We start from the raw sequence: 113,339 nt of genomic DNA, 5'->3' as shown, positions 1-113,339 counted from the left end.
GGTAATTATCAAAAATTTATGCAACTTAGTTATAATTAAACCTCACTCACTTGAATAGCACGTTTTGTTAATTTTATGCAGTATTGTTTATTCATATTTTTTAGATGTAGACATTATGCACTATCTTCATGAAGATAAGATGAAGAAATGTGAAATTATTTCAAAATAGGTTTAAATATATCGTATCATCTGTTTTATGTTGTACATACAAAAAGACACCCAGTCTTTCGACTAGGTGTCTTTTTGTTTTTTGTATTCTTCGTTGCTCGTACGTAAACCTAGGTGCCAGAGGCTCGTCTAGAAAATTCTAGTATCTATGAGCCATACTATTTGCCTGTGATTCTAGTTACTTACTAGCTAACATATCAATTCGTTGCATAAGCATTTTAATTTGATCTTTCATTTCAGCGTTTTCTGCTTTTAATGCTGTCACTTCATCTTGCATTACATATACGGAGGAGATTGGACCACCTTTGTAACGTTCTGGAAGGTCATCATGTTCTCCACTACCGAAGCGATATGTAGCGCCAAGATTTGCCATGCTCTTACCAGATCCCATTGTGAATCCAGCTGTTACCATGAAGTTTTCATTTGCATAGTGAGCAAGACCTAATGCTAATGCTTGGTTTCCACTGTATGTACCTACGCCAGCCATGATTTGAGATTTTCTCAATGGATCGTAGCTCAATGGATTCAATGCTGCTAATGCTGCGGAGTGTGCACCTACTTGGTCAACACGTTGAACTGTTTTTTCTAATACTTGACCTAATTGACCCGTAGTTTTAGCAATCTCTTCTTGAACTTGACCAACAGTAGCTACATCGTTAGCACCAGTGCCAGGTTGTAAGCCAGTGATCTTACCATCTTTGATAGTGATAGTGGATTCTTTACCATTAGCATCTACACTCTTAACGGAGATACCATCATTATTGATAGTAGTTTTGCTTGTGCCATTAGCTTGTTTTCCATCTTTATCCACTGGAGCACCAAATTCAGCAGTTTTAGCACTTACAGTTTTAGCTGTTACACTACCAGTTGTACCATCGATACCTACTTTATTTTCGCCTTCACCAGCTGTGATTTGCGCTTTAGTGCCATCAATAGCAACAGCATTTGGACCTTTACCAGCTGTAATAGTGCCGTTATCGCCATCTAAAGATACTGCTTTATCATCTTTACCTGCAGTTACTTTATTTGCTTGTACACCACCAGTTGTTGCATCAAGTTCAACAAATTTATCGCCTGTTGGGTTGCCTACAGTTACTTTACCATGTTCACCATCTAGCTTAACTTGTTTATCGTCTTTACCAGCTGTTACACTGCCGTCTTTACCATCGATTTTTACAGCTGTTTTACCATTTGGATCACCAGCTACGATAGTTCCTTCGTGTCCATCAAGTTCTACACCTGGGTCGTTAGAATGATCTCCATCAGGATCGTTAGCATCATGTTTACCAAGAGTAATTTTTTCGCTCAATGTTGTATAGAATGTTTTAACACCATCTACCTCTTTATAGGTAACGGTAATGTTTTTATCACCTTTAACATCGATAGCATCTTTTGCTAGATCTTTGATAGCATTTTTACCTTTATCGCTTAAGCCATCCATATCTTTTAATTGCTTAATATCAGCCGCTGCTGCAGAGCTAGCATTGTTTAAGCGTTCATTCATAGTAGATAAAGCATCTCCTACGGTATGAGCCTGAACGTCTTTATTGTCTTTATCTTTTACTGTAAACGTTGGTTCTGTTACATTACCATTTTCATCTACAGTTGCACCACCACCAAGATATTTAGCAACTTCAGCCTTTGCTGCATGCAATTGGTTACCAGTCACAGCATCTTTGGAGCCAGCAGCAATTTTTCCATCTTTTAAGTTGGATAATGTAGTTGGGTTAGTGGAACCATCAGGATTCACTACACTAGCTTTTAGTTTATCGCCTTCTACAGGTTTAGCTGCACCCACTTTATTACCATCTTCGTCCACATCTTTAGCTAAGTAATATTTACCATCATTAGCTTTCACTAAACGTTTGCCATCAGCATCAGTATATACGACAGAACCAGCTTCACCATTACGCAATGCATTCACTTTATCTGTTAATGTTTTACCATTCAAACCATCTTGACCAGTTAAACCAGTATCTTTCGCTGTACCATTCGCACCATCACGTCCATCAGCTGTTGTATCACCAAGCTTAGCAATTTTAGCCAAATCTTCCTTCACCTTATCAGATAAACCAACTGTGATAGTGTCACCTTTTGCTGTTGTTTCGATTTCGTCAGTAGTACCTTTTACTTTTAATGTTTGATCTTTTAAGTTCAAGGATAATTTAGATGCAGTATTGTCATCATCCGCAGTATCATCTGCTGTACCTTTGTCATCGATAGTTTTGTCACCAGCAAAATGTAATACTGTGTTAGTACCTAATTCAGTTTTTAGCTCCGCTAATTTACCTGCCATAGAATCATTTGTTACTACGTTATCAGCGATATTTTTTTCAATATCAGCAATTTTGTCGCCTTGTGCCTTGATTTTTTCGCCTTGCTCAGCCACTGTGTTACCGATACCTTCAACTTTAGTTGTTAATTTACCAAGATCGTCTTTTGCTTTATCAGCAGTTGCTTTAACATCATCAACTTTTGTTGTTAACCCAGCTAAGCCATCTTTATTTTCTTTAACGCCCTCTTTTAATGTAGTGATATCACCTTCAGCCGCCGTTACTTTATCAGCTACGTCTTTTAATTTAGCTTTAGACGCTACACCTTTGATCACAACATTCTCATCTGCGACTTCAGTATTTTCGCCATTAGCTTTTTTCAAAGTTACATCGCCTTCAGTATCTACTTCATATTCGCCTTTGACAACATGTAATTCAGCCGTTTTATCAAGTTTACCTGCTTTTAACTCATTCACACCCGTATCAGAGGTTGCTTTAGCAGCATCTACAGCCTTTTTAAGAGCTGCTGCACTTTCAGCTTTTTCTGCTTTTAAACGTTCATTTAATTCAGTTTCATCAACTTTATTACCCATGGCCGCTACTATTTTATCAAGTGCTGCAGTATCTACTTTACCAGCCAATACATCTTTCAAGTCGCTTATGGCTTTTAAATCAGCCTTTTTAGCCATTTCGTCTCTGAAAGTATCATTACTTACTTTCGTAGCTAATTCAGCATTAACTTCACCAATTTTTGTATCTAAATCAGTTTTGCTTGCTTTTTTATCTACTTCTGTTTTTAATTCATCTAATTTTGCTTTGCTTGCTAAACCAGTGATTTTTACTGCTTCATCAGCTTTCACAGTGCCTGTGCCATCTGCTTTGTCCAATGTTACAGATCCATCATCAGCTACAGCATACGTACCTTTTTTCACATGTAGTTCAGCAGTTTTGTCTAATTTATTGCTTGTTAAATTAGTGATATCTGCAGCATTCGCTTTTTTCGCTAATTCTTCATTTAATTTTGCTGTACCTACTTTATCAGCTAATGCTTCTTTTACTTTACCAGCTGTTACCAATTTATTAGCATCGCCAGCTGCATTTACATCAGTCGCCAAGTTAGGAGTTACACTGACTTTACCATCTGCACCTGTATTGATAGAGATAGCATCATCATTACCACTGGTAATGGAATTTACTTCACTCTTAGATGCGATTGTTACCGCATTTCCATTTGCCGTTAAGGTAATATTTTTGCCAGCAACTAATTTTACTTTATGAGCATCTGCAGCACCTTCTGTTGTGTTAGGCACTAAGTCTGTAGATGTAGCACCATTTACTACTGAAATTGTGCTTAGAGATGCGTTACGTAATGCTTTCAATTGTTTTACGTTCACAGCATCGTTATCATTTGTACCACTAGCAACGCTAGTGATACGACGAAGGATAGTGCCACCATTACCTACGGAGATGATACCATTACCAGTGTTATTAACAGCATCGTTTGTTAAGTAACCAGTTGTAGCATTGCCATCAGCCTCTGTTGTTGTAGAACCTTCACCTAATGCTACGGAGTGAGCCAATTGTGCTTTCGCTTTTGTACCAATTGCTACTGCGCTAGTTGCTTCTGCATGAGCAGATGTACCGATAGCTACTGCACTTTCAGCAGATGCTAATACTTTACCTGCATCGCTGTTACCGTTATTGTCGTTACTAGAACCGATAGCAATAGCATTTTTAGCAGTAACTCGTGTGAAATAACCTACTGCTGTACCATATTGAGCATCCGCTGCCACACTATTTCGAGCACCAATGGCTACTGCTTGGTTTGCATCATTATCAGATTTATAACCAATATTTGTAGCACCTGCTTGACGAACGTTAATATCGAAACCGATACCTACCGCTTTGTTAGTTTCAACTTTAACATTTGTACCGACAGCTGTAGCACCCTGTTCTTTGGCTACTGTAGATAAACCGATAGATACTGCACTAACACCTGTTGCTTTTGCATCAGAACCGATAGCAATAGCATTACCACTATTAGCTACTGTTTTTGTACCAATTGCGATAGATTGTGTGCCAGACGCTGCTGGAGCTTCTGCTGCATCGGCACCAGCACTACCGATAGCAATGGATTGCACACCGCTAGCAGATGCATTTTTACCAACTGCTACTGTACCTGTTGCTGTAGCACTAGCACCATTACCAGCAGCCAATGCACTATCTTGTGAAGCTTCACTAGATTTACCTACTGCTGTAGCATTAGCGCCTGTAGCTTTAGATTCATCACCCACTGCTACAGTGCTATCTGCTGTTGCTTGTGCTTTGTTACCATAGGCAGCTGCTGCTGTTCCAGTGGCGTTGGATTCGTTACCAATACTAGTGGCAGTATCCTTCGTAGCATTCACTTTATTACCAATTGCAATGGCAGACAACGCTGTTGTCACCGCTTCATTACCGATGGCCACGCCTTTTTCACCTGTGATAGCACGGCTCAAACGACCAATAGCGATAGAACTTTGCATACCTGCTTCTGCACGAGTTCCTATAGCAATACTATCATTACCATTGGCTTGTATTGTCCCAAATCGAGCACCCGATCCAATTGCCACAGCATTATCTGCAGATGCCTTAACGCCAAATCCGACAGCTACCGCGAACCGTCTTGTTACTTCAATATCTTTACCAACACCGGTGGAACTATCATTGCTGACTTTAACATTGTTACCGATAGCTAGGGCCGCTCCATTTGTCGCAGTCCCTTCTGGAATAGCTGCTTGTACCGTTGCTACTTGCGCACTCACTGTCAATGCTGCCAACACGCTAGCTACAGCAATTTTCTTTTTACCTGTCGTGTTTTTTGCTACTTCAGATACTACGATGTAACATTGCTTGGATTTGCTCCAAATAACTTTGAATAACTTGTTCATTTGTAATTCTTCCTCCTGTTGTACTAATCACTGAAAAAATAACTATACGAAATTACTTTTGTTATGCCAGCTAATATACACTTCCCTATTAACTGATTGTTCACATACTTACTGTTTTTCATGTGTTTCACTTATATAGTAGGTTATAGGCCTATTACATAATCACACATATTGTCTAGTATATTACACCTAATACATCGAAAAGTATCAATATTTATTTTGATTGTTTTATACACTTTTTACAATAGATATAGGGGAGAACTATTTACCCCCCCTAATTTTATCATAAGTTACACGCTTTGATAACGCCACCAAACGCTCATTCGTGCATTTTATAATCAACTATATAATTTCTACTGCATTTTATACACTTAAATTATACCTGTTATATATGTATTTTCAATGTGGTAATTATCAAAAATTTATGCAACTTAGTTATAATTAAACCTCACTCACTTGAATAGCACGTTTTGTTAATTTTATACAGTATCATTTATTCATATTTTTCGATGTAGATATTATGCACTATCTTCATGAAGATAAGATGAAGAAATGTGAAATTATTTCAAGAGGTGTTCAAATCTATCTTTTCATCGATTGTATAACGTACATACAAAAGACACCCAGCCTTTCGACTGAGTGTCTATTTTTATCATACTCTAAGGCATTCACCTCATGTATGATGTATTATTTTTTTGCTTCCAGCATTGTTACGCGTTCGATAAGCATTTTAATTTGTGCTTTCATTTCCTCATTCTCTGCCTCTTTTTTAGCATTCTCCGCATCTTTGCGAGCATTTTCAGCTTTCAGAGCGGTGATTTCATCTTGCATTACATACACAGAAGAAATTGGACCGCCTTTGTAACGTTCTGGAATCATGCTGTCTTCGCCACCGAATCGGTACGTCATACCTGCATTCACCATGTTTTCACCATTGCCTACGCTGACCCCTACGTTGAATAGAGTATCTTCGTTAGCATAGTGTGCCACGCCGAGTGCCAATGCACTATTACCTTTATAAGCGCCGTATCCAGCCATGACTTGGGATTTTTTAAGAGGATCATAGCTCAATGGATTCATCGCTGCTAGTGCTGCTGCATGAGCTCCAGTTTGATTCACCTGACGGCTCACCGCACTGGTTGCTGCCACCACTTGACCAAGGGTCGCCGCATCATCTGCTGCTGTGCCTGGTCCTACATGATGAATCGCATTGCCACCATTATCCAATCCATCTGCCGTTAAGCTAACGGATGGTTTGTTCAAGCCTTTCACTGGAGCAATCGTTATGCCTTCTCCATTCACAGTGGTAGTGACAATAGAAATAGGATTACCTTCTTTATCTGTTTGGTATTTCACAGTTCCATCTGCGTTCTTAGCGATGTCCTTCGTACCATCAGGTTTTGTGATTACCTCAGGCAAGTAGTAATTGTAGGACGTAGAACCGTCTTTCATTTTCACATCTTTTGCCAAGCGTACTGTCATGGTCGCTGGCGTTTTGTCTGTGCCCGCTGAAAGTTCTACACCGATGTTGTTATCTGTCATCGGCCCTTTCGCCCCGCCTTTAATCGCCAAGGTATCTCCTAATGCCACTGTAGTAGACGCTACTCCAGTATCAGCTGCAAAGACACGACCTTTTTGTAATGTATCAGATACATCTTTCACTTGACCTTGCGTAGCTGCCTTACTACGATCTACATCCGTTACTTTTGTTGGATCCCATTTCGTATTCGTCAAGCCAGACACTGTACCATCTTTAATGACCACAGTGGATGTTACCGTACCATCCGGTTGTTTTGTCGTAATAGTTACACCTTCAGGCGTTACCGCCGTATTAGTTTTATTAGTATCACCAACTTGAACTGTGTTCGTGTTCACTACATTGATCGTAGCATTTGGTCCCATAATAGTACCCGTTGTCCCATCCACAGTGATTTGTTTATCACCTTGACCGAAAGTCACTTTGTCATCCAGTTTCGCTGTGAAAGTTTTCACTCGTGACGTTGCATCCGTGTCAGGTGTGACAGTAATACCATTCGTGCCCACTACATTTACTAAGCCTGTCACCACATCTTTACCTGCATTGGTAAGGTTGCTCAAATCTTTTGTTGCTGAGTTACCTTGTAATGCTTGAATGGCTTGCGCGTTCTTGCCAATGTTAGTAGCATTGGTTGTAATATTGCCGGCATTTTTAGTGATATTACCTGCGTTAGTAGCGATATCTTCTGCATTTTTGGCAATATTAGTTGCATTTGTAGCTATATTTTTTGTATTCGTAGCTATATTGCCAGCATTGGTTGCAATGTTAGTTGCATTTGTTTTGATATTGCCTGCGTTAGTTGCGATATCTCCCGCATTTTTAGCGATATTAGCTGTATTTGTTGCGATGTTACCTGCGTTTTTAGTAATATTGCCAGCGTTCGTAACGATATCTGCTTTGGCTTTCGTCATATCCCCTTGTAAAACAGTGATATTTCCTTCCGCTGTGGTTAATCGAGTATCGATACCTGCGATTCTATTGATTTCCGCTTTCGCTGTATCCGTTAAATCTACTGTGTATTCTCGTTCTCCTTTAGCATTTAGATCGCCACCTGTTACAGATATGCTACCACCTGTAGCTGCTTTCACAGTCGTATCACGACCATTCACTGTATACGTTGTTACATTGTCTTTCGTTTCTGTATCCACTGTGACATTATTACCAGCCGCTACTTTCACTGCCCCTTGTGCAGCATCGGTAATTGCTTTTTTGCCGGCAGGAGTCAAGTTGCTCAAATCTTGATTCGCTGCATTGTCGATAGCACTACGTGTGTCATTGTCTAAACCGATATTTACTACGCCATCAACGTCTGTGGAAATAGCAATACCTTTTTTAGTCGCTACTCCATCTGTAGTCGCTGTTGGACTAGTTGTAGTAGTTGTACCTGCTGTTGGATTTGTTCCATCTGTAGCTGGAGCTTTAGGAGCTACTGTACCAGTGCCGGCTACGAAGTTTAAACCTTTTTTCAATTTTACTGTGTTTGCAACTGTGTCTTCAGCATTATTCGCACGGTATGTAATAGTTGCATCTAAGTTTTTCGCTACCACATTGCTGTCACCGAAGTCTACGGTAGCTGGTTTAGCCTGAGTCGTTTCATCCCCAGTAGCAGGATCGTTTACAGCTGGTTTTGCTGGTTTCAACGTAATCGTTGCATCGCCGTTTTTTATCACCAAATCAGTTTTGCCATCCCCAGCAATTTCTTTCATGTTTGCTAGGTTTTCTGCTAATTTCACATCGAATCCATCGCCAGCCGTATTTTTTACTACATCAATATTGTTTGTAGCTGTTGCTTCACGTTTGAAGTTCTCAGCACCTTTCACTTTTAAAGTTTCACCCAAATTACGGTGTACTTTATCTGTGTCAGCAGTGTCTTTATTACCGTAGAAGTCTAAGCCTTTTGTAGCTAAGGAGCTGTTTGCATTGTTGATACGCGTATCTAATTTAGAAATCGCATCCCCTACGGTTTTCGCTTCTTCAGTTGTATTACTACCATCATCTTTTGTGATGTTGTACGTTGGACCTGTAAAGGAGCCGTCAGTGTTCACTTTGGAATCACCCCCAAGGGCTGTAGCTAGGTCAGATTTCACAGTGTGTAATTGACCACCATTCACAGCTTCTTTGGAGTTGGTTGCTACTTTGCCATCTGCAATGTTAGATAAGGTAGTTGCTGTTTTTGTATCGCCATTGCCGTTCACTACACGTGCTTGTGGGTTGTCTACTGCTTGCGGTTCTTTGTTATTGTTTTCCGCTGCAGTTTTTACAGTACCATCAGCTTTTACTTCGTCAGCTTTGTAGTATTTGCCATCTTTTGCTTTTACCACACGGTCGCCAGCTTCGTTAGTGTATACCACAGATCCAGCTTCACCATTACGTAAAGCGTTTACTTTGTCATTCAATGTGGCATTGTTTAAGCCATCTGCACCCGTTAAGCCTTTCGCACCAGATACTCCATCTTTACCATCACGGCCGTTAGAAGCTGTATCCCCAACTTTAGCTAATTGGTCTTTCACAGCTTGTGCCAATTCCACAGTAATCGTATCGCCTTTTGCTGTAGTTACAATGTTGGTATTATCCCCATTGACATGTAATGTACCCTTTGCTAAGGATAAGCCTACTTTTTCTGTATCTTGATCCTGTGCGTCTTTTGTCACATTACCAGCAAAGTTCAATGTCGCGTTATTCGTTAAAGTTTCACCTAACTTATTGATAGCGTTATCTACGTATTGTTTATTCGTCGCATCGCCATCATTTTTAGCTTCTGCTACATTCGTGATGTTCATGCCACCAGCATTGATACCATCTTTGCCGATCGTTACCGTTTTTGTTTCACCAGTTGTCGCACCTGCTGCTGGAGCTTGCGTATTCGTAATTGTTACGCCATCACCACCTAATGTAATTTTGCTACCTGGTTTGTTATCTGCATCGGCATTTGTGATGGATGTTATATTTTTCAAATCACTAGCTAACTTAACATTTAATGTAGTCGCATCGGTACCATCTTTTTTCACAGTGATATTATTTTGACCATGGATGTTTAAAGTTTCTCCTAATTTACGAGTCACTGTATCTGCTGTCGCGTCATCACCGATGAACGTCATACCACCGTCTACCAAATTAGAAATTCTTGTATCTAAATTGGTAACTGCTGCATTCACATCAGCTTTATCTGCTGCATTGTCGATAGCGCTACGTGTGTCACTGTCTAAACCGATATTTACCATGCCATCAACGTCTGTGGAAATGACGATACCTTTTTTAGAAGCTACAGAATCTGTAGTCGCGCTTGGACTTGCCGTACCTGCTTCTAGATTTTTTGGCGCTACTGTACCAGTACCTGCTACAAAGTTCAAACCTTTTTTCAGTTTTACTGTATTTGCAGCTGTATCTTCAGCATTATTCGCACGGTATGTAATAGAGGCATCTAAGTTTTTAGCTACTACATTGCTGTCACCGAAGTCTACCGTAGCTGGTTTAGCTGGTGTTGTCACGTCACCTGTCGTAGGATCGTTCACAGCTGGTTTTGCTGGTTTCAACGTAATCGTTGCATCGCCGTTTTTTATCACCAAATCAGTTTTGCCATCCCCAGCAATTTCTTTCATGTTTGCTAGGTTTTCTGCTAATTTCACATCGAATCCATCGCCAGCCGTATTTTTTACTACATCAATATTGTTTGTAGCTGTTGCTTCACGTTTGAAGTTCTCAGCACCTTTCACTTTTAAAGTTTCACCCAAATTACGGTGTACTTTATCTGTGTCAGCAGTGTCTTTATTACCGTAGAAGTCTAGGCCTTTTGTAGCTAAGGAGCTGTTTGCATTGTTGATACGGCTATCTAATTTAGAAATCGCATCCCCTACGGTTTTCGCTTCTTCGGTTGTGTTAGTACCGTCATCTTTTGTGATGTTGTACGTAGGACCTGTAAAGGATCCGTCAGTATTCACTTTAGAATCACCGCCCAGTGCTGTAGCTAGGTCAGATTTTACCGTGTGTAATTGACCTCCGTTCACAGCTTCTTTGGAGTTAGCTGCTACTTTGCCATCTGCAATGTTAGATAAGGTAGTTGCTGTTTTTGTATCTCCATTGCCATTCACCACACGTGCTTGTGGGTTCTCCAAAGCTTCTGGTGCTTTGCCATTATTTTCATCAGCAGTTTTTACAGTACCGTCAGCTTTTACTTCATCAGCTTTGTAGTACTTGCCATCTTTTGCTTTTACAACACGATCCCCAGCCTCATTAGTGTACACCACAGAACCAGCTTCGCCATTACGTAGAGCGTTTACTTTGTCATTTAACGTGGCATTGTTTAAACCATCTGCACCCGTTAAGCCTTTCGCTCCAGATACTCCATCTTTGCCATCACGGCCGTTAGAAGCTGTATCGCCAACTTTAGCCAGTTGGTCTTTTACAGCTTGTGCCAATTCAACAGTAATCGTATCGCCTTTTGCTGTGGTTACAATGTTTGTATTATCTCCATTGACATGTAATGTGCCAGTAGCTAATGATAAACCTACTTTATCCGCAGCTTTATCTTGTGCGTCTTTTGTCACGTTACCTGCAAAGTTTAGATTTGCATTATTAGTAACTGTTGTTTGTAGCTTAGTAATCTCATTATCTACATATTCTTTATTTGCTGCATCGCCATTCTCTGTTGCTTTCGCTACATTAGTGACTTTCATGCCGCCAGCATTGATACCATCTTTGCTAATGGTTACAGTTTTTGTGTCGCCAGCTGCGCCATCTGCGCCTGCTGCTGTATTAGCAATAGATACACCATCTGCGCCTAAGGTAATTTTGCTACCTGGTTTGCCATCTGCATCGGCATTTGTGATGGATGTGATATTTTTCAAATCATTAGCTAGTTTTACATTTAATGTAGTCGCATCGGTACCATCTTTTTTCACAGTGATGTTGTTTTGACCATGGATGTTTAAGGTTTCTCCTAATTTACGAGCTACTTTATCTGCTGTTGCATCATCACCGATGAACGTCATGCCACCATCTACCAAGTTAGTAATTCTTGTACCTAGATTCGTAATCGCTGTATTTTGACCTTGGTTAGCTGCATCCAATTTTTCGATAGCATCTTTTAAAGTATTTGCAGTATCAGTACCACCAGTTGCTTTCGTAATATTGAAAGTTGGTCCTGTTACTGTACCATCTGTAGCAATCGTTGTGCCACCAATGACATTTGCCAAATTACCTACCGCTGCTAATTTACCTTTGGTAGCATCAGATAAGTCTAATGTATAAGCACGAACTTTTGAAGTAGCATCTGGAGTGCCACCAGAGATTGCTAATGCATCTCCATTTACAGCTACTGTTGTGTCATTTGCATTCACTTTGTAGATTGTTGTACCTACTGTAGTCGTTGTATCCGTAGTAACCGTTGTATTGATACCGTCAGCCACTTTTACCGCTGTTTTCGCTGCATCTTTTGCTAATTCTTTGAATTTTTCTTTACCAGCATCAGATAAATTGCTTAAGTTTTTATCGGCTGCATTGTCTACTTTACTACGAGTATCTTTATCTAAGCCGAATGTAACTTTACCATTATCCTCTGCTGTAATCGCTAAACCAGATTTAGGACCTTCTGCAGTTGTGGTTGCATCGTTACTTACTACGTAATTAAATCCATCTGCTAATTTAACGGATTTCGCATTCGCTACTGCTTCATCATTTGCACGATATTTGATAGCCGCATCTAAGTTATTAGCAACTAATTTCGTATCTCCGAAATCAATGCTGCCTGTATTTCCAGCTTTAGGAGCTTTTACTGTAACCTTAGTATCCCCGTTTTTAATCACTAAGTCATGGGTACCATCCCCAGCGATTTCTTTCATGTTTGCTAGGTTTTCTGCCAATTTCACATCGAATCCATCGCCTGCAGTATTTTTCACTACATCAATGTTATTCTTAGCCCCTTCAGCACGAGCAAAGTTTTCTGCGCCTTTCACTTTTAAAGTTTCACCAAGGTTACGGTGTACTTTATCTGTGTCTGCAGTGTCTTTATTACCGTAGAAGTCTAAGCCTTTTGTAGATAACGTAGAGTTCGCATTGTTGATACGAGTATCTAGCTTAGAAATCGCATCACCTACATTTTTAACAGGTTCAGTCCCATTAGTACCATCATCTTTTGTGATGTTGTACGTAGGACCTGTAAAGGATCCGTCAGTATTCACTTTGGAATCACCGCCCAATGCTGTAGCTAGATCAGATTTCACAGTGTGTAATTGACCTCCATTCACAGCTTCTTTGGAGTTGGCTCCTACTTTGCCATCTGCAATGTTAGATAAGGTAGTTGCTGTTTTTGTATCTCCATTGCCGTTCACTACACGTGCTTGTGGGTTGTCTACTGCTTGCGGTTCTTTGTTATTGTTTTCCGCTGCAGTTTTTACAGTACCGTCAGCTTTTACTTCGTCAGCTTTGTAGTACTTACCATCCTTAGCTTTTATAACTCGGTCCCCAGCTTCGTTAGTGTACACCACTGAACCAGCTTCGCCATTACGTAGAGCGTTTACTTTATCGTTTAATGTGGCATTGTTTAAACCATCTGCACCAGTTAAATCTTGTGCACCAGATGTACCATTTACACCATCACGGCCATTAGAGGCTGTATCGCCAACTTTAGCCAATTGGTCTTTCACAGCTTGTGCCAATTCAACAGTAATGGTATTGCCTTTTGCTGTGGTAACAATGTTTGTATTATCGCCATTAACATGTAATGTGCCAGTAGCTAATGCTAAGCCTATTTTATCCGCAGCTTTACCTTGTGCGTCTTTTGTTACATTACCAGCAAAGTTTAGATTTGCATTGCCTGTAATTGTGCTATTTAGGTTAGTTAGTGCATTTTCTAAATACTCTTTACTTGCTGCATTATCAAGAGTGGTACGTGTAGCTTTATCTAAACCGAATGTAACCTTGCCATTATCCTCTGCTGTAATCGCTAAACCAGATTTTGGGCCTTCTGCAGTTGTGGTTGCATCGTTACTTGCTACGTAATTAAAGCCATCTGCTAATTTAACGGATTTCGCATTCGCTACTGCTTCATCGTTTGCGCGATATTTGATAGACGCGTCTAAGTTAGAAGCTACTAATTTTGTATCTCCAAAATCGATACTACCTGTGTTTCCATCTTTAGGAGCTTTTACTGTAACCTTAGTATCGCCATTTTTGATGACTAAATCTGTTTTACCATCACCAGCGATTTCTTTGATGTTCGCAAGGTTTTCAGCCAATTTCACATCAAGAGCTTTATCATTTTTCACAACTTTAATGTTGCTCTCATTGGCTCCTCGTGTGAAGTTTTCTCCACCTTTGATCGTTAAGGTTTCTCCTAAATCACGGTGCACTTTACCAGTATCCGTTGTGTCGTCACCAGTGAAGTTCAACCCTTTTGTTGTGGCGGCTGTTGTAGCTTGGGTAATTTTGTTAGATAAGTCATTGTAATTATTAGTAACTGTTGTTCCCAAATCTGTTACTTTTCCAGCAGTTTCAGAGATTTTTGTATTTTGCCCCGCATTAGTCGCATTTAATTTATCAATAGCATCTTTTAATGTAGTTGCATTTTCACTAGTGCCATCTGCTTTGGTAATACTGAAAGTTGGTCCTGTTACTGTACCATTTGCAGCAATTGTTGTACCACCGATAACGGTAGCCAAACCGTCTACAGATTTTAATTTAGCTTTTGTTGCATCAGATAAGTCTAACGTATAAGCACGCACTTTTGAAGTAGCATCTGGAGTTCCACCAGAGATTGCTAATGCATCTCCATTTACCGCTACCGTTGTGTCATTAGCATTCACTTTGTAGATTGTTGTACCTGCTGTAGTTGTTGTATCCGTAGTAACCGTTGTGTTGATACCATCTGCTACTTGTACAGCTGTTTTCGCCGCATCTTTCGCTAATTCTTTTACTTTGTCTTTACCATCATCAGATAAATTACTTAAGTTTTTATCCGCTGCATTGTCTACTTTTTCACGTGTAGCCTTATCTAAGCCAAATGTAACTTTACCATTATCCTCTGCTGTAATCGCTAAACCAGATTTAGGTCCTTCTGCCGTAGTCGTTACATCCTTACTTGCTACGTAATTAAATCCATCTGCTAATTTAACGGATTTTGCATTTTCTACTGCATCATCGTTTGCACGATATTTGATAGATGCATCTAAATTAGAAGCCACTAATTTAGTATCTCCGAAATCGATGCTACCTTTGTCTCCATCTTTAGGAGCTTTTACAGTAACCTTAGTATCTCCATTTTTGATCACCAAATCATGTGTACCATCACCAGCGATTTCTTTGATGTTCCCAAGGTTTTCTGCTAATTTCACGTCAAGGGCTTTATCATTTTTCACAACTTTAATGTTGTTCTCATTAGCTCCACGAGTAAAGTTTTCTCCACCTTTGATGGTTAAAGTTTCTCCTAAATCACGGTGTACTTTACCATTATCTGTTGTATCATCACCAGTGAAGTTCAACCCTTTCGCTGTTGCTGCTGTAGTGGCTGCTGCTCCAGCTTGTGTAATTTTGTTAGACAAATCATTGTAATTGCTAGTTACCGTATTGCCCAAATTAGTTACCGTATTACCTAGGTTAGTGACAGTGTTTCCTAAGTTCGTTACATTTGTTTCTAAAGTTCCTACTTTACCAGCCGTTTCAGAGATTTTTGAGTTTTGACCCGCATTAGTTGCATTTAACTTATCGATAGCATCTTTCAAGGTAGTTGCATTTTCACTACTACCATCTGCTTTCGTAATATTGAAAGATGGCCCTGTTACAGTTCCATCTGCAGCAATGTTTGTGCCACCGATAATCGTAGCCAAACCACTTACAGCTTTTAATTTAGCTTTGCTAGCATCGGATAAATCTAAAGAATACTTACGTACTTTGTCTGTACCTAGATCTCCACCAATAATGGCAAGGGCATCTCCTGTAACTGCCACTGTTGTATCGTTTGCATTTACTTTATACGTAGTGACTCCAGCGGTTGTGGTTGTATCTGTATCCACTGTTGTGTTGATACCATTGGCTACTTTCACAGCTTCTTTCGCAGCTGCTTTTGCTAATTCTGTTACTTTACCTTTACCGTCATCAGACAAATTACTTAAGTTTTTATCTGCTGCATTGTCTACTTTGCTACGAGTAGCTTTATCTAGACCAAAGGTTACTAATCCATCTGCACCTGTTGTAATAGATAACCCAGACTTAGGACCATCAGTTGTTGCGTTTGTGTCTGTAGCTGCTGTGAAATTCAAGCCTTTTTTCAATTTCACTGTATTCGCAGCTGTATCTGCAACACCATTTGCACGGTATGTAATGTCCGCTTCTAAATTAGATGCCACAACTTTTGCATCGCCAAAGTTAACGGTACCATTGTCGCCAGTTTTGCCCGGTGTGATAGTCACTGTGTTCGTACCATTTTTGATCACTAAATTATCTGAGCCATTGCCAGCGATTTCTTTCATACCAGACAGCTTGTCAGATAATTTAACAAGTAATCCATTGGCTCCATTAGAACCATCTTTTTCAACACGAATATTCGTATTCGCTGTTGTAGACGTGTAATTAGCCCCGCCTTTCAGCGTTAACGTCGTGTCTAATGCACGAGCTACGCCAGCATTATCGTCACCTTTGAAGGTAATTGCTTTGGCCCTGAAAGTATCAAAATCAGATTGGCTAACTTTTCCTCCTACCGCAGTAGTAAGATTGGAAATCTGTGTCGTATGAGTATTCACTGTTGTATTGATACCATCTACTACAGATTTTTTAGCCACATCTTTAATCGTGAAAGCTTTATTATTTTGAGCTTGGCTATTAGCGTTTTCTTGAATTAAAGATACATCACCATCATTACCAACTGTATAATTACCAGGTTTTACATGCAATTCATCTGTTTTATTAACTTTCAAATCAAGGGCTGTTTTCACAATGCCAGAGGTAACTAGTTTTCCATCTTCACCAGTGGCTCCTACAGAGCTTGCAATATTAGGGGTAATGGTCACAGCACCGTTACTTGGATTCACCGTCAATGCTGTACTATTTCCGCTAGTAATCGATGTTACTACATTCTTGGCTTTAATAGTAACCATACCATTGCTATTTTCGATAGCGATGTTATCGCCTGCTTTTAAAGTAACAGCTTTTTTCGTCAAACCATTCACAGTTTGCGGTGTAGCATTTGCCGTAGTATTGCCATCTTGGGTACGTAACATCCATTCATCAGATTTTTTCGCTACATCCGTAATTTCAGCTGTTTCACCAGTAACATCTTCTCCTTTACCGTTTACGTAATTTAGAGTGATTGTACCAGTAGCATCTGGTTTATAGGCAACATTTCCCGTTTTTGCTTTGATATGGCGCTCATTGGATTCTAATGCTTTTAATTGTTTGATATTCGCCGCATCATAGTCATTCGTACCACTAGCTAAGCCAACAATTCGACGCAGTATAGTTCCTGTATCATTTTTATCATTACGTTTATTACCAATCGCAATGACACCATTACCGCTATTACTTACCGGTTCATTTGTCAAATAACCAGTCGTAGCTGTACCATCATTTGATGTGGTAGTAGAACCTTCACCAAGTGCTACGGAATGTTCTAACCCTGCACTTGCATTAGTTCCTATCGCTACTGCACTAGTTGCACTAGCTTGGGTGCCTGTACCCATAGCTACCGTATTGGCTGCACTTGCCGTAGTCTTCTTACCCTGAAAGTCTGCACCAATACTAATGGAACGATTTCCTGATGCTGTAACTTGATAACCAATACCTACTGCAGCCGCTTCTGATACAGTCGTATTGGAGCCAGCACCAAAAGCTTGATTACCAGTTGTATTGACTAAGTAACCAATAGCCGTAGAACCACCACCACTGGCTGTGCTGCCATTACCAAACGCATTATCATTTTCTTTAGTTGCCTTTGACCCATTACCGATAGCAATTGTAGTGACCTCTTCTGCCACCGCTCCAGTACCTAGTGCAATGGCATTATTTTTCTTAGCTTTTGCACCTTTACCAATCGCTGTTGTAGAGATTGCATTACCTTCTGCAGATGTACCAATAGCAATGGCATCTACATTTCCTGCTAACGCTTCTTTACCAATCGCAGTGGCTGCTACATTATTACTTTGTGCTTGTGTACCAATCGCAATCGAACTTTCAGATGCTGCAATTACCTTTTTAGTACTCTCATCACTAGAACCGATAGCAATGGCATTTTTACCTTTTGCTCTTACATCATACCCTATCGCTGTAGAGTATTGTGCGGCTTTTTCAGTTTCATTATTCGCCCCAATGGAAATAGATTGATTGCCTTTTGTTGTAGAATTATTACCAATGAGAGTACTTCCTTCAGCACTTTCATTAGCAGTTAAATTCATACCTATAGCCGTTGTATTATTTTTTTCAACACTAATATTAGTCCCCATTGCGATGGCTGAATTACCCTTAGCCCTTGCACCAGAACCAATCGCTATAGCTTTCTCATTAGTCGCTTCTGTATTCGTGTTACCATTATTGTTACCAATACTAATAGCCCGATCTCCTGATGCTGTAACTTTGTAACCAATGCCCACTGCAGCAGCTCCGGTCACAGATGTATTGGATCCGGCACCGAAAGATTGGTTTCCTGTGGCATTTACTAGATAACCTACAGCAGTGGCGCCACCACCATTAGCCTTCGCCGCATTACCAAGCGCAACATCGTGATCTTGCTTTGCTTCTGTGCTAACACCTACTGCTACCGCTTCTACCGCTTGTGCAGTGGCATCTTTACCAACAGCAATAGCGCTAGTGCCTCCAGAAATCGCCCCAGTTCCAACTGCTAAAGAATCCGTTTTTTCTGCTTGTGCTCCAGCACCAATGGCAGTAGCACTAGACTCTTTTGCTTCTGTTTCACTACCGATGGCAATCGCTTTACTTTTTTCTGCGGTTGCACCTTTACCAATCGCTGTCGCACCTTCTGCCGTTGCTGATGCGCTTGTGCCTGCTGCAAAAGTATCTTTCGCAGAGGCGGACGCACTTGTACCAATGGCCGCTGCATTTTCAGCAGATGCAGATGCCTTTGTACCGAATGCAGAGGCGCTTGTAGCGGAAGACTTAGCACTATATCCGATGGCAACCGCTTTCTCAGCTGTGGCTTGGGTTCGTTCACTATTATTATCATAATTGGAGCCATCACCACCACCGATAGCTACGGCATTTGCTGCAGTGGCTGTAGCACTACGACCTAAGGCTGTGGCATTACCACCTGTTGCCAGAGCACGTAAACCTACAGACATATCCCCCCATTTTTGATAGCTATTGATATCGTTCGTATTATCATCCCATGTATAAATATTTTTAGGACTGCCATCTTGATTGATAAGATTTGCCCCTGCTGATGCTTGGAAACCAACAGCAATCGCACCTTGACCATAGCCACGAGCACTTACACCATAGGCTGAAGCCCCAAATTTAGGTGCGTTTGCACTTTGACCAACTGCAGTAGCTGATAGAGCAGCCTTATTCCTAAATCCTATAGCAACTCCATAGTCGTTAGTAACTTCTGCTTTACGGCCAATCGCTACACCATAGTTTACAATATTAGACCCACTACCAATCCCTTTTGGTCCAACACCCTTTCCAGACTTTGCCTCAGCTCCAATAGCAACACTTCCCGCTCCATTACTTGTAGCTGAATTACCAATAGAAATAGACGTAACACCAGTTTCCTGAACTGGGGTAACAACATCTCCGCCATAAGAGCTACTTCCCGCTCCTATTGCCGTTGAACCACCATATTCGCTACCTTGGGTTATTGCCATAACCGGTATCCCCGACCCCACAGCCATAGCCGCCAAGATACTTGCTACTACGATTTTCTTCTTCCCAGAGTGGTTCTTCGCCATTTCAGACACGACGATATAACATTGTTTAGACTTGCTCCAGATAACTTTAAATATCTTATTCATTGTATTTTGACTCCTATACACACTCTTAACTACGTTCCATATATTCTGCACTCGATGCTACTACACGCTTTCACCTTTGAAAGTCCTACTACGACCAGAGCAACTCACACTTCTTATCTCTCTCGTCAGCCTACTATTGAATGCTTATATATATTATTATGTTTTCTTTCACCATCCTACGTAATCTCATAGATAAACATTCAATACGTGTTACGGCATACCTGATAACCTCCCATACTATCTATCTCAGTTGATTTTTTAAACGTAAAATTGACATCATTCCACTCCTGAAAAATGATGTCAGATAATTACGATTATATACCCAATTAGTATTTTTTACAAATTGAAAAAAATAGAATTTCTTTTAAATAAAAAGAAATTGTTTCACTTGCATCAATTTTAGGCAGCACAAACGTGTTGACTAAAGCACATATTCACTAATTCATAATCATTCTAGATTCTATTGACATACTTTTTTATTATAGCAAAATACTATAACACTAAGCAATTAGATTATTATTTTTTACCCTTTAAAATGTAAGTATAGAATACATTTGTGACAAAACAATCAAAAGAGTCTTAATGCACTCTTAAAGGCATATCAACGATATCCGAGTAGGTATAATACCCGGGCTCAGAAAGGTGTCTATAACAATAAGAGGAACATCGGCATCGGCATTGCTACCGATGTTCCTTTGTGTTGTATATAGTAAATTAACCTCTCATCTCAAGAGATAATAATTGTACAATTTCATTTAGATTAAGATTATTTTTATTAAAAATAATCTTAGATATATATTTTTTATCGTTACCTTTTTCAACAATTAAGTCAACCGGACTAGGATTTCTAAGCATATTACCTTTTAATAAAGTCAATGGCTTAGAATTTTTATCAAGAATAAATCCTAATGTACACGTTCCATCAGAGGTTGCAAAAGAGCACACAACCTTATTTTTTATAAATCGTGCTTCGACATTAATTGTATGTGTTCCATCAAAAAGGTTTACTGCTGTCTTTAATACCTTTATCTTTTTTCTAATCGAACCCTTTCTACTTTTATCACCTAGATCAAAATCACTTTCTTCTAATATTCTAGCAATACATTTATCAAAAAATACACTAGCTTTTAAATTAGTTATTACACCAGTCAAGTGCAAATAATTGTCTTTCTTAGCATCAATTATATAGTATGCATTTTGCGTAAAATTACTAGAATACACTACATATTTTTTTCCAATATAGTTATGTAAATAATCTAATGCACATTCTTCAAGAACTAATTTAACTCTTGTCTTAAATGATACTTCCATATTTACACCCTCCTAAAAAAATAGAGGGTGATGACTCACCCTCTAGCTGGAATTTTTCACAGTTCCCACTGCAATTGAAATGGGTTTTCAGTCTCCACTCCGACCACTTATTATAGATTTAACGTCTCTATACCGACTACTATCTATACTTATTCTAAAACTTCATTTGCGGTTTGTCAATCTCTCTAATGAGCTAGATACATCATAGTCTTATGACTTACCCAATTCTGCTCGAATCTCTTTTGTTGCTTGTACCATGTGTTGTAAACTAGCTACGGTTTCTCTTTCGCCACGAGTTTTCAATCCGCAATCTGGGTTTATCCATACATGTTCTACTGGGATTTTTGAAACGATCAAGCGTATGACTTCTTTGATTTCTTCTACGCTTGGTACTCGTGGAGAGTGGATATCGTATACACCAGGGCCTACTTCTGTTTGGAAGTTATTTTCCAATAATGCATCTAGCAATGTTAATTTGGATCGTGACGCTTCGAAGGTAATCACATCTGCATCCATGGCATCGATTTCAGAGATAATATCTTCAAACTCGCTATAGCACATATGCGTATGAATTTGCGTTTCCACTTTCACTTTCGCATGACATAGACGGAATGCTTTGATGGCAAAGTCTAGGTAATCGCTATACCAGTCCGCACGGCGCAACGGCAATTTTTCACGAAGGGCTGCCTCATCGATTTGGATAATGCGAATACCTGCCGCTTCTAGGTCAAGCACTTCTTCACGAATAGCCAAGCCAATTTGGTACATCATTTCTTTCGTAGAAATGTCTTCACGAGGGAAGGACCAATTCAAGATAGTCACAGGCCCTGTCAACATGCCTTTTACTTCTTTATCTGTCAAGCTGCTAGCATACGCATTATAATCCGTGGTAATCGCTTGTTTTCGTTTGATGTCACCGAACACAATTGGCGGTTTTACGCCACGTGTGCCGTAGGACTGTACCCACGCATTAGACGTAAACACATAGCCATCTAAGTTTTCTCCAAAAAATTCCACCATGTCATTGCGCTCGAACTCACCATGCACTAGCACATCTAAACCAATGTCTTCTTGTAACTTGATGCAGTCTTTGATGAACTCTTTCGCTTTCGCACGGTATTCCGTTTCAGAAATCTCACCTTGGCGGAACAATTTACGATTTTCTTTTACCGCTTTTGTTTGTGGAAAGGAGCCAATCGTTGTGGTCGGCAACAATGGCAATTGGAAAATAGCCTTTTGCGCCGCTTGACGTTCTTTGATATTTTGTGGACGGTTGAAATCTTCTTCTACCAAGGCTGCTACTGCTTGTTGCACGCTTTCATCGGTGCGAAGTTCGGACTTTGCAAACAACGCTTGATTCGCTTGGAATGCTTCTTCAGATGTACACTCTGAAAGCTCTGCTAGATCGGTGATTTCTTTCAATTCCCCTAGTTTTTCATAGGCGAATGAGAAATGTTGTAACACCTCTTGTGAAAGTTTCGGCTCGTTCGCCACGGTGTATGGCACATGCAGTAAGGAGCAAGATGTGCTAAGCACCACATCGATGCCAGCTGCTCTTAATTCATCTACCTTTGCCAACACTTTTTTATAGTCGGTACGCCAAATATTTTTACCATTTACTAAGCCTGCAAAGAGCAGTTTACCTTGCGGGAATCCATGGGTTTTCACCAAGGATTCTGTTTGTTTCCCTTCAATGAAGTCCAAGCCAATGCCGTCAAAGTCAAGCCCTGTCACTACTTCATAAGCATCGCGGATATCTCCGAAGTAAGTTTGCAATAATACATGTAAGCCTTGTTTTTGTAGGAGCAAGCTTTCATAGATACGAGCAAACAATGCCACATCTGCTTCACTAAGATCATACACCAAGTACGGCTCGTCTAGCTGAATCCAGGATACGCCTTCCTCTTTGGCTGCCTTGAATATATCCGCATAGGCTGCGATTACGTCGTCCGCCACGTCGTCGATACCTTTAGTACCTCTAAAGTCTGCTAATTGCAAGAATGTGAAAGGACCCACCAAGACAGGTTTCGTTTCGATACCTAATGATTTCGCCTGACGATACCCATCTAGAAAGTCTGTGGACCTCAATTGCAAGTTCACATCATCGTCGATTTCTGGCACCAAGTAGTGATAGTTCGTGTTGAACCACTTCTTCATGGAGAAGGCTTTCACATCGCCCTTCTCACCTTGGTAACCACGAGCCGCCGCAAAGTATGTATCTACTTCTCCTAATCCAAGGTCTAGATACCGTTTTGGAATCGCATTCAACGTGAAAGCTGTATCCAGCACGCCATCGTATAAGGAATAATCATTGGATGGAATGAAATCTGCCCCAGCCGCTTGTTGTACCTTCCATTGTACCTCTCGTTGCTCTTTCACAACCGTCGTCAAATCCTCTAGGCTCACATAGCCACGGAAATAAGATTCAGTAATAAATTTTAACTCTCGTTTCGCCCCAATACGTGGGAATCCAGTTACAGAATATTTCATATATACAACACCTCCATATAGTGTACATCGATAAGTATCAATCTGATGTCTATACTATACTCCTTAGGTAGAGATTTGTATAATATGTATAAAAGATAGTGTGTTATATATTAAAACTATAACAAAGATATTTCGCATGTGAAGTAGTAATAAGAGCCCTGAGGAATGCAGTTAGGCATAGCAGCCTTGTGGCGTTCCTTATTACCTAAATCACACAAACATAAGAAGAGCACGGTGTGCCCCCGAACAAACAACACAAACTATTCTCTGAGGAACGCAGTGATGAGTAGAAAACTTGTGGCACCCATATTGACTGAATTACACAAATACAAAACGAGCGCGACATATTCCAGAGCAAACCTACCGTAGGATCAGTTTGTGGAGGAATGTGTCGCGCTCGTTCATTTAACCACTCAATGCGTGCCACAAGTTTTCATAGCATCGCAAGAGACGATTTATAAGAGCGCATGCTCTTTTCCAATTTGAATCACTTGTTCTACAGACATATTTGTAATACGGGCAATCATCTCTACCGATAATTTTTCACGTAACATACCAATAATAGCCTCTAACATACCTTCGTCTTTTCCCTCACGCCAATATTTCTTTCGATCCATTTCCAGCTTCATATACTCACCCCTCCATTCCTTACTTTGTTTCACTACATGCACAATCTCATCCATCTGTTGTACTAAACCATCTACTGGTGGTCTACCATCTACATAGTCTAAAAAATTCTGCAATAATTCCGAAACATCATTCATTTGTGCCTTAGTACTTAAAAATATAGTAGTTAAACCATCTTCCAATTCTCTGCCCAGTTCTTCTGTACATTTTTTCGTATACGTGTACTTATGGCGCTTTCCAGAAAATATAGGAAACGTACAGATAAAAATGACAAAACAATCATTCAATGTCATATAGTCAGCGCCCGTTTCCATAGAATAGTGGTCAATCGCACTATGATAAAACCGTGACCGTTTGATTAACTCTGGCATATTTTTGTATGTTTGCATTTCAATATTATAGACGGTTCCTCTCTCATCATTGACGTACACATCTAAGCGAATCCCCTTTTCATCAAGGCCAGATTCCATCGTTTTTTCCGTTTCAATATACGCAATGTCCCGAATAGAAATCTCCAATACCCGTTCTAATAATTCCTTACAAATTGACTTCTCACGCATTACCTTTTCAAAGATAAAATTATCTTGAATACTCAACTCATCAAAGGACTTGAATTGCATAGATATACCTCGCTCTTTGCGTTAATTAAATTATACCACATCTATCATGCAGTACGGTAGCACACCATGCACCACCTATCCATACAATTCATAAACTGTCACTTATACTCCTTTAAAATTTCCTACTAGTATATATTCTTCCAAGGGCCCCAGTTAAGCGTAGAAAACTTGCGACACCTATATTCATTGAATCGCACAAATACAAGAAGCCCATGGCATGCTCCTGACCAAACACCACAAACTATCCTCTGAGAAACGCAGTTAGGCGTAGCAGCCTTGTGGCGTTCCTTATTACCTAAATCACACAAACACAAGAAGAGCACGGTGTGCCCCCGAACAAACATTATGAAATACCGTTTGTGAGGAGTATACCATACTTTTCATTCTCCTGAGGAACGCAGTGATGAGTAGAAAACTTGTGGCACCCATATTGACTGAATTATACAAATATAAAACGAGCGCGACATATTCCGGAGCAAACCTACCGTAGGATCAGTTTGTGAAGGAATGTGTCGCGCTCGTTCATTTAACCACTCAATGCGTGCCACAAGTTTTCATAACATCGCAAGAGACGATACAAGTAGTATTTTTTTTAGAAGTATGCTAGAATATAGACATAAACAAGAAGAGCCATCAACGTGTCTAAGGCGTTAGGCTCATCTCAAACAACTAAAAAAGTGATGATGCCTAACGTGTATAAGTGCTGCGAACACTTATTTTGACGTTAGGCTTTTCACTTACATTTGCATATAAGTCAAAACTGCTACAACAAGCAATCCGAACTGAATTAATAACATTAAAACTTCGAATAGTATCATAGTACCACCTCCTCCCATATTAGGAAGAGATGAGCCCAACTCACGTCGGTGACCCTTCTATACTTAGATTATACTACAAAATTTTGCAAATCGTTAATAAATTTTGAAACTTATTCTTATGCATTGTCCACACGCAAACAAACCTTCCCCAAAGGAATGCAGTTAGGCGTAGCAGTCTTTGTGGCAGTACTTTATCGACTACATAATAGCTAACGTAAGATGACCGCAATATACCTCCGAAGAAACATTATGAAATACCGTTTCTGAGGGGGTGTATTGCGGTCATCCCTTTATCTAATCAGAACCGCCACAAGACTACATAAACTAATAAGTGACGATTCATTATGAAATACCGTTTGAGAGGGGGTATGCCGTGCTCTTCCCTTTTCTATATTCAGTTAAGAACGCCACAGACTGCATAGCGTTACAAGTGACGTTTTACTCTGGCTGAATCGTAAAGGACAAGCTAGAGAAGTATTTAGTTTGTTCCCCTTTTGTTTCTGTTGGGAATGCTACTTCTACGCCTACTACGTTCACGCCGTTAGCAGCTACTGTTACCATGGCTTTACCTTGTGCATCAGCTTGGCTTTCATTAGTCAAATCATTGATAACGTCTTTGATTAATGGAGCGTTAGCATAAGGCATACCATCTTTGAATACTTGGATTTCGTAAGTATCACCTTTACGCAATGTCAATGGGTTAACGCTTGGAACGATTTCGATTGGCATGTTCAAACGTTCAGGTTTTACTGCCGCATTCCAATAGTTTACATTATATTTCACAGCATGCGTAGATTTCACCGCATTTGGTACATCTTTCATCATGGCTTTATGCATTTTGCCATCTTTATCTTTTGTAAAATAGCCATAGTCAAATGTAGTTGCTGTAGTACCTAACATTTCATTTTTCTCAATAGTTACATTGTGTTCATGAGGCATTACTTTCATATCCAGTGGATTATATGCTACATCATAAGCTTCAAAGCTTTTTACCATGGATGGTTCGTATGCATTATCTACAGGGCCTTCTCCTAATACCAATGTTGGTTGATCAATGCGTTCTGCAAACCACACGCCATGTGCTGATGCATTGGATCCCACAGATACCGCTCCTACTAATGCTAATGCAAGAATTGCTAACTTACTTTTTTTCATGATGGATACCCTCCTATAAAATATAAAATTACAATACTTACATTGTACATCCTTTGAGAATCACTAGCAATATTTATTTTTAATTATGAATTATTTCTATAATTAACTATTGTTTTTATCTATATATTAACAAAACACATATTCATTAATTACAGGATTAGATGAACAATACTTTCAAAAATACCCAAAATCACTGCAAATACTGGACGAATCACAGCACCTAAGAATCCAAATTGTCCCAATACCAGAATTCCGATAAAGAACCATAGCTGAGCCCCTAATAGTTTTTCTTGCCACTCATAAGGCAAATATTGCAGTAGCACATAAAATCCAATAAAGCCTGGTACTGGTAACATATTAAAGACCCCAAAGCCTATGCACAAGGTCACGATATAGGACATGACCATTTGTAAACCAGTGCTTACTGTGCTGACTTGCATAGCGATGGACATTCCCACATAGGCTAGAAACGCCACTAAGATATTAGCACCTAATCCAGCTAAGGCAATTTGTATCATCGCAGTGCGTGGGTTTTTAAAATGATAGGAAGAAAAGGGAATTGGCTTACTCCACCCTACGCTAGCAATAAGCATCACCAAAATACCTAGTACGTCAATATGAGCAAAGGGATTGATTGTATCTCGCCCCCATTGTCTCGGTGTCGTATCCCCTAGATGGATAGCCATCTTTGCCTGCGCATAGTTAAATATCGAAATTGCGATAGCAATAGCCGGTAGCATCGCAATATAATGAATCATATCTTTCATAATATCTCCTTTTAGAATCAAACCTATTTTTTATTATACACGATAGGCGTCCTCTTCCTCCATAGGTGATGAAAAATTTCCTGCCAGTCATACACACTCCTACCAGTGAGTAGACAACTTGCCCTATTCTATGCATACTGAAAGTAAACTATCTTAACAGCAACGCATACGAGGAGGCCTATTATGAGCAAAGCAAAAAAGTTCATCATTTCGATTCCCTATGAATTACTGTACCAACTCTATGTAACTCAGCACTTAACTACCAAAGCTATCGCAGATCAATTACACTGTAGTCAAAGTACTATTTGCCAACGACTACGAGAGTATGGGATCCCCTTTCACAATAGAACCCCGAATATCCCCAAAGAGGAACTGACTCAACTCTATAAAAGTGGTACATCCATCAAAGCTATAGCTCAGCACTTTCATGTGTCCCCTCGAACCATCTATAGCCGTTTACATGATTGGCACCTAAAAGAACCTCACCCTAGTCCTTCCCTAACAGCACTACCTATCTCCTATATCCTAGAATCCTACGATAGAGGATCTAGTGCCGCCATGATTGGTCGAGAATTACAGGTGGCACCTTCTACGATTATTCATGTCTTACAACGTCATGGTATTCCTCTACGAAATAGTGTGAAACGCATTGACTTACCTATCGATGATATTTGTCAGCTCTATACGCAACACAAACTCTCTACCATCCATATTGGTAAACTATATGACGTCAAAGCCTCTACCATTGCCTCGAGATTACGAGAGCAAGGGATTATATTACGTGGGAATAAAGATCAACTTCCTACATACTCCATTATTTCTGACTATGTACAAGGTACCACGTTGCAACAGTTAGCGAGCACCTATCAGACTAAGTATCATACTATTCGTAATCTATTAATCCGTCATGGGGTCTATCAAAAAGCACGACGTATTCGCGACTTCGCCTATACTATACAGACCTTGCACCAAGAAGAGGCCCTCTCAGTAGCCGAAATTGCCACCCACTATGGTTGCCATACAGAAACGATTCGCCGTATCCTCAAAGATATGCCTCCTAAGGAAAAATCTATCCATTGATATCCTTGCTATGCGTTCCAAAGTAACGTATACTAAAAGTGAATATATCATTTTTTGAAAAGGAGTTCATCATGGAGTATATCTTTGCCCTACTGCCTTACTTTACGATAGGTATCGTAGCAGCGTTTATCTCTCGATTCACGGGAATTACTATTTCTTTCTTATTAGTACCAACCCTATTATATTGGGGAGCCACACCCGTAGAAGTGGTGTCATTTATGTTGACATTTACTTTGTATAACACATTTACCTTAGAAACACAGGATGTACGATTAGATTTTAAAGAGTTAACCTTCTTTCCAGGTTGGAAGTTAGCGATCCCTCTTGTTATCTCTTTTGGATTAAGTCTCGTATCTCCGCACTTATCTATCGGTTTATTTATTTTCTTCTTTATCTTGGAATTAGGTGCAGCCTTATACAAACGCATTCCACAAGCAGAGCGTCCTAGCCTACGACAAATTGGAGTTTCCTCCTTACTTGCAGCTGGTTGGACTATTGTTGGTGTCTTAGCATACCGTCATATTCCTGATACTTGGTACTTCCTATTGGTGGGGATTGCTATGTTGGGCTTAACTTGGTTTGCTTACTATGCAGGGGCTAATCGCTATGCTATGCGTCAATCTTGGACTGCTATTTGGCCATCCTTATCCTTACTATTAGGTGTATTCGGATTGGAAATCTCCTCCTATATTCATGGTGTGAAACGAAATTTCCCATCTCCATTTGATCGTATTGTACCTATGGTCACAGTAATCGGTGCTTTTGCTGGTACCATGGTTCTGTTTGTATTAGAAAACCAATTCTCCTTAGCGTCCTTAATTGCTGCCGTTGGTTGTGCTTTCGGTATCCGCATGTTTGGATACTACGGATTCAGTAAATCTGGAAAATTCTCTTGGTTAATCATCGGACTTACAGTGCTTATCGTGCTTTGCCTATATTTGGTAAGTCCTACACCAGTGGGTATGGATACTGGTAACGCTTTATTGCAAGCACCTATTGCAGAATAATCTATAGCTAGCTATAAAGGGAAGTACAGCAAATTAGTTCCCAATACAAAAAGAGGAAAGTTGATCAAAATGTATCAACTTTCCTCTTTTTTATAAGTCTATCCCTGCGGAAAAGCCCCCACAAACTCCCAGACACTCATATCTGGCAAATGGCTTTCTATGTACATAGTTTGCAATGTATCCATACACCATGGTATAGTCACATTCTTCTTCACATACATATAATTATGACCATCTTTGGATAAGGCAATTTCTAAATTTAATTGATCCGGGTGATCTTCATCCATAATGGCTTGGACAAAATGGCAGTTTTCTTTTGGTGTGTCCCAAAACAAACTAAAGAACACGCGTTCATCTGCCACAATCTGATGTAGTACTGCTTCTACATCGTTCCAAGTACCTTGTTCATAGGTTTCTTCATCCGTTACTAAGCGAAACATTAGGCTTCTCCTTGTTCAATGCGGATTACATCGCCAATACGGTTACATAATTCATCCAATTGGTCTTGGTCTGGACCTTCTGCCATAACACGAATCAATGGCTCTGTACCAGATGGACGCACCAAAATACGGCCATTGCCTCCCAATTCACCTTCCGCTTCACGGATCACATCTTGGATCGCACTATTCGTTTCCCAACCTGCTTTTGTTAACACTCGTACATTCACCAACAATTGTGGATATTTCGTCATCAAACCAGCTAATTCAGATAAAGATTTTCCTTTTTCTTTCATGATGGATAAGGTTTGTACCGCTGTCAATAAGCCATCGCCAGTACTGTTGTAGTCCAAGAAGATAACATGACCAGACTGTTCACCACCAATAGAGTAGCCGTCAGCGAGCATTTTTTCTAATACATAACGGTCTCCTACGGCTGTGCTACATGTTTGCATACCCAATTCTTTAGCCGCCTTATGGAATCCGATATTACTCATCACTGTGCCTACAATCATATTATCTTTTAGTTTACCTTGTTCTTTCAAATGTAAACCGCAAAGTAACATAATTTGGTCACCGTCTAAGACTTGGCCTTTTTCATCTACCATTAGACAACGATCTGCATCACCATCATTGGCAATCCCCACCTGAGCACCTTCACGAAGCACTGCCTCTTGTAAGCCTTCTAGATGAGTAGACCCTGCATTGTCGTTAATATTCGTACCAGTTGGTGTTACATTGATAGCAACTACTTCTGCCCCTAATTTACGAAGAATCTTAGGTCCCACATAGGAAGCTGCCCCATGGGCTCCATCATAGACAACTTTCAACCCCGTTAAGGCATCGCTAGTAGATACTACGAAGTTTACATATTCTTCCACCCAGTCTTGATGATAGAAGATTTGACCAATATCACCTTTTGTTGGTCGTGGCAAGCAATCATCTGCGCTAGCTGTACATAATTTTTCAATTTCATCTTCTACGGCATCTGGCAATTTAAATCCATTACCATCAAAGAACTTAATACCATTATCTGGATACGGATTATGGGATGCAGAAATCACAACCCCTGCAGTACAACCTTTTTGGCGAACCAAGTAAGCAATGGCAGGTGTCGGTGCTTCTCCCAAAATAATCACATCACCGCCTACTGCGCAAATACCAGAGGCTAAGGCATTTTCTAGCATACCTCCAGAAATACGTGTATCACGTCCAATTAAGAAGGTTGGACGTTCTACGGATTGACCAAAATATGACGCCGCTGCTCGACCTAAATGATAGGCCAACTCAGGCGTTAAAAATTCATTGACTAAACCTCGTACCCCATCTGTACCGAATAATCTACTCATGATGATCTCCTTTCAAAGGGCCATATGTATTCATAATTAGTATGGCAGTTTCTGCCCCATCTAAAGCGGCACTCATGATGCCTCCTGCATAGCCTGCACCTTCCCCGATAGGATATAATCCCTTCGTGGACTGTGAAAGTCTATGTTCGTCTCGTACTATGCGAAGTGGTGCTGATGTTCGTGTTTCCACCCCAGTCATACACACATGGTCCGCATCAAAGCCTTGTATTCGTCGCCCAAAATATGGCAAGGCCTCCGCTAATGTATTCGTCACATAGTCTGGCAAGCATTGACGAATATCTGCTGGTGTCACACCAGGTTCATAACTGTAAGCCTTCCGATGTACATCATTTGTCTCCGTACGACCTAAGAAATGCCCTACCGTCTGAATTGGCGCATGATAATTACGACCTCCCACGATAAAAGCCTGCTCTTCCCATTTTCGTTGAAAGTCTACCCCAGCTAAAGGATGCTCTCCAAAGTCACGAGGGCCTACAGTAACAACCAATGCACTATTCGCGATCCCACTGTCACGAGCGTATAAACTCATACCATTAGTGACTACACCACCTACTTCAGAGGCACTGGCAACCACTTGTCCTCCTGGGCACATACAGAAACTATAGCAAGAACGATCTCGTTCTTTATCGTGATACACCAAAGAGTACTCTGCTGCTCCTAAGCCAATATCTGCTGGATGCACCCCATACTGTGATGTGTCGATTACATCTTGATCATGCTCAATACGAACACCGATAGCAAAGGATTTCCCTTCTAAATAAACACCTCTGTCATAGAGCATACGATAGGTATCGCGCGCACTGTGACCAACCCCTAACATCACAATATCTGCAGGGATTCGTTCTGTTCCATTAATGACAACACTAGTGACAGCTTGGTCTTGTACTTCAATATCTGTAACCTGTGCACCAAAACGGACTTCTCCGCCCCATGCAATAATCTGCTGACGCATAGCTTTGACCATGTGGCGCAAAATATCTGTCCCTACATGGGGCTTATGTTTATATAAAATTTCTTCAGGAGCTCCAAATTCTACGAAGTACGTAGCAATCTCATGAAGTCTTGGATGGGTTACACGGGTCGTCAATTTGCCATCTGAGAAGGTACCTGCTCCACCTTCACCAAACTGTACATTTGATTCCGGTTTAAACATACCCGTTTTCCAAAATTGTTCTACATCTAACGTTCGTTGGTCCACATCTTGACCTCGTTCTAGCACGATAGGACGATATCCTTCTCGTGCTAAATAGAATGCTGCCAGCATGCCAGCAGGGCCAAAACCAACTACCACAGGACGATGTTGCATAGGTGTCGTACCACGCACAATAGGATCTGGCATTTCAGGCTCCATTAAGGTAATATCTTTGTGCCGACTTAATTTTTTCATCAATTGTTGCTCTTGGTCTACTTCTAAAAACAAAGTATACACAAAAGTAATATGCGGTTTCTTCCTCGCATCCACGGCCCGTCGCACCACATGAATTGCTTTAATATGTCCTTGTAAAGGGCTATATTTTTTTACAAGTAATGTTTCTAACCGCTCTGCCTCTTGCACGGGTATGCGAAAATTAATAATACGTAACATGTTTCTCTCCTACATATGTGGTTCAATTTCTACTTTCACCACAACTCGGTCTGTCGTTGTTGTCACACCTTCTGGCAAGACTAGACTATACCCACCAGTAAAGCTACTAGTAGCACCATGGATAGGGATGTCGATAGTTTTGACCCCGTCAATGCCATTGAGGATAGACTCTTTCCCTACAATCGTCAACTCTTTTGGTTCTACCACCACTCGTTTCACTGTATAGCCATTAGGTACATTACCAACTACATTAGTTTGGACTGGAACCTTTTTTTCCATCCGAATGCGTTCTAGCTCATATTGAATTTGCGCGCCTTTCGGTGTGATTGTCAATCCTTCTACCACATTGCCCGCAGAATCTACTGGTAAAATATCTCCTACTTCTGTAAAGCTTTCACGATGTTTATCTAGGTTAATGCGAATCACTGCATAGGATGCTCTGCTTACCAAATGGGCTGGTCCAGAAATCGTTACCGTCGTAGGCATAACTTTAGAGTCTTTAATGGCAATGTCATTCGGTACCGTTCCCAATGGTTGCGCCTGCACTTGTAACTCTTTTACCATGTATTCATCTACCGTAACGGTTACATTTTCTGGGGTTATGCTATCGATGAAAGTCCCTGTTGGGGCTGTAAAATTGATGGCTACATTTTCCTGTCCTACACGGGCATTCTTCATGTTTACATAAGCTTTCAATACAGATGGGTTAATATCAAAGATCGCATTACGAGGCCCTCGTAAATGAACACGCACTTCGCTAGGTACACCTTCTACCAAATAATTTTGATCCAAATTCTGCACTTGCACTGGTACAGTATATGTCATTTCTATCACAGGGTTTTGGTCCTTCATAACAAATACCCACATACCAATGGCACAAAATAAACAGAATAATTTCATCCCCCAATTATGTTTTAACCCTACTATCCAATGCATCATTTCGATTCACCTCGTTTTATTTTAAGTAAAGAACTGACTGCACTTGGTGTTGGCTCTAATAAAGACAACATAACTGTGCGCAATGTATCTTCTGTAACACCACGATGAATTTGTCCACCTAAGGCATAAGAAATTTGTCCTGTTTCTTCGCTGACCACCACCACTAAGGCATCACTTTCTTCGCTTTGCCCTAAGGCAGACCGGTGTCGTGTGCCTAATTCTTTGCTTACATCTCGGTTTTGACTGACAGGTAATAAACTAGCTGCTGTCTCAATACGACCGTTACGAATAATAACCGCTCCATCATGAAGAGGAGATTTCGGATAAAACAAATTCATCAGTAGTTCACTGGTCACAAGTCCATCGATACGAGTCCCCTGCATGGATAATACATCTAACTTCATGTTTCTTTCAAAGACCATGAGAGCCCCAATTTTACGACGAGACATACTACGGCAAGCAATGACAACTTCTTTCACAATGGATGTGAGCTCTTCTTTAGAAATTTTAGTACGGGATGAAAAAAATCCAGTACCACTGCCCAATTGTTCTAAGAGGCGTCGTAACTCTGGTTGAAATACAATCGGCAGAGCAATCATTAGGACGGCCACACTTTGTTGCATAATCCAGCTGATGGTATGCAACCCCATGAAGTGCGCCACAATATTGATGACCACCAACACGCCTAACCCTTTCAATAAGCCTAAGGCTCTTGTATTTTTAACTAATCGATATAACCAATAAAATAAGGTGGCTACCACTATAATATCTACGATATCTAAGAATCGTAATGTTTCTAATGTAGTTTGTAATTGAAACAGCATAGAATATCTCCTATCCTTTCTAATACAAAATAAGGGTACATGCTCTTGCATGTACCCTTTTATTGTATCCTATATTGGTATTTTTTTCTAGTAAACCTACGATTTATGCACGGTAAGTTTCGATAAGTACGTCCATATTACCGCCGCAAACCATACCTTCTTTGACTGCTACATCATCGTTTAAGTCCACATAGATACGACGAAATGCCTCTTTCTTCTGCAAAGCATCTACAGCACTTAAGCGAATTTCATTTTCTGCACGGCCCCCACCAATGGTACCAAAGATAGAGCCATCAGGATGTACAATCATAGTAGTCCCTGCTTTCCGTGGAGTGGAGCCATGTGTATTTAAAATTGTTGTCACTGCTAATGTGTCTTGCTTATGTTGTTGTAAATACTCAATAAACTCATACTTCATGTGTGTACCTCTTCTTTGATAAAAAACCACCTTGTTTACGATAAGACACCGCCATATATTCTGCTACGATGGATAGTGCTATCTCTTCTGGTGTTTGGGCTCCTAGATCTAAGCCAATAGGGCCATATAACATATCTAACTCTTGCTGTGTCCAACCTTCTTCTTTCAACACTTCAAAAGCATGGAAAATACGTTTTTGGCTGCCCATCACACCCACATAGGTTGGTAACACATGACGCACTTGGTGCAAGCACATGCTATCGAACTCATGAGCTCTAGTGACTACCACAATGCCCGTATAGGCATGAAGATTCAAATTATCCTGTAATGATGTAAAGTCTAAATGCACTCGTTTCACACGAGAATCAAAAAAGTTTTCTTGTAAGTATTCCGCTCGGTCATCCACTACGGTAACGCCACAACCAATGAATAAAAATTGGTCAGCCACACAACGGCTTACGTGACCAGCCCCTAGTATGAGAACTTCTGGATCTTTTTCTACTGGTTGTAGAAAACATTCCATATCTTCAATAGAAAATAATTGTGGTTCTATTCTTTGAGGTACTGTAAAGCCTTCAATAGCATTGCCATACACCACTTCACCAGTATGGCTATACATCACTTTATCGCCTCGTCGCTCCCCAGATAAAATCGTTACAATCAACGATGATTCATCCTTTGCCATACGTTCTTGCGCAATATCAATCAGATTCATGGTACTACTCCTTTATCTGCTCATATTCCCAAGCAGTGATGGCCTCCATCACACCACCGCCGACAGCTAATGCTTTATCTGATATAGTAAAGCAATGGCTCTCTTCACATCGTGCGTCCACATCCGCTAATTTAAAGCCTTTCGTTACTAATATATTAGAGGCTAAAATACCTCGTAAAGTGCCGGTAATTTTTGCATGCACTGGTACATCCTCTACATAGCCTATGATAGAACCCGCCTCTACTTGATCTCCAATATGGCTTTTCGCTACAAATAGACCTTCCGTTGGGGACTTAATCACTCGCTCATGCGTATAGCCTCCCACATTGCCCGGAATTCCCGTATTCGCTAAGGCGGGGCCCTCATAAATGCATCGTCCTAAGGTATGACCACGCATAGTCTCAATAACCACGTGCACATCCTTACCAGCATTGAATCCAGGACCACATCCAATGACTAAGGAAGCATCACTTTTTTGAGTCCCTACATTTCGTTTCGCCAAAATGGCATCTACCACGATAGCTGGTTGTATCGTAGCTAATACAGTTTCATAAGGCTCAGTGACCACAGGAATGGCCTCCCGGCTAGCTAACAATTTTTCTACATCTTGTAAGGCTACATGACGTGAGCGCAAGCGCTCTAAAATCATTTCCCCTCGGTGCACTGCATTTCCATAGGACACTTCTCTACGAATCATGGTAGGAATGGCAATTTCATTAATCACCACAGGATACCCTGCTCGCCATAAACGATACACAGCACCAGATGCTACATCTCCACCGCTACGGATGAGAATCATTGGTTTCATAAGGTCCTCCTTCGCTCACAATACGGTTATAGTCTTCCTTCGTATCAATATCAATACCACTATGCATAGTACGTTGCCTTTCAAGCCATACATATGTAACATGAGGTGCCCCTTCGCCCCTCAAAATGACACGTCCCCCCATATCGCCAGGAATCAAGCGTAACGCATCCGCCCAATATCTCCCAAATACTACGGGATTACCTCGTTCTTGATGCGGTCCATACTGTGGCTGTACAATGGCTTTCTCGTCGCCTATGGCTCTGAAAGCATTACACAAGTCGTCAATGACTTGTCCATCCAATAAAGGTTGGTCGATCACACCACATACAATTGCTTCCAGTCGCTCTTTCTGTGTATGTTCCCATTGCAATAAGGCCTCTACCCCTAATCGGATCGATGTACCCTGTCCCAACTGTGGTTGCTCATTAGGCACAGGAATCCCCTGCACCTTACGCACCATATCTTCCACACCCATACGTGGGTCTATGACCACTGCTAGCGGTTGTATCCTACCATACTTAGACAGAGCAACCTCTAATAAAGTGCATCCTTGATAGGTCAATAATTGCTTGGCGCATCCCATGCGTTTCGATTGTCCAGCCCCTAATAATACACATCCTATTGCCATGTTAGTATCCTTTGTATGCAACAATTTTCACGATATCCATTCGCCAACACCACTTTGTGCAATGAAAGGGATTGCAAGGCTCGTAAAAATGCATCCACCACTGTTGAGTCTACCGTATCACATCCTGTACAGAACACAATTCGTTTCCTCTGAGCATATTGAAAGATACCATTGTCGTGTCCTAATAGTCTTGCTACTCCTTCTGGAGTTATCCTATCCCCTAGTGGAATCCCCATGATAGCCTGTACTTCTTCTATGCGATGTACATAGTCCTCTGTGAGCGGTTTGCCTAAGACCTGCATATTCACTACTGCAATGGTAGTCACCGTGTTAGTCGGTATCACTGGTTCGTGAGGCTTAGGGGCTTTCAACCACTTGGTTTTTGCCCCATCTGCCTCTATGATAATCGACCAATCTGGATGACGCTCTTGTACTCTATCTAGCAACTCTGGATCTAATCCTAGTACCTTATGGCCTGCTACGGATTGAAACCAAGAACCCATCCGTCCTTGTGCCAATTGTTGTTCTATATGAGTTTCCCCAAGTGTTAGGTCATCCCCATAGTAGGGGTTCCAAGGAGCCACTTGTTCAGATCCCATCTTTGTTGTAGTCGTTACCACTACTGGTCGCTCTAGACTGATTGCCACAGCACCTAGTTTAGATACAACAGTTGTTTTACCACCAGCCCCTACGACAGCAAGTATCCCAGGTTCTAGCAAGGACTCCCAGTACTTCCTATCACTCATCTTGACTCTCCTATTGCTTACTCTACTTATTTTCTTGTAACGCCATATACACGCGTTCTGGAATCATTGGCAATGTAGTGACCTCAGCACCTGTAGCATTCAAGATAGCTCCTTGAATAGCTGGACAAGATGTATTAATAACAACTTCCCCTATGGATTTAATTCCATAGGCTCCAGTTGGTTCATAGGATTCCACAAAGTCTACATGAATATTACCAGTATCTAGTCGTGTTGGTAATTTATAATGCATGAAGTTATTCGTTTCTAACACACCGCGAGAAGAATAGCGAATTTCTTCATACAATGCCATACCAATACCTTGCACAACACCGCCTTCTGTTTGTACAGTGGCTAGGTTTCTATTCACAATCGTACCACAATCAACTACAGCATAGTAGTTTTCAGGCGTTACTTTACCCGTTTCAATGTCTACTTTCACCTCTGCAATGCCTACCATGAAAGGAGGTGGAGATGTTTGACTGCCCCAAGTTGCCATACCGCTTAAGTAATGTCCTTTCGGGCCTGACACAAGTTTAGGTGCTAATTCTTTAGTAGTCATTGTTTTAGAACCATCTTCAGTCCACACTTTTTCCCCATCAAAGGAGAGTGTGCTTGGATCCACTTCCATTAGACGACCAAATTCTTGTAAGATTTTTTCTTTCAACTCGTCACAAGCTAGTTTAGTAGCAGTCCCTGTCACATAAGTCGTACTCGATGCATAAGAGCCCGGATCGAATGGTACTACGTCAGTATCTGCTTCATAGACAACCATCATATCCATGGGACAGCCCAAAGTTTCACAAGCAATTTGTGCTAACGCCGTATTGGAACCTTGACCCATATCTGTAGAACCAGTAAATAACATATACGTACCATCATCCAGCATACGTACTTCTACCGAGGCAGAATCAATATTGGCAATCCCCGATCCTTGGAACGCTAAGGCAACCCCCAAACCACCCCTATGGCGGTCATCGATTTTCCATGATTTTGGACGATTGTCCCAGTTAGACATTTCTTTCGCTTTTTGGATGGCTTCTTTCAATAGACCAGATGCCAACACTTCTCCTGGATGGAAGGATTGTGCAGTCTCCCCTACACCAATTAAGTTTTTCAAACGTAGCTCAATTTCGTCCACACCCATTGTATGCGCCAATTTTGTAATAGCACATTCTAGTGGCCACAAGGCTTCTGTAGCGCCATACCCACGGAATGCACCACCTGGCATATGATTTGTGTACACTACATTAGATTCATAACGGATTGCTTTCGTTTTATTATATAGAGGTAAGGATTTATGTTCTCCCGCTGTGAAAGTCGTCAACGCATGGCTACCATGTGCTCCTGCATCGGATACGGCTACCATGTCAATGACTTGGATAATACCATCTTTTGTGGCACCTACACGAACTTTCCAATCCCGTGCATGTCGACTAGTGGAGCAGTTATTCGCTTCATGACGATCGTATACGATATAGGATGGCTTTTTCAATTTCCAGGTCACAAAAGCTGGGAACATTTCTGTACAACCCGTTTGTTTAGATCCGAAACCACCGCCAATACGAGGTTTGATAACACGAATTTGAGCCGCAGAAAGCCCCAAAGCACGAGCCACATGTCTACGAATGTGGAATGGTACTTGCGTAGAACTAGTGATGACAAGACGATTAAATTGGTCTATGGTAGCAAAGGTCCTAAAAGTTTCCATCGCCGATTGTAAGGTGGCTTGGTCAAAGTAAGACTCTTCTACTACATAATCACATTTTGCCAATTCTGCTTCTAAATCACCCACTACATGACTATAGGAACAAGCAATGTTTCGCTTAGGGTCTCCCCCTACTGGGAAGTTATAGTGAAAGTCATCTTCTGCGTGAATGATGCTAGGATGATCGATAGCTGTATGCATATCCAAGACTGGTTCATAGACCTCATATTTTACTTTGATAAGAGGCATAGCTTTCAATGCTGTCCGTTCATCCACAGCCACGACTAAAGCTACTTCATCCCCCACATAGCGAACCACTTGATCTAAAATCAACATATCGTACGCAGATGGTTCTGGATAACTTTGACCAGCTAAGGTAAATCTAGTTTGTGGCACATCTTTATAGGTATAAATAGCTTCCACACCAGGTACTTTTAAAGCGGCTTCAATATTAATATCTACAATTTTAGCAAAGGCATGAGGGCTGCGAAATATCTTAATACATAAGGCATTGGATGGAATAAAATCTTCTGTATAGGCTGCTTTACCACTTAAAATCGTTGTGGAGTCTGTTTTTTTATAACTTTGTCCTAAATGTTTCATAGTGTTTTGCCTCCTAAAAATTTACGAATCCCCCGCATATGAGATTCATAACCTGTACAACGACATAAATTATTGTTTAGGTAAGCTTTAATTTCTTCATCCGTAGCATTTGGATATTTTCGGCTTAAAGCAATGGCACTCATCATCATACCTGTTGTACAGTATCCACATTGATCAGCCCCTTCTTTAGCCAAACAATCCGCCAAATGAGCCGCCTCTTCCGCTACGCCTTCTAGGGTAGTAATCTCGTGACCTACTGCTCTGAAAGTCGGATACGCACAAGACAACATAGGATCTCCATCTACCCATACAGTGCATAGACCGCAATTTGTCGTATCACAACCGCAACGTACACTGTAAAAGCCTAAGTTACGTAATGTTTCCAATAACATTTCATCTGTTTCGATGAGAACTTTTCGTTTCACTCCATTCACTTGTAACATTATTTCCATTGTGCCACCTCTTTTACCAATCGTTTAAACATGTTTTTTGCCATCTCTAAGCGATACTCTGCACCTGCATGTGAGTTACTTTGAAAGGATAATTCCTCTTGAATTAAAGCCACCGCTTCATCCAAAGCGTCTAATCCTTTTTCATTAATAAGCTGGCAAGCTTTCGTCGCTAATGCTGGTTTACCTGGTCGACAACCAATATATACGGAGTAGCCTTGATCATCTAATCGAACAGATCCCGTTAAATAAGGAAAATCTGAAGTCGATTTCCGCAATGCTTCAATCGCTACTGGTACTTCTTGTTTTGGTACAATGATTTCAAGTAATAAATCTCTTGTTCCATACGTTAAGTATTGTTCTATCGGCATACGACCCGCTTCAAACAAACGCACCTCTGCTCGTAATGCTAATAAGGCAGGAATAATATCAGAGAAACCGAATTTCGCTGCTACCGATCCCCCCATGGTAGCCATACTCCGAAATTGGACACCTAAAATATCTTTCACAGCTTTTGGGAGCACTCCTCTACAGAATGTTTTAAATGGTTCATATACCTCTACATCCCGTTGTGTAGCCATGGCACCAATGCGGTATTCCGTTTCGTCCTCCTCAATATAACGGAGACCTAATTCAGACAAGTCAATTACCATAGGCCATTTACGATTTCCCAATCGTGTCCAGCAACCACCTGCTAAGATAGGTGCCATCTTTTGCTTCACCATGAGTGCATGTGCCTCTTCTACTGTTTTAGGCTGTTGCACTTGCATAAACATAAGCATACTTATACCTCCTTACTCCGACATCTCTATACCCTTATTGTACCATGTATATGAAGATTTTGGCATATGAATTATCTCAGATACTAAGCATCCATATATGCATAATCCATATACATCATATGTTACTCGCAATCATTACTATAAAAATAGGCATACACAAACTACTTCGTACTCCAATGAATCTATCATTATGCGAGACTAGTTTATGTATGCCTAATATCAATTTTATATGAGATATAGTTTGCAAGCTGTTCAATTACTTTTATAGATCTCTCTATATCCTTCTCTTTGTTTCTCTACAACCTGCTCTATATCTTCTAAAATATCTTCAGGAATGTCCTCAACAATGCATCGATCCACTTGGAAAATTGCACATGTACCACATGATGAGCTAAGCCAACGTGGAACAGGCTGTAAGTGTACAGCAATCGATGCTTGCTTACAGAATTGTTCAAATTGGATAGCCCCAAAGTGAGAATAAAACGTTGCTACATATTCCATATTATTTTGTGATAGTGAGAATATACTCACCGTTCTCCTCTTTAGATACGATTGTGTATCCTTGAGCTGCTACAAATCGAGTAATATTTTCTACCGCTGTTTTAGAATCAGATTGCACCGTATATTGACTGTCACCTGATGCCATTGCTTTTTGTACCATAATCACTGGTTCTGGACAAGATAGTCCTCTTACATCAATCATACTTACCTCCCGCTTTTTCTATTTACGCATATTTTTAACAGCAATGACTAAGGCAATCACAAAGCCTACACCTACTGCAATTTGGCCCGCCACTGGAACTCCAGTACCAGATGCAGCTAAACCAAAATTATGTGCGAATGCTGCCCCTGCTGCTAAACCTACTACTGTAATCATAGAATCGGAATTACCTTCACCAGATAAAATGAGTTGGCGTAATGGACATCCACCCATTAATGTACAACATAAACCTGCTAAAGCCATACCTAAAAAGTTCCACAATCCATCTGTATGCGCAATTGGTTGTTTCACAAAACCAGGATGGAAGTTGCCAACGGAAATGTTCACTAGGAACGCTGCTACAAGAATCGCAATAAAACCAAGAATTAACTTTGTTTCTTTAAATAAAATGATATCTCTGATACCACCTACCATGCAAAGACGGCTATATTGTGCCAAGCCACCTACTACCAAACCAGCTGCTAAAGAAATCCACAATGGAGCATGAATGGCACCTGGTCCTTTTTCAGTAAAGAAAATGAACGCTGGCGCTGCCACCACAAGACCTAATAGAATCACCTGTGCCGCAGGCATAATATAGGAATCCATTTTAGATACAATATAGGTTCTACCCAAGGAATACCCACGTTTTAGGAATACTGTGCCTACTGCAATACCACCTGTAAATCCTAATAGACCCATGATTGCATTCCAGTCACCACCTGCTAAGCGCAAAATCATACGAAATGGACATCCTAAGAAAATAAGACAGCCAATCATAGTAAAGAACCCTAAGGTAAATCGTGTTGCTGGAGCGGAACCACCTTTAGCCGCTCTCTCTCCACGGAACCAAGATAATAAAAAGGCTCCTAACACTAATCCAATAATTTCTGGCCGAATGTATTGTACTGGTGCTGCTCTATGCAGACCCAAGCCTCCTACAGAATCACGAATGAAACAGGCAATACAAAACCCCATATTTTGTGGGTTTCCTGCTAGCACTAACAAACTAGCAATAGCGCCAATAATTAATCCAGCAATAATAATTCTTTGCTTTTCACTTACTACACTCATAGTACCTCTCCTACTAAACATTACCTTTTCGACTAGTTTACTTTGCTCCCTACAAATTGATATTTTGCACGCATTACTTTATACTAAATATAATATACATATTAAAAGGAGTTATAATTATGAAGTCTATCTATGCAGATAATAGCAGTACCTCTTTCCCGAAAGCGCCAACTGTAGCGCAAGCTATGTATGATTACATTTCCTATAATGGAGCTTCTGTTCATCGCTCCTCTAACGAAGATGCGTACCAAGTGGAACGTTTGATCCTAGAAACACGCCAACAGTTACAACAACTATTAGGTGGACCTAGTCCAAAATACGTTATCTTTACTCCCAATGTGACCACTAGTCTAAATATGGTCTTACAAGGTCTTTTCTCCGCCGGTGATCACCTCCTAATTTCCAGCTTAGAGCATAACGCAGTGATGCGCCCACTCCATCAATTATCTATGAAAGGTGTATCTTACTCCACCATTCCAAGCACACCTCAAGGTGAAATGATTACCTCTACCTTAGAATCACTTCTCTTGCCTACTACAAAGGCCATTCTAGTAACTCATGTCTCTAATGTATGTGGTACCATTCAACCCATTGCCGAAATTGGTGCATTTTGTAAAGAACATAATCTATTGTGTATCGTAGATGCTGCCCAATCTGCTGGTATCTTACCTATCCACATGAAAGAGATGAACATTGACATCCTGTGCTTTACCGGTCATAAAGGATTATTAGGCCCCCAAGGGATTGGTGGATTTCTCCTTACAAAAGATGTAGCCCATCAAATACAGCCCCTACTAAGTGGTGGTACTGGTAGTTTCTCTCACACCTTAGAGATTCCCACTACCTTTCCCGACCGCTTTGAACCTGGTACACCCAACATTCCTGGTATCCTCGGTCTTCATGCTAGTTTGTCCTATCTCAATACAGTAGGCTTCGATAGCATTTACCAACACGAATTATCTTTGACCAAACAATTTCTATGTGGATTACAAGAACTTCCGAAGTATACCATTCATGGTATGCCCAATATCCATAATCGGACAGCCGTGATTTCTATTTCTCCTACTCATTGTGATCCAGCAGAACTGGCACACAGTTTAGAACAGACCTATCATATTATTACTAGAGTTGGGTTGCACTGTGCTCCTACAGCTCATCAAGTACTGGGCACCTATCCTAGAGGCACTGTTCGCTTTTCCTTTGGTTATCACAATACATCTGATGAGGTAGATACTATATTAAATAGCTTGGATCTATTACAACACAAACACCTCTTATAGCTAGAATATTACACATTAAAAATAAAGTAAGCACCAATTATACATATAATTGGTGCTTACCTATTTTCGTGCTACTTTCTATATAAAGAAAGCACTTATATATGTAACCTAACTCTAACTATATACAATATTGTGATTAAATGGATCTATTTCTGCGAACCTTACGTTCTGCTTTCCATTTATCTAATCGAGCAATCGCTTTTTCACGACGTGTTGCTTGCGCCACATGCGTTTCATTGCCATAGCCATTCAACAATACATTAAGAGCCACTGCCATCAAGCTACCAAATGTAATACCACTGTGAAGAACAATTTTTAGCCATTCAGGGAAATGATCATAGAATGTTGGAACTGCCAAAGGAATCATACTCACGCCAATACTGATTGCTACAATCATAAGGTTGTAAGTGCCATCAAATTGTACTTTAGACAAAGAACGAATGCCACTAGCGATAATCATACCAAACATAGCGACACCAGCACCACCTAATACAGGATTAGGAATACTTGCTACAACAGCCGCCATTTTAGGGAATAAGCCTAATAACACTAAGATAACTCCAGATGCTGCCACTACGAAACGACTTTTTACATTGGTTACTGCTACAAGGCCAACATTTTGTGCGAATGCTGTATGTGGGAAACTATTTAAGAATCCACCAATCATAGTTGCAAAGCCGTCTGCTCGTAAACAAGCTGCTAATTCTTTCTTACCGATTGGTTTTTCTACAATTTCGCCGATAGCAATACAGTCACCAGTTGTTTCTGTCATAACAACTAACATAACAATGACCATAGAAATTATGGATGAAAATTCAAAAGTTGGCCAGCCAAAAGCAAGTGGTGTAACTACTGCAAACCATTCAGCTTCACCAACGGCTCCTAAATGGGCTACGCCAAGAGCCATGGACACTAATGTTCCTACTACTAACCCTACTAATACGGCTACATTACTCCAGAAGCCTTTACCAAATCGATATACAGCTACCACGATAACTAATGTTAAGATAGCTAGAAATAAATTGACAGGGTTCGCAAAATCAGGAGAACTAGGATTACCTCCCCCTACCCAACGAACGGATACTGGCATCAAGGTAATACCGATAATTGTAATAATGGTACCTGTTACTACAGGTGGAAAAAAGCGGATTAAACGACTAAATAAATGGGAAATCAAGAATGTAACTATCCCTGCTACAATAACAGCCCCATAAATACTTGTCATCCCATGTTCCTGACCAATTAAAATCATAGGGGATACTGCGGCAAATGTAATCCCTTGAATCAAAGGAATTTTTGCGCCGATTTTCCAAAACCCTAATGTTTGAATCAATGTAGCGATCCCACAAGTAAATAAGTCTGCATTAATTAATTGAATCAATTGTGCTCCTGATAAGTGCATAGCTTGAGCTATAATAATTGGAACCGCTACAGCTCCTGCATACATTGCCAACACGTGTTGTAAACCGTAAGCAAACAATTTAGGAATTGGTAGCATTCCATCTACATGATTAACACCCTGAATTTGATGTGCCATATGAATCACCTCATATTACTTAATAGAATATACTAGTCCTATGCTTATATCATGTTTTGAATTTTTTACATCATCTGATGTAGTAGCAAGCACTTCCGCACTTGCTACAACATCGAACTTCATAGACTTAGCACACTCTCTCCCTTACTGATTATTTTCGATATCCAGTTTTCTCAAGTGGTAAAGAACAACGTTCCATACCGTCCAAACGATTGTATGCATTTGCAATAGCTGGAGCAATTGGAATACTACTGATTTCCCCAATACCTTTCGCACCATATGCATATTGATCTGGCGTACCTTTTTCTATGAATGTACATTTGATTTCTGGGCGTTGTGTAGCTCTTAACAAGCCTAATGTGCCATATTTTGTAACTACCTTACCTTCATTGTATTTGAAGTCTTCTGTTACACCATAGCCCATCCCCATGATTGTGCCACCTTCAACTTGGCCTTCACAAGATTGAGGGTTCACCACTCGTCCTACATCATAGGCCACATGAATTTCACTTACCTTGTTATCATCTCCAATCGTAGCTACGCAAGCTCCATACCCATAAGCCACATGGCTCTTAGGATGTTTTTTATCCGAATCGAATGGATCCGTAACCCCTAGGAACTCTTCGTATATTTCTTTACCTTCAAGATCTGCTAACGTTTGAGTTTTCAATAATTCTGCTAATTTTTCAGCAGCTCTACGTGTTGCTTCCCCTGTAAATACCGTTTGTCGAGATGCTGTAGTGGTACCAGAGTTTGGTGTCCGTTCTGTATCTGGTGCTTCTACTACAATTTGTTCTGGTGAAAGTTTCGTAGCTTCTACCACAATTTGTGCCGCTACTGTACCTACACCTTGACCAATACATGCTGCGGATGTACGAATACGAACTTTACCGTCACGAACCTCTAGGATAACGCGTCCTGTATCTGGCAAACCTACACCAACACCACTATTTTTCATACAAATAGCAAGCCCTGTACGATCACTGGCATAATACGAATCTTTAACGGCTTCCAAACATTCTACAATACCTGTATCTGGAGTACATAATTGTCCATTTGGTAAGTAATCACCAGGTCGTACTGCGTTTTTATAGCGGAATTCCCAAGGATCCATACCTACTTCTTTAGCTAGTAAATCAATGTTCACTTCTTGCCCAAAAATCGTTTGTGTTACACCAAACCCACGGAATGCACCGCCAGGTACTGTATTCGTATATACACAAATACCATCCATAGAGAAGTTTTCAAAATTATATGGACCGCTAGAGTGTGTACCTGCCCGTTGCAATACCGGGCCACCTAAGGATGCATAAGCTCCGCAATTGGAAACAATTTTTACTTTTGTGGCTACTAATTTACCTTCTGCATCACAAGCGGTAGTAATATCCATTTCCATGGCATGGCGTTTTGTATGTACTTCTAAACTTTCTTGTCGAGTTAACTGTACTTTCGTTGGAAGTCCCGTTTTCCAAGCTACAAGTGCTGCATGATGTTGCACACTCATATCTTCTTTACCACCAAAGCCACCACCTACTAGCATGCTGTGGACTTTTACTTTGGACACATCCAACTCCAACATACGAGCCACTTCACGTTGATCATCATATATACTTTGACTGCCTGTATAGAGTTGAACTCCGTCTTCAGTTTTCACTGCAATAGCACATTCTGGTTCCATAAATGCATGGTCCGTTTGTGGTGTAGAATAATGACGAGTAACTACATGCGCCGCATTGGCAATTGCTTCATCTGCATTACCACGACTTAATGATTGATGAGACAAAATATTACCATTCGGATGTAATTGAGGCGCCCCTTCTGCTAAAGCCTCTTCTGGAGTGACTACAGGTGTCAATTCTGTATAGTCTACAGTCACTAGATTACATACTTCTTGTAAATATTTTTTTTCTTTTACTGCAACTACTGCAATGGCATCGCCTACATAGCGAGTGATATCCCCTTCTGCAATCATTACGTCCCAATCTGGAACAATATGACCTGTTTTATTAAAAGGTACATCTTTCGCTGTTAGTACTGTCACACATTGAGGATGTGCCAAAGCTTCTTCAATATGAATTGCATCTACACGAGCCCTTGGATATTTAGAGCGAACAGCTTTGGCATAAATCATGCCATCCACTACCATATCATCTACATATAAACCTGTACCCAATGCTTTCTCCATCGCATCAACACGATGCAACCGAGATCCTACCGTACCGTCTGCATCATTTTTAGGAACAGGTACATTCTCTTTAAACATACGAGCTGCTAATAAAATAGCATCTTCAATTTTTACATATCCTGTACAACGACAAATATTGCCCAATAAAGCTTTTTGAACATCTGCTCTTGTAGGCTCTAGTGTAGTATCTAATAATGCCTTTGCACTAATAATCATACCTGGAATACAGAAACCACATTGTACAGCTCCACATTCTGCAAAAGCATATACATATACTTCTTTTTCACGCTCTGTAAGGCCTTCAATCGTAATAATTGATTTGCCTTCCATTTGCGAAACTTTACCTATACAAGCTTTTACCTTCTTCCCATCAATGAGAATCGTACAAGCCCCACAAGCACCTGCACTACAACCGTCCTTTGTTCCGGTTAAGCGTAGGTCATCGCGAAGATAATCCATTAGTCGCTTATCTTCTTCCACCTCACGCCAAACACCGTTAACTTGAAATCGGTACATACAGAGACCTCCCTCCGATTATTGTTGGAATTCCCCTTTATAGGCTTCCACTAATTTTCTATCTTGCACCACATGGTGCCCACGTAAAAACACATCATCTATTCGACCATGCACAGTCATTCCCTCATAAGGTGTATAATCTGACCGACTATGAGTTTTATCCGAAGTCATACATTCTGTTACATCCGGTGAAAGTATGACGATATCCGCATCACTTCCTACCTGTAACGTTCCTTTTTTTGGATATAATCCGTATAACTTAGCTGGTGTTTCGCTAGTTAATTTCATATATTCTACAGGATCGATTCGTCCACTATGAACAAACATATCCCACATTAAAATCATCCGCTCTTCTACACCTGGCAATCCACCTGGTGTTTTTGTAAAGTCACCAAGACCCTGCGCTTTTTGCGCTAATGTATAATTGCAATGATCCGTACATAATGTTTGGAAAACTCCGCGCTCTACTGCCGCTTGCAGAATCTCCACATCTCTTTGTTTTCTAAGAGGTGGACTTAAGATATATCGCAATCCTTTTCCATCCGGCTGATTATACAATTCATCTGTCAATAATAAGTATTGAGGGCAGGTTTCACAGGTTACTTTTGCCCCATTTTTTCTGCGTTCCTCAATCACATCTAATCCTGCTGCAGAACTCACATGTACAATATGTACTGGATAATCTGCTAATTCCCCTAGTCGAATGAAACGATGCATTGCTTCTGCTTCTATGGTATCTGGTTTTGAAAGTGGATGATACTTTGCTTCCGTATCTCCTTCCGCTCTCATTTCCTGTACCTTAGCTGCAATCATCGCTCCATTCTCACAGTGGGCTGCCACCAACGCACCGGTTGGGGCAATTGCTTTGATTGCTTCGTAAATTGACCGATCATCAATACTAAAGCTATAGGCCATATATACTTTGAAGGATGCGACGCCTTCTTCTACGACCTTAGGAATTTCTTCTGCTACTTGCTCATTCATATTCAAAATTTCCATATGAAATTTATAATCACAAGAGCAACGTCCTTCCGCCCGTTTCTTATCGCGTCGCAAACCTTCTAACAAAGATTCTTCAAAAGGCGATGCAAAATTGATAATCGTCGTGGTTCCCCCCATAATAGCAGCCTTTGTACCACTGTCAAAATCATCTGCCGTAGTGGCAAATGCATTGGTCATTTCAAAATGGGTATGTGTATCGATTCCCCCAGGCAATACATAACGCCCTTTTGCATCGATTCGTACATCTCCCGGTTTCGCCTCAATATGAGGGGCAACCGCTACAATCTTATCATTTTCAATTGCTATCGTCCCTTGCATGACTCCCGTTGGGAGTACAAGATATCCTTGTTCAATGAGTATCATAGATATAATATGGAAGTTCTTTAATGAACGCTTCCACTACTCCTTTCAACACCTCTGGTAAGGCATCAATCGCTGTGCGACCTGTAGCGCCTTGGAAGCGATATCCGCATTCTTTACCTTGAATATAAAAGCCATCATTATCGCTTGCTAATAAGCGTTCTTCATCGATGAAGTATGTCAATTTATCTTTATATGGGAAGCATGGTTGTACGCAATGACAAGCACAGTTACCACATTCATTACAAGACTCATCAATGTGAATGATCAATTTTTTACCGTCTACAGTAATGCATTCATTCGTTCTATTTGGACAAACACGTACGCAAGTACCACATACAACACGGCATTCATGATTTTTATCATGAGCTGTTGGGAAACCTGGTTGCTCTTCGCGTTTTTTCTTAGCAGCTGCAGATTTTTTGTATGTTGGAGCTGTTCCCATTGCTTCCGCAAAAGATTTGATTTCTGTTGGTTTAATTACCTTAGCAGTATCGTAATCTTCTGCTTCTACTAATTTAGCTAAGTTATCCAATTGGTTATAACCTAAACCTTGTAATAAGGTTGTACATACTGTGATTGGCCAAATACCTGTGCGGAATAAAGCTGCAATATTTTTCGCATCTGCACCACCGCTATAAGACATTGGTAAGCGTTCGCCAAATGTTTCACTCAATAATTGAGCTACACCGATGGATAATGGTAATAAGGATTTACCAGACATATACATTTGCTCACCTGGTAATTCTTTTTCGTGAATCGAAACAGGGAATGTATTTGTCAGTTTCACACCGAATACTAAACCTTCTCCTTCTGCAATCGTCAACAATCGTTCAATCATTGGCACTGCTTCTTTAAAAGATAAGTCTACTTCAAATTGATGTGCATCAAAATCAATATATCCAAATTCTGCTTGATTTAATAATTCTCTTACACGATCATAGCCTAATAATGTTGGATTACATTTTAGATATAAATTTAGATGTTTTTCTTTCATTAGGTATGTACAAATCGATTCAATTTCGCCTGCAGGACAGCCGTGCATTGTGGATAATGTAATACCTTGGCAAATGTTGTCATCAATATTGCGAATGTACTCTTCTGTTACATTTTTAAATTGATGTACATTAGCTAATGCCCATTCTTCGCATTCTTTCCAAACTGGTTTGGTACGTGCTGCACGTAAACATTCCATATAGGAATCTACATCTTCACTTTTAATGCCCGCTAAGTTGTAGCCAACACTCATAATAAAGATGAATCCATCTGGATCGCCGATGCCCCATTCTTTACTAATTAATTTAATAGCAAACCATGCTTTAATGTATTCATCAGCAGCCGCATGGCAATGGTACTCAGAGGACCATTCCACATTGTATGCTTCATCCTTTGAATAAATACATGGTCTTGGGATGCCCAATTCTTCACCGAACATAATTTGTACTGTTTTTAATTCTAAAAATCGGGAACCGCCAACATAGGCTGCTACTAAGTTTTGAGCTAATTGAGTATGTGGACCTGCTGCAGGGCCTAATGGATTTTCTAGGTTACGACCAAATAAGGATAACCGTTGATCCGTACCTGTTGTGTGCATGCGCTCCACATTATATACTCGATTGTGGGTAGCATATTCTGTTAGAATATGGTTCATTAAATGTCCGAAACTTACCGGATACATGATATCGCTCATAGTATTCACTCCTTACTGAAAGTGTATTATGGGACTAATCGTTTCCATAAACGATGGGAAATTTGTCGCACTTCTCGTAGCAATTCTTCTTTATTCATGCCACATAATTGACGATCTAGCATACGTACCTTACCACCAGAAATAGTTGTAATTACATTAAGACCATTTAGGCCAAATAGTAAATGACCATTAATATTATCAGCATGTAAATCTGTTCTAGGAATATAATCTAAAACAATTACATCTGCTTCTGCCCCCGGTGTCAAGGTACCAACTTTTACAGGGAAGAATTTTTCAATCATTGCTGGGTTAGTATTGAATAACATATGTGGAATTTCAGTCCAACCAACATTTGGATGTTGCATGTTATGTTTCACTAAGCAATTTGCTACTTTGTAGGATTCTAACATATCGCTAGTATATCCATCTGTACCAAGACCCACTAGAATACCCGCTTCCATAAGTTTTAATACATTAGGTGCTCCTACAGCATTACCCATATTGCTTTCTGGATTATGAGCCACCATGGTGCCAGTTTCAGCTAATACCTTCACTTCACTATCATCTACATGGATACAATGTCCAGCAATCGTTTTTGGTCCTAGGATGCCATCTTCATGCAAGCGATGCACTGCGCGCATACCATATTTTTCTTGGCTATCTTCTTGATCTGTAGTGCCTTCTGCTACATGGATGTGATATCCCAAATTGTCTACGTTTTGTTCACGAACATAAGCCAATGTGTCTTTGCTCAATGTGAAAGATGCATGTAACCCCATCATAGCTGCGAGTGTTTCAGGGTTTTCTTTTGCTTCTTTACCAAAGCGTACGTTTTCTGCTACAGCTTTTTCCATTTCCTCTTGGCCATTCCGATCACTTACTTCATAGCACAAGCAAGAACGAACGCCGAAGTCTTGAGCAACTTCACTGATAACAGATAAGCTACCTTCTGTTTCCCCATAACTTGCATGATGGTCGAATATGGAAGTCACACCATTTTCGATACATGCCATATAGGTCACAATAGCACTTGCCCACACATCTTCTTTAGCAAGACGTTTATCTAAGTAGAACCACAATCCATCTAAAATTTCTTTAAAATTTGTTGGGTTATTACCAGGGATATATAATCCACGGGCTAAGGCAGAATAAATATGATGATGAGCATTGACAAAACCAGGCATAATCAAGCGTCCGTGAGCGTTCACTCGATATGCTTTTGGATATTGTTTTCGCAATGTTTCGTATGAGTCTACCGCTACAATTTTAGTACCATCCATTAATACCCCACCATCTTCAATAATGGGTTGTAATGGATTACGTGTAACGACAGTTCCTTTTCCTAATAAAATCATAGATAGGCTCCTTTCTATGAAAAACAGTATTCAATGAAATACTACTATTATAATTCGATGTGAGTGCCTGTTTTTCCTTCAATACCTTCTCTAGATTTTTCTAGTTGTGTGATAATTGCTTTTCTACCTGGTTTCGATTTAGCAAATGCCACTGCTGCTTCCATTTTTGGTTTCATAGAACCTGCTGCAAATTCACCATTTTGGATATGTTTTTCTGCTTCTTCTACAGTAATGTGTTCTAACCATTGTTGGTTTTCTTTACCATAGTTAATCGCTGCTTTTTCAATAGCTGTTAAGATAATCAATACATCAGCATCAACTTCTTGTGCTAATAAGCTACTAGTCCAGTCTTTATCGATAACTGCAGAGGCACCTGTTAAGTGATTTCCATTGCGAACTACAGGAATACCGCCACCACCACAAGCGATGACTAATTCATGACCAATTAAACCTTTGATAGCTTGTAATTCAATGATTTCTTTTGGTGCTGGCGATGCTACGACACGGCGATAACCACGACCTGCATCTTCTTTTACCACATAATCATATTGGTTCACTGCATGTACAGCTTCTTCTTTTGTCATGAAATGACCAATTGGTTTTGTAGGATCTAAGAAAGCTGGATCATCTGCATCTACACGAACTTGTGTAACCATTGTAGTAACAGGTAGATCTGTAATACCTCTATTCAACAACTCTTCTCGCAATGCATTTTGTAAATCATATCCGATATATGCTTGGCTCATGGCTACGCATACAGATAACGGGGTATTAGGTTGATCTTTTACTTCTCTAGTCAATGCAGCCATAGCATTATTGATCATACCGATTTGAGGCCCATTACCATGGGTAACGATAACATCACAATCTGCTTCAATTAAATCTACGATTGCTTTCGATGTTTCTTTTACTGCAATCATTTGTTCTGGTAATGTATTACCTAGGGCATTGCCCCCTAAAGCGATAACAACACGTTTTTTCATAGGGTACCTCTCTATGGTGTATATATTCCTAACTACTTTGTAGGGATTAAAATAAGGGACTGCCTGAACAGACAGCCCCTTTGCTCTTAGCGGAGAACTCTTTCTGTTCCCTTTTCTTCTAGCTCTTTCAATAATTCTACTGGATTTTCAAATTTGCTTAATAAAATCATAGCAGCAATTACATATGGTTTATAGCTCGCTTCTTTGTAAAGAGGTACACGATAACGATCAAATACGGATGCGTCAACTTCACCTTCTTCACAGCTTACGCCAGTGATATCAGCTGGTAAGCAATGTAAGTATAATGCTTTACCGTCTTTTGTAAGACTCATCATATCTTCTGTGCAAGCCCAATCTTTATGTTGTGCATTTTGTTCTAATAAACGACCTTCTAATTCTTTAATGCCTGCTGTATCGCCTTTGCCATATAAGTCAGTTCTTTCTTCCATTGCTGCGAAAGGTGCCCAGGATTTAGGGTATACAATATCAGCATCTTTGAAAGCTTCTTTCATGTCGTTTGTACGTTTGAAAGATCCGCCACTAGCTTGTGCTTGTTTTTTAGCAACTTCTTCAACTTCTGGCATTACTTCGTATCCTTCTGGATGCGCTAATACAACTTCCATACCTAAACGAGTGAATAAACCGATAGCACCTTGTGGTACGGAAAGAGGTTTACCATAGGATGGGGAGTATGCCCAAGTCATAGCCACTTTTTTACCTTTTAAGTTTTCAAGTCCACCAAATTCATTGATAAGGTGAGCCGTATCAGCCATCAATTGTGTTGGATGGTCAATATCACATTGTAAGTTTACCAATGTAGGACGTTGTTCTAATACGCCGTCTTTATGGCCTTCTTCTACTGCATCAGCTACTGCATGCATGTATGCATTACCTTTACCGATATACATATCATCACGGATACCGATGATGTCAGCCATGAAGGAGATCATATTCGCTGTTTCACGTACAGTCTCGCCATGAGCGATTTGAGATTTTCCTTCATCTAAGTCTTGTACTTCTAAACCTAATAAGTTACAAGCAGATGCGAAGGAGAAACGAGTACGAGTGGAGTTATCACGGAATAAGGAGATACCAAGGCCACTGTCGAATACTTTTGTAGAGATATTGCGCTCACGCAATGCACGTAATGCATCAGCTACAGCCCAAACAGCTTGTAATTCGTCGTCTGTTTTTTCCCAAGTCAAGAAGAAGTCATTGTTGTACATGTTTTTTGTGTCTAACTTAGCTAATGCGTCTACACATTTTTTGAAATCTGCCATTTTTGCACCTCATTAATAATTTATAGCTTTATAAAATGTAAACTATTATTTGCAATAGTTTGTAGGTAAGATTGCATATACTGCTGCACATGTTACAAGGTCTTGTTTCCATGTGATTTCGTTAGGAGCATGTGCTTGTGCTTCTGCGCCAGGACCGAAACCGATGCAAGGAATACCATTACGTCCCATGATGGATACGCCATTTGTAGAGAATGTCCATTTATCAGTTAACGGACGAGCTTTACGTTCTGCCAATGTAACTTCTGCACCAATACGTTCTGTACCGTATAAGGAGATGTAAGATTCTTCTAACGCTTTTGTTACTTTATGATCTTTAGGAATTACCCATGTTGGGAAGTAACATTCGATCGGATATGTTAAACCAGTCCAGGATGGACGAGCATATTCATACATAGATACTTTTGCGCCATGTGCTTTCACAGCTGGTAAATCTTCAATTTCTTTTAAGCAGCTTTGCCATGTTTCGCCTGCAGTCATACGACGGTCAAGAGATACTGCGCAAGAGTCTGCTACTGCACAACGACTCGGAGAAGTGTAGAAAATTTGGGAAGTTGTTACTGTACCACGGCCCAAGAAACGAGCTTCTTCATAATGGTCAGGGTTGAATTTTGGATCCAACATTTTTTCCAAGCCTTTAACGCGAGTGCTTTCAGTAGAGTTATTTGCATTTAATGCACGAACATCTTGTAAAATGTCAGCCATTTTGTAGATTGCATTGTCACCACGATCTGGTGCAGAGCCATGGCAAGATACGCCTTCTACATCGATACGAATTTCCATGCGACCACGTTGACCACGATAGATACCGCCATCAGTTGGTTCTGTGGATACTACGAATTCTGGACGAATGCCACGTTCTTTAATAATGTATTCCCAGCACAATCCGTCGCAATCTTCTTCTTGTACTGTACCAACTACTAATACACGGTATTTATCATTCAATAAACCTAAGTCTTTCATGATTTTTGCACCGTATACTGCGGATACGATACCACCTAATTGGTCAGATACGCCACGGCCACCGATTTCAGTATCGCTTTCAAATCCCTCATATGGATCAAAGTTCCAGTTGTCACGGTTACCGATACCTACTGTATCAATATGTCCGTCAAAAGCAATCAATGTTTTACCAGTTCCCATATATCCAAGAATGTTACCCATAGGATCCACTTCTACTTCATCGAATCCTAAGTCTTTCATTTCTTTTTCAATGCGGCGAACGTGTTGTTCTTCTTCTGCACTTTCACCAGGGAATGCGACGATTTCTCTTAAAAATTTTGTCATCGCTGGTCCATAAGCTTCTGCTGCTTTTTTTACTGCTTGTAAATCCATACCTTTTTCCTCCTTAAATACACATATACGTAAAAGTTAAAGTTAACTGTATATGACTACTTGATTATATTAAAATTTTCCTTGCCATACGATTTCTTGATATCGTGTTGGATCTGTATCCCCTTCTGTGGAGAAACAAAGAACTTTGGAATCTTTTGTAAGGCCTAAGTCTTCACGTAAATCTTTATATTCATCCATTGTCATAGCCGCTGCTACTAAACCAAATGGTACGGCACCAGATTCACCAGATGTGATGCTCGCATCACCTTTGATAGGAGCTGCACTCATGCGCATACCTAGGGATGCTACCCAGTCTGGAGCGGATACGAATACGTCCACATGGTTTTTTAAGATGTCCCAAGAGATTGTATTTGGCTCACCGCAAGCTAACCCTGCCATGATTGTTTGTAAATCGCCACCAACAATGCGTAAATCCCCGTCACCTGCTTTAGCACCTTTGTATAAGCAATCTGCCGCAGATGCCTCTACAACAACAATTTTTGGTTTCACAGGAGCATCTTTATAGCGGTTTACTACATAACCAGTAACAGCACCTGCTAAGGAACCAACGCCAGCTTGTACGATAACATGTGTTGGTACATCCACGCCTGCTTTTTCTAGTTGTTCAGTAGCTTCTAATGCCATTGTGCCATAGCCTTGCATAATCCATGCTGGAATTTCTTCATAACCATCCCAAGCTGTATCTTGGATAACAACACCATGATTAACTTTTTTTGATTCTGCTGTGGCTAAGCGTACGCAATCATCGTAGTTCATTTCTTCAATCGTAACTGTTGCACCTTCTGCCGCAATGTTTTGTTTACGAGTTTCTGTAGAACCTTTTGGCATAAATACTACAGATTTTTGGCCCAATTTATTAGCTGCCCAAGCTACACCACGACCGTGATTACCATCTGTAGCCGTGAAGAATGTAGCTTGTCCAAATTCATCGCGTAATTCTTTTGATGTTAATACAGAGTATGGTAACTCAGATACTTCTTTACCTAATTCTTGTGCCACAAACTTAGCAATCGCATAGGATCCCCCCAACACTTTGAAAGCGTTTAATCCAAAGCGATAGGATTCATCTTTGATAAACAATCTGTTCAATCCTAAATGCTCTGCCATACGTGGTAATTCAGTTAATGGTGTTTCTTCATATTGTGGGAAGCTTTTATGAAATTCCCTTACACCTTCACTTGATTTCACACTCATAATATGCGTATTTAGGTCCTCAGACCCAGGCATATTATTTTTCACCCATTGAATCCGTTCCATGTAATTCCTCCTCTTCTTTCACCTGATTTAGGTCATTATATAAAGTAAATTTAGAAACGTTGAAATATTCCGATATTTTATCAGATGCCTTTGAAATCAAAAAAGCGCCCTGGCAATATAAATATCGTATTGCTTCCAGACGCTCATTCTTATTCATTAAATGTGCTGGTCGCCCTACTACTTTTTCAGCTTGAGATAACATATCGCTCAACAAATCGCTAACAGATGTAACAATTCGTTCGCCTTTTGTTTCCCACGCTCGATTACTGGATGTAATAATCCGATCTAACGAGTTTTGCAATGTAATAAAATCAGTAATATCATAGTTGATACACAATAAATACTGTAATTTATCATTATCATCACGTATATACATCGTCGTCGATCGAAGAACCCTTCCATCTTTGGTTCGTGTAAGATAAGCTTGTTTACCCTGACACTGACCATCGTCATTTCGTATCGCATCTAGTACTGCATGCGAGGCGCCATCACCTACATTTCGGTTAGAAATATCCCCGTGCTCAATATACACAATAGAACTCTCTAATGTTTCTATTTGCACGTCGTGAATTAACACTTCACATGAAGCTCCAAATTGTGTCGCAATACCATGCGCAATTACCTTTAATTGTTCTAATTTCATACTTGTCTCCTAACTATTATTTAGGCTTTCTAACAATTTATTAGGTATGCCCTCATTATAGCACCATCAATTCTATAATTCAATACTTTTTCTAAATATTTTTTAGGTTTTCTAATTTTTTGTTAGGTGATAATTTTCACAGCCTAGACATATAAAAAAGATAGAGGTAGGTTGAGTCAACACTTCAACCTACCTCTATACTATATAAGAGTTCTTTATCTTAGTAAGGAACTTCTGTTTTACGTGCTACACCAGTTTTGATAGCTGTTTCAGCTACTGCTTTTGCTACTGCTAATGGAACACGTTTGTCGAATGCATTCGCTACTACGTAGTCTTCTGCTAATTCTTCATCTGTTACAAGAGCTGCTAGCGCCTCAGCGGCTGCCAATTTCATTTCATCATTGATTTCACGTGCTTGTACATCGATGGCACCACGGAAGATACCAGGGAATACGTTAACATTGTTAATTTGGTTCGGCGCATCGCTACGACCTGTACCCATAACACGTACGCCAGCTGCTTTCGCTTCTTCGTACATAACTTCTGGAACTGGGTTAGCCATAGCAAATACGATAGCATCATCCGCTAAGCTTTCCAAAATTTCTTTTGTGAAAGCACCAGCAGCAGATACACCTAACAATACATCAGCACCCTTTGCGATCTCTGCTAAGTTGCCAGTTTTTGTTTCTTGACCCAATGTTTTGATCAACTCAGCTTGTAAAGAATCTAGACGTTTGTAGTCTTTGTTCAATACGCCGGAGCTTACCATTAATGTAATGTCACGAGCGCCTGCTAAGTATAATAGACGAGCAATATTAGCACCCGCTGCACCAGCACCGTTTACAACGATTTTAACTTTGGATAAATCTTTTTTCACAAAGCGAAGGGCTGCTTTTACACCTGCTAAGCAAGCGATCGCTGTACCATGTTGATCATCATGGAATACAGGGATTTCTAACTCTTTTTTCAAACGATTTTCGATTTCGTAGCATTTAGGAGAAGAAATATCTTCTAAGTTAATGCCAGCAAAGTTTTTTTGCACTAATTTTACAGTGTTGATTAACACATCTGGATCTTTTGTATCGATTACCAACGGAATGCAATCTACATTGCCGAAACGTTTGAACAATAGGGATTTACCTTCCATTACTGGAATCGCAGCAGCCGCTCCGATATCACCTAAACCCAATACACGAGTACCGTCGGATACAACGGCTACCATATTAGAACGACATGTTAAGTCGAAGGATTTGTCTTCATCTTCTTTGATATGAAGGCATGGTTCTGCTACACCTGGAGTGTATGCTACCGTTAAATCATGAGCATCTTTTAATTCGTATTTTGTGCCAGTTTGCAAGAAACCTTTTAGTTCCAAGCGTTTTTCAATTGCCTCTTGTTTTACGTCCATGGGAAAACCTCCTAGATTTTCAATGATGGTAAGTTTCTACCGTAGAATATTTCCGCCATCTCTTGTTTGAGTTGTTGGTTAATTTGTTTGCGCTCTTTTAGCGTCAAATCTTCTTCGGTAATACCAAACAAATAATTATTAATGTCGTACTCTTTCAGCATCATTTTGGTATGGAAAATATTTTCTTGATACACATTCACATCGATCATATTGTAAAGATTACGAGTTCTAGAATTGATGTAATTTTGGATGGAGTTCATGCGGTGATCCATGAATAATTTTTTACCATGAATATCACGAGTGAATCCACGCACTCTGTAATCTAAGCTAATGATATCGGAATCAAAGCTATCGATGAGATAGTTTAATGCGTTGAGCGGAGAGATTTGACCACATGTGGACACGTCAATATCTGCACGGAATGTACTAACTCCATTGTCTGGATGGCTTTCAGGGTAGGTATGAACCGTCAAATGAGATTTATCGAGATGCATCACCACATCATCTTTATCTACTTTATCAACAGGTTCTTCCGAAATCAGAATGGTTACGCTTGCCCCTTGTGGATCATAGTCTTGCTTTGCCACATTCAACACATTGGCTCCGATAATATGTGAAACCTCTGTTAAAATATCAGTCAGGCGCTGTGCATTGTAAACTTCGTCAATGTATTCAATATATTGGCGTTTTTCTTCTTCTGTACGCGTATAACAAATATCATAAATATTAAAACTCAAGGTTTTCGTTAAATTGTTAAACCCATAGAGTTTCATTTTATTTGATTTTACAGATGTATCCATAACTTAATATCTGCCTTCCTTATAATACCTACCATTATTATATCGAATTAAATAAATATATTCAAGACTTTCGATATAAAATTTTCATTTTTTTATTAATTACTTAATTATAGTGTGTCGCAATTGCTCCACCAATGCCCGTAGCGCCTTACCTCGATGGCTAATAGCTTGTTTTTGTTCCATAGAAATATTGGCCATCGTCGTTTTTAATTTTGGAATGTAAAAGTATGGATCGTAACCGAATCCACCTTTTCCCATTGGGCTTAACTGAATAAGTCCTTCACAAGTGCCTGTAGCTCGAACACATTGTCCATCCGGTGTAGCCCATACAAGAGCACATTGATAACGTGCTGTTCTATCACTTGGAGTAACATCCACCAATTCCGCCACTAATCGCCGATTATTATCTTCATCACTGCGATGCAGTCCTGCATAGCGCGCAGAATATACACCTGGTGCACCGCCTAAGGCATCTACTTCTAAGCCAGAATCATCTGCCACACAAGGTAAACCACAAGCCTCTGCATAGTATAAAGCCTTCAGTTCTGCATTTTCCATAAAGGTAGTGCCAATTTCTTCTGGTTCGTCAATATCTACAACGTCATCTATCGTACGCACTTCAAAGCCTAATTCTTCAAAGGCTGCGGTAAACTCTCGAATTTTTCCTTTATTCCGTGTGGCTAATACCACTGCTTTCGGTGCATTTTCATGACCCACCATATGTCCAATTTCACCTAATGCTTCACGTTGTACTGCCATTAGTTGTTGTGTACCAGCTTCACCTAAATCTAATAGGCTATTCAACTCATTTCTTGTGAAAGTCCCATGTTCACCTGTTCCTTGCACTTCTACTAATTGGCCTTTACCGGTACAAACCACATTCATATCCACAATGGCTGCACTATCTTCTTCATAGCACAAGTCTAGCATAGGACCATCTTCACCAATTCCCATAGAAATAGCTGCTAAATAGTCCGTTACAGGAAACTTACCATATCCATCGTACATAGAATAGATAGCATCTACTAAAGCCACAAAAGCCCCTGTAATAGAAGCTGTGCGAGTGCCACCATCAGCTTGTAGTACATCACAGTCTACCGTAATCGATACTTCGCCTAAAGCTTCTAAGTCTACAACAGCTCGCAAGGCACGACCAATCAAACGTTGGATTTCCACGGTGCGACCTGTCTGTTTACCTTTTGCTGCCTCTCTAGGTACACGAGTATGTGTAGCTCGTGGTAACAAGGAATATTCTGCTGTCACCCAGCCTGTGCCAGTTCCTTTCAAAAAGCGGGGAACGCGATCCTCAACGCTAGCCGTACAAAGGACTTTTGTATTGCCACATTCAATTAGTACAGATCCCTCTGCATAGGCAGTGTAATGCCTAGTAATTTTCACAGGGCGTATTTCTTTTAAACTACGACCATCAATTCGCATCGTCATTCCTCATTTCCCATTACAATCGGATTATACATACCTCTTATTATACACAATCTCATGGCGGATTGGCAATTTATGTTCGCCTTTGACTGAGGGTCTTTGAGATGTCTGTGAGTAGGCCCCTTATGTATTTAGCAGAATGCGGTGCACTCCCTCAGAAACGGCACTGCGTAATGTTTCTTCGGAAGTACACCGCATTCTTATAAACTGTATTCATTAACTGATTAACAACCGCCTACTCACATTCACTCTACTAGCAATGTCTATGTATCAGTCAAAGGCAATCATCTACTTTGGGTCCGCCTATACGATTGTGTATGATCATCGGTATATGAGGGAAGAACTATACAAAATGACATTGCGCATTTAGTTGCCTGTATTCTATGAGGAAGTAAGTATAAGGCAAGGGTGTTTGTGCACAAAAATGCGACATACCTAGTACAAACTATATAATACGGTTTGTGTCTCGTTATGTCGCATTTGCTTTGCATTATTTGATACCAAAACTCGTAGCATGGGGTTTAGGTACGTTTATAATGTTTGAACCTTAAACTCTCAACATAGAGTTTAGGAACGCTTGTGTTCTTGGGTTTTGTGGATTCCCAAAGACCTGTTCTGGAGTTCCTTCTTCTTGGATTTTTCCGTCTGCCATAAAGATGACTCTATCTGCTACTTCTCTTGCGAATGCCATTTCATGGGTGACGATGATCATGGTCATGTCTTCTTCAGCTAGTTCTTTGATGGTCCGCAATACTTCACTGGTGAACTCTGGGTCCAAGGCGGAGGTAGGTTCATCGAAGAGCATAATTTCTGGTTTCATCGCTAATGCTCTAGCAATAGCGACCCTTTGTTTTTGTCCCCCTGACAAGGTGCTAGGGTATACATCTCGTTTATCCCAAAGGCCTACTTTTTCTAGCAAGGACTGAGCCATAGGTAATATCTCTGCGTCTTTCATTCCTTTCACCATGCGAGGTGCGACCATGATATTTTCTAGCACCGTCATATGTGGAAATAGGTTGAAAGATTGGAATACCATCCCCATTTTCAGTAAAATTTGTTGCTGTTCTTCTTTCCCTGCGTAGACCGCTGCCCCTGTGTTCGCCGGCGTGTCCACTAAGGTCGCCCCATCGACCCTGATAGTCCCTTTTTGTATGGTTTCTAGTTGTCCTAAGCAACGAAGAAAGGTGGATTTGCCCGATCCAGAGGGACCGATGATGGACACCACTTCGCCACGTTCCATGGATAGTGACACGTCTTGCAAGACCGCCACCGAGCCAAAGCTCTTTTCAATATGTAACATGTCTATGAAAGCCATGGTTTCCTCCTAATCTTCGTAAATCGCCATGCGGCGTTCCAAATACTGATATAGTTTCGTCAATACAAAAGTCATAGCCAAATAAAATACACCAGCTACGATGAAAGCTGTAATGTCAAAATCACGTTGTACAATACTGCGTGTAATACGCAAGATATCATTCATAGCTAAGACATACACCAAGGATGTATCTTTCAGCAGTGTAATCGTTTCATTTGCCAATGGTGGCAACACGCGTTTGATGACCTGCGGCAAAATAATCTTGTACATCGTCTGCACATAGGTAAAGCCTAATACCTTCGCTCCTTCATACTGCCCTTTTGGAATGGATTGAATGCCACTGCGGAAAATTTCACATAAGTAGGCAATATAATTCAACACGAAGGACAGCACCGCTGCTGTCATATCAGTCAACTCAAAGCCATCAATCATGAATGGCAAGCCGTAATAGATGAGCAAAATTTGTAACATCAACGGTGTGCCACGCATTACGTATACATAAGCATCCACGATGCTCGTCACCACTCGGTTTGTACTCAATCGGAGCAGTGCCAAGAGCAATCCTCCTGGCACTGACAAGATGATGACAATGAAGAACAAGGACAAGGTCACTTGGAATCCGCCGGCAATAGCCGGAACTATCTGTAACATATACTCCAGTATATCCATGCTTATTTATACTCCTCTTTCGTCAAGATAGATGTGTCGCCAAACCATTTTTGCGCCAATTTGTCAGCCGTACCATCATTCATCACTTCTTGTAATGCAGCATCAACTTTTGCTTTCAACGCTGCATCTTCCTTACGCATACCTACACCTACTTTTTCACTGGCGAAGGAGCCAGTGGCTACGGTGAATACATTGTTACCTTTTTTACCGATTAAATAACGGCCTACCATTTCATCCACCACGACCGCATCAATACGGCCAAGTTCTAAATCCATGAAAGCATTCACATAATCGCCATATTCTTTGATTTCTTTAAAGTTCTTAGATTGTGGATCATTTTTTACCGCTTCCAAACCAGTAGAACCTGATTGAACGCCTACACGTTTGCCATCGAGTTGGGCCTTGTCAGCAATCCCAGAATCAGATTTCACAGCAATAATTTGGTCACCTCGAAGATATGGTTTAGAGAACAAAATATTACGCTCCCGTTCCTTCGTAATGGTCAAGCCATTCCACAATACATCAATGCGTTTAGATTTTAGTTCTGCTTCTTTACTATCCCAGTCGATGGATTTAAATTCTACTTCAGAACCAATACGCTTTGCTACTTCTTTTGCCAAATCAATATCAAAACCTACGAGTTCACCTTTTTCATCTTTGAATCCCATAGGTGGAAAGTTATCATCTAAGCCGATGACAATTTTCTTCGGCACATCTGTGTTCGCCTGCTTCGTAGATGCTCCACAACCTGCTACTAACCCCACAATTACCAATGCACTAGCCGCCGCTAATACCGTTTTAGAACACTTTTGTAACCAATTCATAGTACTTTCTCCTCTCTACAGATATGTAATCTCTATTTCATGATTACATTATACTTTAGTTAATTAAAGTTGTAAAGAGATAAATTACAAAAATTTTATCATGTATTATGAAAGTAATTTATACTGACATCCCCCAACAGCTAACTATCAAAACAAAAGCGATATAGTAAGTTAAGTACTCACCATATCGCTGATTTTCTCTTTACCAATATGTTTTATATCAAGCCATGTGCTTTGCCTATTTCATTTATTTCTTTTAGCGTTAAGTTAGTAATCTTGGCAATCATCTGCATGGATATATTCTCTCGAAGCATTTGAATGACAACTTCAATTTTCGCTTTAGCCTTGCCTAGATTTTCACCTTCTACTAACCCCTCTGCTCTTCCTTCAGCTACGCCTTCTTTCCAATATGTATAATGATCCATTGATAGCATTGAATATTCCTCCCTCCAAGCCTCACAATGTTTTGCTTCATCTACGGCACTTTCAATTTCTCGTAGTAACTCATCCGATGCAGCATGACCATCCACATAATCTAAAAATCGTTGCAGCGGTTTTGAAATATCATCCACTTTACCCTTGGTACTTAAAAACAATTTTGTAGCCCCATCGTTCAACAGAATATCATGTTCTTCCATACAAACATTTTTGAATGTGTACTTATGACGATTTCCAGTAAACACAGGGAATGTACAAATAAAAATAATATACGAATCATTTAATGTCATGTACTTCTGCCCTTTTTGTAAATGATACATATCCAAAATACTTTGGTAAAAGCGTGTACGCTTTACCAGTTCTTCCATATCCTTGCTGGTTTGCATCTCGATATTGAATACAGTTCCTCTGTCGTCATTCACATAGACATCTAAACGAATACTTTTCGTTTCCAAGCTTACATCCAGAGTTTTCTCCTCTTGAATGTAAACGATATCCTTGATAGAAATATCCAGCAACCGTTCCAATACTGCCTTACAAATGGATTTCTTTAGCATGACCTTTTGAAAGATAAAATTGTCCTGAATGGTCAGTTCATCGAATGATTTAATACGCATATAACGCCTCACTTTCATTCTTACCAAAATTATACCACAATTACGTGCTAGGTCGGTAGATACACCTCCAGCATATAGTTTCACTTCTCCTTGAATCGTATCCTTCCTCTAAAATTTCCTAACAGTGAATATTTTCAAAAAAACAAATAAAAAGAACCACCTAGCACCTTGCCAAGTGGTTTTTTATAATCCTATTCAAGTATTTTTATATCGATTCAGTGCCTCTAAGACTTTCATTTTATCTTGATGGCTCAGAAACTGTAAGCTAATGGGCACGATATATATACCGCCCGTTTCTGTTTGCACATACAAGGTTTTCCAGTCCTCTCCAAATCCCATGATGCCTTGATAATGAATAAAGGTCAAATATAAGTCTGGTGCAAAAAAACGTTCAATTCGTTCTTTTACCAATATAGGCGTTCGTTTTAGAATGAGCCCTTCTGTAGCAATATAAATCTCCACATCGTCTTGCTGGTACATGCGAAGTAAGGCGTAGCCAGCAACCATCACGAGGAGGATAAGCCACATATTCATCCCTGACCCTAGTTCTCGATATAGGAGCACACTACGATAGACGCCCCATACTGCAATGGCTGCATATAACAGCTGAAAGCCCCATACCATAACCGTAGAATTATGTATTTCTTCTTGAATCGTTCCACAAGGAAACATGTTCTCTAATTCTTCACGTTTCATAGGTCCTCCAAATATACAGCTTGAAAAATAGTTATGTTTATTTCCTAATACATTAGTTTCTACATAAATATGCAATATCTAGTCTTGTTTATTTTCTAAGCTATAATTGATTCTTAAGATTGGTCTTTTTGACTCCTCTTCTCGTGCTTGCTCTAGCTCTTCTGCTTGCCGCTTCTCATAGGCTTTCGCCTTAGTATCACGATCTGTTAGTTTTTTTACCAGTTCCCAGATTGTCTTGCCGCTATCAGAGTTACTAGACTCAAAGCTATAATCATTGATTCGCCGTCCTACCACAACATTAGATTCTGGTTTATAAAGCAATGAATCTTTCACCATTATCGAGCCACTATTAAAATACAGCACATAATGTACAACTTCTTGACGATCTTCGTTTGTATCAAGTCTAGCTATCCAAGCATCAGCTGTGTCCAATTCTTCATTATAGGAAACTGTATTCACATCAAGTTTTAAGAGTAAACCATCATTAGAAAATACTGTCTGCCAACGTGGATCGTTAAAGTCTTTTCCACTCACTGTATGGAAAAATCCTAGAAACAATACCATTCCTAATACTATGCATTTTTTCATCTTATCCCCCGCATTTTATATCTCCTACAACACGATACCAAAAAGATGTAATGAAACGCCACGAGAGCATCTCATTACATCTTACTATTACTTACGTCGTAGGCCCATAGCTTCTTCTACACGAGCCAATGTTACATTCGCCACAGAGGCTGCTTTTTCAGCACCTTCTGTCAAAATCGTATCTAGCTCTGGACTGTCGATTAATTCTGCATAGCGTTCATGGATCGGTGTCAACGCTCCTACTAATAGGTCTGCAATGTCACCTTTGAAAGTTCCATAGTTTTTACCAGCATACATGCTTTCAATAGCCTCAAAGGAATCTCCTGTTAAAGCATTGTAAATGCCCATCAAATTGGAGATACCTGGCTGTTTTTCTTTGTCGTAGCGCACTACGCCTTCCGAGTCAGTAGCAGCTTTCTTAATCTTCTTCACCACTACATCTGGCGCATCCAACAAGCGGATTGTCGCCCAATTATTATCATCAGACTTACTCATTTTCTTTGTTGGATCTTGTAAGGACATGACACGAGCACCACCTACGGTAGTTTTAATTTCCGGCATAGCAAATACTTCGCCATATTTGAAATTGAAACGTTGTGCCAAGTCACGAGTTAACTCGATATGTTGACGTTGGTCGTCCCCTACCGGCACATAGTTAGTTTGGTATAACAAAATGTCCGCCGCCATCAACGGTGGGTATGTCAACAAACCAGCTGGGATCGTTTCCCCTTGTTTCGCCGATTTATCTTTGTACTGGGTCATACGCTCTAGCTCGCCGATGGAGCTTAGGGTTGTTAAAATCCAACCCAACTGCGCATGGGCAGGTACTTCGGATTGCACGAACAAGGTTACTTTATTAGGGTCTAGGCCCACTGCCAAGTATAACGCAGCAAGGCTTCGCGTATTGTGGATTAAGTCCTTTGGATCTTGTGGCACTGTAATCGCATGTTGGTTCACGATACAGTAAAAACATTCATGGTCATCTTGGAATGTCAAGAAATTGCGAAGAGCCCCAAGGTAATTCCCAATGGTCAACTCACCGCTCGGTTGAATTCCGGAAAAAATAACGGACATAGTATCTCCTATTCTACGGTTACGGATTTCGCTAAGTTTCTTGGTTTATCTACGTCAGCACCGCGTGTGATGGCTGCATAATATGACAACAATTGCAATGGCACAACAGCTAAGATAGGCACTGTGAAAGCGTCAGTTTTTGGCACGAAGATAGTATGGTCAACATATTTCGCCAATTCTTCGTCGCCTTTCATACCCACACCGATGACAATGGCATCACGAGCTTTTACTTCTTTGATGTTGCTCATCATTTTTTCACGCACAGATTCTTGTGTTGCCAAGGCGATCACAGGAATGCCTTCTTCAATCAATGCCAAAGTACCATGTTTCAACTCACCACCTGCATAGGCTTCTGCATGGATATAAGAAATTTCTTTCAATTTCAAAGACCCTTCCATAGCTACGGCATAGTCGATTAAACGGCCTAAGAAGAAGGCATCCTCTTTATAACCATAATGGTTAGCAAAGGCTTTGATTTCGTCCACGTTTTCAAAGATTTCATGAGTCAATGTAGGTAACTCTTGTAAATTTGTCAAAATTTCGTGTTTTACCGCTTCATTGATGCGACCATTTAATTGACCTAAGTACACAGCCAACAATAATAAAGCTACTAATTGTGTGGTGTACGCTTTTGTGGAAGCTACGGCGATTTCAGGACCTGCCCATGTGTAGATAACTTGATCCGCTTCACGAGATACGGCGGAACCCACTACGTTGGTGATACCCAAGGATTTAGCGCCTAAACGTTTTGCTTCTTTCAAAGCAGATAATGTATCGCTTGTTTCACCAGATTGGCTGATGACGATGCATAAGGTATCTTCATCCGTTAATGGTGTACGGTAACGGTATTCAGAAGCGATGTCTACTTCTACTGGAATACGAGCTAATTGCTCAATGTAGTATTTTGCTACTAAACCTGCATGGTACGCTGTACCACAAGCAGTGATTAAGATACGTTTGATACCTTTCACTGTATCTGGTGTCCAGTTCAATTCATCATAGATAACTTCTGTAGCATCTTTATTAATACGGCCGCTCAACGTATCACGAATCGCTTTTGGTTGTTCGTAAATTTCTTTTAACATGAAGTGCTCATAGCCACCTTTTTCAGCCGCTTCTGCATTCCATGTGACATGATAAATGTCTTTTTGCACTGGTTGACCAGCTCGGTCAGTGATTGTCACGCTATCTGGTGTGACGATAACAACTTCGTTGTCGTTGATGATGTATGTTTCACGAGTGCGTTGAATAATGGCTGGGATATCAGAGGCGATGAAGTTTTCACCTTTTCCTAAGCCCACTACCAATGGATTATCTTTTTTCGTAGCAATGATTTTATTTGGCTCATCGGCGCAAACCATTACTAAAGAGTAAGACCCTTCGATGCGTTCTAACATGCGACGAACGGTACTTTCAAAATTGCCATCATACATATCGCTCAATAAGTGAGCCACTACTTCTGTATCTGTTTCAGATGTAAATTCAACACCTTTAGCCAACAATTCTTCTTTCAATGGCATGTAGTTTTCGATGATACCATTGTGTACTACGGCAAATTTGCCATCTGTGCTAGTATGCGGGTGCGCATTCATATCGCTTGGGCGACCATGCGTTGCCCAACGAGTATGACCGATGCCGATATGGCCTTGGTTAGGATCTGCTTTCACTACAGCTTCCAAATTCGCCAAGCGTCCCATTTTCTTTTGTACTTTAATCACATTGTTTTCGCCCACTACGGCAATCCCTGCAGAATCATATCCGCGGTATTCTAATTTCTCCAAACCTTCCAGCATAAAATCTGCTGCATTTTCAAATCCAATATATCCTACGATACCACACATGGTATGTACCTCCTTGATTAATTCATTACTATTGCTTCTGAAAGTAGCCTTTGTGCACCTAGTTACCTCGGTGTTTTGCTCTACTTCTACGACTGAAGCTAGCCGAGAGGCATCCGCTGAATTTCGATACTCCTCTACCTCGTCTACTGTGAAAGCTGTCTCTTTCCAGTACTTGCGCTATTCGCCTTTACGAATTTGGTTCCTCCTTTGCATGTGTTTCGACAGTTCTGTTGACTATGCCTAAGTCTTTAAAAATAGTCATAATCAGTAGTATTATACTTCATATGAGCAACAACTGTAAAGAAGCAAACACATTTACCCTTAACTATCATAAACGGCATATACTATTGCCATAGTCTACACCTGCATAGATGTATCATGAAAACTACAAAGACCCTCTGCTATTGTTATACTATACTGAAAAGTGATTCTACCATTATATAGAGCTACCATAATGTACTATAACAAAATAAAATAGAGAAATGTTGACCAAAACGTATCAACATTTCTCTATTGTTCCATTGTGTTATTATGTTATCTTGCTATTATGCATTTGCCCAGGTAGTCATCACCTCAGTGTTGCAATATAGGTTCACCTATCTCCGTTATATTGTATAAGCACTGAACTTGCGTTCCCATTACACCTCTTCTGCAATCACTCCATCACGACACAACAGTCGGTGGTTTCCTACGGCAGCCGCCTCTTCTTCACTGTGGGTGACCCACAAGCAGGGGATAGCCCATTCAGAAATAATAGCTACCAAATCTTGTTGCAATTGAGCACGTAAATTCACATCTAAGGCCGTGAGCGGTTCGTCTAGGATGAGTAGCACTGGTTTTGAGTATAGTGCTCGTCCTAAGGCAACCCGTTGTTGCTCCCCACCAGATAAGCCTTTCGCTTTTTTCTTCAGATGTGGTGTCAATCGCAAACGTTCCACAATATGATCGAATAACTCAGGAGAACCTTGTTTACTATACCGAATATTCTCCTCTACCGTCATATGGGGAAACACAATATTGCCTTGCGGCATATAGCCAATGTGCCGTTCTTGGGTAGGTATACTCCTTCCCTTTTCAAACCATACCGCATCATCAGCTCTAATTATACCTTCTTTTGGCGTCAACAATCCACATAAGGCTTTCAAAAATGTAGATTTTCCACTTCCAGAAGGGCCCATCAATGTAGTAATACCTTCTTGTAATGTACCTTGGGCTTTCACAACAAAAGTACCTCGTTCTATGACGATATCAAAGGAAATCATAGTACCTCCTTACCGATTCGAGAAGAGGGAACCTTTTGTAAGACTTTGAATGGCCCACACAAGCCCCAACGTTAACACACAAATATAAATCACTAATTCAAATGCACCACTATAATCGCCAAATTCCACGAGCGAATAAATGGCCAGTGGCATCGTCCTTGTCACACCTGGAATATTGCCGGCAATCAATATGGTGGCACCAAATTCACCTAACCCACGAGCAAAACACAGAATGGAACCGCTGAGGATTCCTTTCCATGCCAAAGGCAAGGAAATTGTCCAGAACACCCGAAACTCGGAGGCCCCCAAGGTGCGAGCTACGTCTTCCATATCGCTATCAATGGCAGCTAAGGCTGTTCGCACTGATTGATAAAATAATGGAAAGCTCACCACTGCAGATGCAATAATAGCGCCTATCTTAGAGAATACCACACGAATTCCGTGTGCCTCTAACCAGGCACCAAAAGCATTACCTGGGGAGAATATGATGAGTAACACAAAACCCAATACCACTGGCGGTAATACCAAGGGCAATGTAAAGAAGGAATCGATCAAAGATTTTCCCGGAAAGGCATAGTGTTTCATCACATAATTTAGGCTAAGACCGATAACCATATTGATCAATAAGGCGATGAATGCCACTTCTATGGATAACTGTAAAGCTATCATTTTTTAGTAGGCTCAGCGAAGCCCCATTTAGCCAATACTTCACTCGCTTCTTTACTTGTTAGGAACGCATAGAAATCTTCAGTTAATTTATTTTGGTTCTTTTTCACCACACCGATAGGGTACTCAATAGGTGCATGTAATTTAGCATCCACTGTAGCAGAAATATCTACTTTTTCTTTCAATGCCAATGCATCAGTTTTATATACAAATCCTACATCAGCTGCGCCTTCAGCAATATACGCACCGACAGCTTTTACGTCTTTTGCAAATACGATATTAGGTTCTACTGCATCCCATAAATTCGCTTTTGTTAAAGATTCTTTTGCATATTTACCAGCTGGCACTGTTTCTACTGTACCAATAGCTACCCGTTTTGCATTCGCAATATTGTCCAATGTAACAGCCTCTTTACCTTTTGGTACGATCATGACCAATGTATTTGCTACGAATGGGCGAATATTATCCATTAAACCTTTTTCATTTAATTGATCCATATTCTTTTTGTTCGCAGAAATAAAGATACTGGATGGTGCGCCTTCTTCAATCTGTTGACGTAAAGTACCAGAGCCAGCATAGACCACATTGATTTGCTCAGGTTTTAAGTTATGTTTTTTCACATAGTCTGCTTTTAATTCTTCCATAGCCCCTTGCATACTAGCTGCTGCAGATACGGTAATCGTTTCTGTTGTAGATGGTGCTGTAGACGATGTAGTACCTTGTCCACCGCAGCCAGCCAATGCTAACATACCTGCCATAACTAAACCCATTAACCAATTACGCTTCATAATGATATCCTCCCTTTTAAATAATATACAATTAGAAGCTTACTACATATTCTCATTATACTAGAAAAACAATATTAGGCAAAATGATTTATATTCATGTGGTACAATAGAGATGACAACTATACAACCTAAGGAGGTTATCCACTATGGATTTATTTTTACACATCATTCTTACCAGTATCGTCCCCATCCTATTACTCACACTTATGGGGGTCTTATTAGATCGATGGTTTCACCTCGATTTACGAACACTAAGCAAACTAAACTTTTATTTATTTTTACCAGCCTACATTCTAAAATCCTTTTATGTCACCGATTTAACCCATGAAAGTTTCGAAATTTTTGGCTGCGCTCTCATCATTTTATTTGCTAACTCCGCCCTAGCTGGCATCGTCGCTAAATGGCAAGGTTATAATTTAGGAAAAACAGAAATCGTCCGTAATGCCGTGATGTTCTCGAACATTGGTAACTTAGGAGTAGCCCTAGGAACTTTCGTCTTTGCCAACGAACCGTACATCATTGATGGAGCTACTCCCTATTTACATGATGGGGTCATCGCCATTATCGCTACATTTATTATCCAAACTGTGTTCTGTAATTCTTTAGGATTCTATCAAGCTGGCAAAGGGAAGTTAACAACTGCAGAATCTTTGCGTACCATTCTACATATTCCAATTATTTATTGTGTCCCTATATCCATCATCGCTCATTACTACATTCCTATCGATTTCACGCAAACCATTATATGGGGGCCCTTAGATATTTTCGGTCGCTGTTTTGTAGGCGTTGCTATGCTCACCCTAGGGGTACAGTTAAATCGAACACATTGGAACTTCATCAAAAAAGATGTGATGATTACTTCTTTCTTGCGGTTAATTGCAGGCCCTGTATTAGCACTTATCGTAGTATTGCCTGTGACAATGTATTATACACCATTAAGTGCTATCGCTGCCCAAAGCATCATCATTGCTTACGCAGTTCCATCAGCTGTAAACACCGCCCTCATGGCAGTGGAAATGAACAACAATCCAGAACTGGCTACACAAATTGTATTAGCCACTACAGTTCTTTCTTCTTTTACAATGCCTCTAGCTATATTATTGGCATACTATGTATTCCCCTTATAGCTAACAGATTGGTATGTCAATTCGCTTGATATAGTAAACAGATTAACGTATACAGGTAGTTTCTATGTTTGCTATGTAACTGTATAGCAGACAATAGTCTGAATCAGTACCACTGCACAAAAACTATGCTATACCCTGTTCTGCCATAAAAGCATAAAACTCTAAAAAACTATCTAACAATGTAACAATACATTGCTAGATAGTTTTTTACATGCAAAAAGGGTTGCTCTCGCAACCCTCCTACATGCTCTGCACTTATTGATGTCCTACGTGCTCCAACCCTTGACGGATTAACACGATAACATGATCATCATTCAATCGATACCAAGCTGTTTTTCCTTCTTTTCTAAATGTTACTAGTCTTGCTTGACGCAACACCCGCAACTGATGAGATATAGCTGATTGGCCCATATCCATAGCATCTGCAATTTCAGTCACACACATTTCCTTCTGAAGCAGATGTCTAACAATACGCAACCGCGTTGGATCCCCTAGGACCTTAAATAGTTCAGCTAACAATTGTGTTTCCAACTCTTGTTGATTTGTTTCCATCTTAACCTCGCTATCATATAGTAGTATTCGATCTCTCTAGTTAGAGTTCGGTATTACTATTATATCATCTTTTTCCTGTTCTGTATCACCAATTTTTTCCAAAAGAACTCGAGAATCTTTTTCTTGATCTACGACGCTCTCTGGTGTGGCTAATTCTAAGGGTACACCTTTGGCATACACACCAGTAACTACCCCATATCCATCATGTAATTTCATAGTACCAATCAAAGTACCACGATAATTCGTATAGAATTTTTTATCCACTTTACTAAGGTCTACTTTGACACGATTGAAAGGAATAGCAAACTCCACTACACCATGGTCAAATCGTTTTACATTAGCACGAATGTACTCTTGATCCTTCGGGGTTTCATCTGTGGCTGATACCACTTGTAACACACCGGACTGTTTAGGTGTGACAATAACATATACCTCATGACCTACTTCTGGGGTTTGCTTCCCCTCCCAATTTGCATAAGACCCTAAAAACTCTATCTCTAAGTAATCTGACGGAACCCATCCGATGTGTCGACTTACTTTCACAGGCCATTGGTATTCAGCCCCACCTTGCAGTAAAGTCGTATATCGTTGTTGAATGTAGAATTGACTTAACAAGGCAACGATAGCAGCAAGAGCAAAGAAAATCCATTTTTGATATTTCATCATTCTTCCTCCTTTACCATTGCTGTAGGTTCTACACCGTTTGTTTCCTCTGATACAGCTTGTTCCTCTATGGTTGCCACATCAGCTACTTGTCGACGTGCTTGTCGAACACGTTGATTGACCGTAGCACGTTGTTTCCCTTTACGCCATAAATAAATGGCATTAATACCAAGTACAATGATGCCCAGTACTAAGAACGACACGCCCCGTTCGATGAACGTAAAGCTAGGATCGAAGAAGCGTGCTCCAAACATAGCAATCAAGGTTAATATGCTGCTATTGAGTAAACTCACCTTTTTCACCAATGTGCCACGAATAAAAGTCACTAACGCAGCCACAAAGATATACGCATTAAATAGGATGGATGTCAAAATAGGAGTCGACCCAGAGACAGTGACCACATAACATCCAAAGATTACAAAAGGAATTAAGCCGATAGCACTTTCAATCCGCTTTGCCAACACTAAACGACGCAATACGAGGAAGGCTACCCCAAGGCTTAACAACATGCAACACCATAACCACCATGCCATGGAGCTTTCACCAATGCGAACCCACGTGCTAAGGTATGTCCCTTCCACAATGGTGTACAATAAAGCAATGGCACCTACCCCCTTACAAGGCAACGCTAAGAGGGTAATTTTCTTTTCCAATGTACCTAATCCATACGTGACAGCACCCAGTACACTGATAAAAAATAGATTCATTTGCGGCTCATAGGTGGATAAAGTGAAAAATACTTCTCCAAAAATAGCACCTACAAATGCCCATGATACGGATACTAATAAAGGATCTTTCACCTGTTTATAGTTACCAAAACGACGAATGTAGTATGGAACTGCTACTAGTAAAAGGCCTCCTACGGCAGCTGGCCCTACCCATGCATTTAAAGGATGATTAGAAAAGCTCCATCCCAAGACACCAATGAGGTACAATATCATCCCCAATGCGGAATCAAGAATATAAATGATAGGCAAAGAACAACACAGAATAATGAGCACGTATAGGCCCATATGTTCCCCTGTATAATAAGTATCTGCCACTAATAGGGTAGACGTCGTTAATATCCCCATATAGATGACGGTAATTGCTTCCGCAATCATGCTAGCTGGCTTGGCTTTCCATACACCACCCCCTACAATGGTGATTGCTAGCAGTAGGATGACTAATGCCCAATCAAAGCGTCCATTGGGGGAAAATCCATACCAATACCCAGCAAAGAGCAAAATAATTCCTAGTAAAATGAGCGCAGCGCCCCCTAATATCGTAATCAGCCGCGTCCAAGATGGCCCCTCTTTAGGAATGAACCCATACTTGGCTTGTAACTGCTGACTTTGTTCCTCTGAAATGAGGCCTTCCTCGCGCCATTGCTCAAGTTCTTCATGTAACCAACGTATATGTTGTATATTCATATATCTCTCCATAGAAAAAGGCTTTGCTCAGAGAACAAAGCCTTGTATCCTATTATTTAACAATTAATACTGGACATGTGGAATGACTAGTTACATAACTACTTACACTACCCATAAATAGGCCTTTCAAAGGTCCTAATCCACGGCTCCCCATAACAATTAAGTCTGCATCATATTTTTTAGCCACCGCTAATACAGCAGGTCCTGGAGACCCTACTTCAAAGACGCATTTTACTTTCATATCTGCTGGTACATCTTCTGCTACTTCGCTTAAGATTTTTTTACCAGTTTCTTCCATATCTTCTGCAATTTGTTCCGACACATAACCACCACTGATTGGAGTTTGGTCAAAGTTAGAAATTGCGGATACAATGTTTGCTACGTGCACTAAAATCAATTCCGCATCATTACGTTTTACAATCGCCAATGCATGTTCTAACGCTCTTTTACCATTTTCCGATCCATCTGCAGGAACAATTATTTTTTTATATTCCACCATAGTAAGACCTCCTCCATATTGTCACTGTGCTACTATGTAACTTGTCTATATCACTATAATTCGACATAGACTTGAAAATTCCTTTTCTTTACTCTTATTGTCTCACAAAATCCGAATCTTCGCAAATGAAACTTGCGTCACGATGATATCTTTATGGTGTTCTTTGGCTACGTTACATTCTGAAAGAAATGTGCGGCATACATCAGCCTTTAGATAGGCGATTTAATTATGTAAATTAGCTAAAGAAAGAGCACGGTGTTTTTTTCGTAGAGTGGCGTTCTCTATCTACTGACTAGCAAAGGGAAGAACGTGGCACACCTCTCCACAAACTGATACTCCGTTAGGTTTGCTCCGAGGTATGCCACGTTCTTCTAGGATTAGCATAATTCGGGTAAATGCAAACGCCACTGTATGTGGGATATACCGTGCTCTTTCAGCTTAGCATAAGTTTGGCAAATACAATCGCCTATACACCTATGCTTCTTTCGATATGAGCCGCACTTTTTTTACTACACACTAAAGTAGAAAAAGAACACCTACAAGAGTATATCCTGCCACTGCGTTTCTACGGAGAGGTATGCTATGTTTGCTTTGGACATGCCACGTTCTTTTTGTAATAAATAATTATAGAGCTCAAGAGCCGTAATTAGCATTATCTCAAAATCTTTTTAAATACATTTTCTTTCATGTACATAAGATACGTAAAATTTTTATTCTATACTCAGTTTTATATATGCTATTTTTGTTAGTCCCCTTGAAGTTATACTGAAAGGAGGGTAAAGCGATATATTCTTATTTTAGTCGAATTAATGACAATAAAATAGCTCCAATAATTGGGGATATGGACAATGCCATTAAGGCTGTTTGGTAATTGCCTGTAGCTGTCAATACTGTAGACAAAATGATAGGTGCTGTGAGTGCGCCAATTTGGTTAAATAGATTTACGAACCCCGCTGTAGTTCCTCTCAGTTCTGGTGGTGCCGCCTGGATAATGATAGCATTGGTTAATGGGCTATACATAAATGCGCCCATACCTAATAGGGGTGCTGTAATGTATAACATATCTGGATTGCTTGTATTTGCAAAGATTAGCAAGGCTGGTGAGAACAAAAACATAACGATGGCTGCTAAATAGTTTCGTGGTAAAGAAATTCTGTCTGAAATGAATCCGATAGTCGGTTTGGCAATCACTGCCGCAATACCATAAATGCTCATAATAGCACCAGCAAAGATAGGTGTCACATGTAATTGTTTCACCAAATACAAGTTAGCCCAAGTGGTAACTCCCCAAGTAGTACCTGTTGCGAAAAATCCCATCACTGCTAACAATAAAATGTTGCGGTTCGTTCCTACAAAACGTAAACTTTGTGCTAACGACATGGACTGTTGCTCTGTTCCTTGCGTCTCTTCTGTTTGGCCTTTTCTGAAAGCTTGTACTTCTTTTACTGTGAATAGAGCCAAAAAGAATACAATCAGTGGTAATAAAGCGGTAATCAAAAATGCCATTTGCCATCCGTAGTGGACAGCCACAAATGGTGCATATCCATTGACTACGGTAATCCCAAAGGATGTACAACTCATAAAAATACCTACTGCGGTACCACGTTGTTCTGCACTGAAATGCTCTCCAATGGCTTTCAAACAAGCAGATTGCACAGGGCCTGATACAATACCTAATAAGAAACGCAATACTAAGCCATATTCATAACTTTGGACAGTACTCATAAGCCCCGTTACAATGGCCATAGCCACTAAACTTCCTAGAATGGATTTACGATAGCCAAATCGATCTGCTAATAATCCACCTGGCAATACGGTCAATGCATAACCAAAGTAAAACGCCGTCAAATAGGACGTTCCTTGCTGTGCTGTAAAATGCAATGCTTCATTTACAATTGGCATCAGCGATGACCATGACAAGCGCATGACAAAACTTAATAAAAACGTTAACCACAAAGTCAGCAGTATACCTGTTTGTGTAAGAGTAAACCCTTTTTTCATGTAATACCTCCTATGGAATACCACAAACCTATTTATACAATATAATCTGCATAAAATTATAACATATATCACCTAGTTTCACACCAGTATTCTTTCACTCTACTTTGACTGATTTCATGGTATCATTCTATCATGACCATACAATAGTGCAGACTGATCTCATAGCATCCTATCCTCCAGAATACTTGAACAAAAGCACCTCTAACATAAGCACCACAAGTATGCATCATATTCTGATTGACAAAAGGTCTAGTTCAATGATAGACTATAACTAGTTTTTATATTTGGAGAGGTGTCCGAGTGGTTTAAGGAGCTGGTCTTGAAAACCAGTGACTCCGCAAGGGGCCGTGGGTTCGAATCCCACCCTCTCCGCCACAATAAGCTGTTATCAACATGATAATAGCTTTTTTATTTCCCCCGTAGAATCACGGTTATGCGTAGTAGCCCTGTGGCGTTCCTTACTATCTACATGACATAAACTCAAGAAGAGCACGGTGTGCCCCCCCCTTTAGCACCTACCCGAAAGAGCACCACAGGCTATAAGAGCACGGTATACATCAAAAGTATGTGGCAGTTCATTATTATACCAAAACAACACATATGCAAAAGAACACGATATATTCCGGAGCAAACCTAACCACTGTATCAGTTTGTGGAGGAATATATCGTGTTCTTTCATTGTCTTATATCAGGTATAACTGCCACATACTTCCAGAGAAATACCACTCTCCGTAGCCTGTGCCGTTCTTTCTTAGTGCTAGTCTTTGAGTTCAGAATTTCCAAGTCCTGTTTTACGGAAGATGGCAAAGATAACGCTCAATAAGATGGCTGTTACTGTTGCCAAGCCCATACCTTGCAATACAACTGGACCGATGGCTAATTTAGCGCCGCTCAAACCGATAACTAGTACTACAGAGGTTAAAATTAGATTAGAGGATTTTGTATAATCTACTTTACGTTCTACCAACATACGTAAACCGGAGGCAGCGATGATACCGAATAATAAGATACTTACACCACCCATTACTGGAACTGGGATAGCATGAATTAAAGCTGCTACTTTACCAACGAAGGAGAACAAGATAGCAAGTACTGCGGCACCAGCGATAACGAAGGTACTGAACACACGTGTAATCGCCATAACACCGATATTTTCTCCATATGTTGTATTTGGTGTAGCACCAAATAAACCGGATAACACATTGGATAAGCCATCTGCAAATAAAGAACGGCTCAAACCTGGATCTTTCATTAAATCACGACCAATGATATTGCTTGTAACTACAATATGCCCTACATGTTCCGCAAATACTACGAACAAAGCTGGCATAATCATTAAAATAGCATTGATATTAAATTCTGGCTCATAGAAATGTGGAAGGGCGAACCAAGGTGCATTGGCTACACTTGTGAAGTCTACTACTCCCATAATCGCAGCCGCTACATAGCCAGATACTACGCCAATTAATACTGGAATTACCGCAAAGAACCCACGGAATAATACAGTACCTAGGATAGTCACTGCTAAGGAAAATAAAGATAAGAATAACACTTGTTCATGAGTCATGCCAAATGTTTGCCATTGATCTCCAATGATGCCTGCCATCCCCATTGCTACAGGGGCCACTTCTAAACCGATAACCGCAACAATAGCGCCCATCGCTGCTGGTGGAAATAATACATCAATCCATTTAATACCAATAAATTTAACTAATAAAGCCAATAGCATAAAAGACACACCAAAGGCAATGAAACCACCTTGCGCTGCTCCATAGGTCATACCAGATGCTACTACTGCACCTACAGGTCCAATGAAAGCAAAGCTAGAGCCTAAATAGGAAGGAATCTTTCCTTGACAAATTAATACGTATAAAATAGTGCCAATACCGTTCATGAATAAGGACGTAGCTGGATCAACTTTCAATAAGAATGGTACTAATACTGTAGCCCCGAACATAGCAAATAAATGCTGGAAACTAAGTGGTAATAACTTAGCGAAAGACGGGCGTTCGTGAACATCAATAAAATCTTTCATGGTTCATCTCTTTCTGTGTGAATCACACTTAAAACATTAAGACCTAGGTTGAAACCGATGCCGTGTTTCTTCACCAATAGATGGTAAATGACGGGTCGTTCCAATTTGTTTGCGTGCATATTCATTGCGACGCGCAATATTTAATAATATCCCTATGACAGCAAAATTCGTTACCAATGAGGACCCGCCATAACTAATGAATGGCAAGGGAACCCCTGTTACCGGCACTAAACCTACCACCATAGCAATATTAAAAAATGCTTGAATAGTAATAAAAAATGTAAGTCCTATCGCTAATATTTGGCCTAATACATCTCTAGATTGACGAGCAATGGAAAGGCCATATTTCGTAAACCATAAGAAGAAAAACGCTACCAAGCAAACACCTAAAAAGCCAAATTCTTGAGAGAAAATGGAAAAGGCAAAATCTGTATGAGCTTCTGGTAAATAATTATATTTAGAAATTCCTTGCGTAAATCCTTCTCCCCAGAATCCCCCAATGGACACACTCAATATACTTTGCGTTACTTGGTACCCATTGACAGTCGTATCCGACCATGGATCATAGAAGGCTACTACACGATCCCAACGATACTGTTCATAGCGGACTAAAGGATATGCAATAGCAGCGAGGATGCTAAAGACGATCACCAAATATTTCCAGTCCGATTTTCGATAGCCTACGCAAAACGTCATTAAGGTAGGAAACAATAAAATCAGCACTGCTGTTCCCATATCTGGCTGCTTCATGGTAATCCCCGCATATAGAATGGGTACAAAAAATGCAGATGGCAATAGAAAGTTTGGATGTAATTTGCCCGGAGTCCCTCGAAATCGTTTCCACAGTCTATTGATTTGAAATACAATGAAGGCCCACACTTTCCAAAGCCAGCCCAAACCTTTAGATTTCCCCCATTCATGTGGCTCAAACAAATGCATGATGCCCTGTTCTTTTACTTGTTTATCAATACGGTACGCTGCCCAAAGCATGGCCGCTAACTTGGCAAACTCCGACGGTTGTAGCGTTAACCCTAAAGGCAAACTAATCCAACGTCGTGCTCCATTCGCACCATGTCCAAGAAACGGTATAAAAACGATACCCATGAGGATAAGTACAATCACCAACAATTTACGTTGTACCTTAGGGTCTCCCCATTTACGATAATCAAATCGATAGAAAGCCCACGCCACAAAAACGCCTGCCCCTAAAAACAAAGCTTGCTTCCCTAATAGAAACCAAAATGGTTTCCAGTTGTCTCCCCCATGCAAGGTCGTCGTATAGGTCGCACTATATCCGTTCAAAAAACCTATTAAGATAATTCCGAAGAGAGGTACCAATATACCTTGTCCATCATGCTTGATAATGCTTTTATAAAGGGATCTAATTTGTTGAAATATACCGAGATTTTTGTTAGGTGAACTACTATTCTCCTGCATCTGTCGTATCACTTCCTTTAGCTGGCTTAATCGCCTCTAAGCGGAAAATTGGTTGGCCTTTAGCGCTGAATTTTTCTTCATATTCTGTGCGCACATTTGGCATATCTGTACTATGTAAATCATAACTTACATTTTTTAATGTCCAACCAGAGTTTGTAAACTCCTCTAAGGAGAACATAAATAATCCTTCATTATCTGTTTTAAAATGGATTTCTCCATTCTCTTTCAACAATCGCGCATAGCGATCTAGAAATGTATGATAGGTCAAACGGCGTTTTGCATGCTTCGCCTTTGGCCATGGATCACAGAAGTTGATATAGAAACGGTCTACCTCACCTGGTGCCACCACCTCTTCAATGCCGGCAATATCAAACAAGCTCACTTTACCATTCTCTGCTTTTTGTTCATGCAATTTTTGAGCCGCATAATATAGCACGCCAATTTGCACTTCAAAGCCCACAAAGTTTGCTTCTGGATGGGCTTCACACATGCCAGCAATGAACTTACCTTTTCCCGTTCCTAGCTCCATATATAATGGTTTAGACGGATCTGCAAAACTTTCACGCCATTTTCCCTTGAAAACTTCGTGATTCTCTAGTACAGTATATGTATTATATTCTAGGATTGCATCATCAATCCATGGTTTTCTCCGTAAACGCATACTATCTCCTTTTATAACAATCTTATCCTTACTATTATAGTACATCATCTGTTCTATGTCAGTACTCACTTATAATTTTTTTATTTCCATGAAAGGATTTCTATGAAAGCATTAGTATTATCTAGTGGCGGTGTAGATTCCACCACTTGCTTAGCCATGTCCATCGATGCTCTCGGCACAGACAATGTGAGCGCCCTGTCCATTTGGTACGGGCAAAAGCACAAAAAAGCTATTCAAACCTAATGGAATGAATAGCTTTTATCGTTCTTTCGTCACTTCAATGACCTGACTAGAATTTGCATCAATCGTCACATACATCGTCTCTCCACGCATATCTAATACAACATGGTATAGAGCAACATATCCTTTTGTTTCCAGCTCCCAACGAATTAAGCGAGCTTCACTGCCTAATATAGCAATCGCCACTTGCGTTGCTTCATCAGGATTGATAAGATTACCTAAATCAATGGCAGCAGATTGCACCATTGATTCTTGTGCACTCTCTACAGCAGCATTCAATACCTGTCCTGTAGTAGCATCTATCGTCACGCTATGACCTGCTTCAGAGGAGACTCCCTCTACTTCGTAGCTTTTACGGCCATCTTGCGTTTCAAATGTTATCCCTTTCACTTGTGCTGTTGGATATTGCCTCTTATACAGGTTTACAGCCCCCTTGGCATCGACTAATATGGGTGGCACCCCATCCGTAGACTCCACCTTATCCTGCGAATTAGGTATTACTTTTATTTCAGGTAACGGTACCTTCTTCATCGTAATGGGCTCTGCATCTGGCGATGTGATAGTTGTGGAAATAGTTTCTTTCTCACTACAACATGCATACCATGAAATTGTCCCTACAGAAGCGATAGCACAAATACTTAGGATACTTATGAGTATCTTTCGTTTCATATGGCATCCTTTTTACACACTAAATTATTTCTCCCATAGTATACACTATCATTATGAAAGTAAAATGAACCCTACTTCATACTTTCAGGATATATCGCAATACACCATAACTAATTTCATAGAGCAAAATCATAGGTCCCGCAATCATAGTTTGGGATAACATATCTGGTGTCGGTGAAATAGCTGCACCCACAACAAAGGCCACTAGAATAAACATTTTCCGATATTGTCGTAATCGATCAGATGAAAGAATACCAATCACGCCCAGAGCAATCAATATAAGTGGAAGTTCAAAAGTAATACCAAATGGTAATATAAAGGCAATGACAAAATCGATATACTGACCTATAGAAAACAATGGTTGTAATTCATCTGTACCAAAGCCAATAAAAAATTGTATAGCCATTGGCAGTACTAAATAATATGAGAACAGTACACCTACTATGAATAAGGTAACGGCTGCAGGCACCACCATAAAAGTTACTTTTTTCTCACTTCTTGATAAGGCTGGCACAATGAATGCCCAAATCTGATAAAACCAAATAGGACTCGATAGAATACAGCCTGCTACTAAGGAAATCTTCATATATGTGAAGAACGCTTCTGTTGGTTTTGTATAATACAATGTTCCAGCTGGTGCCACTAAGATTTGAAGAATGTCTTCCACATAATAATACGCCCCCAAAGTGCCGATAATAATCGCTACAATGGCTACTACTAAACGCATGCGAAGTTCATCTAAATGGTCTACTACAGACATAGAAGATGCTTCTTCCATAAGTTTTGTTTCTGTCTCTGTATAGTTGTCCTGTTGTAACAAGGCGTCTTGCTCTGCTTGTTGCTGAGCAAGACGCTTTCTTTGCGCTATCACACTATTCAAGGACGGACGTTTGGCACTCATGTCAAAATCTTTTACTTGAAATTCTTTCATTCTTACACCTTACGGTTCGATAATTTTTCAAGAACAGTTTCTAAAATATCTTTTCCTTTAAAGGATGGTAATTGCTCTAATGCTATCTCTGCTTGTCTGCGATACATCCCTTCAAGAGCTAACGCTTGATCGATACCGCCTTTAGCAATCACATAATCCAACAATTCTTTTGTATCGTTTCCCTCACGAATCTCATCTATCATAGTTGTCAAACGAGAGGTGTTTTCTGGTGTTACGATAGATAATAAGGGATATGTCAAGATACCTTCTTTTACATCCTTACCTACCGGTTTTCCTGTTGTTACCGTTTGCTCACGATAATCCATCACATCATCGGTAATTTGGAAAGCCATGCCTAAGCCATGACCATAGGTGCGCAATAATGAAATATGCTCCTCTGACCATCCACCAAGAATACCACCTAATGCCAAGCAACCTTCAATGAAGTCCGCTGTTTTCTTTTGTGTTTTTAATAGGTATCGGTCTGTACCTTGATCTAATCGGTATACATCTTCCATTTGCATAAATTCGCCTTCTACCAAGGCAGAAATAATTTCAGAAAAAATGGTTAAGCATGGAATGGACCCGATTTCAGCTACAATACCGAACGCTTTGGCAAATAAATAGTCTCCACTGAGGATGGCCACTTTATTGCCTTTCGTACAATGAATAGAAGTTACGCCACGTCGTACCTCTGCTTGGTCTAATACATCATCATGAATGAGTGTAGCCAAATGCAACATCTCAATCGCGGCTGCCATACGAACTCTATCTTCTTGTTTGGAATCTCCACTCAAGGCAATCAACAAACACAATTGCGCCCGTAATCGCTTGCCGCCCCCTGCTGAAAGAGGACGAATGAGGGCATTAAAATCTTCTGCACCAGTTTGTAGAGATTGTTGCAAATATGTTTCTACACACTCTAAATCTTTAGATACGCGCAGTTTCATTTGTGCATCTGTAAGAATACTCATTCCTCTTCCCCCAATAAGACTGCATTAATACGTGCTAATAAACGATCACGACCTGTATGTTTTAAAGAACTATATAAAATAGGTGGATATCCTGTTGGATATCGCTCTTCAATAGTTTTTAGCTGTTTTTGTCGCTCGTTCATTTTTAATTTATCCGCTTTTGTTACCACAATTTGTAAAGGTACCCCATGCGATTGTAACCAATCAAAGGCCTCTTTATCGATAGGCAACTCTGGATGACGCCCATCAATGAGTAAACACAATAGCATCATCCGTTCGCTTTGTAAAATATAATTAGCAATGAAAGAAGACCAAATATTAGTATTGGATCCACCTGTTTTAGCATATCCATACCCTGGTAAATCCACTAAGAACCAATCAAAGCGACGTTCCATATCATCTGGTAAATCTTCCTTTGATTCTATACTAAAGAAGTTAATCGTTTTCGTTTTACCTGGCGTACCACTAACCAATGCCAATCCTCTATGATTACACAAAGAATTAATCAAAGAAGATTTTCCCACATTGGATCGTCCCAAGAAGGCAATTTCTATGGTATCACCTTCTGGGTATTGATCCGCCTTCACCGCAGATGCTATATATTTCGCTGCGATGATGCGTGGACCTGTCGTCTCTTTTCTAGTATACACTGGTTTTGGATGGCGTTTTACAGCTGGTTTCTTCTTCATAGTAATGCCTTTTCTAGTACTTCTTCCATCGTTTTTACAGGAGTGATAATCAACCCTTCTTTTACGATATCTGGTAAGTCTTGAATATCCTTTTTATTGCCTTCTGGAATGAGTACTTCTTTCACTCCGTAACGAAGGGCTGCTAATAATTTTTCTTTCAAACCACCGATTGGCAATACTCTACCACGTAAAGTAATTTCCCCTGTCATAGCAATATCAGAGCGCACCTTTTTGCCCGTCAAAGCAGATACGATAGCCAATGTCATCGTAATCCCTGCAGATGGGCCATCTTTAGGCGTAGCCCCTTCTGGTAAGTGAACGTGAATATCCAGTTCCTTATGGAATTTTTCTGGCAATTTCAATTCCTGTTGACGATGACGAATATAGGACATAGCTGCTTGACCAGATTCTTGCATCACTTTGCCTAGGCTACCAGTCAAACTTAATTTGCCTGTTCCTTGCATTGTCGTCGCTTCACATGGTAAGACAACACCACCTACGGAAGTCCAAGCTAAACCATATACAAGTCCAACTTGCGCTTGTTTTTCACGAGACTCTTCTATAAATTTAGGAATGCCTAGGTAGTCTTCTAAATTCTTCACTGTTACTTTAGGTGCTTTTTCACCTTCCGTAACCACAGCAAATGCTAATTTACGGCAAATTTTAGCAATTGTTTTTTCTAATGTACGAACACCGGCTTCACGAGTGTATTCAGAAATCACACGTTTTAACACTGCATCTGACAGTTTGACACCTTGCTCTTGTAAGCCATGTTTTTCAATTTGTTTTGGCACTAAGTAGCGTTTAGCAATTTCTAATTTTTCTTCTTCTGTATAACTGCTAAGTTCGATAATTTCCATACGATCCAATAATGGTCTAGGAATATTACCTGCTACATTAGCAGTAGTAATCCAAAATACATCAGAGAAATCAAATGGAATTTCAATATAATGGTCACTGAATGTACTATTTTGCTCAGGGTCTAACACTTCTAATAAAGCGGAAGATGGATCCCCTTTATAATCGGATGCTAATTTATCAATTTCATCAAGCAAGAACACAGGGTTACGAGTACCTGCATTTTTAAGTCCTTGAATCATACGACCTGGTAAAGCTCCTACATAGGTACGACGATGACCACGAATTTCAGCTTCATCACGTACACCACCTAAGGATGCACGGATAAATTTACGATTCATAGCTTTGGCAATCGAACTTGCTAAGGATGTTTTACCTACCCCTGGTGGTCCTACTAAACACAAGATAGATCCACCTTGTTTGCCAGATAATTTGCGCACTGCTAAGAATTCTAGAATGCGTTTTTTTATTTTTTCTAAACCATAATGGTCACCATCCAGTACATCGCTAGCTTCTTTCAATTCTAAACGATCATCAGACAAGGTGTTCCAAGGAAGTTGTAATAACCAATCAATATAATTACGCAAAATATTGGATTCTGGCATCATTTGTGGCATACGGCTATAACGAGTAATCTCTTTGTCGATACGTGCATGGATATCTTCAGGTAATTCTAATTTTACCAATTGTTCTCGTAGTTCCTCTGCCTCTTGATCAGGATCCATTTTATCCCCTAGCTCATCATGGATTGCACGAATTTTTTCTCGCAAGAAATATTCCTTTTGCGCTTTTTCCATAGATTGTCGAACTTGGTTATTAATGGAGTTTTCCATGTCCGAAATTTGAAGTTCGGTATTCAAAATACCTACAACCATGTTCAGACGGCGATTAACGGACAGCTCTTCTAAAATACTTTGGCGCACTTTCAGTTGGAGAGGCACGAGAAAGGCTATTTGGTCCGCCCATTCACTAGCATCAGCGCTCCCCAATACATGATCTAAGCCTTCGTCTGTATTCGGTTTGATTACCTCTACCCATTGGGCAAATTTAGATTGCAAAATACGACGGTATGCTTCCTCTTCCATCGGATCTTCATGTATCGATTCTAGAGGGGTTACTGTGGCTTCATAGAATGGTTCTGTAGAAAGAATAGTATCCACATTAACACGGCTTACTCCTTCTACTAAAATACGAACTACGCCTCCTGGTAAACGGAGCATTTGATTTATTTTAACAATTGTCCCAACCTTGCCTAATTCTTCCAAGGTAGGAGTTTCGATACTTTCGTCTTTCTGAGCAGTTACCACTAAATATTGATCTCTATCCATAGCTGCTTTTACAGCTTGCACCGATGTGGTACGACCAATATCTAGTTGTGTCACTACTTTGGGAAATACGACAATTCCACGTAGGGGAACCATCGGTAATGTCATCGGTTTAGTTTCCATTGAACCTCCCAGTACTATATGATAAAAAGAAACCCATTCCGCCTTTGAAATGAGTTTCTTTGCCTTTACTATCTGATTGCTTCAGCGTGGACTCATTTGTTGAGTATTGGCTCTTCTTCGCCACGAACCGCTTTGTCTGTTACAATGCATTCTTTTACATCTTTCATAGATGGTACTTCATACATCACACGTTTCATAACTTTTTCGATAATGGCCCGTAATCCGCGTGCTCCCGTATTGCGTTCTAAGGCTTCTTTCGCAATCTCACGGAGTGCATCTGATTCAAAGACTAATTTTACATCATCTAAAGACAGCATTTTTTCGTATTGCTTAGTCAATGCATTTTTAGGCTCTGTCAAAATTTTAATTAATGCCTCTTCATCAAGTGGGCTGAGCGTAACCATCACTGGCAATCGTCCGATAAATTCAGGAATTAATCCGAATTTTTGTAAGTCTTCTGGCACAACTTCTTTCAAGATAGAGGCTACATCTTTCTCCTCTTTCTTTTGAATATCTGCACCAAAACCTAATGTTTTTTTTGCAGTCCGTTTCGTGATCACTTTTTCCATGCCATCGAAAGCACCGCCGCAAATAAACAAGATATTTGTTGTATCTAAGTGTAACATCTCTTGATTAGGATGTTTCCGTCCCCCTTGTGGTGGCACAGAGGCTACTGTTCCTTCTAGGATTTTCAGTAATGCTTGTTGTACACCTTCGCCAGATACATCGCGAGTAATGGACGGATTTTCTGATTTACGAGCAATTTTATCGATTTCATCAATGTAGATGATACCGCGTTCAGCTAGCTCTATATCATGGTCGGCAGCTTGGATTAGTTTGAGAAGAATGTTTTCTACGTCTTCCCCCACATAGCCTGCCTCTGTCAAACTAGTAGCATCTGCCATGGCAAATGGTACTTGTAACATTTTTGCTAATGTTTGAGCCAATAATGTTTTACCACTACCTGTGGGCCCAATAAACAGTACATTGGACTTTTGTAGTTCCACATCATCGATGACATTATCATGTTGCAAACGTTTGTAATGATTATATACGGCTACAGACAAGGAAACTTTAGCGTCATCTTGACCAATGACATACTGATCAAGATGAGCTTTAATTTCTTTTGGAGTCGGGATATCGTTTAAATCAAACGTTTCCGGTAGTTCTTCAATTTTGTCTTCCTCAATAATATGCTGGCATACATCAATACATTCATTACAAATGAACACATTAGGACCTGCTATCAATCGTTCGACTTCTGTTTCTGCTCTACCGCAAAAATTACAACGTCTTTCTTTATCGTCTTTATTCAAACCCCTGTCTCCTTATTTTTCTGTTGAGGATGGGCGCGTTAACACTTCATCAATCAAACCATATGCTTTTGCCGCTTCTGCAGACATGAAATTATCACGATCTGTATCTTGCGCAATCACTTCTATTGGTTGACCCGTATGATGCGCTAATACCCCATTTAATTCTTCTCGTAACCGTAAAATTTCACGAGCGTGAATTTCAATTTCAGACGCTTGCCCTTGCACACCGCCCAAAGGTTGGTGAATCATAATGCGAGAGTGTGGCAACGCATACCGTTTACCAGGTGCTCCCGCTGTGAGCAACAAGGAACCCATACTAGCCGCTGAACCTACGCATATGGTAGACACATCAGGTTTAATGTACTGCATAGTATCATAAATTGCCATACCTGCAGTTACCACGCCGCCTGGGCTATTAATGTATAGGTGAATGTCTTTATCTGGATCTTCCGATTCTAAGAATAGCAATTGGGCTACGATACTATTAGCTACCGTATCATCAATAGGGCCACTCAATAGAATAATTCGATCTTTTAATAGACGAGAATAAATATCGTAGGATCGCTCACCACGACCAGTTTGCTCTACTACGATTGGCACATACATAGACATCTAACACCTCTTATACATGTACCTGCATTAGCAATTATTCAGCTTTTTCAGCACCTTTAGCATTCTCAATGATGAAACGAGCTGCTTTTTTGCGTGCTACGGAACTTGCTAACATAGATACACGACCTTCTTTTACAATGATATCGTATACTTCTTTAGGATCAGCACCGAATTGTTGGGACATAGCAAAGATTTCATAGTTCATGTCTTCTGGAGTTACTTCAACGCCTTCTGCTTTTGCAATTTCATCTAATACTAAGTCAGCGCGAACGTTTTCAGCAGCTGCCGCTTTATTTTCTTCACGTAATTCTTCAATAGTTTTGTTGGAGAATTTCAAGTAGTCTTCTAATTTTAAACCACGACCTTCAAGATTCATTGCTAATTCTTGAACCATTTGTTCAGCGCGGTCTTCAATCATAATTTCAGGGATATCTACTGTTGCATTTTTAACAGCTAATTCTACTAAACCTGCATTGTACGCATCGATAGCACGACGTGCTGCATCATCTTCCATACGTTTGCGAAGATCGGCTACGAATTCTTCTGCTGTATTGTAAGATGGTTCAGTTTTACCTTGACCTACAGATACGGAACGTACGAATTCATCAGTGATTTCTGGTAATTCTTTACGTTTAATATCATGGATATGACATTCAAATTTTGCTTCTTTACCAGCTAATTCTGCCACGAAGTAATCTTCTGGGAAAGATACAGTAATAGTTACATCTTCGCCAGCTTTGTGACCGATTAATTGTTCTTCGAAGCCTGGAATAAAGCTACCAGATCCGATTTGCAATGGGTAGGATTTGCCTTCACCACCATCAAATGCTTCACCATCGATGAAACCTTTGAAGTCGATTGTAGCAAAGTCATCATTTTGTACAGTTGCATCTTCTGGAGCTGCTACCATTTTAGCTTGTTGGCTACGGATATTGTTCAATTGTTCTTCTACTTGTTCATCAGTGATCGTCGCATCTTGTTTTTCTACTTCTAAACCTTTGTAGTCACCCAAAGTTACTTCTGGTTGTTTTACTACTGTTGCTTTGAAGATTAAATCTTTACCTTCTTCGAATTGTTCACGTTCGATTTCTGGATTGCTAACAGGAACGATTTCGTTTTCACGAAGTGCTTCTGTGTAAGCACGGCCAGCTAATAATTCAAACGCTTCTTCAGCGATAGCTTCTTTACCATAGTTCATTTCCAACACTTTACGAGGTGCTTTACCCTTACGGAAACCTGGAATGTTAACTTGGCCAGCGATGCGTTTTACAGCTTGTGCAAAACCTTTTTTCACGTCTTCCGCTGGAATTTCAATTGTAATAGATACCTTGTGCTGATCAACAGCAGTTACAGTTGCTTTCATGAAACTATTTCCTCCTTAGGGTATACTGCACCCAAATTATAAGTTTTAATATTGCATTCTTAATATTATCATAAAGTTGTCAATAGTGCAATTATTTCCCTATTTACCTTGTTCTTCTGCGATAAGTTTCATGATATCATGACGACTTACCATGCCAATCAAATGATACGCATCATCAACAACTGGCAAATTTTTCAAATGTTTTTCTACCATAGCCCCTACAGTTGCTTCTACCTCTGCATCTGCATAGGCAGTAATTACTTCTGTAGTCATAATTTCTTCTACATGAGTAGCCATCAATTTTCTAAATTGTCCATCGTATTCACCGATGCCACCGTAGTAAATATTAGCACCTAAAATATTGATGTAATGTGGTGCATGAGGCCGAACTTTTTTATACAATAAGTCCCCTTCCGATACAATACCAATTAATTTATTCTCTTCATCTACGACAGCAATGGCCGTTAAATTGTGTTTCACCATCAATTTAGCTACATTCGTAATCTGTTCATCTTTACCAACAGTAATTGGGTATTTGTTCATAATTTCTTGTAATGTCATAGTCGGTTCCTCCTATTTCATATATACATACGCAGCAAAGATAGCTATTACTATTGCTGTTACAACCAAAATAGCTGTTAAACTTTTGCGGTTACCACCATCTCCACCTTCTTCTGTGCCTATGTGGTTGCCTTCTTCATCATAATTATGACGATATTGACCTTCTAAGTCCGCATAATCTGTCACATCTTCCACTTTTGCTTGTTGACGTAATTCTTGTAATCGTTTTCTACGCTCTTCTACGTCATTGGCTACGGAATGAACTTGCACTTTCATCACATCTTCTCGTAACCCTTCAAGACGCGGTACCATTATTTGCAACCGTTCTACCAAAGCCTTATTAATTTCTACGCAGGAACTCAATACAGTTTGATGCAAGAATAAAATTTGCATCGTTTCTTCTTCCGATACACCTAGTGCCCCTTCTACTACTGCTTTCGCAAGTTCCGTTTCTTTCGCAAGCATATCCACCACTGTAGAAATATAATAATCTACACGGTCAAAAATTTTATTCAATTCTACGTTTTGTTCTAATAATTCGTGTTTACGATGGAATAAATAAGCTGGATTACCACCAGAAGTTTCCATTTGTTGAATCATATTCGCCATATCTACATAGGTATCCAATACGGTACAAATTGTACTTGTTACATTCTCATATTCTCGTATACCATCGAGAACCATATGACGACGTTCTTCTAATATGTTAGATATTCCCTTTTCTTCTAATTCGACAAAGAGTGCCTCATATCCTTGTACCAGTGTTTGTATTTCACTTTGAATCGCAAGAATATCTTCTTTCCCCTCTGTTAATTCTGTAGAATAGTGTCTCACAAATTCCGGATCTTCTATGGACAATTCCTGTACATCTGCTGACACATAAGTAATTCCTTTTTCAATTGCACTTGCCATGCATATCTCCTTTCCTACCAATGATATGGTTCATTTCGATTAATCTTACAAGCTCTATATAATTGTTCTACCAGTACAAGGCGCACCATTTGATGGGTGAAAGTCATAGGACTGATGGACAATTTCCAGTTTGCCCGTTGTCGCAGCTCTTCAGACACCCCAAAGGCGCCACCAATGAAGAACACCATCTCGCTATGCCCTTGTACTTCTAATTCACTAATCCGCTTTGCCAAGTCGTCGGAACTCATCTGTTTTCCATATACATCCAAAAGCACCACAAAAGACTGAGGTGTGACGTATTTCAATAACCGTTGCCCTTCATCATAGAGCGCTTTTTGCTTATCTGATGGGCTCGGTTTATCCCCCAATTTACTTTCAGGCAACTCTGTAATCGTCACACCCCCATAAGGTTGTGTTCGCTTTACAAACTCTGCTACCCCTTCTCGTAAATAGGGCTCTTTTAACTTTCCTATACAATAGATAGAAAATTTCATACTATACTATCTCCTACGACGCTTACTGCATTCCCACTTCGGGACCATGTTGGCTACTATACATACCAATGGATACTATTATTTTCCATCGATACCAATGGATGTATATTCCTTTTGATCTCCATGATGTGCAGTAAACCCTTCTTGACCTTGTGTTTTGCACCAAGTTAGCAAGCGCTCTGATAGTTGCTCTACTAAATGGAGCGAATTGTTCTGCTCCGAACGATGGGCAAAAATTACTTCCATACCCTTAGGTCGTCTCAGGGCTGACAACACTTTCATCGCCGTCACATTCGACAAATGACCTACATTCCCTTTCACACGCCGTTTTAAATCTGGCGAGTATGGTCCATATAACAACATATGCTCATCATAGTTGGCTTCCAATACCAATAAATTTGTATCATGCAGATGCGCTAACATCTCCTTTGATACCATGCCTGTATCCGTTATTAACGCCGCTTTTGTCTGCCCTTTATAACAAGTGACCCCAATGGGATCTACCGCATCATGGCTAGTAGAAAATGGTTGTAATACCATATCTCCTATGGTCACTTCCGTCGCCCCTAACGTTTGAAAGCACTCCGCAGATACGCTAAATTTATCCATAAGGCGCCGCGCTGTATTAGGTTTTGTAATAATGGGTAAGCCCATTTGTTTAATCATTTGAGGTACCCCTGCAATATGGTCAGAATGTTCATGGGTAATGACAATGCCTTCTACCATATGCTTCGGTATTTCCAAATCCTGCAAGGCATTGGTTATCCTTCGACAACTAATACCTGCATCAATAATCACTGCACTGTGAGAACTGCGAATAATGGTGCAATTCCCTTTGCTTCCACTAGCTAGGACATGAACTTCTAACTCTTTATCTTGCAATGTCATATCTCCTAGCATCTTTCTAATACATCTATGAAAGCTTTCATATTCTCTGTTAAATCTGGTCCTCGGCGGAACATATCGCCCCCTACAAGGAACATGGTATCTTTGCCATAAATGCTCACCAACTCTGGCAAACGCGCCTCAGTCACACCACCACCTGGAGATGGACAAGACGATTTCATCGACGCCAATGGTCCACGATTACTATCACAAATTTGACGACATAAGTCTGGTTTAAATGTAAATCGTCCACCATAGGACACAAAAATATTCATATCCCCACCGAAAATACGTGGCAATAAGCCCATCCAAATCGTAGCAGCAATTCCTGATGTGCCTGGCAACGTGAATCCCCCCATCATCGATGGATGGACAATTAATGGCAAGTTCAAGGAATCATCTGTGGCCAATCGATGGAGCCATCCAAATCCGATTAAAGACGGCGCCACCATCAGAGCAGTAGCACCTGCTTCTTTCGCATAATGAGCCCGTTCTAGCACATCTGTACCGTCCCCAGATACATTAGCTGCATAGAGGCTATGATGGCCGCTCTTAGCATTCGCCTCTTGTACTGCATAGGCACAACGTGACACCCGATCTTTGAAAGGAGAAAAGGATTGATTCGTCAATCCATGGTCATCCTTGATCACATCGGCACCGCCCATGGTATAGGCATGACACATACGAGCCAATTCTTCATTGGGCGTACCCATCGGTTTAATAACAGCTTGAATCATAGGACGAGTTGGGGTCTGGCATAATTCTCGAATGCCAGCTAAGCCAAACTTAGGACCTTGAAATGCGTTTACTAAACTTGGGCTCAACTCTATATCCACCACCCAAATGTGTGGTTGCAACGACGAGTTCCCAAAGACTACATTTAAAAACTGCGTCACTTCCAATCCTGATGTCTCCACCGGATAGGCAATCTTTGCAAAAAAACAATCTTCTGTTTCTATTAAGGAAAGCAATTGCCCCACCATATGACGGCGTGGATCACTTTCACCTAATAATTCATAAGGAAATTCAATGGTTTGCTCCACCTGTATGGACCAAGCCACTTGCTTCGCCTCTTCATAGGTGGGAACATGCAATGCATAGGTAACGGAAAATGTTTCCATTGGTGACTCCTTTCCCATCATTACAACTGTATCTATTCTATCTTGTGAGTATCTTCGTGAAAGCCTGTTACATTCTACTAGGTTGTAACAATTCTTCGAGACTATTTCTCTATTCTTATAGTATGACATAAGTTCCTATGAAATGCTATGTCATACATACAATTATACACTATATGCAATAAAAAAGAACCTATAATCGACTAGGTTCTTTTCTAAGAATGTGGTACACTGTTACTATTATTTATTCTATCATTCCACTAGGTGTTGTGACCGCCTGTATACACTCTTAAGAGCAACTATCCATATCAGTTGACACAACATCCTGACATTTGACATAGAGATACATGCATCATGTATCAGAAAGGACAATCTATGAACTGGAACAATTATCTTTCAACTATGACACAAACATTACCCCCTTCTGGGATTCGTAAATTTTGGGAAAAAGCCATGTCTATGGACGATGTGATTTCTCTTTGCGTAGGGGAGCCCGATTACATTCCCCCTCAACCTGTGCTAGATGCACTTGTGGCTAGCGTAGAACGAGGAGAAACTAACTACTCTCCGAACGCAGGAATCTTGCCATTGCGTGAGGCCATCAGTAACTGGTACAACCGTCGTTACCATGTGTCTTACGGCACGGATGAAATGATGCTTACCATCGGCGCTAGTGAAGCCATCGATTTGTCTTTACGGGCCCTCTTAAACGAAGGAGACGAGGTGTTAATCCCAAATCCATCCTACGTGGCTCATCAAGCAGAGGTCCACATGTGCGGAGGCAAGGCTGTGCCTGTACCGACGCATTTAGAAGATGGCTTCAAACTTCGTGTAGAAGAATTGGAAAAGCTTGTGACAGAAAAAACAAAAGCTATTTTAATGTGTTACCCAAGCAATCCTACGGGGGCCATCATGGACTATGAAGATTTATTGCCTATCGCCGAGTTCGCTAAATCCCATAATCTAATCATCATCTCTGACGAAATTTACTCAGAGTTAACCTACCACAAGGACCATGTATCTATGGCATCCTTGCCGGGCATGAAAGAGCGCACTATCATCTTAAACGGTTTCTCCAAGTCTTATGCCATGACAGGTCTTCGCATCGGCTTCCTTTGTGCACCTTCTGAATTCATTACAGCTTGCATTAAATTGCATCAGTACAGCATCGTCGCACCGGCTACACCAGTACAACACGCTGCCATCGTGGCCCTAAACGAATGCGACGACTCCGTTATCGCTATGCGACAAGATTACCTAGAACGACGTGACATGATCGTAAAAGGCTTCCAAGACATGGGCCTACCTATCGCCATACCAGAAGGAGCTTTCTATGTGTTCCCAGATATTTCTCAAACCGGTTTATCCGATGAAGATTTCTGTGAACAATTGCTAGAGCAACAACATGTAGCCGTTGTCCCAGGATCTGCCTTCGGCACCTGCGGTGCTAACCGCATTCGTTGCTCCTATGCTTCCTCTAAGGAAACCATCCAAGAGGCGTTACGCCGCATTAAGTTATTTTTAGATACTATCCATAATTAATATATACATAAAACAACATTGGACAGTAAATGTATTCATAGCAATTTTCTTCTATTGTATATGGTACTATCTATGTATATATCATCTTATTCACGGAACCGCTTAATTGCTTTATACCTTATCCAAAATAATATTTAAATAGCTATTCATACCATAAAAGGGTTGTACCAACACTACTACAGTAGTTCGGTACAACCCTTTTTCTATCTCTTCGATATGTAATTAAGCACGTTCACAAGAGGCCGTCGTGATATACACAGAATTATTTTCCACTTCTAGGAATCCCCCTGGAAGGATAAACTCTTCACGTTTGCCCTCATGGTCAATGCGAATCGCCCCTGGCGCCAAAGCGCTCACTAAAGGCATATGATGTGGCTGGATACCAAACTCTCCATCAAGAGCTTTTCCTACCACCATCGTTGCGTCTCCAGAAAACACTGTTTCATCAGGAGTAATAATTGTTACATGCATGGTACTCATAGATTATTCTCCTTTCCCTAACATGTCCCTTCCTTTGGCAACAGCTTCATCGATAGTTCCCACCATGTAGAAAGCACTTTCCGGTAAGTCATCATGTTTACCTTCTAGGATTTCACGGAAACCACGCAATGTTTCTTTCAATGGCACATATTTACCAGGACTGCCTGTAAATACTTCAGCTACGAAGAATGGTTGACTCAAGAAACGTTGAATTTTACGAGCACGAGCTACGGTCAATTTATCCGCTTCAGACAATTCTTCCATACCTAAGATAGCAATGATATCTTGTAAATCTTTGTATTTTTGAAGTACTTCTTGTACGCCACGAGCTACGGAGTAATGTTCTTCCCCTAATACTAATGGATCCAAGATACGGCTAGTGGAATCCAATGGATCCACAGCTGGGTAAATACCAAGTTCTGCAATGGAACGAGACAATACTGTAGTAGCATCCAAGTGAGCAAATGTCGCTGCTGGCGCTGGGTCAGTCAAGTCATCGGCAGGTACATACACGGCTTGTACAGACGTAATGGAACCTTCTTTTGTGGATGTAATACGTTCTTGTAATGCCCCTACGTCATTGGCCAATGTTGGTTGGTAACCAACGGCAGATGGCATACGACCTAGTAAGGCAGATACTTCGGAACCAGCTTGGATGAAACGGAAAATGTTATCTACGAATAACAACACGTCTTGTTGTTGTACATCACGGAAATATTCCGCCATCGTCAAACCTGTTAAAGCTACGCGCATACGAGCTCCAGGAGGCTCATTCATCTGTCCATACACAAGCGCTGTTTTAGACAATACGCCAGACTCTTTCATTTCATTCCAAAGGTCATTCCCTTCACGGGTACGTTCACCAACCCCTGCGAATACGGAATAACCACCGTGTTCTGTAGCGATGTTATGAATCAATTCCATGATTAGAACTGTTTTACCTACACCAGCACCACCAAATAGACCGATTTTACCACCTTTTACATACGGAGCAATTAAGTCTACGACTTTAATACCAGTTTCTAAAATATTAGTTTCTGGTGCTAATTCATCAAATTTTGGAGCCGCACGGTGAATTGGCCAATGTTCATTCACTTTCACTTCTGCTGGATCATGGTCTACTGTTTCGCCTAATACGTTGAAAATACGACCTAATACACCATCACCAACAGGAACGGAAATAGCGGCACCTGTGTCCACTGCTTCCATACCACGAGTCAATCCATCAGTGGAACTCATGGCTACACAACGAACTGTGTCATCCCCTAAATGTTGCATCACTTCTACAACAATCTTGGATGCTTGTTCGTCGCCTTTTGTAATAGTAATTGCGTTGTAAATAGCAGGCAATTCACCTTTTGGGAAGACTACGTCTACCACCGGTCCAATAACCTGAACTACTTTACCTATATTTGTACTCATATACGAGATACTCCTTTATCTATTATTGCAATGCGTTTGCACCGCCTACGATTTCAGAAATTTCGTTAGTAATACCTGCTTGGCGCAACTTATTGTATTCTAAGTGCAAGGTACCAATCAATTCGCCTGCATTATCAGTAGCGGATGTCATGGCCGTCATACGGGCACCTAATTCACTAGCCGCCCCATGTAGCAATGCATTATATACAGTGCTTTCCACATAGGCTGGCAACAATTGTTCCAATACAGACCCTTGGTCCGGATAGAATAAACTTTCTCCGGCCTCTGCTGTATCGGACTCTAATGAAAGAGGTAATAAGCGCTCATGAGTCACTTCTTGCAATAAGGAGTTCACAAACTTAGTGTATACCAATACTACTTCATCTACCTCACCAGACAAGAACATGGTTTTCACTTGTTCTACAATGTCTTGAGCATGATGAAAGCCTGGTTTATCAGAAAATCCTTGCAAATCAGATACTACAGAATAGCCATGACCTGTGAAGTATTCCGTTGGCTTACGCCCCACTGTAAATAAACCATAGGCATCTGTTGGCGCATCCTTGAGCAATGATTGCACGTATTTAATGATATTACTAGTATAAGCACCGGCCAACCCTTTATCCGCGCCTACCACCACATAGGCTACCTTATTCACAGGACGAACTGTGAGTAGCGGTAAATCTGCGCCCCCATCTAGAGAGGACATGCTTTGATGCAGCATGTGGCGGAGACATTCTGTATAAGGTTCAGTACCTTTCGCTTTTTGTTGTGCACGACGTAGACGAGCAGATGCTACCATCTTCATAGCTTTTGTAATTTGCTGCGTATTAGTGACACTTTTTATACGCTTGCGTAAGTCTTGTGCACTACTCATAGATTACGCCTCCTCTGGTAATAATTCGTGAGTAGCACCAAAGACATCAATACATTCTAAAATCGCTTGTTGCAATGTTTTCTCTGTATCTTCTTCTAATTTCTTAGTATCTCTAATTGATGCTAATACATTGGCATAATTACCATGTACATAGTGTAATAAAGCATCTTGGAATGCTGGTACATCATGAACAGCTAATCGTTTGAAATAGCCATTAATACCTGCATATAAACACACCACTTGCTCTTCTACTTTTAACGGAGAGTATTGTGGTTGTTTCAACATTTCAGTTAAGCGTTCACCACGATCCAATTGTGCTTTTGTAGATGCATCCAAATCAGAACCGAACTGCGCGAAAGCCGCTAATTCACGATACTGTGCCAATTCCAAGCGCAATTTACCAGCTACTTGTTTCATCGCTTTAATTTGCGCACTACCACCTACACGAGATACGGATAAACCTACGTCAACTGCTGGACGAACGCCAGAATAGAACATATCTGTACCCAAGAAAATTTGTCCATCAGTGATGGAGATTACGTTTGTTGGGATGTAGGCAGATACGTCACCTGCTTGTGTTTCGATAATTGGTAAAGCCGTAATAGAACCGCCACCCAATTCATCGGATACTTTGGCAGAACGTTCCAATAAACGAGAATGTAAGTAGAATACGTCACCAGGGTACGCTTCACGTCCTGGAGGACGACGTAATAACAAACTCATCGCACGGTATGCAGCCGCTTGTTTTGTTAAATCATCATATACGCAAAGTACATGTTTACCTTGGTACATGAAATGTTCGCCCATAGCTACCCCAGAATATGGTGCTAAGTACTGCATAGGAGCCCCTTCAGAAGCACCTGCAGATACGACGATTGTATATTCCATAGCTCCTGCTTCTTCTAATTTTTGAACCACACGAGCTACAGTAGATTCCTTTTGACCGATGGCTACATAGATACAAATCACATCTTGTCCTTTTTGGTTCAAGATCGTATCGATAGCAATCGCTGTTTTACCAGTACCACGGTCACCGATAATCAACTCCCGTTGACCACGACCGATTGGCACCATCGCATCAATGGCTTTCAAACCAGTTTGCATTGGCTCAAATACAGATTTACGATCTGCAATACCAGGTGCTGGATATTCTACAGGACGATGTGTTTCTGCTACGATTTCGCCTTTACCATCGATAGGTTGACCAAGAGCATTCACAACACGACCAATTAAGCCATCTCCTACAGGAACCTGCATGATGCGACCTGTACGGCGCACTTCATCACCTTCTTTAATCAAGAAGTCATTACCTAGGAGAACGGCGCCTACATTATCTTGTTCTAAGTTGAGTACCATGCCATATACGCCATGAGGTAACTCTAACAATTCGCCAGCCATGGCTTTTTCAAGACCGTAGATATGCGCAATACCGTCCCCAACTTCCAGAACAGTTCCTACGTCATCTACATTTAATTCAACATTATAGTCCTGAATCTGCTGTTTAATAATGGCAGTAATTTCTTCAGGCGTCATTTTCATAATTAACCATTCACCCCAATCTTATTGGTACTTGCATTAAGCAATGATTTTTTTAATTCTTCCAATCGTCTAGCCATACTTCCATCAATCCGAGTGTCTCCCACTTGAATGACCATGCCACCTAAGATGGATGGATCCACATATTCTTCGATGACACATTCTTTGCCAGTAATCTCTTGTAACTTACGCAATACTTTTTCCCGCATTGCCTCTGAAAGTGGTTCTATAACCGTTACTTTCGCTTCCAAAATACCGCGACTTTCACGGGAGCGTTTTACGTAAGCACGAGCTGTTTCCATGATATAGGGACTGCGACGGCGGTCCACCATAACATTGAGAAAATTCATAATCAATGGATGCACTTCACTACCAAAGATTTGTTGTAAAATTTTCTTTTTTCCCGCTACTTCTAACATAGGATTGATTAAAATTTGGCGTAATTCCTCATGGGTGGAAAATAAATCTTGCACATAGGAAAGATCTGTATCAAATTGTGGTAACAAACCTGATTCCTGTCCTAATTCAAATATAGCGGAGCTATATGTTTCTGCAATTCTTTCTACACTCATCGTATCACGACCTTATAGTTGTACTATCAAGTTTTGCAATGGTATCCTCTACAAGAGCTACATTATCAGCACTGGAAAAGTCTTTTCCAATTAACTTACCAGCCACTTGTACAGACAAATTCACAACTTCTGCGCGGATTTGTTGCATTGCTTTTTCCCGTTCCCGTTCAATTTCTTGGCGGGCGATTTCTTTTTCTTTCACTAGTTGAGCTCGTAACTCTTTGATTTGTGCTTGTGATTCTGCTTCTGCTTGTTGTTTTGCGGTCTCGATAATCCCTTGTGCTTCTTTACGAGCTTCTTGCAATTGCGCTGTATATTCAGCTTTCAACGCAGCCGCTTCTTCTCTAGCTTGTTCTGCACTGGTAAGATCATTCTCAATGCGACGTTTCCGTTCTTCCATGGTTTGCAATAACGGTTTATACGCATACTTTGCTAAAATCAACACTAGCACAATAAAGTTCAAAATCTGAAGTACGAGTGTGCCGTTTAAATCTACCAACGGTCATACCTCCTCTTAGCTAATGTCTATTATTTAAGTAAGTCTACCAATGGGTTTGCGAACACTAATACAATCGCGATAACTGCTGCGATAATAGGTACCGCTTCGATTAAGCCTACAGAAATTAACATATTTGTAAATAATTTACCAGATTGTTCTGGTTGACGAGTCATACCTTCTAAAGCTTTACCAGATACAAGACCGTCACCAATACCTGCACCAATCGCAGCTAAACCAATTGCTAAACCAGCGCCAATGGCAGAACCAACCAATACATACGCTTTTGCTAATAATAATTCCATTATGATTTCCTCCTAAACTATTAATGTCCATCTCCAATTGTCATCCCCAAATACGAGGTAACGAGCATGGCAAAAATAAACGCTTGAATAATACCGATTGCTAGACTAAAGGCTAACCATACGATAGGAAGTACATAGGGTACCAAGGCATATAATAATTCTAAAAGAATTTCTCCCGCTAGTATGTTACCAAACAAACGGAAGGCTAATGTGACAGGTTTCGCTATTTCTTCCATTAAGTTGATGATGATAAACAATTTAAATGGCTGTACAAAATGCTTAAAATAGCCAATTCCTTTTACTTTCAAGCCTACAATCCATACAAGAATTGAGCTTGAAATGGCTAATCCCAAGGTGGTGTTAATGTCATTTGTTGGCGATGCCAAGATATGCGGACTTGGAATCAAGCCCAATTCATTACTCACCAAAATAAACAGAAAATACGTAAATAGGATGGAGCTTAAAAACTTCCACTGATTGCCTAGGTTCGTTTTAAACTGACCAGTCAATCCTTCTAGCACGCCTTCCATCACATTTTGAATCCCCTGTGGTACCATGGCCCGTGACCGTGTAGCTAATAGTGTGACTACAATAATGATTGCCATCACTAACCACGTCATGTATAGCGTATCCATATTGAAGGATATGCCCATCCATTGAACAACATGATGATGCCCTGCATGTAACTCCATATTCCCACCCCCTTTCACATAGATGATTCCCTATTACGTTGACGTACATACATACTATACTCAACATATTGCATAGGAACAAACACACAGATTCCGCCTAGTACACCTTTCATGGAAATAGAAGGGATCTGCGTGCTTATGCCTACTAACAATACGATTAAGCTAAACCGACTCATAACACCAATCCAAACTCGACGTTTCACATCGTCTAAGGTGGCGTCTTTCATCTTGTAGGTTTGAAAGGCTAAATACAAGAAATATACAACATATGTCATCATGCCCCATAGCCAACCCGTGATGTGCTGAGTCCAGTCCAGTATCCATAACACGACTACACCTAGTATAGCCACTGACAGTATCCATCGGCAATGACTTTTGATATAGGTTATATATTCTTTCATACAGTCTCCTTACATACACTGACGTATGACACCGTAGAGGCCTAGAAATCCACCGATTAATCCACCTAGGAGCACGCCCCAAGGGTGCGTTCCCACATAGTGATCAATGGCATAACCAAGCCCCATACAGATACCGATAGAACAAAGTATGGTAAATCCCGTAGTTGATGCTTTGGAGATAGCCATCCATAGATCTGATTTTTCTTTCCCCATAGACATACCTCCTATACCTCTAACATCGTAGATTATACCACCAATGAGAACAATTTTAACAATATATAAATTTTATATCTATCAAAACTTTTCAGACGATTTGATTCAAAACTGTGCACATTCCTGAATTACACAGTCAATGAAAGTAGATATCAACTTAATTATAACTAGAATGCATACATCGACTATTATTTTCCAAAGGAAGATGGTTTTTCTTGATGCTCAAAAAATTCATGCCGTAAGGCTTGTACAATTCGTTCTGATGCTAATCCATCCCCATAAGGGTTCACTGCATTTGACATAGCAGTATACATTTCTGCATTCGTAATTAACTCTTTAGCTGTGGAGTACACAGTGGCTTTATCAGTGCCCACTAATTTTACCGTACCTGCTTGGACAGCTTCAGGTCGCTCTGTCGTATCACGAAGAACTAGTACAGGTTTACCCAAAGATGGCGCTTCCTCTTGAATACCACCAGAGTCTGTCATAATAAGATAGGTACGATCCATTAAGTTTGCAAATGGTTCATATTCTAATGGCTCAATCAAATGTACACGTGGCATATCACCTAGTACCTCTTGTACAATACTGCGTACCTTTGGATTTCGGTGCATAGGGAAGATAACTTCAACCTCTTCATGTTCTTCAATAATATCACGAATTGCCTCATACACATTGCGCATGGGATCGCCTAAATTCTCACGACGATGAGTGGTCACCAAAATAACCTTTTGGTTCACGTAATCAATCTTGTTCAGCAACTCTTCAGTAAATGTGTAGTCTTCCTTCACTGTAGTTTGCAGCGCATCGATAACCGTATTCCCTGTTACATACAAGTGATCTGGATTTATATTTTCTTTCAATAAATTCGCTTCCGATGTAGTAGTCGGTGCAAAATGGTAGGTCCCAATGGCCCCCGTCAACTTGCGATTCATCTCCTCAGGAAATGGAGAGTAAATATTACCCGTCCGAAGACCTGCCTCCACATGCCCAACAGGAATCCCTTCATAAAATGCCGCTAGAGCCCCCACAAACGTAGTTGTCGTATCTCCATGAACAAGCACCACATCGGGCTTCGCTTCTTTCAATACCTCTTGTAAACCCATCAAAGCACGACAGGTAACATCATACAAAGTTTGCCCTTGGCTCATAATATTTAAATCATAATCTGGAGTGATAGAAAACAAATGCAACACCTGATCTAACATCTCTCTATGCTGTGCCGTTACCGTTACAATAGACTCCATATCAGGCGCTGCTTCCAAAGCCTTAACAACAGGCGCCATCTTTATTGCCTCAGGACGTGTCCCAAATATGGTCATGACTTTTAACATAGTACCTCCCACATATTTCGTTTACTTCCTTTACCATGAAAGCCGTCATATACAAACTTTCCTAAATCACTTTATTAAGCTTTTTCAATTATCTCTATTGTATCATGTACAAGCCTTCCATACTAGTACAAACTATAAAGAAGTATATCCAAACAAAATGCCCTACCCCTCTCCCCCACAGAGTGAGCAAGTACGAGGCAAAACGCCATAAGCGTAAGCAACATGGCGTAATATACTTAATTCTACAAACACTAGAAAGCGTGGTACCCCCTCCCATACAAAGTGAGTAAATACCAGGCAAAACGCCTTCAGCCACGAAGTAGATTATCTAAGGCATATGGCGTTTCATTACTAACATTAAGAAAACGCAAAAAGACCGCGGTATGTTCCCCTCCCCCCCTCACAGAGTGAGCAAACACTAGACAAAACGCCATAAGCGTAAGCGACATGGCGTAATATACCTAATTCTGCAATCGCCAGAAAGCGTGGCATGTTCCTGAACAAACATTATGAAATACCGTTTGTGAAGGAATGTGCCACGCTTTCCCTTTGCCTAAAAATGAAAAACGCCATGAAGCATGAGCTCCTGGCGTTTTGCATAGCTATTTACGAACGTCGTTGTCTTTGGATATAATCCCAATTTTTGTTGCGGTCCACACACATGCACAAAGTATAACAAGCACTAGCAAGACTCCGATAACAAAATTAGCTTTCGCTGCCACGATAGATACACAACCTAAAAGTGCAGTGATAGCATACATCAGCAACACAGCTTGTTTTTGTGTGAGTCCCATCGCCAATAAACGATGATGCAAATGTCCTTTATCTGGTTGGAATACAGGGCGTCCATTAATACGCCGACGTACAATGGCAAATAAAGTATCTAAAATTGGTAATCCTAGCACAATCACAGGCACCACCAACGCTACCGTCGCTGCTGTTTTTACACTGCCCATGACGGAGATAGCCGCCATGGTATAGCCCAAAAGCATACTACCTGTGTCACCCATAAATATTTTAGCAGGATTAAAGTTGTACCGCAAGAACCCACAAGCTGCCCCGGCTAATGCCAAAGTAATGCATGCCAATTCGATTTGCCCCATTTGTAAAGTCACGATACAAATCGTAATACACGCAATGAGAGAAATCCCTGCTGCCAATCCATCTAATCCATCGATTAGATTCACAATATTCGTAAATCCTACAATCCAAAATACTGTCAACGGTATGGCAAAATATTCTAAATACAATAGATGGTCCCCAATGCTAATAAAATGCACGGCATTGCCAAACAGTGGCAACATAAGAGCCGCCAAAATTTGTCCCATCAATTTCGTTTTCGGACCGATTTGCTTAATATCATCCCAAATACCCACTGCTACTAGGATGATGGAACCTACAATCAATCCTTTCACAGAAGATATATCTTTCACACTATACAGCAAAGATACCATATAGCCAATATAGATAGCCAATCCCCCTAATCGCGGAATCGACACTTGATGCACCTTACGTGCATCTGGTTTATCAATAGCACCTACCTTAACAGCAAATTGTTTCACCAAAGGTGTGCAAATATACGTTACTACGAGAGCAATGACAAAGGCCCATAAATATACTGTCATTCCACCACCTCCATACGTGGTATTTCATGATTATTACAAGTGATTGTCTACTAGTCTATCATTACAATACGAAGTTCTTTATATAGACCATATTTATTAATTATATCAGTTAAACACAGCACATACAAGAATAGACACAGTAAACTCATGGAATCCCTTGTTCTTCATCCACTTGGTAAGCAGCCACCCCTCATATAGATGTTATGACTAACCCTTCAATAATACGTTTACCATCTTCCATCAGACGTGCCAGTCCCTCTTCGCCTAAGTAGGACTCTGCATACATTTTATATAAGTTTTCTGTTCCTGATGGTCGTGCTACAAACCAACCTGTCTCTGTCACAATTTTAACACCATCGATAGGTTGTTCTTCGAATAAAGACGTAGTGCGTATATCTAAAATCGGACTGCCTCCTAATTTTGTCATAGTCACATCACTAGGTTTCATACTTTTTAAAGCACTTTTTATTTCCGCTGTGCAAGGCATATCCACACGTTGGAACACCGGTGTTCCCCATTGTTCTGTCACATCTGCATAGTGTTGTGCTGGAGTTTTCCCTGTAGTGACTACCATTTCCACCGCTAACAGTCCTAGAATGATGCCATCTTTATCTGTAGTCCATACGGTTCCATCCTGTTGCAAGAAGGACGCTCCTGCACTCTCCTCTGCCCCTAGGCCAATGCGTCCATCAAATAATAATGGGGCAAAATATTTAAAACCCACTGGCACTTCATATACGGCATGATTGGAATCTTTACAATAGGCATCCATCAATCCAGTAACAACTGCTGTTTTACCAACACCTTTCCCTTCCCAAGGACGAGTTTCATTCAAATACTTAGCAGCTACTACTAAATATTGGTTAGGTGCTAGTAATCCTTCTTCTGTGACGATACCATGACGATCATAGTCAGGATCATTTCCGATAGCTAATATATGGTCTCCTAGTTTTTTTGTCACTTCTGCCATAGCATATGGCGAAGAACAATCCATCCGAATAGCTCCATCATGGTCATAGGACATGAAACTAAATGTTGGATCATAGTCACTATTAATGATAGTAAAATTTAAATTGTATTCTTTAGCGATAGCATGCCAATAGGCACCTCCACTACCGCCTAAAGCATTAATTAATACTTTCGGATTGGCTTGTTGGATAGCCTCCATATTAATAATCTGCGGCAACTCTTTTACATAGACCATTTTGAAATCATAAGCCTCTAGATATTGGCCTGCTTCTTCTAAGGAAATAGCTGCAGGGGCTACTACTTGTTCTTCTTCATGATGACAACAACCGCAATGGGCACTTTCATGAGCTCCTACCAAATGATGAAAGGAGAATCGATGAATACTATCTAATCCCTTTTCTAAATATTCATTGGCTAACGCTTCAATCCGTTTTGTCACTGCTGTATCGGCTGGCCCACCATGAGGTGGATTGTATTTAATACCTCCATGTTCGGGAGGGTTATGGGATGGCGTAATAATAATACCATCTGCTACATTATCTACAGCTGCCTCTGCATTATGACGCAAAATAGCACGAGATACACTTGGGGTAGGCACAAACTCACGATGTGCATCCACTCGTGTTTTCACACGATTTCCCAATAAAACCTCAATTGCCACTTGCAATGCTGGTTGTGATAAGGCATGTGTATCTTGTCCAATATAGCAAGGTCCTGTGGCGCCAAATTCTTGGCGTACATCACAAATCGCTTGCACAATGGCTGCTACATGTAATTCATTGAAAGTACCTTTCGAGGCAATTCCTCGATGCCCCGAAGTACCAAAGCTTACCCGTTCTTCTATAACCTCATGATTAGGGATAATGCGAAAAAAGTCTTTCACAATTGTATCCACCTGAATTAAGTCTTCTTTTTTTACAGGTTGTCCTGCTAATGGATGTACCATATTATTGTTCCTCCTTATTTGCTTTGGAAGGGATCTCATTTCTTGCCATTTGCACATCATGAATCATTTGCTCTGCTTCAGCTGCTTTTACTGGATCGCAAGTTTGAAACACTCGCTCTACAGCACCATTCGTAGCTCTTGTCGAAAAACCTGTGCCGATAACCTCTGCCGCATCAGTGATAACCATAAATGCTGTTGGATCTTCTGCTTCGACGGCAGCTTTCAAACGCGCTACTTGTAATAAACTAACTACTACCATAATAACCTGTTTTGGTTGATGTGTATAGGCACCTTCTCCGTTTAAAATTGTGGCACCACGGCCAATTTTATCAATGATTAAATTACAAATCGTCACTGGTTTATAGGAAATGATAAACATCGCCTTTCGTTGGTTAAATCCAGTAATGACCTTATTTGTCACCATAGCGGCTAAATAAGTGCTAATTAACGTGGTTGCAGCCGCTTCAATATTAATGACAATTGCACCGATGATGAGAATCATCATATTGATACCAAATAAGATACTACCAATCTGTAGCCCAAATCGATTACGAATAATCATAGCGATGGGATCCATACCACCAGTATTACCCCCACCACGATAGACAATACCAAGGCCTAATCCAGAGAATAAGCCACCTAAAATACCCCCAATAATTGGATTCTTAGTTAATTCCAGAGCTGATAGTGGAGATAATAGGTTAATCAAGATAGACATGATAATCGTTCCTAAAATGGTGATTCCTAGATGCCATCGTCCTAACCATCTCCATGCTGCATAGAGAACTGGAATATTAAATAGAAAGTTGATGGATCCTAAATTTAAAATACCTTGGGTAATATAATAAACAATCAAGCTTAAACCACTAATGCCACCACTCAAAAGCTTATGTGGCACAAGAAATCCCTGTACGCCTACCGCAAAGACAGTCGATCCAAGAATAATATGTATAATGGCTTTCACCGTACTTAAATATTTGGGTTTACTTAACATACTTTCACCTATTCTATCACTACTTCTATCACTATCTAACCATAAGCAAAAAGCTGCCACATTACAATCATAATGTAACAGCTTTTTAGTACTCATTACACCGCTTATGGTATAATACGATATACTATTCTGCTAGGGCAATCACTTCTACTTCTACTAAGAAGTTAGCTGGTAATGTTTTAACTGCCACACAACTACGAGCTGGTTTAGAGGTAAAATACTCAGCATAAATAGCATTAAATTTAGCAAAATCACCCATATCTGCTAAAAAGCATGTTGTTTTAACAACTTTAGAAAAATCAGTGCCCGCTTCTTTTAAGATAGCTTCGATATTTTTCATCGCTTGCAATGTTTGTGCTTCTACGCCACCTTCTACTAGAGCGCCTTGTGCTGGATCAATACCACCTTGACCAGAAATAAACACAAAACCATTTGCTTTGTAAGCTTGAGAATATGGTCCTAATGCTGCTGGTGCTTGCTCTGTATACACTTGTTTCATAGTTGTCCCCTTTCATTACCAATAAGACATTTATAACATATCACTAGTATAGCATGTAATGGTATCGAAGTGTAGCTATTTTTCATACTTCTATTGTACTTTATTTGCATACCTCTATAAGGAGTACCTATATGTCCATTAATTATACTACTTATGAAAGCCCTTTGGGCACTCTCACACTATACGCCACCGCATCTGCCTTAGTAGGGCTCACCTTTCCTACCCAATCTATACACTTTCTAGAACCAGTAGTCATAGATGAAACCATTTCCTCGTCTATTTTACGACAAACTATCCAGTGGCTAGACCAATACTTCGGTGGACAAGTCCCAATTATAACAATCCCCTTAGATCCACAAGGCACAGAGTTTCAACAAAAAGTTTGGGATCAGTTACAGCATATTCCCTACGGTACATCCCTTACCTACGGCGAACTGAGCCAACATGTGTTCAACTCACCCACTCCAAGAGGAGCCCAAGCCATCGGATCTGCAGTTGGTGCTAATCCTATTTCTCTTATTATCCCCTGCCACCGTGTCCTAGGCAAAGGAAAAGCCCTCACGGGGTATACCGGAGGGCTGTCCATTAAGCGAGCTTTGCTATCCATCGAACACATCGATTTTGTAGACAAGTAGGCTTACTTGATATGTTGTAACATTTGCAAGAAGTAGGGCTTAAAGAATGTTCCTTCCACTTCACTAGTTCCCATTACAATCGTTGTAAAATAGTTTGGTGTTCCCACTAATGCTATCCGTAGATAAGCAGGGTATTGAATCCCTTTTATATCATAGGTTATAGTTCCCGCCGTTGTCATCGTACCATATTTGCTATCTGTTAACGTATGTAATGGTTCCATATTTCGTAATCGTATCTTTGCTGGAATTTTATCTCGAGAATAATCAATATCTTTATCTTCTCCAATATTAACTTTAAAATACTTTAATAAGGCATTCATGTCATTCGCATACGTATTCATTTCCGCCGGTGAAAGTCCCTCTTTTCCATATGATTCTGGGGCCATTACCCATTCTTTAGGCAGCGGGAATACAAGAACCCAAGCTGTATTTAATCCATACTGATCCGCGCCTTGCAATTCATAGACATCCATATAATGTCCTAGATTAAGTCCTTCTTTCATGCTCTTCAGCCCTGTATAGTCCTTTACTTTAGCAACGGTAGTACCCACTGTACCTAGGTTAGCATAGACATATCCTTTTCCTACCTCTGCTAACTTTGAAGAAGACAATTGCTTAACGGTAATCTCTGGTCCCATGGTTTGACGCAAATCAAGCAATGGATTCTGATCTAGCATCGCCACGAACTCTGCTGCTTTTTCTTCGCCCGTTTTTTTCTTTTCTTGTTTTTTCTTTTTCTCCATAGCTAAATACTCACTCAAAGGAATTCCTACTTCCTCATCTGACATTAATTCACTAGTACCAGCTATACCATATGTTATTGATGTACTACTATCTGCTATCCCATCTGGCGTTGATGCAGTACTACCTACCACCTCATAGGTAGTATCATGTACTTGTGCAGATACTTGTCCATAGCCCATCACAAGGCTAGCCACTA

Annotated in this window: 91 protein-coding genes, 1 tRNA gene and 2 pseudogenes (1 of these 94 only partly in view); 8 read left to right on the top strand and 86 right to left on the bottom strand. The window is 40.4% G+C overall.

Annotation, left to right across the window (positions count from 1 at the left end; genetic code table 11):
* Positions 1-346: 346 nt before the first annotated feature.
* From EO121_RS02420 to EO121_RS02390, 8 genes are all read right to left on the bottom strand, one after another.
* Complete coding sequence (locus EO121_RS02420) at positions 347-5,371, bottom strand: YadA-like family protein (protein WP_127165746.1); 5,025 nt, start codon at positions 5,369-5,371, stop codon at positions 347-349.
* Positions 5,372-6,058: 687 nt separating this feature from the next.
* Complete coding sequence (locus tag EO121_RS02415; RefSeq protein ID WP_127165744.1) at positions 6,059-19,858, bottom strand: YadA-like family protein; 13,800 nt, start codon at positions 19,856-19,858, stop codon at positions 6,059-6,061.
* A 714-nt stretch (positions 19,859-20,572) separates the two neighbouring features.
* Entirely contained in the window at positions 20,573-21,169 is a 597-nt protein-coding gene (locus EO121_RS02410; RefSeq protein WP_127165742.1) for a PBECR4 domain-containing protein, read from the bottom strand.
* Positions 21,170-21,379: 210 nt separating this feature from the next.
* Complete coding sequence (metE, locus tag EO121_RS02405; protein WP_127165740.1) at positions 21,380-23,659, bottom strand: 5-methyltetrahydropteroyltriglutamate--homocysteine S-methyltransferase; 2,280 nt, start codon at positions 23,657-23,659, stop codon at positions 21,380-21,382.
* Positions 23,660-24,114: 455 nt separating this feature from the next.
* Positions 24,115-24,906, bottom strand: a complete 792-nt coding sequence (locus EO121_RS02400; protein WP_127161053.1) for an Rpn family recombination-promoting nuclease/putative transposase — start codon at positions 24,904-24,906, stop codon at positions 24,115-24,117.
* 737 nt (positions 24,907-25,643) lie between these two features.
* Positions 25,644-25,724 carry a putative holin-like toxin gene (locus EO121_RS08845; RefSeq protein WP_370447197.1) on the bottom strand — a complete coding sequence of 27 codons (81 nt, stop codon included), beginning with the start codon at positions 25,722-25,724 and terminating at the stop codon, positions 25,644-25,646.
* A gap of 438 nt (positions 25,725-26,162) precedes the next feature.
* Positions 26,163-26,879 carry a DUF4198 domain-containing protein gene (locus EO121_RS02395; protein WP_127009045.1) on the bottom strand — a complete coding sequence of 239 codons (717 nt, stop codon included), beginning with the start codon at positions 26,877-26,879 and terminating at the stop codon, positions 26,163-26,165.
* Between the two features lie 149 nt (positions 26,880-27,028).
* Positions 27,029-27,646, bottom strand: a complete 618-nt coding sequence (locus tag EO121_RS02390) for a site-2 protease family protein (RefSeq protein ID WP_127165738.1) — start codon at positions 27,644-27,646, stop codon at positions 27,029-27,031.
* Positions 27,647-27,829: 183 nt separating this feature from the next.
* On the opposite strand from EO121_RS02390, the gene EO121_RS02385 reads away from it, so the two are divergent.
* Positions 27,830-28,726: a helix-turn-helix domain-containing protein gene (locus EO121_RS02385; RefSeq protein ID WP_127161055.1), complete on the top strand. Its 897-nt coding sequence runs from the start codon at positions 27,830-27,832 to the stop codon at positions 28,724-28,726.
* Positions 28,727-28,797: 71 nt separating this feature from the next.
* On the top strand, positions 28,798-29,733 hold the full coding sequence (locus tag EO121_RS02380; protein WP_127165737.1) for a hypothetical protein: 936 nt from the start codon (positions 28,798-28,800) through the stop codon (positions 29,731-29,733).
* A gap of 98 nt (positions 29,734-29,831) precedes the next feature.
* On the opposite strand, the gene EO121_RS02375 is transcribed toward EO121_RS02380, so the two are convergent.
* The 16 genes from EO121_RS02375 to yedE all read right to left on the bottom strand — a co-directional run bounded on the left by EO121_RS02375 (position 29,832) and on the right by yedE (position 43,516).
* The gene (locus EO121_RS02375) at positions 29,832-30,173 is read right to left on the bottom strand and encodes a hypothetical protein (RefSeq protein WP_127165735.1); all 342 of its coding nucleotides are present in this window, start codon (positions 30,171-30,173) and stop codon (positions 29,832-29,834) included.
* Positions 30,173-31,519 (bottom strand): phosphoglucosamine mutase, encoded by a 1,347-nt coding sequence (gene glmM, locus EO121_RS02370; RefSeq protein ID WP_127165733.1) that lies wholly within the window; start codon positions 31,517-31,519, stop codon positions 30,173-30,175. Before glmM ends, EO121_RS02375 begins: the two co-directional genes overlap by 1 nt.
* Positions 31,512-33,125, bottom strand: a complete 1,614-nt coding sequence (locus tag EO121_RS02365) for an NAD(P)/FAD-dependent oxidoreductase (protein WP_127165731.1) — start codon at positions 33,123-33,125, stop codon at positions 31,512-31,514. Before EO121_RS02365 ends, glmM begins: the two co-directional genes overlap by 8 nt.
* Positions 33,126-33,134: 9 nt before the next feature.
* Complete coding sequence (locus EO121_RS02360) at positions 33,135-34,064, bottom strand: YbbR-like domain-containing protein (RefSeq protein WP_127165729.1); 930 nt, start codon at positions 34,062-34,064, stop codon at positions 33,135-33,137.
* Complete coding sequence (gene cdaA / locus EO121_RS02355) at positions 34,061-34,888, bottom strand: diadenylate cyclase CdaA (RefSeq protein ID WP_127068299.1); 828 nt, start codon at positions 34,886-34,888, stop codon at positions 34,061-34,063. Before cdaA ends, EO121_RS02360 begins: the two co-directional genes overlap by 4 nt.
* Positions 34,889-34,991: 103 nt before the next feature.
* Entirely contained in the window at positions 34,992-35,306 is a 315-nt protein-coding gene (locus tag EO121_RS02350) for an XdhC family protein (RefSeq protein ID WP_127161061.1), read from the bottom strand.
* Complete coding sequence (locus EO121_RS02345) at positions 35,296-36,021, bottom strand: XdhC family protein (RefSeq protein ID WP_127161062.1); 726 nt, start codon at positions 36,019-36,021, stop codon at positions 35,296-35,298. The genes EO121_RS02350 and EO121_RS02345 overlap by 11 nt, the downstream gene beginning before the upstream one ends.
* Before the next feature lie 4 nt (positions 36,022-36,025).
* Positions 36,026-36,829, bottom strand: coding sequence for a selenium-dependent molybdenum cofactor biosynthesis protein YqeB (yqeB, locus tag EO121_RS02340; protein WP_127161063.1), 804 nt, complete (start codon positions 36,827-36,829; stop codon positions 36,026-36,028).
* A complete protein-coding gene (locus EO121_RS02335) occupies positions 36,804-37,457 on the bottom strand; it encodes an NTP transferase domain-containing protein (RefSeq protein WP_127161064.1) in 654 nt (217 codons plus the stop codon). The genes yqeB and EO121_RS02335 overlap by 26 nt, the downstream gene beginning before the upstream one ends.
* The gene (gene yqeC, locus EO121_RS02330; RefSeq protein ID WP_127165727.1) at positions 37,448-38,203 is read right to left on the bottom strand and encodes a selenium cofactor biosynthesis protein YqeC; all 756 of its coding nucleotides are present in this window, start codon (positions 38,201-38,203) and stop codon (positions 37,448-37,450) included. The genes EO121_RS02335 and yqeC overlap by 10 nt, the downstream gene beginning before the upstream one ends.
* A gap of 22 nt (positions 38,204-38,225) precedes the next feature.
* Positions 38,226-40,511, bottom strand: coding sequence for a xanthine dehydrogenase family protein molybdopterin-binding subunit (locus EO121_RS02325; RefSeq protein ID WP_127165725.1), 2,286 nt, complete (start codon positions 40,509-40,511; stop codon positions 38,226-38,228).
* Positions 40,508-40,963, bottom strand: coding sequence for a (2Fe-2S)-binding protein (locus tag EO121_RS02320; protein WP_127165723.1), 456 nt, complete (start codon positions 40,961-40,963; stop codon positions 40,508-40,510). Before EO121_RS02320 ends, EO121_RS02325 begins: the two co-directional genes overlap by 4 nt.
* Positions 40,954-41,742: a xanthine dehydrogenase family protein subunit M gene (locus EO121_RS02315; protein WP_127165721.1), complete on the bottom strand. Its 789-nt coding sequence runs from the start codon at positions 41,740-41,742 to the stop codon at positions 40,954-40,956. Before EO121_RS02315 ends, EO121_RS02320 begins: the two co-directional genes overlap by 10 nt.
* Before the next feature lie 252 nt (positions 41,743-41,994).
* Positions 41,995-42,243 (bottom strand): DUF3343 domain-containing protein, encoded by a 249-nt coding sequence (locus tag EO121_RS02310; protein WP_127161069.1) that lies wholly within the window; start codon positions 42,241-42,243, stop codon positions 41,995-41,997.
* Position 42,244: 1 nt separating this feature from the next.
* The gene (locus tag EO121_RS02305) at positions 42,245-42,445 is read right to left on the bottom strand and encodes a sulfurtransferase TusA family protein (RefSeq protein ID WP_127165719.1); all 201 of its coding nucleotides are present in this window, start codon (positions 42,443-42,445) and stop codon (positions 42,245-42,247) included.
* 18 nt (positions 42,446-42,463) lie between these two features.
* On the bottom strand, positions 42,464-43,516 hold the full coding sequence (yedE, locus tag EO121_RS02300) for a YedE family putative selenium transporter (protein ID WP_127165717.1): 1,053 nt from the start codon (positions 43,514-43,516) through the stop codon (positions 42,464-42,466).
* 119 nt (positions 43,517-43,635) lie between these two features.
* Between yedE and EO121_RS02295 the strand changes: the two genes are divergently transcribed.
* Positions 43,636-44,796, top strand: coding sequence for an aminotransferase class V-fold PLP-dependent enzyme (locus EO121_RS02295; protein WP_127165715.1), 1,161 nt, complete (start codon positions 43,636-43,638; stop codon positions 44,794-44,796).
* A gap of 136 nt (positions 44,797-44,932) precedes the next feature.
* On the opposite strand, the gene EO121_RS02290 is transcribed toward EO121_RS02295, so the two are convergent.
* The 25 genes and pseudogenes from EO121_RS02290 to modA form a co-directional block, all read right to left on the bottom strand.
* Positions 44,933-46,333, bottom strand: coding sequence for a nucleobase:cation symporter-2 family protein (locus EO121_RS02290; protein WP_127165713.1), 1,401 nt, complete (start codon positions 46,331-46,333; stop codon positions 44,933-44,935).
* A gap of 151 nt (positions 46,334-46,484) precedes the next feature.
* Positions 46,485-49,034, bottom strand: a complete 2,550-nt coding sequence (xdh, locus tag EO121_RS02285; RefSeq protein ID WP_127165711.1) for a selenium-dependent xanthine dehydrogenase — start codon at positions 49,032-49,034, stop codon at positions 46,485-46,487.
* Between the two features lie 18 nt (positions 49,035-49,052).
* Positions 49,053-50,399, bottom strand: a complete 1,347-nt coding sequence (hydA, locus tag EO121_RS02280) for a dihydropyrimidinase (RefSeq protein WP_127165709.1) — start codon at positions 50,397-50,399, stop codon at positions 49,053-49,055.
* Positions 50,386-52,086 (bottom strand): selenate reductase, encoded by a 1,701-nt coding sequence (locus tag EO121_RS02275; protein ID WP_127165707.1) that lies wholly within the window; start codon positions 52,084-52,086, stop codon positions 50,386-50,388. The genes hydA and EO121_RS02275 overlap by 14 nt, the downstream gene beginning before the upstream one ends.
* Positions 52,087-52,112: 26 nt before the next feature.
* A complete protein-coding gene (gene ssnA, locus EO121_RS02270; RefSeq protein ID WP_127165705.1) occupies positions 52,113-53,441 on the bottom strand; it encodes a putative aminohydrolase SsnA in 1,329 nt (442 codons plus the stop codon).
* A 47-nt stretch (positions 53,442-53,488) separates the two neighbouring features.
* Positions 53,489-54,424: a carbamate kinase gene (gene arcC, locus EO121_RS02265; protein ID WP_127165703.1), complete on the bottom strand. Its 936-nt coding sequence runs from the start codon at positions 54,422-54,424 to the stop codon at positions 53,489-53,491.
* An 86-nt stretch (positions 54,425-54,510) separates the two neighbouring features.
* The gene (gene ygeW / locus EO121_RS02260) at positions 54,511-55,704 is read right to left on the bottom strand and encodes a knotted carbamoyltransferase YgeW (protein ID WP_127147514.1); all 1,194 of its coding nucleotides are present in this window, start codon (positions 55,702-55,704) and stop codon (positions 54,511-54,513) included.
* 45 nt (positions 55,705-55,749) lie between these two features.
* Complete coding sequence (locus tag EO121_RS02255) at positions 55,750-57,057, bottom strand: YgeY family selenium metabolism-linked hydrolase (protein ID WP_127161079.1); 1,308 nt, start codon at positions 57,055-57,057, stop codon at positions 55,750-55,752.
* Between the two features lie 69 nt (positions 57,058-57,126).
* Positions 57,127-58,335: a diaminopropionate ammonia-lyase gene (gene dpaL / locus EO121_RS02250; RefSeq protein ID WP_127161080.1), complete on the bottom strand. Its 1,209-nt coding sequence runs from the start codon at positions 58,333-58,335 to the stop codon at positions 57,127-57,129.
* Positions 58,307-58,978, bottom strand: coding sequence for a transcriptional regulator (locus tag EO121_RS02245; RefSeq protein WP_127161081.1), 672 nt, complete (start codon positions 58,976-58,978; stop codon positions 58,307-58,309). Before EO121_RS02245 ends, dpaL begins: the two co-directional genes overlap by 29 nt.
* Before the next feature lie 220 nt (positions 58,979-59,198).
* Positions 59,199-60,386: an NADP-dependent malic enzyme gene (locus EO121_RS02240; protein WP_127165701.1), complete on the bottom strand. Its 1,188-nt coding sequence runs from the start codon at positions 60,384-60,386 to the stop codon at positions 59,199-59,201.
* Positions 60,387-60,397: 11 nt separating this feature from the next.
* Positions 60,398-61,186: an adenosylmethionine decarboxylase gene (gene speD / locus EO121_RS02235; protein ID WP_127161083.1), complete on the bottom strand. Its 789-nt coding sequence runs from the start codon at positions 61,184-61,186 to the stop codon at positions 60,398-60,400.
* A gap of 99 nt (positions 61,187-61,285) precedes the next feature.
* Positions 61,286-61,906 (bottom strand): XTP/dITP diphosphatase, encoded by a 621-nt coding sequence (locus EO121_RS08740; RefSeq protein WP_231723404.1) that lies wholly within the window; start codon positions 61,904-61,906, stop codon positions 61,286-61,288.
* A pseudogene (rph, locus tag EO121_RS08735) lies at positions 61,898-62,623 on the bottom strand (ribonuclease PH); the annotation flags it as partial. The gene EO121_RS08740 and the pseudogene rph, both read right to left, overlap by 9 nt.
* Positions 62,624-63,173: 550 nt before the next feature.
* Positions 63,174-63,941: an amino acid ABC transporter ATP-binding protein gene (locus EO121_RS02225; RefSeq protein ID WP_127165699.1), complete on the bottom strand. Its 768-nt coding sequence runs from the start codon at positions 63,939-63,941 to the stop codon at positions 63,174-63,176.
* Between the two features lie 9 nt (positions 63,942-63,950).
* Positions 63,951-64,604: an amino acid ABC transporter permease gene (locus tag EO121_RS02220; protein ID WP_370447196.1), complete on the bottom strand. Its 654-nt coding sequence runs from the start codon at positions 64,602-64,604 to the stop codon at positions 63,951-63,953.
* A gap of 8 nt (positions 64,605-64,612) precedes the next feature.
* Entirely contained in the window at positions 64,613-65,434 is an 822-nt protein-coding gene (locus EO121_RS02215; protein WP_127165697.1) for an amino acid ABC transporter substrate-binding protein, read from the bottom strand.
* Between the two features lie 215 nt (positions 65,435-65,649).
* Complete coding sequence (locus tag EO121_RS02210; RefSeq protein WP_164725830.1) at positions 65,650-66,489, bottom strand: Rpn family recombination-promoting nuclease/putative transposase; 840 nt, start codon at positions 66,487-66,489, stop codon at positions 65,650-65,652.
* Positions 66,490-66,684: 195 nt separating this feature from the next.
* Entirely contained in the window at positions 66,685-67,185 is a 501-nt protein-coding gene (locus EO121_RS02205) for a hypothetical protein (protein ID WP_127165693.1), read from the bottom strand.
* 78 nt (positions 67,186-67,263) lie between these two features.
* Positions 67,264-67,773 carry a hypothetical protein gene (locus EO121_RS02200; RefSeq protein WP_127165691.1) on the bottom strand — a complete coding sequence of 170 codons (510 nt, stop codon included), beginning with the start codon at positions 67,771-67,773 and terminating at the stop codon, positions 67,264-67,266.
* Positions 67,774-67,860: 87 nt separating this feature from the next.
* On the bottom strand, positions 67,861-68,847 hold the full coding sequence (gene trpS, locus EO121_RS02195; protein WP_127165689.1) for a tryptophan--tRNA ligase: 987 nt from the start codon (positions 68,845-68,847) through the stop codon (positions 67,861-67,863).
* An 8-nt stretch (positions 68,848-68,855) separates the two neighbouring features.
* Positions 68,856-70,688, bottom strand: a complete 1,833-nt coding sequence (gene glmS / locus EO121_RS02190; RefSeq protein WP_127165687.1) for a glutamine--fructose-6-phosphate transaminase (isomerizing) — start codon at positions 70,686-70,688, stop codon at positions 68,856-68,858.
* Between the two features lie 638 nt (positions 70,689-71,326).
* The gene (locus EO121_RS02185; protein ID WP_127165685.1) at positions 71,327-71,950 is read right to left on the bottom strand and encodes an ATP-binding cassette domain-containing protein; all 624 of its coding nucleotides are present in this window, start codon (positions 71,948-71,950) and stop codon (positions 71,327-71,329) included.
* A gap of 9 nt (positions 71,951-71,959) precedes the next feature.
* Positions 71,960-72,619, bottom strand: coding sequence for a molybdate ABC transporter permease subunit (gene modB, locus EO121_RS02180; RefSeq protein WP_127165683.1), 660 nt, complete (start codon positions 72,617-72,619; stop codon positions 71,960-71,962).
* Positions 72,616-73,404 (bottom strand): molybdate ABC transporter substrate-binding protein, encoded by a 789-nt coding sequence (gene modA / locus EO121_RS02175; RefSeq protein ID WP_127165681.1) that lies wholly within the window; start codon positions 73,402-73,404, stop codon positions 72,616-72,618. The genes modB and modA overlap by 4 nt, the downstream gene beginning before the upstream one ends.
* Positions 73,405-73,550: 146 nt before the next feature.
* Here modA and EO121_RS02170 point away from each other — a divergent pair, with 146 nt between their 5' ends.
* The gene (locus EO121_RS02170) at positions 73,551-74,531 is read left to right on the top strand and encodes an AEC family transporter (RefSeq protein WP_127165679.1); all 981 of its coding nucleotides are present in this window, start codon (positions 73,551-73,553) and stop codon (positions 74,529-74,531) included.
* 255 nt (positions 74,532-74,786) lie between these two features.
* On the opposite strand, the gene EO121_RS02165 is transcribed toward EO121_RS02170, so the two are convergent.
* The 5 genes from EO121_RS02165 to EO121_RS02145 all read right to left on the bottom strand — a co-directional run bounded on the left by EO121_RS02165 (position 74,787) and on the right by EO121_RS02145 (position 79,658).
* Positions 74,787-75,083: a metalloregulator ArsR/SmtB family transcription factor gene (locus EO121_RS02165; protein WP_126937104.1), complete on the bottom strand. Its 297-nt coding sequence runs from the start codon at positions 75,081-75,083 to the stop codon at positions 74,787-74,789.
* A 36-nt stretch (positions 75,084-75,119) separates the two neighbouring features.
* Positions 75,120-75,749 (bottom strand): hypothetical protein, encoded by a 630-nt coding sequence (locus EO121_RS02160; protein WP_240629375.1) that lies wholly within the window; start codon positions 75,747-75,749, stop codon positions 75,120-75,122.
* Positions 75,746-77,158, bottom strand: a complete 1,413-nt coding sequence (locus EO121_RS02155) for a DUF2157 domain-containing protein (protein WP_164725829.1) — start codon at positions 77,156-77,158, stop codon at positions 75,746-75,748. Before EO121_RS02155 ends, EO121_RS02160 begins: the two co-directional genes overlap by 4 nt.
* A 52-nt stretch (positions 77,159-77,210) precedes the next feature.
* Positions 77,211-77,657: a universal stress protein gene (locus EO121_RS02150; protein WP_127161096.1), complete on the bottom strand. Its 447-nt coding sequence runs from the start codon at positions 77,655-77,657 to the stop codon at positions 77,211-77,213.
* 792 nt (positions 77,658-78,449) lie between these two features.
* Positions 78,450-79,658: an MFS transporter gene (locus EO121_RS02145; RefSeq protein ID WP_127165675.1), complete on the bottom strand. Its 1,209-nt coding sequence runs from the start codon at positions 79,656-79,658 to the stop codon at positions 78,450-78,452.
* Between the two features lie 286 nt (positions 79,659-79,944).
* Here EO121_RS02145 and EO121_RS02140 point away from each other — a divergent pair.
* Positions 79,945-80,033: transfer RNA gene (locus EO121_RS02140), tRNA-Ser, on the top strand.
* A 382-nt stretch (positions 80,034-80,415) separates the two neighbouring features.
* Here EO121_RS02140 and uraA read toward each other — a convergent pair.
* From uraA to trmB, 3 genes are read right to left on the bottom strand one after another with little or no spacing between them, the layout of a single operon-like run.
* Positions 80,416-81,693 (bottom strand): uracil permease, encoded by a 1,278-nt coding sequence (gene uraA, locus EO121_RS02135; RefSeq protein ID WP_127161168.1) that lies wholly within the window; start codon positions 81,691-81,693, stop codon positions 80,416-80,418.
* A gap of 36 nt (positions 81,694-81,729) precedes the next feature.
* On the bottom strand, positions 81,730-83,130 hold the full coding sequence (locus tag EO121_RS02130; RefSeq protein ID WP_127165673.1) for an FtsW/RodA/SpoVE family cell cycle protein: 1,401 nt from the start codon (positions 83,128-83,130) through the stop codon (positions 81,730-81,732).
* A complete protein-coding gene (gene trmB / locus EO121_RS02125) occupies positions 83,117-83,791 on the bottom strand; it encodes a tRNA (guanosine(46)-N7)-methyltransferase TrmB (RefSeq protein WP_127165671.1) in 675 nt (224 codons plus the stop codon). The genes EO121_RS02130 and trmB overlap by 14 nt, the downstream gene beginning before the upstream one ends.
* A 102-nt stretch (positions 83,792-83,893) precedes the next feature.
* Here trmB and EO121_RS02120 point away from each other — a divergent pair.
* Positions 83,894-84,028 (top strand): annotated as a pseudogene (locus EO121_RS02120) (7-cyano-7-deazaguanine synthase); the annotation flags it as partial.
* 21 nt (positions 84,029-84,049) lie between these two features.
* On the opposite strand, the gene EO121_RS02115 reads toward EO121_RS02120, so the two are convergent.
* From EO121_RS02115 to EO121_RS02055, 13 genes are all read right to left on the bottom strand, one after another.
* Positions 84,050-84,700 (bottom strand): PepSY domain-containing protein, encoded by a 651-nt coding sequence (locus EO121_RS02115; protein WP_127165667.1) that lies wholly within the window; start codon positions 84,698-84,700, stop codon positions 84,050-84,052.
* A gap of 76 nt (positions 84,701-84,776) precedes the next feature.
* On the bottom strand, positions 84,777-85,631 hold the full coding sequence (tatC, locus tag EO121_RS02110; protein WP_127165665.1) for a twin-arginine translocase subunit TatC: 855 nt from the start codon (positions 85,629-85,631) through the stop codon (positions 84,777-84,779).
* A gap of 2 nt (positions 85,632-85,633) precedes the next feature.
* Positions 85,634-86,605 (bottom strand): polyprenyl synthetase family protein, encoded by a 972-nt coding sequence (locus EO121_RS02105; protein WP_127165663.1) that lies wholly within the window; start codon positions 86,603-86,605, stop codon positions 85,634-85,636.
* Positions 86,602-87,294, bottom strand: coding sequence for a ribosome biogenesis GTP-binding protein YihA/YsxC (yihA, locus tag EO121_RS02100; RefSeq protein WP_127068344.1), 693 nt, complete (start codon positions 87,292-87,294; stop codon positions 86,602-86,604). Before yihA ends, EO121_RS02105 begins: the two co-directional genes overlap by 4 nt.
* Complete coding sequence (gene lon / locus EO121_RS02095; protein ID WP_127165662.1) at positions 87,291-89,600, bottom strand: endopeptidase La; 2,310 nt, start codon at positions 89,598-89,600, stop codon at positions 87,291-87,293. Before lon ends, yihA begins: the two co-directional genes overlap by 4 nt.
* 92 nt (positions 89,601-89,692) lie before the next feature.
* Positions 89,693-90,916, bottom strand: coding sequence for an ATP-dependent Clp protease ATP-binding subunit ClpX (clpX, locus tag EO121_RS02090; RefSeq protein ID WP_127161159.1), 1,224 nt, complete (start codon positions 90,914-90,916; stop codon positions 89,693-89,695).
* A gap of 12 nt (positions 90,917-90,928) precedes the next feature.
* The gene (clpP, locus tag EO121_RS02085; RefSeq protein ID WP_206168537.1) at positions 90,929-91,522 is read right to left on the bottom strand and encodes an ATP-dependent Clp endopeptidase proteolytic subunit ClpP; all 594 of its coding nucleotides are present in this window, start codon (positions 91,520-91,522) and stop codon (positions 90,929-90,931) included.
* Between the two features lie 40 nt (positions 91,523-91,562).
* Positions 91,563-92,891, bottom strand: a complete 1,329-nt coding sequence (gene tig, locus EO121_RS02080) for a trigger factor (RefSeq protein WP_127165658.1) — start codon at positions 92,889-92,891, stop codon at positions 91,563-91,565.
* 99 nt (positions 92,892-92,990) lie between these two features.
* The gene (locus tag EO121_RS02075; RefSeq protein ID WP_127165656.1) at positions 92,991-93,452 is read right to left on the bottom strand and encodes a CBS domain-containing protein; all 462 of its coding nucleotides are present in this window, start codon (positions 93,450-93,452) and stop codon (positions 92,991-92,993) included.
* Positions 93,453-93,464: 12 nt separating this feature from the next.
* The gene (locus EO121_RS02070) at positions 93,465-94,364 is read right to left on the bottom strand and encodes a hypothetical protein (protein ID WP_127165654.1); all 900 of its coding nucleotides are present in this window, start codon (positions 94,362-94,364) and stop codon (positions 93,465-93,467) included.
* Between the two features lie 14 nt (positions 94,365-94,378).
* Positions 94,379-94,858 (bottom strand): 23S rRNA (pseudouridine(1915)-N(3))-methyltransferase RlmH, encoded by a 480-nt coding sequence (rlmH, locus tag EO121_RS02065; protein WP_127165652.1) that lies wholly within the window; start codon positions 94,856-94,858, stop codon positions 94,379-94,381.
* A 78-nt stretch (positions 94,859-94,936) separates the two neighbouring features.
* A complete protein-coding gene (locus EO121_RS02060) occupies positions 94,937-95,758 on the bottom strand; it encodes an MBL fold metallo-hydrolase (RefSeq protein WP_127165650.1) in 822 nt (273 codons plus the stop codon).
* Positions 95,752-96,864, bottom strand: coding sequence for a RuBisCO large subunit C-terminal-like domain-containing protein (locus EO121_RS02055; protein WP_127165648.1), 1,113 nt, complete (start codon positions 96,862-96,864; stop codon positions 95,752-95,754). The genes EO121_RS02060 and EO121_RS02055 overlap by 7 nt, the downstream gene beginning before the upstream one ends.
* 351 nt (positions 96,865-97,215) lie before the next feature.
* Between EO121_RS02055 and EO121_RS02050 the strand changes: the two genes are divergently transcribed.
* Complete coding sequence (locus EO121_RS02050) at positions 97,216-98,403, top strand: pyridoxal phosphate-dependent aminotransferase (RefSeq protein WP_370447194.1); 1,188 nt, start codon at positions 97,216-97,218, stop codon at positions 98,401-98,403.
* A gap of 222 nt (positions 98,404-98,625) precedes the next feature.
* Here the strand turns inward: EO121_RS02050 and atpC are convergent, their stop codons facing one another.
* The 15 genes from atpC to EO121_RS01975 form a co-directional block, all read right to left on the bottom strand.
* Positions 98,626-98,883, bottom strand: a complete 258-nt coding sequence (gene atpC, locus EO121_RS02045; RefSeq protein ID WP_127135749.1) for an ATP synthase F1 subunit epsilon — start codon at positions 98,881-98,883, stop codon at positions 98,626-98,628.
* Between the two features lie 3 nt (positions 98,884-98,886).
* Positions 98,887-100,305: a F0F1 ATP synthase subunit beta gene (gene atpD / locus EO121_RS02040; protein WP_009353331.1), complete on the bottom strand. Its 1,419-nt coding sequence runs from the start codon at positions 100,303-100,305 to the stop codon at positions 98,887-98,889.
* Positions 100,306-100,327: 22 nt separating this feature from the next.
* Complete coding sequence (atpG, locus tag EO121_RS02035) at positions 100,328-101,182, bottom strand: ATP synthase F1 subunit gamma (protein ID WP_127165644.1); 855 nt, start codon at positions 101,180-101,182, stop codon at positions 100,328-100,330.
* A 3-nt stretch (positions 101,183-101,185) separates the two neighbouring features.
* Positions 101,186-102,721: a F0F1 ATP synthase subunit alpha gene (atpA, locus tag EO121_RS02030; RefSeq protein ID WP_126938836.1), complete on the bottom strand. Its 1,536-nt coding sequence runs from the start codon at positions 102,719-102,721 to the stop codon at positions 101,186-101,188.
* 2 nt (positions 102,722-102,723) lie between these two features.
* A complete protein-coding gene (atpH, locus tag EO121_RS02025) occupies positions 102,724-103,290 on the bottom strand; it encodes an ATP synthase F1 subunit delta (protein WP_062401500.1) in 567 nt (188 codons plus the stop codon).
* Between the two features lie 4 nt (positions 103,291-103,294).
* Complete coding sequence (atpF, locus tag EO121_RS02020) at positions 103,295-103,789, bottom strand: F0F1 ATP synthase subunit B (RefSeq protein WP_009353350.1); 495 nt, start codon at positions 103,787-103,789, stop codon at positions 103,295-103,297.
* A gap of 29 nt (positions 103,790-103,818) precedes the next feature.
* Complete coding sequence (atpE, locus tag EO121_RS02015) at positions 103,819-104,091, bottom strand: F0F1 ATP synthase subunit C (RefSeq protein WP_009353316.1); 273 nt, start codon at positions 104,089-104,091, stop codon at positions 103,819-103,821.
* 20 nt (positions 104,092-104,111) lie between these two features.
* The gene (gene atpB / locus EO121_RS02010) at positions 104,112-104,783 is read right to left on the bottom strand and encodes a F0F1 ATP synthase subunit A (protein ID WP_009353413.1); all 672 of its coding nucleotides are present in this window, start codon (positions 104,781-104,783) and stop codon (positions 104,112-104,114) included.
* 14 nt (positions 104,784-104,797) lie between these two features.
* Entirely contained in the window at positions 104,798-105,184 is a 387-nt protein-coding gene (locus EO121_RS02005; protein ID WP_127010979.1) for an ATP synthase subunit I, read from the bottom strand.
* 9 nt (positions 105,185-105,193) lie between these two features.
* Positions 105,194-105,397: an AtpZ/AtpI family protein gene (locus tag EO121_RS02000; protein ID WP_164723754.1), complete on the bottom strand. Its 204-nt coding sequence runs from the start codon at positions 105,395-105,397 to the stop codon at positions 105,194-105,196.
* Positions 105,398-105,585: 188 nt separating this feature from the next.
* On the bottom strand, positions 105,586-106,731 hold the full coding sequence (gene wecB / locus EO121_RS01995; RefSeq protein WP_127165643.1) for a non-hydrolyzing UDP-N-acetylglucosamine 2-epimerase: 1,146 nt from the start codon (positions 106,729-106,731) through the stop codon (positions 105,586-105,588).
* 602 nt (positions 106,732-107,333) lie between these two features.
* Entirely contained in the window at positions 107,334-108,356 is a 1,023-nt protein-coding gene (locus tag EO121_RS01990) for a glycosyltransferase family 4 protein (RefSeq protein WP_127068365.1), read from the bottom strand.
* A 190-nt stretch (positions 108,357-108,546) separates the two neighbouring features.
* On the bottom strand, positions 108,547-110,271 hold the full coding sequence (locus EO121_RS01985; RefSeq protein WP_127165641.1) for a phosphoglucomutase: 1,725 nt from the start codon (positions 110,269-110,271) through the stop codon (positions 108,547-108,549).
* A 1-nt stretch (position 110,272) separates the two neighbouring features.
* Positions 110,273-111,265 (bottom strand): YitT family protein, encoded by a 993-nt coding sequence (locus tag EO121_RS01980; RefSeq protein WP_127165639.1) that lies wholly within the window; start codon positions 111,263-111,265, stop codon positions 110,273-110,275.
* 124 nt (positions 111,266-111,389) lie between these two features.
* Positions 111,390-111,764, bottom strand: a complete 375-nt coding sequence (locus EO121_RS01975; protein ID WP_009353332.1) for a RidA family protein — start codon at positions 111,762-111,764, stop codon at positions 111,390-111,392.
* Positions 111,765-111,895: 131 nt separating this feature from the next.
* Here EO121_RS01975 and EO121_RS01970 point away from each other — a divergent pair, with 131 nt between their 5' ends.
* Positions 111,896-112,399 carry a methylated-DNA--[protein]-cysteine S-methyltransferase gene (locus tag EO121_RS01970; protein ID WP_127165637.1) on the top strand — a complete coding sequence of 168 codons (504 nt, stop codon included), beginning with the start codon at positions 111,896-111,898 and terminating at the stop codon, positions 112,397-112,399.
* A gap of 2 nt (positions 112,400-112,401) precedes the next feature.
* On the opposite strand, the gene EO121_RS01965 is transcribed toward EO121_RS01970, so the two are convergent.
* A protein-coding gene (locus EO121_RS01965; RefSeq protein WP_127165635.1) for a hypothetical protein crosses the window boundary here: on the bottom strand, positions 112,402-113,339 show its 3' portion. 34 nt of this gene lie beyond the right edge of the window; the window shows 938 of its 972 coding nt (coding positions 35-972); its start codon lies beyond the right edge, outside the window — the gene reads right to left on this strand; the stop codon is at positions 112,402-112,404.

This window comes from Veillonella sp. CHU732 (assembly GCF_003992085.1).
Classification (GTDB): Bacteria; Bacillota; Negativicutes; order Veillonellales; family Veillonellaceae; genus F0422.
The sequence above is the reverse complement of the archived record's forward strand: the minus strand, read 5'-3'. Positions and strand labels throughout refer to the sequence as shown.

Coding starts and splice junctions, on each gene's coding strand:
- EO121_RS02420 (WP_127165746.1), bottom strand. CDS start 5,371: ATGAACAAGTTATTCAAAGTTATTTGGAGCAAATCCAAGCAATGTTAC.
- EO121_RS02415 (WP_127165744.1), bottom strand. CDS start 19,858: ATGAATAAGATATTTAAAGTTATCTGGAGCAAGTCTAAACAATGTTAT.
- EO121_RS02410 (WP_127165742.1), bottom strand. CDS start 21,169: ATGGAAGTATCATTTAAGACAAGAGTTAAATTAGTTCTTGAAGAATGT.
- metE (WP_127165740.1), bottom strand. CDS start 23,659: ATGAAATATTCTGTAACTGGATTCCCACGTATTGGGGCGAAACGAGAG.
- EO121_RS02400 (WP_127161053.1), bottom strand. CDS start 24,906: ATGCAATTCAAGTCCTTTGATGAGTTGAGTATTCAAGATAATTTTATC.
- EO121_RS08845 (WP_370447197.1), bottom strand. CDS start 25,724: ATGATACTATTCGAAGTTTTAATGTTATTAATTCAGTTCGGATTGCTT.
- EO121_RS02395 (WP_127009045.1), bottom strand. CDS start 26,879: ATGAAAAAAAGTAAGTTAGCAATTCTTGCATTAGCATTAGTAGGAGCG.
- EO121_RS02390 (WP_127165738.1), bottom strand. CDS start 27,646: ATGAAAGATATGATTCATTATATTGCGATGCTACCGGCTATTGCTATC.
- EO121_RS02385 (WP_127161055.1), top strand. CDS start 27,830: ATGAGCAAAGCAAAAAAGTTCATCATTTCGATTCCCTATGAATTACTG.
- EO121_RS02380 (WP_127165737.1), top strand. CDS start 28,798: ATGGAGTATATCTTTGCCCTACTGCCTTACTTTACGATAGGTATCGTA.
- EO121_RS02375 (WP_127165735.1), bottom strand. CDS start 30,173: ATGTTTCGCTTAGTAACGGATGAAGAAACCTATGAACAAGGTACTTGG.
- glmM (WP_127165733.1), bottom strand. CDS start 31,519: ATGAGTAGATTATTCGGTACAGATGGGGTACGAGGTTTAGTCAATGAA.
- EO121_RS02365 (WP_127165731.1), bottom strand. CDS start 33,125: ATGTTACGTATTATTAATTTTCGCATACCCGTGCAAGAGGCAGAGCGG.
- EO121_RS02360 (WP_127165729.1), bottom strand. CDS start 34,064: ATGATGCATTGGATAGTAGGGTTAAAACATAATTGGGGGATGAAATTA.
- cdaA (WP_127068299.1), bottom strand. CDS start 34,888: ATGCTGTTTCAATTACAAACTACATTAGAAACATTACGATTCTTAGAT.
- EO121_RS02350 (WP_127161061.1), bottom strand. CDS start 35,306: ATGAAGTATGAGTTTATTGAGTATTTACAACAACATAAGCAAGACACA.
- EO121_RS02345 (WP_127161062.1), bottom strand. CDS start 36,021: ATGAATCTGATTGATATTGCGCAAGAACGTATGGCAAAGGATGAATCA.
- yqeB (WP_127161063.1), bottom strand. CDS start 36,829: ATGAAACCAATGATTCTCATCCGTAGCGGTGGAGATGTAGCATCTGGT.
- EO121_RS02335 (WP_127161064.1), bottom strand. CDS start 37,457: ATGGCAATAGGATGTGTATTATTAGGGGCTGGACAATCGAAACGCATG.
- yqeC (WP_127165727.1), bottom strand. CDS start 38,203: ATGAGTGATAGGAAGTACTGGGAGTCCTTGCTAGAACCTGGGATACTT.
- EO121_RS02325 (WP_127165725.1), bottom strand. CDS start 40,511: ATGAAACATTTAGGACAAAGTTATAAAAAAACAGACTCCACAACGATT.
- EO121_RS02320 (WP_127165723.1), bottom strand. CDS start 40,963: ATGGAAATAATGTTACAAGTGAATGGAGTGAAACGAAAAGTTCTCATC.
- EO121_RS02315 (WP_127165721.1), bottom strand. CDS start 41,742: ATGCTTATGTTTATGCAAGTGCAACAGCCTAAAACAGTAGAAGAGGCA.
- EO121_RS02310 (WP_127161069.1), bottom strand. CDS start 42,243: ATGGAATATGTAGCAACGTTTTATTCTCACTTTGGGGCTATCCAATTT.
- EO121_RS02305 (WP_127165719.1), bottom strand. CDS start 42,445: ATGATTGATGTAAGAGGACTATCTTGTCCAGAACCAGTGATTATGGTA.
- yedE (WP_127165717.1), bottom strand. CDS start 43,516: ATGAGTGTAGTAAGTGAAAAGCAAAGAATTATTATTGCTGGATTAATT.
- EO121_RS02295 (WP_127165715.1), top strand. CDS start 43,636: ATGAAGTCTATCTATGCAGATAATAGCAGTACCTCTTTCCCGAAAGCG.
- EO121_RS02290 (WP_127165713.1), bottom strand. CDS start 46,333: ATGGCACATCAAATTCAGGGTGTTAATCATGTAGATGGAATGCTACCA.
- xdh (WP_127165711.1), bottom strand. CDS start 49,034: ATGTACCGATTTCAAGTTAACGGTGTTTGGCGTGAGGTGGAAGAAGAT.
- hydA (WP_127165709.1), bottom strand. CDS start 50,399: ATGATACTCATTGAACAAGGATATCTTGTACTCCCAACGGGAGTCATG.
- EO121_RS02275 (WP_127165707.1), bottom strand. CDS start 52,086: ATGAGCGATATCATGTATCCGGTAAGTTTCGGACATTTAATGAACCAT.
- ssnA (WP_127165705.1), bottom strand. CDS start 53,441: ATGATTTTATTAGGAAAAGGAACTGTCGTTACACGTAATCCATTACAA.
- arcC (WP_127165703.1), bottom strand. CDS start 54,424: ATGAAAAAACGTGTTGTTATCGCTTTAGGGGGCAATGCCCTAGGTAAT.
- ygeW (WP_127147514.1), bottom strand. CDS start 55,704: ATGGCAGATTTCAAAAAATGTGTAGACGCATTAGCTAAGTTAGACACA.
- EO121_RS02255 (WP_127161079.1), bottom strand. CDS start 57,057: ATGGATTTACAAGCAGTAAAAAAAGCAGCAGAAGCTTATGGACCAGCG.
- dpaL (WP_127161080.1), bottom strand. CDS start 58,335: ATGGAACGGATTCAATGGGTGAAAAATAATATGCCTGGGTCTGAGGAC.
- EO121_RS02245 (WP_127161081.1), bottom strand. CDS start 58,978: ATGAAATTAGAACAATTAAAGGTAATTGCGCATGGTATTGCGACACAA.
- EO121_RS02240 (WP_127165701.1), bottom strand. CDS start 60,386: ATGGACGTAAAACAAGAGGCAATTGAAAAACGCTTGGAACTAAAAGGT.
- speD (WP_127161083.1), bottom strand. CDS start 61,186: ATGGATACATCTGTAAAATCAAATAAAATGAAACTCTATGGGTTTAAC.
- EO121_RS08740 (WP_231723404.1), bottom strand. CDS start 61,906: ATGGTGGGTCATGAAAATGCACCGAAAGCAGTGGTATTAGCCACACGG.
- EO121_RS02225 (WP_127165699.1), bottom strand. CDS start 63,941: ATGGCTTTCATAGACATGTTACATATTGAAAAGAGCTTTGGCTCGGTG.
- EO121_RS02215 (WP_127165697.1), bottom strand. CDS start 65,434: ATGAATTGGTTACAAAAGTGTTCTAAAACGGTATTAGCGGCGGCTAGT.
- EO121_RS02210 (WP_164725830.1), bottom strand. CDS start 66,489: ATGCGTATTAAATCATTCGATGAACTGACCATTCAGGACAATTTTATC.
- EO121_RS02205 (WP_127165693.1), bottom strand. CDS start 67,185: ATGAAACGTGAAGAATTAGAGAACATGTTTCCTTGTGGAACGATTCAA.
- EO121_RS02200 (WP_127165691.1), bottom strand. CDS start 67,773: ATGAAAAAATGCATAGTATTAGGAATGGTATTGTTTCTAGGATTTTTC.
- trpS (WP_127165689.1), bottom strand. CDS start 68,847: ATGTCCGTTATTTTTTCCGGAATTCAACCGAGCGGTGAGTTGACCATT.
- glmS (WP_127165687.1), bottom strand. CDS start 70,688: ATGTGTGGTATCGTAGGATATATTGGATTTGAAAATGCAGCAGATTTT.
- EO121_RS02185 (WP_127165685.1), bottom strand. CDS start 71,950: ATGATTTCCTTTGATATCGTCATAGAACGAGGTACTTTTGTTGTGAAA.
- modB (WP_127165683.1), bottom strand. CDS start 72,619: ATGATAGCTTTACAGTTATCCATAGAAGTGGCATTCATCGCCTTATTG.
- modA (WP_127165681.1), bottom strand. CDS start 73,404: ATGAAGCGTAATTGGTTAATGGGTTTAGTTATGGCAGGTATGTTAGCA.
- EO121_RS02170 (WP_127165679.1), top strand. CDS start 73,551: ATGGATTTATTTTTACACATCATTCTTACCAGTATCGTCCCCATCCTA.
- EO121_RS02165 (WP_126937104.1), bottom strand. CDS start 75,083: ATGGAAACAAATCAACAAGAGTTGGAAACACAATTGTTAGCTGAACTA.
- EO121_RS02160 (WP_240629375.1), bottom strand. CDS start 75,749: ATGATGAAATATCAAAAATGGATTTTCTTTGCTCTTGCTGCTATCGTT.
- EO121_RS02155 (WP_164725829.1), bottom strand. CDS start 77,158: ATGAATATACAACATATACGTTGGTTACATGAAGAACTTGAGCAATGG.
- EO121_RS02150 (WP_127161096.1), bottom strand. CDS start 77,657: ATGGTGGAATATAAAAAAATAATTGTTCCTGCAGATGGATCGGAAAAT.
- EO121_RS02145 (WP_127165675.1), bottom strand. CDS start 79,658: ATGAAAAAAGGGTTTACTCTTACACAAACAGGTATACTGCTGACTTTG.
- uraA (WP_127161168.1), bottom strand. CDS start 81,693: ATGAAAGATTTTATTGATGTTCACGAACGCCCGTCTTTCGCTAAGTTA.
- EO121_RS02130 (WP_127165673.1), bottom strand. CDS start 83,130: ATGCAGGAGAATAGTAGTTCACCTAACAAAAATCTCGGTATATTTCAA.
- trmB (WP_127165671.1), bottom strand. CDS start 83,791: ATGCGTTTACGGAGAAAACCATGGATTGATGATGCAATCCTAGAATAT.
- EO121_RS02115 (WP_127165667.1), bottom strand. CDS start 84,700: ATGAAACGAAAGATACTCATAAGTATCCTAAGTATTTGTGCTATCGCT.
- tatC (WP_127165665.1), bottom strand. CDS start 85,631: ATGAAAGAATTTCAAGTAAAAGATTTTGACATGAGTGCCAAACGTCCG.
- EO121_RS02105 (WP_127165663.1), bottom strand. CDS start 86,605: ATGAGTATTCTTACAGATGCACAAATGAAACTGCGCGTATCTAAAGAT.
- yihA (WP_127068344.1), bottom strand. CDS start 87,294: ATGAAGAAGAAACCAGCTGTAAAACGCCATCCAAAACCAGTGTATACT.
- lon (WP_127165662.1), bottom strand. CDS start 89,600: ATGGAAACTAAACCGATGACATTACCGATGGTTCCCCTACGTGGAATT.
- clpP (WP_206168537.1), bottom strand. CDS start 91,522: ATGTATGTGCCAATCGTAGTAGAGCAAACTGGTCGTGGTGAGCGATCC.
- tig (WP_127165658.1), bottom strand. CDS start 92,891: ATGAAAGCAACTGTAACTGCTGTTGATCAGCACAAGGTATCTATTACA.
- EO121_RS02075 (WP_127165656.1), bottom strand. CDS start 93,452: ATGACATTACAAGAAATTATGAACAAATACCCAATTACTGTTGGTAAA.
- EO121_RS02070 (WP_127165654.1), bottom strand. CDS start 94,364: ATGGCAAGTGCAATTGAAAAAGGAATTACTTATGTGTCAGCAGATGTA.
- rlmH (WP_127165652.1), bottom strand. CDS start 94,858: ATGAAATTTTCTATCTATTGTATAGGAAAGTTAAAAGAGCCCTATTTA.
- EO121_RS02060 (WP_127165650.1), bottom strand. CDS start 95,758: ATGCTAGGAGATATGACATTGCAAGATAAAGAGTTAGAAGTTCATGTC.
- EO121_RS02055 (WP_127165648.1), bottom strand. CDS start 96,864: ATGGAAACATTTTCCGTTACCTATGCATTGCATGTTCCCACCTATGAA.
- EO121_RS02050 (WP_370447194.1), top strand. CDS start 97,216: ATGTATCAGAAAGGACAATCTATGAACTGGAACAATTATCTTTCAACT.
- atpC (WP_127135749.1), bottom strand. CDS start 98,883: ATGAGTACCATGCATGTAACAATTATTACTCCTGATGAAACAGTGTTT.
- atpD (WP_009353331.1), bottom strand. CDS start 100,305: ATGAGTACAAATATAGGTAAAGTAGTTCAGGTTATTGGACCGGTGGTA.
- atpG (WP_127165644.1), bottom strand. CDS start 101,182: ATGAGTAGTGCACAAGACTTACGCAAGCGTATAAAAAGTGTCACTAAT.
- atpA (WP_126938836.1), bottom strand. CDS start 102,721: ATGAAAATGACGCCTGAAGAAATTACTGCCATTATTAAACAGCAGATT.
- atpH (WP_062401500.1), bottom strand. CDS start 103,290: ATGAGTGTAGAAAGAATTGCAGAAACATATAGCTCCGCTATATTTGAA.
- atpE (WP_009353316.1), bottom strand. CDS start 104,091: ATGGAATTATTATTAGCAAAAGCGTATGTATTGGTTGGTTCTGCCATT.
- atpB (WP_009353413.1), bottom strand. CDS start 104,783: ATGGAGTTACATGCAGGGCATCATCATGTTGTTCAATGGATGGGCATA.
- EO121_RS02005 (WP_127010979.1), bottom strand. CDS start 105,184: ATGAAAGAATATATAACCTATATCAAAAGTCATTGCCGATGGATACTG.
- EO121_RS02000 (WP_164723754.1), bottom strand. CDS start 105,397: ATGGGGAAAGAAAAATCAGATCTATGGATGGCTATCTCCAAAGCATCA.
- wecB (WP_127165643.1), bottom strand. CDS start 106,731: ATGTTAAAAGTCATGACCATATTTGGGACACGTCCTGAGGCAATAAAG.
- EO121_RS01990 (WP_127068365.1), bottom strand. CDS start 108,356: ATGACAGTATATTTATGGGCCTTTGTCATTGCTCTCGTAGTAACGTAT.
- EO121_RS01985 (WP_127165641.1), bottom strand. CDS start 110,271: ATGGTACATCCATTAGCAGGACAACCTGTAAAAAAAGAAGACTTAATT.
- EO121_RS01980 (WP_127165639.1), bottom strand. CDS start 111,265: ATGTTAAGTAAACCCAAATATTTAAGTACGGTGAAAGCCATTATACAT.
- EO121_RS01975 (WP_009353332.1), bottom strand. CDS start 111,764: ATGAAACAAGTGTATACAGAGCAAGCACCAGCAGCATTAGGACCATAT.
- EO121_RS01970 (WP_127165637.1), top strand. CDS start 111,896: ATGTCCATTAATTATACTACTTATGAAAGCCCTTTGGGCACTCTCACA.